This is a genomic window from Gemmatimonadaceae bacterium, assembly GCA_036504815.1.
GTDB lineage: Bacteria > Gemmatimonadota > Gemmatimonadetes > Gemmatimonadales > Gemmatimonadaceae > PNKL01.
On the sequence record DASXUN010000012.1, the window covers coordinates 230,687 to 340,983 of the forward strand.

Annotated in this window: 117 protein-coding genes and 1 tRNA gene (2 of these 118 running past the window's edge); 36 read left to right on the forward strand and 82 right to left on the reverse strand. The window is 68.9% G+C overall.

Annotated features, from left to right (window positions below; genetic code table 11):
- The 5 genes in view from VGJ96_06165 to VGJ96_06185 are tightly spaced (at most 3 nt apart) and all read right to left on the reverse strand, a layout consistent with a single transcriptional unit that may run on beyond the window.
- Nucleotides 1-16, reverse strand: partial view of an NAD(P)H-dependent oxidoreductase subunit E gene (locus tag VGJ96_06165; GenBank protein HEY3286689.1) — the 5' end (the start) only. It extends 536 nt beyond the left edge of the window; only the first 16 of its 552 coding nucleotides appear in the window; its start codon is at nucleotides 14-16; the stop codon falls past the left edge of the window.
- Entirely contained in the window at nucleotides 13-1,320 is a 1,308-nt protein-coding gene (gene nuoD, locus VGJ96_06170; protein ID HEY3286690.1) for an NADH dehydrogenase (quinone) subunit D, read from the reverse strand. Before nuoD ends, VGJ96_06165 begins: the two co-directional genes overlap by 4 nt.
- Nucleotides 1,321-1,323: 3 nt before the next feature.
- Nucleotides 1,324-2,019, reverse strand: coding sequence for an NADH-quinone oxidoreductase subunit C (locus VGJ96_06175; protein ID HEY3286691.1), 696 nt, complete (start codon nucleotides 2,017-2,019; stop codon nucleotides 1,324-1,326).
- Nucleotides 2,016-2,639 carry an NADH-quinone oxidoreductase subunit B family protein gene (locus VGJ96_06180; GenBank protein HEY3286692.1) on the reverse strand — a complete coding sequence of 208 codons (624 nt, stop codon included), beginning with the start codon at nucleotides 2,637-2,639 and terminating at the stop codon, nucleotides 2,016-2,018. The genes VGJ96_06175 and VGJ96_06180 overlap by 4 nt, the downstream gene beginning before the upstream one ends.
- Nucleotides 2,630-3,034, reverse strand: coding sequence for an NADH-quinone oxidoreductase subunit A (locus VGJ96_06185; protein HEY3286693.1), 405 nt, complete (start codon nucleotides 3,032-3,034; stop codon nucleotides 2,630-2,632). Before VGJ96_06185 ends, VGJ96_06180 begins: the two co-directional genes overlap by 10 nt.
- A 320-nt stretch (nucleotides 3,035-3,354) precedes the next feature.
- Between VGJ96_06185 and dcd the strand changes: the two genes are divergently transcribed.
- On the forward strand, nucleotides 3,355-3,909 hold the full coding sequence (dcd, locus tag VGJ96_06190) for a dCTP deaminase (GenBank protein ID HEY3286694.1): 555 nt from the start codon (nucleotides 3,355-3,357) through the stop codon (nucleotides 3,907-3,909).
- A complete protein-coding gene (locus tag VGJ96_06195; GenBank protein HEY3286695.1) occupies nucleotides 3,909-4,409 on the forward strand; it encodes a hypothetical protein in 501 nt (166 codons plus the stop codon). The genes dcd and VGJ96_06195 overlap by 1 nt, the downstream gene beginning before the upstream one ends.
- 48 nt (nucleotides 4,410-4,457) lie before the next feature.
- On the opposite strand, the gene VGJ96_06200 is transcribed toward VGJ96_06195, so the two are convergent.
- From VGJ96_06200 to VGJ96_06350, 31 genes are all read right to left on the reverse strand, one after another.
- On the reverse strand, nucleotides 4,458-5,738 hold the full coding sequence (locus VGJ96_06200) for a serpin family protein (GenBank protein HEY3286696.1): 1,281 nt from the start codon (nucleotides 5,736-5,738) through the stop codon (nucleotides 4,458-4,460).
- A 100-nt stretch (nucleotides 5,739-5,838) separates the two neighbouring features.
- The gene (locus VGJ96_06205) at nucleotides 5,839-7,938 is read right to left on the reverse strand and encodes a prolyl oligopeptidase family serine peptidase (protein ID HEY3286697.1); all 2,100 of its coding nucleotides are present in this window, start codon (nucleotides 7,936-7,938) and stop codon (nucleotides 5,839-5,841) included.
- Nucleotides 7,939-8,167: 229 nt separating this feature from the next.
- Nucleotides 8,168-8,953: a succinate dehydrogenase/fumarate reductase iron-sulfur subunit gene (locus VGJ96_06210; protein HEY3286698.1), complete on the reverse strand. Its 786-nt coding sequence runs from the start codon at nucleotides 8,951-8,953 to the stop codon at nucleotides 8,168-8,170.
- Nucleotides 8,954-8,964: 11 nt separating this feature from the next.
- Nucleotides 8,965-10,878: a fumarate reductase/succinate dehydrogenase flavoprotein subunit gene (locus VGJ96_06215; GenBank protein ID HEY3286699.1), complete on the reverse strand. Its 1,914-nt coding sequence runs from the start codon at nucleotides 10,876-10,878 to the stop codon at nucleotides 8,965-8,967.
- A 13-nt stretch (nucleotides 10,879-10,891) separates the two neighbouring features.
- A complete protein-coding gene (locus tag VGJ96_06220; protein HEY3286700.1) occupies nucleotides 10,892-11,548 on the reverse strand; it encodes a succinate dehydrogenase cytochrome b subunit in 657 nt (218 codons plus the stop codon).
- A 115-nt stretch (nucleotides 11,549-11,663) separates the two neighbouring features.
- Entirely contained in the window at nucleotides 11,664-12,593 is a 930-nt protein-coding gene (gene mdh / locus VGJ96_06225; protein HEY3286701.1) for a malate dehydrogenase, read from the reverse strand.
- Between the two features lie 133 nt (nucleotides 12,594-12,726).
- The gene (gene moaA, locus VGJ96_06230) at nucleotides 12,727-13,701 is read right to left on the reverse strand and encodes a GTP 3',8-cyclase MoaA (protein HEY3286702.1); all 975 of its coding nucleotides are present in this window, start codon (nucleotides 13,699-13,701) and stop codon (nucleotides 12,727-12,729) included.
- Nucleotides 13,694-14,167 carry a molybdenum cofactor biosynthesis protein MoaE gene (locus VGJ96_06235; protein ID HEY3286703.1) on the reverse strand — a complete coding sequence of 158 codons (474 nt, stop codon included), beginning with the start codon at nucleotides 14,165-14,167 and terminating at the stop codon, nucleotides 13,694-13,696. The genes moaA and VGJ96_06235 overlap by 8 nt, the downstream gene beginning before the upstream one ends.
- The gene (locus VGJ96_06240) at nucleotides 14,167-14,409 is read right to left on the reverse strand and encodes a MoaD/ThiS family protein (protein ID HEY3286704.1); all 243 of its coding nucleotides are present in this window, start codon (nucleotides 14,407-14,409) and stop codon (nucleotides 14,167-14,169) included. Before VGJ96_06240 ends, VGJ96_06235 begins: the two co-directional genes overlap by 1 nt.
- Nucleotides 14,410-14,486: 77 nt before the next feature.
- Entirely contained in the window at nucleotides 14,487-14,807 is a 321-nt protein-coding gene (locus VGJ96_06245; protein HEY3286705.1) for an HU family DNA-binding protein, read from the reverse strand.
- Nucleotides 14,808-14,950: 143 nt separating this feature from the next.
- Entirely contained in the window at nucleotides 14,951-16,066 is a 1,116-nt protein-coding gene (gene carA, locus VGJ96_06250; GenBank protein HEY3286706.1) for a glutamine-hydrolyzing carbamoyl-phosphate synthase small subunit, read from the reverse strand.
- 7 nt (nucleotides 16,067-16,073) lie between these two features.
- Nucleotides 16,074-16,484 (reverse strand): preprotein translocase subunit SecG, encoded by a 411-nt coding sequence (secG, locus tag VGJ96_06255; protein HEY3286707.1) that lies wholly within the window; start codon nucleotides 16,482-16,484, stop codon nucleotides 16,074-16,076.
- A gap of 60 nt (nucleotides 16,485-16,544) precedes the next feature.
- A complete protein-coding gene (tpiA, locus tag VGJ96_06260) occupies nucleotides 16,545-17,294 on the reverse strand; it encodes a triose-phosphate isomerase (GenBank protein HEY3286708.1) in 750 nt (249 codons plus the stop codon).
- Nucleotides 17,291-18,490, reverse strand: a complete 1,200-nt coding sequence (locus VGJ96_06265; protein HEY3286709.1) for a phosphoglycerate kinase — start codon at nucleotides 18,488-18,490, stop codon at nucleotides 17,291-17,293. Before VGJ96_06265 ends, tpiA begins: the two co-directional genes overlap by 4 nt.
- 9 nt (nucleotides 18,491-18,499) lie before the next feature.
- Nucleotides 18,500-19,507 carry a type I glyceraldehyde-3-phosphate dehydrogenase gene (gene gap, locus VGJ96_06270; protein ID HEY3286710.1) on the reverse strand — a complete coding sequence of 336 codons (1,008 nt, stop codon included), beginning with the start codon at nucleotides 19,505-19,507 and terminating at the stop codon, nucleotides 18,500-18,502.
- Nucleotides 19,485-20,309: a ComF family protein gene (locus tag VGJ96_06275; protein ID HEY3286711.1), complete on the reverse strand. Its 825-nt coding sequence runs from the start codon at nucleotides 20,307-20,309 to the stop codon at nucleotides 19,485-19,487. The genes gap and VGJ96_06275 overlap by 23 nt, the downstream gene beginning before the upstream one ends.
- Nucleotides 20,288-21,097 carry a shikimate dehydrogenase gene (gene aroE / locus VGJ96_06280; GenBank protein HEY3286712.1) on the reverse strand — a complete coding sequence of 270 codons (810 nt, stop codon included), beginning with the start codon at nucleotides 21,095-21,097 and terminating at the stop codon, nucleotides 20,288-20,290. The genes VGJ96_06275 and aroE overlap by 22 nt, the downstream gene beginning before the upstream one ends.
- On the reverse strand, nucleotides 21,094-21,570 hold the full coding sequence (locus tag VGJ96_06285; GenBank protein HEY3286713.1) for a low molecular weight protein arginine phosphatase: 477 nt from the start codon (nucleotides 21,568-21,570) through the stop codon (nucleotides 21,094-21,096). The genes aroE and VGJ96_06285 overlap by 4 nt, the downstream gene beginning before the upstream one ends.
- The gene (locus VGJ96_06290) at nucleotides 21,567-22,244 is read right to left on the reverse strand and encodes an L-threonylcarbamoyladenylate synthase (GenBank protein HEY3286714.1); all 678 of its coding nucleotides are present in this window, start codon (nucleotides 22,242-22,244) and stop codon (nucleotides 21,567-21,569) included. The genes VGJ96_06285 and VGJ96_06290 overlap by 4 nt, the downstream gene beginning before the upstream one ends.
- The gene (gene ispD, locus VGJ96_06295; GenBank protein ID HEY3286715.1) at nucleotides 22,228-22,920 is read right to left on the reverse strand and encodes a 2-C-methyl-D-erythritol 4-phosphate cytidylyltransferase; all 693 of its coding nucleotides are present in this window, start codon (nucleotides 22,918-22,920) and stop codon (nucleotides 22,228-22,230) included. The genes VGJ96_06290 and ispD overlap by 17 nt, the downstream gene beginning before the upstream one ends.
- Entirely contained in the window at nucleotides 22,917-24,311 is a 1,395-nt protein-coding gene (gene radA, locus VGJ96_06300) for a DNA repair protein RadA (GenBank protein HEY3286716.1), read from the reverse strand. The genes ispD and radA overlap by 4 nt, the downstream gene beginning before the upstream one ends.
- Nucleotides 24,311-25,732: a replicative DNA helicase gene (gene dnaB / locus VGJ96_06305; protein ID HEY3286717.1), complete on the reverse strand. Its 1,422-nt coding sequence runs from the start codon at nucleotides 25,730-25,732 to the stop codon at nucleotides 24,311-24,313. Before dnaB ends, radA begins: the two co-directional genes overlap by 1 nt.
- A complete protein-coding gene (locus tag VGJ96_06310; GenBank protein HEY3286718.1) occupies nucleotides 25,686-26,660 on the reverse strand; it encodes a uracil-DNA glycosylase in 975 nt (324 codons plus the stop codon). The genes dnaB and VGJ96_06310 overlap by 47 nt, the downstream gene beginning before the upstream one ends.
- On the reverse strand, nucleotides 26,650-27,858 hold the full coding sequence (gene coaBC, locus VGJ96_06315; GenBank protein HEY3286719.1) for a bifunctional phosphopantothenoylcysteine decarboxylase/phosphopantothenate--cysteine ligase CoaBC: 1,209 nt from the start codon (nucleotides 27,856-27,858) through the stop codon (nucleotides 26,650-26,652). The genes VGJ96_06310 and coaBC overlap by 11 nt, the downstream gene beginning before the upstream one ends.
- Nucleotides 27,859-27,878: 20 nt before the next feature.
- The gene (locus tag VGJ96_06320) at nucleotides 27,879-28,091 is read right to left on the reverse strand and encodes a DNA-directed RNA polymerase subunit omega (GenBank protein HEY3286720.1); all 213 of its coding nucleotides are present in this window, start codon (nucleotides 28,089-28,091) and stop codon (nucleotides 27,879-27,881) included.
- 14 nt (nucleotides 28,092-28,105) lie between these two features.
- Entirely contained in the window at nucleotides 28,106-28,744 is a 639-nt protein-coding gene (gene gmk, locus VGJ96_06325) for a guanylate kinase (GenBank protein ID HEY3286721.1), read from the reverse strand.
- A complete protein-coding gene (locus VGJ96_06330) occupies nucleotides 28,741-29,619 on the reverse strand; it encodes a YicC/YloC family endoribonuclease (GenBank protein ID HEY3286722.1) in 879 nt (292 codons plus the stop codon). Before VGJ96_06330 ends, gmk begins: the two co-directional genes overlap by 4 nt.
- A 73-nt stretch (nucleotides 29,620-29,692) precedes the next feature.
- The gene (locus VGJ96_06335; GenBank protein ID HEY3286723.1) at nucleotides 29,693-31,369 is read right to left on the reverse strand and encodes a Plug domain-containing protein; all 1,677 of its coding nucleotides are present in this window, start codon (nucleotides 31,367-31,369) and stop codon (nucleotides 29,693-29,695) included.
- A gap of 236 nt (nucleotides 31,370-31,605) precedes the next feature.
- A complete protein-coding gene (locus VGJ96_06340; protein ID HEY3286724.1) occupies nucleotides 31,606-33,087 on the reverse strand; it encodes a leucyl aminopeptidase in 1,482 nt (493 codons plus the stop codon).
- Nucleotide 33,088: 1 nt separating this feature from the next.
- Nucleotides 33,089-33,451, reverse strand: a complete 363-nt coding sequence (locus VGJ96_06345; GenBank protein HEY3286725.1) for an isocitrate/isopropylmalate family dehydrogenase — start codon at nucleotides 33,449-33,451, stop codon at nucleotides 33,089-33,091.
- 115 nt (nucleotides 33,452-33,566) lie between these two features.
- Nucleotides 33,567-33,923 carry an Hpt domain-containing protein gene (locus VGJ96_06350; GenBank protein HEY3286726.1) on the reverse strand — a complete coding sequence of 119 codons (357 nt, stop codon included), beginning with the start codon at nucleotides 33,921-33,923 and terminating at the stop codon, nucleotides 33,567-33,569.
- Nucleotides 33,924-33,995: 72 nt separating this feature from the next.
- Between VGJ96_06350 and VGJ96_06355 the strand changes: the two genes are divergently transcribed.
- Nucleotides 33,996-34,406, forward strand: coding sequence for a DUF983 domain-containing protein (locus VGJ96_06355; GenBank protein ID HEY3286727.1), 411 nt, complete (start codon nucleotides 33,996-33,998; stop codon nucleotides 34,404-34,406).
- Between the two features lie 12 nt (nucleotides 34,407-34,418).
- Here the strand turns inward: VGJ96_06355 and guaA are convergent, their stop codons facing one another.
- From guaA to VGJ96_06390, 7 genes are all read right to left on the reverse strand, one after another.
- Entirely contained in the window at nucleotides 34,419-36,239 is a 1,821-nt protein-coding gene (gene guaA / locus VGJ96_06360) for a glutamine-hydrolyzing GMP synthase (GenBank protein ID HEY3286728.1), read from the reverse strand.
- A gap of 171 nt (nucleotides 36,240-36,410) precedes the next feature.
- Nucleotides 36,411-38,312: an amidase family protein gene (locus tag VGJ96_06365; protein ID HEY3286729.1), complete on the reverse strand. Its 1,902-nt coding sequence runs from the start codon at nucleotides 38,310-38,312 to the stop codon at nucleotides 36,411-36,413.
- Between the two features lie 54 nt (nucleotides 38,313-38,366).
- Nucleotides 38,367-38,861, reverse strand: coding sequence for a prolyl-tRNA synthetase associated domain-containing protein (locus VGJ96_06370; protein HEY3286730.1), 495 nt, complete (start codon nucleotides 38,859-38,861; stop codon nucleotides 38,367-38,369).
- Nucleotides 38,854-39,018, reverse strand: a complete 165-nt coding sequence (locus VGJ96_06375) for a hypothetical protein (GenBank protein ID HEY3286731.1) — start codon at nucleotides 39,016-39,018, stop codon at nucleotides 38,854-38,856. The genes VGJ96_06370 and VGJ96_06375 overlap by 8 nt, the downstream gene beginning before the upstream one ends.
- Nucleotides 39,018-41,198, reverse strand: coding sequence for a ferrous iron transport protein B (gene feoB, locus VGJ96_06380; protein HEY3286732.1), 2,181 nt, complete (start codon nucleotides 41,196-41,198; stop codon nucleotides 39,018-39,020). The genes VGJ96_06375 and feoB overlap by 1 nt, the downstream gene beginning before the upstream one ends.
- Nucleotides 41,182-41,448: a FeoA family protein gene (locus VGJ96_06385; GenBank protein HEY3286733.1), complete on the reverse strand. Its 267-nt coding sequence runs from the start codon at nucleotides 41,446-41,448 to the stop codon at nucleotides 41,182-41,184. Before VGJ96_06385 ends, feoB begins: the two co-directional genes overlap by 17 nt.
- Nucleotides 41,445-41,996 carry a metal-dependent transcriptional regulator gene (locus tag VGJ96_06390; protein ID HEY3286734.1) on the reverse strand — a complete coding sequence of 184 codons (552 nt, stop codon included), beginning with the start codon at nucleotides 41,994-41,996 and terminating at the stop codon, nucleotides 41,445-41,447. Before VGJ96_06390 ends, VGJ96_06385 begins: the two co-directional genes overlap by 4 nt.
- A gap of 100 nt (nucleotides 41,997-42,096) precedes the next feature.
- Between VGJ96_06390 and VGJ96_06395 the strand changes: the two genes are divergently transcribed.
- The 8 genes from VGJ96_06395 (at nucleotide 42,097) to VGJ96_06430 (ending at nucleotide 50,629) form a co-directional block, all read left to right on the forward strand.
- A complete protein-coding gene (locus VGJ96_06395; protein ID HEY3286735.1) occupies nucleotides 42,097-42,477 on the forward strand; it encodes a response regulator in 381 nt (126 codons plus the stop codon).
- A 71-nt stretch (nucleotides 42,478-42,548) separates the two neighbouring features.
- Nucleotides 42,549-43,361, forward strand: coding sequence for a hypothetical protein (locus tag VGJ96_06400; GenBank protein ID HEY3286736.1), 813 nt, complete (start codon nucleotides 42,549-42,551; stop codon nucleotides 43,359-43,361).
- Nucleotides 43,362-43,538: 177 nt separating this feature from the next.
- Nucleotides 43,539-45,113: an MASE1 domain-containing protein gene (locus tag VGJ96_06405; protein ID HEY3286737.1), complete on the forward strand. Its 1,575-nt coding sequence runs from the start codon at nucleotides 43,539-43,541 to the stop codon at nucleotides 45,111-45,113.
- On the forward strand, nucleotides 45,110-45,754 hold the full coding sequence (locus tag VGJ96_06410) for a response regulator transcription factor (protein HEY3286738.1): 645 nt from the start codon (nucleotides 45,110-45,112) through the stop codon (nucleotides 45,752-45,754). The genes VGJ96_06405 and VGJ96_06410 overlap by 4 nt, the downstream gene beginning before the upstream one ends.
- Before the next feature lie 178 nt (nucleotides 45,755-45,932).
- Nucleotides 45,933-46,463 carry a hypothetical protein gene (locus VGJ96_06415; GenBank protein HEY3286739.1) on the forward strand — a complete coding sequence of 177 codons (531 nt, stop codon included), beginning with the start codon at nucleotides 45,933-45,935 and terminating at the stop codon, nucleotides 46,461-46,463.
- Between the two features lie 105 nt (nucleotides 46,464-46,568).
- Nucleotides 46,569-47,273 (forward strand): DUF4382 domain-containing protein, encoded by a 705-nt coding sequence (locus tag VGJ96_06420; protein ID HEY3286740.1) that lies wholly within the window; start codon nucleotides 46,569-46,571, stop codon nucleotides 47,271-47,273.
- A gap of 9 nt (nucleotides 47,274-47,282) precedes the next feature.
- Entirely contained in the window at nucleotides 47,283-48,185 is a 903-nt protein-coding gene (locus tag VGJ96_06425) for a hypothetical protein (GenBank protein ID HEY3286741.1), read from the forward strand.
- Between the two features lie 209 nt (nucleotides 48,186-48,394).
- Entirely contained in the window at nucleotides 48,395-50,629 is a 2,235-nt protein-coding gene (locus VGJ96_06430) for an NADP-dependent isocitrate dehydrogenase (protein HEY3286742.1), read from the forward strand.
- A 69-nt stretch (nucleotides 50,630-50,698) separates the two neighbouring features.
- Here VGJ96_06430 and VGJ96_06435 read toward each other — a convergent pair.
- Nucleotides 50,699-50,782, reverse strand: a tRNA-Leu gene (locus VGJ96_06435).
- Between the two features lie 108 nt (nucleotides 50,783-50,890).
- Here VGJ96_06435 and hemH point away from each other — a divergent pair.
- Genes hemH through hemG form a run of 11 tightly spaced genes read left to right on the forward strand, consistent with a single transcriptional unit; the run spans nucleotide 50,891 to nucleotide 62,911 of the window.
- Nucleotides 50,891-51,946, forward strand: a complete 1,056-nt coding sequence (gene hemH / locus VGJ96_06440; protein ID HEY3286743.1) for a ferrochelatase — start codon at nucleotides 50,891-50,893, stop codon at nucleotides 51,944-51,946.
- A 51-nt stretch (nucleotides 51,947-51,997) separates the two neighbouring features.
- Entirely contained in the window at nucleotides 51,998-53,347 is a 1,350-nt protein-coding gene (locus VGJ96_06445; protein HEY3286744.1) for an NAD(P)-binding domain-containing protein, read from the forward strand.
- The gene (gene hemC / locus VGJ96_06450) at nucleotides 53,344-54,267 is read left to right on the forward strand and encodes a hydroxymethylbilane synthase (protein HEY3286745.1); all 924 of its coding nucleotides are present in this window, start codon (nucleotides 53,344-53,346) and stop codon (nucleotides 54,265-54,267) included. The genes VGJ96_06445 and hemC overlap by 4 nt, the downstream gene beginning before the upstream one ends.
- The gene (locus tag VGJ96_06455; protein HEY3286746.1) at nucleotides 54,267-55,004 is read left to right on the forward strand and encodes a uroporphyrinogen-III synthase; all 738 of its coding nucleotides are present in this window, start codon (nucleotides 54,267-54,269) and stop codon (nucleotides 55,002-55,004) included. The genes hemC and VGJ96_06455 overlap by 1 nt, the downstream gene beginning before the upstream one ends.
- The gene (hemB, locus tag VGJ96_06460) at nucleotides 55,001-56,005 is read left to right on the forward strand and encodes a porphobilinogen synthase (GenBank protein ID HEY3286747.1); all 1,005 of its coding nucleotides are present in this window, start codon (nucleotides 55,001-55,003) and stop codon (nucleotides 56,003-56,005) included. Before VGJ96_06455 ends, hemB begins: the two co-directional genes overlap by 4 nt.
- Nucleotides 56,002-57,306 (forward strand): glutamate-1-semialdehyde 2,1-aminomutase, encoded by a 1,305-nt coding sequence (gene hemL, locus VGJ96_06465; GenBank protein ID HEY3286748.1) that lies wholly within the window; start codon nucleotides 56,002-56,004, stop codon nucleotides 57,304-57,306. The genes hemB and hemL overlap by 4 nt, the downstream gene beginning before the upstream one ends.
- A complete protein-coding gene (locus tag VGJ96_06470; protein ID HEY3286749.1) occupies nucleotides 57,303-58,394 on the forward strand; it encodes a HAMP domain-containing sensor histidine kinase in 1,092 nt (363 codons plus the stop codon). The genes hemL and VGJ96_06470 overlap by 4 nt, the downstream gene beginning before the upstream one ends.
- Nucleotides 58,391-59,113 carry a response regulator transcription factor gene (locus tag VGJ96_06475; protein ID HEY3286750.1) on the forward strand — a complete coding sequence of 241 codons (723 nt, stop codon included), beginning with the start codon at nucleotides 58,391-58,393 and terminating at the stop codon, nucleotides 59,111-59,113. Before VGJ96_06470 ends, VGJ96_06475 begins: the two co-directional genes overlap by 4 nt.
- Nucleotides 59,110-60,129 (forward strand): uroporphyrinogen decarboxylase, encoded by a 1,020-nt coding sequence (hemE, locus tag VGJ96_06480; protein ID HEY3286751.1) that lies wholly within the window; start codon nucleotides 59,110-59,112, stop codon nucleotides 60,127-60,129. Before VGJ96_06475 ends, hemE begins: the two co-directional genes overlap by 4 nt.
- Complete coding sequence (hemN, locus tag VGJ96_06485; protein ID HEY3286752.1) at nucleotides 60,126-61,541, forward strand: oxygen-independent coproporphyrinogen III oxidase; 1,416 nt, start codon at nucleotides 60,126-60,128, stop codon at nucleotides 61,539-61,541. The genes hemE and hemN overlap by 4 nt, the downstream gene beginning before the upstream one ends.
- Nucleotides 61,541-62,911: a protoporphyrinogen oxidase gene (gene hemG / locus VGJ96_06490; GenBank protein ID HEY3286753.1), complete on the forward strand. Its 1,371-nt coding sequence runs from the start codon at nucleotides 61,541-61,543 to the stop codon at nucleotides 62,909-62,911. Before hemN ends, hemG begins: the two co-directional genes overlap by 1 nt.
- Nucleotides 62,912-63,073: 162 nt before the next feature.
- Here hemG and VGJ96_06495 read toward each other — a convergent pair whose 3' ends face one another.
- From VGJ96_06495 to VGJ96_06505, 3 genes are read right to left on the reverse strand one after another with little or no spacing between them, the layout of a single operon-like run.
- Nucleotides 63,074-63,823, reverse strand: coding sequence for a Spy/CpxP family protein refolding chaperone (locus VGJ96_06495; protein HEY3286754.1), 750 nt, complete (start codon nucleotides 63,821-63,823; stop codon nucleotides 63,074-63,076).
- Complete coding sequence (locus VGJ96_06500; protein HEY3286755.1) at nucleotides 63,820-64,410, reverse strand: zf-HC2 domain-containing protein; 591 nt, start codon at nucleotides 64,408-64,410, stop codon at nucleotides 63,820-63,822. Before VGJ96_06500 ends, VGJ96_06495 begins: the two co-directional genes overlap by 4 nt.
- Entirely contained in the window at nucleotides 64,403-64,960 is a 558-nt protein-coding gene (locus VGJ96_06505; protein ID HEY3286756.1) for an RNA polymerase sigma factor, read from the reverse strand. The genes VGJ96_06500 and VGJ96_06505 overlap by 8 nt, the downstream gene beginning before the upstream one ends.
- A 114-nt stretch (nucleotides 64,961-65,074) precedes the next feature.
- Here VGJ96_06505 and VGJ96_06510 point away from each other — a divergent pair, with 114 nt between their 5' ends.
- Nucleotides 65,075-65,764 carry a glycerophosphodiester phosphodiesterase gene (locus VGJ96_06510; GenBank protein ID HEY3286757.1) on the forward strand — a complete coding sequence of 230 codons (690 nt, stop codon included), beginning with the start codon at nucleotides 65,075-65,077 and terminating at the stop codon, nucleotides 65,762-65,764.
- On the opposite strand, the gene VGJ96_06515 is transcribed toward VGJ96_06510, so the two are convergent.
- Nucleotides 65,761-66,111: a hypothetical protein gene (locus VGJ96_06515; GenBank protein HEY3286758.1), complete on the reverse strand. Its 351-nt coding sequence runs from the start codon at nucleotides 66,109-66,111 to the stop codon at nucleotides 65,761-65,763. The genes VGJ96_06510 and VGJ96_06515 overlap by 4 nt on opposite strands.
- 101 nt (nucleotides 66,112-66,212) lie before the next feature.
- Here VGJ96_06515 and VGJ96_06520 point away from each other — a divergent pair, with 101 nt between their 5' ends.
- Nucleotides 66,213-67,127, forward strand: coding sequence for a cation diffusion facilitator family transporter (locus VGJ96_06520; protein ID HEY3286759.1), 915 nt, complete (start codon nucleotides 66,213-66,215; stop codon nucleotides 67,125-67,127).
- A gap of 104 nt (nucleotides 67,128-67,231) precedes the next feature.
- Here the strand turns inward: VGJ96_06520 and rpmA are convergent, their stop codons facing one another.
- From rpmA to VGJ96_06550, 6 genes are all read right to left on the reverse strand, one after another.
- Nucleotides 67,232-67,489: a 50S ribosomal protein L27 gene (rpmA, locus tag VGJ96_06525; protein ID HEY3286760.1), complete on the reverse strand. Its 258-nt coding sequence runs from the start codon at nucleotides 67,487-67,489 to the stop codon at nucleotides 67,232-67,234.
- A gap of 21 nt (nucleotides 67,490-67,510) precedes the next feature.
- The gene (rplU, locus tag VGJ96_06530; GenBank protein ID HEY3286761.1) at nucleotides 67,511-67,828 is read right to left on the reverse strand and encodes a 50S ribosomal protein L21; all 318 of its coding nucleotides are present in this window, start codon (nucleotides 67,826-67,828) and stop codon (nucleotides 67,511-67,513) included.
- Between the two features lie 141 nt (nucleotides 67,829-67,969).
- Nucleotides 67,970-68,695: a c-type cytochrome gene (locus VGJ96_06535; protein ID HEY3286762.1), complete on the reverse strand. Its 726-nt coding sequence runs from the start codon at nucleotides 68,693-68,695 to the stop codon at nucleotides 67,970-67,972.
- Nucleotides 68,696-68,867: 172 nt separating this feature from the next.
- Nucleotides 68,868-70,478, reverse strand: coding sequence for an Rne/Rng family ribonuclease (locus VGJ96_06540; GenBank protein HEY3286763.1), 1,611 nt, complete (start codon nucleotides 70,476-70,478; stop codon nucleotides 68,868-68,870).
- Between the two features lie 360 nt (nucleotides 70,479-70,838).
- Nucleotides 70,839-72,056, reverse strand: coding sequence for an acyl-CoA dehydrogenase (locus tag VGJ96_06545; protein HEY3286764.1), 1,218 nt, complete (start codon nucleotides 72,054-72,056; stop codon nucleotides 70,839-70,841).
- Nucleotides 72,057-72,217: 161 nt separating this feature from the next.
- Nucleotides 72,218-74,695, reverse strand: coding sequence for a DUF3656 domain-containing protein (locus tag VGJ96_06550; GenBank protein ID HEY3286765.1), 2,478 nt, complete (start codon nucleotides 74,693-74,695; stop codon nucleotides 72,218-72,220).
- Nucleotides 74,696-74,816: 121 nt separating this feature from the next.
- Between VGJ96_06550 and VGJ96_06555 the strand changes: the two genes are divergently transcribed.
- A complete protein-coding gene (locus VGJ96_06555) occupies nucleotides 74,817-75,119 on the forward strand; it encodes a hypothetical protein (protein HEY3286766.1) in 303 nt (100 codons plus the stop codon).
- A gap of 221 nt (nucleotides 75,120-75,340) precedes the next feature.
- Here the strand turns inward: VGJ96_06555 and VGJ96_06560 are convergent, their stop codons facing one another.
- From VGJ96_06560 to VGJ96_06590, 7 genes are read right to left on the reverse strand one after another with little or no spacing between them, the layout of a single operon-like run.
- Nucleotides 75,341-75,505: a hypothetical protein gene (locus VGJ96_06560; protein ID HEY3286767.1), complete on the reverse strand. Its 165-nt coding sequence runs from the start codon at nucleotides 75,503-75,505 to the stop codon at nucleotides 75,341-75,343.
- Nucleotides 75,506-75,537: 32 nt separating this feature from the next.
- Nucleotides 75,538-76,587, reverse strand: coding sequence for a saccharopine dehydrogenase NADP-binding domain-containing protein (locus tag VGJ96_06565; protein ID HEY3286768.1), 1,050 nt, complete (start codon nucleotides 76,585-76,587; stop codon nucleotides 75,538-75,540).
- 7 nt (nucleotides 76,588-76,594) lie between these two features.
- On the reverse strand, nucleotides 76,595-77,344 hold the full coding sequence (locus tag VGJ96_06570) for an enoyl-CoA hydratase/isomerase family protein (GenBank protein ID HEY3286769.1): 750 nt from the start codon (nucleotides 77,342-77,344) through the stop codon (nucleotides 76,595-76,597).
- Nucleotides 77,341-77,694: a hypothetical protein gene (locus VGJ96_06575; GenBank protein HEY3286770.1), complete on the reverse strand. Its 354-nt coding sequence runs from the start codon at nucleotides 77,692-77,694 to the stop codon at nucleotides 77,341-77,343. Before VGJ96_06575 ends, VGJ96_06570 begins: the two co-directional genes overlap by 4 nt.
- Entirely contained in the window at nucleotides 77,694-79,055 is a 1,362-nt protein-coding gene (locus tag VGJ96_06580; GenBank protein ID HEY3286771.1) for an acyclic terpene utilization AtuA family protein, read from the reverse strand. Before VGJ96_06580 ends, VGJ96_06575 begins: the two co-directional genes overlap by 1 nt.
- Complete coding sequence (locus VGJ96_06585; protein HEY3286772.1) at nucleotides 79,052-80,668, reverse strand: carboxyl transferase domain-containing protein; 1,617 nt, start codon at nucleotides 80,666-80,668, stop codon at nucleotides 79,052-79,054. The genes VGJ96_06580 and VGJ96_06585 overlap by 4 nt, the downstream gene beginning before the upstream one ends.
- A complete protein-coding gene (locus VGJ96_06590; GenBank protein HEY3286773.1) occupies nucleotides 80,665-81,078 on the reverse strand; it encodes a cobalamin B12-binding domain-containing protein in 414 nt (137 codons plus the stop codon). Before VGJ96_06590 ends, VGJ96_06585 begins: the two co-directional genes overlap by 4 nt.
- Nucleotides 81,079-81,205: 127 nt before the next feature.
- On the opposite strand from VGJ96_06590, the gene VGJ96_06595 reads away from it, so the two are divergent.
- The 7 genes from VGJ96_06595 (at nucleotide 81,206) to VGJ96_06625 (ending at nucleotide 86,281) form a co-directional block, all read left to right on the forward strand.
- Nucleotides 81,206-81,547 (forward strand): cytochrome c, encoded by a 342-nt coding sequence (locus VGJ96_06595; GenBank protein ID HEY3286774.1) that lies wholly within the window; start codon nucleotides 81,206-81,208, stop codon nucleotides 81,545-81,547.
- A gap of 309 nt (nucleotides 81,548-81,856) precedes the next feature.
- Entirely contained in the window at nucleotides 81,857-82,171 is a 315-nt protein-coding gene (locus VGJ96_06600; GenBank protein ID HEY3286775.1) for a cytochrome c, read from the forward strand.
- A 171-nt stretch (nucleotides 82,172-82,342) separates the two neighbouring features.
- The gene (locus VGJ96_06605; GenBank protein HEY3286776.1) at nucleotides 82,343-82,867 is read left to right on the forward strand and encodes a hypothetical protein; all 525 of its coding nucleotides are present in this window, start codon (nucleotides 82,343-82,345) and stop codon (nucleotides 82,865-82,867) included.
- Nucleotides 82,864-83,679: a 4Fe-4S dicluster domain-containing protein gene (locus VGJ96_06610; protein HEY3286777.1), complete on the forward strand. Its 816-nt coding sequence runs from the start codon at nucleotides 82,864-82,866 to the stop codon at nucleotides 83,677-83,679. The genes VGJ96_06605 and VGJ96_06610 overlap by 4 nt, the downstream gene beginning before the upstream one ends.
- Entirely contained in the window at nucleotides 83,680-84,921 is a 1,242-nt protein-coding gene (gene nrfD / locus VGJ96_06615) for an NrfD/PsrC family molybdoenzyme membrane anchor subunit (protein HEY3286778.1), read from the forward strand.
- A gap of 35 nt (nucleotides 84,922-84,956) precedes the next feature.
- Nucleotides 84,957-85,721 carry a slipin family protein gene (locus VGJ96_06620; protein HEY3286779.1) on the forward strand — a complete coding sequence of 255 codons (765 nt, stop codon included), beginning with the start codon at nucleotides 84,957-84,959 and terminating at the stop codon, nucleotides 85,719-85,721.
- A 119-nt stretch (nucleotides 85,722-85,840) separates the two neighbouring features.
- Nucleotides 85,841-86,281, forward strand: a complete 441-nt coding sequence (locus tag VGJ96_06625; GenBank protein HEY3286780.1) for a copper chaperone PCu(A)C — start codon at nucleotides 85,841-85,843, stop codon at nucleotides 86,279-86,281.
- 24 nt (nucleotides 86,282-86,305) lie between these two features.
- Here VGJ96_06625 and VGJ96_06630 read toward each other — a convergent pair whose 3' ends face one another.
- From VGJ96_06630 to VGJ96_06680, 11 genes are all read right to left on the reverse strand, one after another.
- Nucleotides 86,306-86,929, reverse strand: coding sequence for a YdeI/OmpD-associated family protein (locus VGJ96_06630; protein ID HEY3286781.1), 624 nt, complete (start codon nucleotides 86,927-86,929; stop codon nucleotides 86,306-86,308).
- Nucleotides 86,930-86,996: 67 nt separating this feature from the next.
- Nucleotides 86,997-87,821 carry a methyltransferase domain-containing protein gene (locus VGJ96_06635; GenBank protein ID HEY3286782.1) on the reverse strand — a complete coding sequence of 275 codons (825 nt, stop codon included), beginning with the start codon at nucleotides 87,819-87,821 and terminating at the stop codon, nucleotides 86,997-86,999.
- Nucleotides 87,821-89,512, reverse strand: coding sequence for a methylmalonyl-CoA mutase family protein (locus tag VGJ96_06640; GenBank protein HEY3286783.1), 1,692 nt, complete (start codon nucleotides 89,510-89,512; stop codon nucleotides 87,821-87,823). Before VGJ96_06640 ends, VGJ96_06635 begins: the two co-directional genes overlap by 1 nt.
- On the reverse strand, nucleotides 89,509-90,603 hold the full coding sequence (gene meaB, locus VGJ96_06645; protein HEY3286784.1) for a methylmalonyl Co-A mutase-associated GTPase MeaB: 1,095 nt from the start codon (nucleotides 90,601-90,603) through the stop codon (nucleotides 89,509-89,511). The genes VGJ96_06640 and meaB overlap by 4 nt, the downstream gene beginning before the upstream one ends.
- Nucleotides 90,600-91,559 (reverse strand): CBS domain-containing protein, encoded by a 960-nt coding sequence (locus VGJ96_06650; protein ID HEY3286785.1) that lies wholly within the window; start codon nucleotides 91,557-91,559, stop codon nucleotides 90,600-90,602. The genes meaB and VGJ96_06650 overlap by 4 nt, the downstream gene beginning before the upstream one ends.
- A complete protein-coding gene (locus VGJ96_06655) occupies nucleotides 91,556-92,788 on the reverse strand; it encodes a hemolysin family protein (GenBank protein HEY3286786.1) in 1,233 nt (410 codons plus the stop codon). Before VGJ96_06655 ends, VGJ96_06650 begins: the two co-directional genes overlap by 4 nt.
- Nucleotides 92,785-93,264 carry an rRNA maturation RNase YbeY gene (gene ybeY / locus VGJ96_06660; protein ID HEY3286787.1) on the reverse strand — a complete coding sequence of 160 codons (480 nt, stop codon included), beginning with the start codon at nucleotides 93,262-93,264 and terminating at the stop codon, nucleotides 92,785-92,787. Before ybeY ends, VGJ96_06655 begins: the two co-directional genes overlap by 4 nt.
- Nucleotides 93,261-94,247, reverse strand: a complete 987-nt coding sequence (locus VGJ96_06665) for a PhoH family protein (protein ID HEY3286788.1) — start codon at nucleotides 94,245-94,247, stop codon at nucleotides 93,261-93,263. The genes ybeY and VGJ96_06665 overlap by 4 nt, the downstream gene beginning before the upstream one ends.
- Nucleotides 94,244-96,037: an aspartate--tRNA ligase gene (aspS, locus tag VGJ96_06670; protein HEY3286789.1), complete on the reverse strand. Its 1,794-nt coding sequence runs from the start codon at nucleotides 96,035-96,037 to the stop codon at nucleotides 94,244-94,246. Before aspS ends, VGJ96_06665 begins: the two co-directional genes overlap by 4 nt.
- Nucleotides 96,034-96,399 carry a VanZ family protein gene (locus VGJ96_06675; GenBank protein ID HEY3286790.1) on the reverse strand — a complete coding sequence of 122 codons (366 nt, stop codon included), beginning with the start codon at nucleotides 96,397-96,399 and terminating at the stop codon, nucleotides 96,034-96,036. Before VGJ96_06675 ends, aspS begins: the two co-directional genes overlap by 4 nt.
- On the reverse strand, nucleotides 96,396-96,851 hold the full coding sequence (locus VGJ96_06680) for a PTS sugar transporter subunit IIA (protein ID HEY3286791.1): 456 nt from the start codon (nucleotides 96,849-96,851) through the stop codon (nucleotides 96,396-96,398). Before VGJ96_06680 ends, VGJ96_06675 begins: the two co-directional genes overlap by 4 nt.
- A gap of 106 nt (nucleotides 96,852-96,957) precedes the next feature.
- On the opposite strand from VGJ96_06680, the gene VGJ96_06685 reads away from it, so the two are divergent.
- Nucleotides 96,958-97,854 carry a hypothetical protein gene (locus VGJ96_06685; protein ID HEY3286792.1) on the forward strand — a complete coding sequence of 299 codons (897 nt, stop codon included), beginning with the start codon at nucleotides 96,958-96,960 and terminating at the stop codon, nucleotides 97,852-97,854.
- Nucleotides 97,851-98,942, forward strand: coding sequence for a 23S rRNA (adenine(2503)-C(2))-methyltransferase RlmN (rlmN, locus tag VGJ96_06690; GenBank protein HEY3286793.1), 1,092 nt, complete (start codon nucleotides 97,851-97,853; stop codon nucleotides 98,940-98,942). The genes VGJ96_06685 and rlmN overlap by 4 nt, the downstream gene beginning before the upstream one ends.
- Here the strand turns inward: rlmN and VGJ96_06695 are convergent.
- The 8 genes from VGJ96_06695 to VGJ96_06730 are packed head-to-tail and all read right to left on the reverse strand — an operon-like array spanning nucleotide 98,871 to nucleotide 106,553.
- Nucleotides 98,871-99,374, reverse strand: a complete 504-nt coding sequence (locus VGJ96_06695; GenBank protein HEY3286794.1) for a LytR C-terminal domain-containing protein — start codon at nucleotides 99,372-99,374, stop codon at nucleotides 98,871-98,873. The two genes, rlmN and VGJ96_06695, sit on opposite strands and share 72 nt — an antisense overlap.
- Nucleotides 99,356-99,892: a hypothetical protein gene (locus VGJ96_06700; protein HEY3286795.1), complete on the reverse strand. Its 537-nt coding sequence runs from the start codon at nucleotides 99,890-99,892 to the stop codon at nucleotides 99,356-99,358. The genes VGJ96_06695 and VGJ96_06700 overlap by 19 nt, the downstream gene beginning before the upstream one ends.
- Nucleotides 99,889-100,662, reverse strand: a complete 774-nt coding sequence (gene trpA, locus VGJ96_06705; protein ID HEY3286796.1) for a tryptophan synthase subunit alpha — start codon at nucleotides 100,660-100,662, stop codon at nucleotides 99,889-99,891. The genes VGJ96_06700 and trpA overlap by 4 nt, the downstream gene beginning before the upstream one ends.
- A gap of 6 nt (nucleotides 100,663-100,668) precedes the next feature.
- Entirely contained in the window at nucleotides 100,669-102,168 is a 1,500-nt protein-coding gene (locus VGJ96_06710; protein HEY3286797.1) for an HD domain-containing phosphohydrolase, read from the reverse strand.
- Nucleotides 102,165-103,937 carry a HEAT repeat domain-containing protein gene (locus VGJ96_06715; GenBank protein ID HEY3286798.1) on the reverse strand — a complete coding sequence of 591 codons (1,773 nt, stop codon included), beginning with the start codon at nucleotides 103,935-103,937 and terminating at the stop codon, nucleotides 102,165-102,167. Before VGJ96_06715 ends, VGJ96_06710 begins: the two co-directional genes overlap by 4 nt.
- Nucleotides 103,938-103,974: 37 nt before the next feature.
- Nucleotides 103,975-105,165, reverse strand: a complete 1,191-nt coding sequence (gene trpB, locus VGJ96_06720) for a tryptophan synthase subunit beta (protein ID HEY3286799.1) — start codon at nucleotides 105,163-105,165, stop codon at nucleotides 103,975-103,977.
- A 1-nt stretch (nucleotide 105,166) separates the two neighbouring features.
- Nucleotides 105,167-105,823 carry a phosphoribosylanthranilate isomerase gene (locus tag VGJ96_06725; GenBank protein ID HEY3286800.1) on the reverse strand — a complete coding sequence of 219 codons (657 nt, stop codon included), beginning with the start codon at nucleotides 105,821-105,823 and terminating at the stop codon, nucleotides 105,167-105,169.
- Entirely contained in the window at nucleotides 105,816-106,553 is a 738-nt protein-coding gene (locus VGJ96_06730; protein HEY3286801.1) for an indole-3-glycerol phosphate synthase TrpC, read from the reverse strand. The genes VGJ96_06725 and VGJ96_06730 overlap by 8 nt, the downstream gene beginning before the upstream one ends.
- Nucleotides 106,554-106,730: 177 nt before the next feature.
- Between VGJ96_06730 and lexA the strand changes: the two genes are divergently transcribed.
- Complete coding sequence (lexA, locus tag VGJ96_06735; GenBank protein ID HEY3286802.1) at nucleotides 106,731-107,342, forward strand: transcriptional repressor LexA; 612 nt, start codon at nucleotides 106,731-106,733, stop codon at nucleotides 107,340-107,342.
- Nucleotides 107,343-107,405: 63 nt separating this feature from the next.
- On the opposite strand, the gene trpD is transcribed toward lexA, so the two are convergent.
- On the reverse strand, nucleotides 107,406-108,443 hold the full coding sequence (gene trpD, locus VGJ96_06740) for an anthranilate phosphoribosyltransferase (GenBank protein HEY3286803.1): 1,038 nt from the start codon (nucleotides 108,441-108,443) through the stop codon (nucleotides 107,406-107,408).
- A complete protein-coding gene (locus VGJ96_06745; protein ID HEY3286804.1) occupies nucleotides 108,436-109,836 on the reverse strand; it encodes a GAF domain-containing protein in 1,401 nt (466 codons plus the stop codon). Before VGJ96_06745 ends, trpD begins: the two co-directional genes overlap by 8 nt.
- A 60-nt stretch (nucleotides 109,837-109,896) precedes the next feature.
- On the opposite strand from VGJ96_06745, the gene truA reads away from it, so the two are divergent.
- On the forward strand, nucleotides 109,897-110,297 hold the 5' portion of the coding sequence (truA, locus tag VGJ96_06750; GenBank protein HEY3286805.1) for a tRNA pseudouridine(38-40) synthase TruA. The gene runs 373 nt beyond the window's last position; only the first 401 of its 774 coding nucleotides appear in the window; it begins with the start codon at nucleotides 109,897-109,899; its stop codon lies beyond the right edge, outside the window.

Sequence of the window (110,297 nt, forward strand, 5' to 3'; positions counted from 1 at the left end):
ATGGACCGTGGCTCATCTGTCAATCTCTCCCATCACGATATCAATCGACGCGTTGATGGCGATCACGTCGGACAGCAGGTGGCCCTCGACCATCTTGGGGATGGCGGCGAGGTTGACGAACGACGGCGGCCGGATGCGCCAGCGCACCGGCTTGGCCGACCCGTCGGACACCATGTAGTAGCCCTTCTCGCCCTTCGGGGCCTCGACGGCGACGTACGCCTCGCCGGTCGCCGGGCGCGGCCCTTCCATCACGTTCTTGAAGTGATGGATCATGCTTTCCATCTCGCTGGTCGCCTTGTGCTTCGGCGGCAGGATGACGCGCGGGTCGTCGACGTTCACCGGCCCGTCGGGAAGGCGCGCGATGGCCTGCTCGAGGATGCGGATGGACTGCCGCATCTCCTCCATGCGCACCAGGTACCGGTCGTACACGTCGCCGTGCACACCCACCGGGACCTCGAAGTCGTACGTCTCGTAGTCGAGGTACGGGAAGTCCTTGCGGAGGTCGTAGTCGACGCCGGAGGCGCGCAGCATCGGGCCGGAGAGGCCGTAGTTGATCGCCTCCTCGGGCGACATCACGCCGATGCCCACCGTGCGTCCCACCCAGATGCCGTTCTTCGTGACGACGCGGTCGCACTCGTCGAGCGTCTTCATGAAGGTGCGGACGAAGGCCTTGAGGCCGTCGAGCCAGCCGTCGGGAATGTCGGCGGCCATGCCGCCCACGCGCGAGGCGCTCGTCGTGAGACGCGCGCCCACCCACCCCTCGAACAGGTTGTAGACGTTCTCGCGCTCCTGGAACGACCAGAGGAAGGGCGTGTAGGCCCCGATGTCGATGCAGGTCGTCCCCATCCAGACGAGGTGCGAGATGATGCGCGACAGTTCCATGCCGATCACGCGCAGCACCGTGCAGCGGGGCGTGACCTCGATGCCGAACAGCTTCTCGGCCCCCATCGCGAAGGCGATGTTGTTGCCCACGCAGTTCAGGTAGTCGTCGCGGTCCGTCCAGGGAATGATCTGGTTGTACTGGCGGTACTCGCCGATCTTCTCGAAGCCGCAGTGCAGGTAGCCGATGTGCGGAATGCAGCGCACGACGGTCTCGCCATCGAGCTCGAGCACCAGGCGCAGCACGCCGTGCGTCGCCGGATGCTGCGGCCCGATGTTGATGAGCATGTGCTCGCCCTCGAGGTCGGGCTCGAGGCCCGGCGGGGCCTGCACCGCCAGGCCACCCGCCTCATTGGCGAAGAGCGGCACGCGCTGCGGCTTGCCGTCGGGGCCGATGCCCGTGGTCGAGAGTTCAACTTCGACAGTTCGCTTGGTGGCCATCGGTTATTCTCCCGTCGACTCGCCGCCCTTGATGCGGGCGCGCATGTCCTGCGGCAGGTCGGCGTAGGCGTCGGCGACCGAGAGTTCTTCCATCGAGTAGCGGGCCTCGGGGTTGGCGGCGAGCGCCTCGCGTAGCTGCTGCGCGCGACTGAAGCGCCCGCGCAGCGGGAAGTCCTTGCGCAGCGGATACCCTTCCGCGTACTGCTCCCACATCAGGATGCGACGCAGGTCGGGATGCCCCTCGAACCGGATGCCGAACATGTCGAAGCATTCGCGCTCCAGCCAATCCGCGCCCTTGTAGATGTCGTAGATCGACGGCGCCGTGAGCGGCGCCCCCTTCTCGATGAGTCCCTTGAGGCGCAGGAAGCGGCGGGACTTGAGCGACCGCAGGTGCCAGATGACCTCGATGGGCAGTGCGCGATCACGGAACTCGACGGCGGTGACGTCCGAGAGATACTCGTAGCTCTGCTCCGGATCGTCGTGCAGCCACTGGATGATCGCGAAGGCCTTCGCCATGTCGACGACGACGTTCGTCTCGCCCCAGACGACCTCGACGCGCTTGATCGCGTCGCCGAACTTCGCGCGCAGGGCGTCGGCCGAGGGATTCACCTCGCCACCGCGATTCGGCACGTGCCTCGGCGTGGCCGGCGCCGGCAGGTTCGGCGCGCTGCCGGCCCGGACGACGGTGAATTCGCTCACTGTCCGCTCCGCGTCTGTGGAATGGAGTTGCCGAACGCCTGGGAGAGCTTGTCGATGCGCGACGGCGGGATGTAGAGCTGGCTCGCCGGATCGGGCACCATCTCCTCGCGCGGCGTGGACGACATCGTCTCCTTCATGACCTTCTTCTGCAGCATCATGATGGCGTGAATGAGCGCCTCGGGACGCGGCGGGCATCCGGGCACGTAGACGTCCACCGGGATGATGGTGTCGATGCCCTGCGTGACGGCGTACGTGTCGAACATGCCGCCCGTCGAGGCGCAGGCGCCCATCGAGATGGCCCACTTCGGCTGCGGCATCTGCTGCCAGATGCGGCGCAGCACGGGCGCGAGCTTGAATGGAACGCGCCCCGCGCAGATCAGGACGTCAGCCTGGCGGGGCGAGAATCCCATGCGTTCCATGCCGAAGCGCGCGAGGTCGAACTTCGAGGCGGCCGATGCCATGAATTCGATCGCGCAGCAGGCGGTGCCGAACGGCATGGGCCAGAGCGAGTTGGCGCGGCCCCAGTTGACGAGGAAGTCGAGCCGCGTGGTGATCCAGCCTTCGCTGTGCGCGGGATCCACCGAGATCACATTGGGTGCGGGGGCGTCGATCAATCCCATTGGAGAGCTCCCTTCTTCCAGACGTAGGCAAAGCCGGCGAGGAGAATGGCCATGAAGACCAGCATCTCGCCAAGCCCGAAGAACGAGATCTGGCCCGCGGGGCAGGCGCCGTTGACGAGCGGCACGGCGCACGAGAGCTGGCGATAGTACGCCGCCCACGGAATCATGAACACGGTTTCGATGTCGAACACGATGAACAGCATCGCCACCATGTAGAAGCGCACCGAAAAGCGTTCGCGGGCATCGCCCAACGGGGGCATGCCCGATTCATATGCCTGCTGCTTGACCGGCGACGGCCGGTGCCGCATCACGAGTTGCGAGAGCCCGATAATGGCGACCGCGGTGAGGACGGCGATCCCGAGCAGGAAGACGACGGGTATGTAGTTGCGATCCATGCCTTAAGTCCGCCTTCGTGAAGGAATTCACGAGCGTTCAATAAGATGGAAAACTAGGTATCGTGCGCGATGAGTGTCAACGCACTGTTAATGATGTAGCATCAGGTTTTGCCCGAAGAAATGTCAGGGAATCTGATTCGACGTCACACCAAATGAATTGCGCATTTGCGCGACTGTCCTACATGCCGCCAAGACTCCGTTTCCGCCTCGCTCCGTGGCGCCCTGCCCGCGGCGCGCCATAGGCGTCCAGCGCCACTCCCCCCTTTCTCCCGACTTGGCGAAAGGCGTAATTTCGCGCCAACCCCAACCCGCCCGCCCCCATGAGCATCCAGAACGACGCGTGGATCACCGAGATGGCCCAGCAGCACGGCATGATCGAGCCCTTCGAGAACTCGCAGGTGCGCTCGGGCGTGATCTCCTACGGCGTCAGCGCGTACGGCTATGACATGCGCGTGGCGCGCGAGTTCAAGATCTTCACGAACGTCCTGAACTCCATCGTCGATCCCAAGGCCTTCGACCCCAAGAGTTTCGTGGAGTTCGAGGGCGACGTGTGCATCGTGCCTCCCAACTCGTTTGCACTGGCGCGCAGCGTGGAATACTTCCGCATCCCACGCGACGTGATGACCATCACCGTGGGCAAGAGCACCTACGCGCGCTGCGGCATCATCACGAACGTCACGCCGTTCGAGCCGGAGTGGGAAGGCTACGTGACGCTCGAGATCAGCAACACGACGCCGCTCCCGGCGAAGATCTACGCCAACGAGGGCATCGCACAGGTGCTCTTCTTCAAGGGGAACGCGCCGCCGGTGACGAGCTACAAGGACAAGAAGGGGAAGTATCAGGGCCAGGTGGGCGTCACGCTGCCGAAGATCTGATGCGCCGGCCGGTGCGCGTTTTCATCCGGTGCGCCGCCGCGGCGCTGCTGGTTGCCGCGCTGGCGCAGGCCGCGCGGGCGCAGACGACGACGGAGGAGCGCGCGGCCATCGCCGTCGCCGATTCCCTGCTCCGCGCGCTCTCAACGGGCGACGCGGCTACGCTCACGCGCCTGACGACGGATTCATCGATCGTCGGCTACTCGGCGTTCCGCAACGGCGCCGAGCGCGTCTCCATCCGGTCGTGGGCAAGCGATATTGGGCGCCTGGCCACGCTGCGCATCACCGAGCGTGGCTTCAACCCCACCGTGCATGTGCAGGACCGGCTGGCGCAGGTGTGGATGCCGTACGATCTCTACCTGGACGGCAAGTGGTCGCACTGCGGCGTGGACGCCTTCACCCTGCTCAAGGTCAACGGCGCGTGGAAGGTGGCGTCGCTCTTTTACACGATTGAGCAGCCGCCGGCGTGCCTACCCCATCCCAAAGGTCCGCCACGCCCCTGACGCCGATCGGTTCGAATCGCGCGGTCCGCACACGGTCCCGCGTCTCGATCACGCGTTCGGCATTCGCACGATCTTCCCCATGAACAGCACCGTTCCGGTCAGGCGCTCGCGCAGGACGAAGAGGAACGGCCGATCCACGCGCATCACGGGATAGGACGGCATCGACGTGACGCCCACGCCGACCGTGGTCACTGCCGCCGCTTCGGTGCCTTCCTCGTTGACATCCACGAAGCTGTTCTGCTTCACGAAGTCGATGAACAGCTCACGGCCGGCGGGCGCCGGCGCCATCAGCGTGAAGTCCGCCCCGCCAGCCACGAAGGGCACGACCATGCCCAGGGCGCGCAGATCGTCATTGAGCTTCCGCTCGTACGCCAGCGTGAACTTCGGCATCGCGTAATCCACCTTGCGCGACTGCAGGCTGCCGACGACGGCCTGCCACGTCGTGGGCGACAGCGAGCCGGCCAGCGTCTCGACATCCGTGCCCGTCTTGGGCAGCAGCACGACCATGCTGAACGCCGTATTGCCGTATGGCAGTTCGGCCGCCTGGTACGTGGCGCCTTCCGAGTATGACAGCGTGTCGAGGCGGCGCATCAGCGGCGCCACCTGCGCCCCTCCGGTCGCCGCGTAGAACGGCGCCGTGATGGTCTGTGCCGGATCGAACTTCGCGCGCCACGACCCCTTGAAGTAGATGGCGTTGATGAGGAACATCACCTGCTGCGACGAGATGGTGTCGAGCACCTTCGGAATCTTGCCGCTCGTCTTCTCGCTCACCCATCCGTTGATGGCCGCGAGCGACGCCGGGGCGTTGGCGAAATCGAGCCCCTGCGCCTTCGCATCAAAGTAGGTGCGCGTCGTGTCAAAGAACGCCTGGCGGAACGGGAAGCCCTGCCGGTACCAGATGGAGTTGGCGATCCGCATCTGCACCGAGGGATCCAGCGACGTCAGCAGCGCGACGAGCGACTTGTAGCCCGCGTTGATCTCGGGCAACGTGGCCGCGCCGAACTGCAGCGCGGCGCGCATCTGGTCGGCGGTGGTTCCCGCGGCGCCGTTGAGCGTCATCCCGAGCGCGAAGGAGGCGCTTAGCGATGAGAGAAAGACGTTGCTGTCGTGCTGGGCCGAACTGACGCGCCCCCACAGGGCGAACGCGAAGGCGTTGGAGGCGTCGCGCACCTTCACCTCGCTCGCGGTGAGCGGGCGCGGCAAGGTGGTGATGACGGCGGGGGGACGCTGGGACGTGGCCTCGGTAGGCGACGACGCGCAAGCCCCGATCGCCAGCGTCGTGGCGACCGCGACCGCGCCCACCCGGCATTTCCTCGTGACTCGTTCCATACCCAGTACTACCCCGCGAGCGCGCGCCGCGTTTCCGGAGCGCGCTCGCGAAAGCGTGCGAACGGACGCTGGAACCGGTGCCTTCATCGTTGCCCGCGTCCTACCGTCGAACGACGCCGAGCCGCCGGTCGAGGAACTCCGCCGAGGCCTTGAAGGCCTCGACCCAGCGGTCCCAGCGGAGGAAGCCGTGGATCTCGTCCGGGAAGATGAGCTGCTCCACCTCCACGCCGCGGTCACGCAGCGCCTCGACGAGCGTCACCGTCTCGACGAACTGCACGTTGCGGTCGTCGTCGCCGTGAATCACGAGCACCGGCGAGCGCCATCCGTCCACCGACGCCATCGGCGAGGCGTTGAAGGCGCGGCGCGTCCGCTCGGGATTCTCCAGCGGGTTGTAAGTCGGGACGAAGTTCCTGATGCCGACGTTCCAGTCGTGCACGCCGTGAATATCCACGCCGGCGGCGAAGAGGTCGGACGCGCGCGAGAGGCCCATCGCGGTGAGGTAACCGCCGTACGACCCGCCCCACAGCGCCACCATCCGGGGATCCACGTCGGGACGGCCGGCGAGGTACATCCCGGCCGCCTGCACGTCCTGGTACTCCGCCCCGCCGGACGCGCCGTAGTTGAGCGGCTCGCGGAAGTTGAGGCCGTAGCCGATGCCGCTGCGATAGTTCACCGAGAGCACCACGTAGCCCTTGCTCGCAAGGTGCTGGTTCATCGCGTACGCGTTGGCGTAGTAGCTGGAGTAGTTCCAGCCGAGCAGCATCTGCCGCTTGGAGCCGCCGTGGAAGAAGATCGCGGCCGGGCGCTTGTCGCCCGGTTTCGCGCCGGCCGGCAGGAAGAGTTGCGCGTGAATGCGCAGGCCGTCCGTCGATGTGATGATGACGGGCTGCGGGTCCACCATCCCCTGCACGGGGAAGTCGGCCGGGATCGTTCCGGCAGCGAGTTCCTTTGGCGCCGCGGCGCCCGCTTGAATGACGGCATGGGCCGGCTTGCGCGTCCCCGACTTCAGGAACGCGATCGCGCCGCCGTCGCTCGTGACCGCCGGCTGCCACTCGATATCCGCGCCGCTGGTCACCGGACGCGGCGGCCCGCCGGCCACGCCCACGCGCCAGATGTCGCGGCGGTCGATGTCATCCTGATTGGAGTTGAACACGACCTCCTTGCGGTCGGGCGTGAAGGTCACGTACTCCACCTCGAACTCGCCCGGTGTCAGCAGCGTCGGTGCGCCGCCCGCCGCCGGCACCGAATAGAGCGACGTCCACCCCGTCTTCTCCCAGGCGAAGACCAGTCGGTCGCCCGCCGCCCACGTCAGCTGCGCTCCGACGATCTCGCGATGCAGCGAACCGCGGCCGGTGTCGGCGCGGAAGACCGTGCGGCCCTTGCCCGTGGCGGCATCGGCGACGACGATCGAGAAGGGTTCGCCGCTCCGGTCGGGCGTGAAGATCAATCGCTTCGTGGTGGCCGCTTCCCGCAGGAAGGCCACCTGCATGCCATCCGGCGACCAGACGGGCGACTGATCCGTGTCCACGCTCGGCGACATCCAGGTGATGGTGCGCGACACCAGGTTCAGGATGCCGACGAAGGCGTGCGTGCCGCGATTGCTGTCGAACAGGATGCGCGTCCCGTCGGGCGACCAGGCCAGCGAACCGAGCGCGCCGCGAATCGTCGCGACCTGCGTGGCGGTGCCGCCTGCGGCGACGGGCGCGGTCCAGATGGTTCCCCGCCGCACGAACGACATGGTCGCGCCGTCAGGCGAAATCACGAGCGAGGCGGCGGCCCCGACCTTCACGGGTGTTCCGCCGGTCACCGCAACGCGCCACACGGCCGCCTCGGCCCCGGCCGGGTCGCTCGTCGGATTGGCGATCTCACCTGCGCGGTTCGGTCCGGAACCGCGCGAGAAGAAGATGGTCGCCGCGTCCCTCGACCAGACGATGCCGCCGATGTCCTGGCCGTCGGCTTTCGTGTACTGCGTGAGTTGGCGTCCCCTGTAATCGGGCGGTGCCGCGACCCACAAGTTGCGTACGCCCTTGTCATTCAGCACCCACGCGACGAGCCCGCCGCTGGGCGCGGCCGACATCCCTCCCGGATACGGCGCCGACATCAGCTTCTCGATGGGGATCTCGCCCTGCTGGGCGAGGGCGCCCTGCACGAAGGCGAACGAGGCAATCGCGGCGGTGACGACACGTAGGACGAGACGCATGACGACCAGCTCCAGGCTCGGGGTGGGAATGGGCCATAACGTAGCATCCGCGCCCCGCCGAGTCATCCCGACTGTCGCCGCTGCCCTTCGAACAGCTGCCGGCCACAGATACACGAAGGGCTCGCCATGACGGCGAGCCCCACGAGATCCAGTCAATCCTTCATTGATACAGTGCCGAAGGTGGTTCCCTTCCCGTGCACCCCACTGTGCCCGTGCCCCTGCACCACGATTAGCCAGAGCCCATCACCACCTTCTCCGGCCGCTCGGTGATCGAGCCCCAGAGATAGTCGCCGTTCATGCGCTTGATGAAGTCGATGCTGATTCCCTTCGGGCACGCGGCCATGCACTCGCCGAAGAGCGTGCAGCCGCCGAAGCCCTCCAGGTCCATCTGCGCGACCATGCTCAGCGCGCGGCGATAGCGCTCGGGCTGCCCCTGCGGGAGCAGGCCGAGGTGGCTGATCTTCGCCGACGTGAAGAGCGAGACTGAGGCGTTCGGGCAGGCCGCCACGCAGGCGCCGCACCCGATGCAGGCCGCCGCATCCATCGCCTCGTCGGCCTCGGGCTTCCCGATGGGGAGCGCATTGGCGTCCTGCGGCGCGCCCGTGGGCACGCTGATGAAGCCGCCCGCCTGGATGATGCGGTCGAGCGCCGTGCGGTCCACGACGAGGTCGCGGATCACCGGGAAGGCGTTCGCGCGCCACGGCTCGAGGGTGATGGAATCGCCGTCCTTGAACGAGCGCATGTGCAGCTGGCACGTGGTGGTCAGCTTGCTCGGCCCGTGGGCCACGCCGTTGATCATCATGCCGCACATGCCGCAGATCCCCTCGCGGCAGTCGTGATCGAACGCGATGGGTTCCTTTCCCTCGAGGACGAGCGTCTCGTTGACGACGTCGAGCATCTCGAGGAACGAACTTTCGGGGCTGACGTCACGGGCCGTGTACTCCTCGAACTTCCCGGGAGCCGTCGGGCCGGCCTGCCGCCAGACCTTGAGCGTGATGTTCATGGTTCCAGGCATGTGTCGGTCACTCACTTGTAGCTGCGGGTGGCGAGATGCACGTTCTCGAACTCGAGCGGCTCCTTGTGCAGCACCGGCGCGGAGTTGTCACCGGTGAACTCCCACGCCGCCACGTAGCAGAAATCGTCGTCGTTGCGCTTGGCCTCGCCCGCCTCCTGATACTCCTCGCGGAAGTGGCCGCCGCACGACTCCTCCCGATGCAGCGCGTCGCGGCACATCAACTCGCCGAACTCCAGGAAGTCGGCCACGCGGCCGGCCTTCTCGAGTTGCTGGTTGAACGTGTCGCCGGTGCCCGGCACCGTCAGGTTCTGCCAGAACTCTTCGCGCAGGACCGGGATCTCCCGCAGCGCCTGCTGCAGGCCGGCCGCGTTGCGCGCCATGCCGCACTGCTCCCACATGATCTTGCCGAGCGCGCGATGGAAGGAATCGGCCGAGCGCTTGCCGTTGATGCCGAGCAGGCGCGACGTGCGCTGCTGCACCCCCTCGACCGCCGCGCGGAACTCGGGGTGATCGGCGGTCACCTTCTCGAACTTGTTCGACGCCAGGTAGTGCCCGATGGTGTACGGCAGCACGAAGTAGCCGTCGGCCAGGCCCTGCATCAGCGCGCTCGCGCCGAGGCGGTTGGCGCCGTGGTCGCTGAAATTCGCCTCGCCGATGACGTGCAGCCCCGGGATGGTGCTCATCAGGTTGTAGTCCACCCAGAGCCCGCCCATCGTGTAATGCGACGCCGGGTAGATGCGCATCGGCACTTCGTACGGATTCTCGTCGGTGATGCGCTGGTACATCTCGAACAGGTTGCCGTACCGGTCGCCGATCTCCTTGGCGCCAAGGCGCTGGATGGAGTCGGAGAAGTCGAGGTAGACGCCGCGCCCGCCCGGCCCGACGCCGCGGCCGTCGTCGCACGCTTCCTTGGCGGCGCGGCTGGAGATGTCGCGCGGCGCGAGGTTGCCGTAGCTCGGATACTTGCGCTCGAGGTAATAGTCGCGGTCTTCCTCGGGGATCTCGCTGGGCTTCTTGCCCACGTCCTCGCGCTTCTTCGGCACCCAGACGCGGCCGTCGTTGCGCAGCGACTCCGACATCAGCGTCAGCTTGCTCTGGTGCTCGCCCGCCACCGGGATGCACGTCGGGTGGATCTGCGTGTAGCAGGGATTGGCGAACGCCGCCCCCTTCTTGTACGCGCGGTAGATCGCCGTCGCGTTGCACCCCTGCGCGTTGGTGCTCAGGTAGAAGACGTTGCCATAGCCGCCGGTGCCCAGCACCACGGCGTCGGCCACGTGCGCCTCCACCTGCCCGGTGATCAGGTCGCGGGTGACGATGCCGCGCGCCACGCCGTTGATGAGCACCACGTCCAGCATCTCGTGCCGGTTGTACATCTTCACGCCGCCGCGGGCGATCTCCTTCTCGAGCGCCTGATACGCGCCGAGAAGCAGCTGCTGCCCCGTCTGGCCGCGCGCGTAGAAGGTGCGGCTCACCTGCGCGCCGCCGAACGAGCGGTTGGCCAGCAGGCCGCCGTACTCGCGCGCGAACGGCACGCCCTGCGCGACGCACTGGTCGATGATGTTCACCGACACCTGCGCGAGGCGATAGACGTTGGCCTCGCGGGCGCGGAAGTCGCCGCCCTTCACGGTGTCGTAGAACAGCCGCCAGATGCTGTCGCCGTCGTTGCGGTAGTTCTTGGCGGCGTTGATGCCGCCCTGCGCCGCAATCGAGTGCGCGCGGCGCGGCGAATCCTGGTAGGCGAAGCAGCTGACGTTGTACCCCAGCTCGCTCATCGAGGCGGCGGCGCTCGCGCCGGCCAGCCCGCTGCCCACCACGATCACATGGTATTTCCGCTTGTTCGCGGGGTTCACCAGCTTCATGTCGAAGCGGTGCTTGTCCCACTTGTCCTGGACGGGACCGGACGGAACCTTCGCGTCGAGTTTCATATGCGTCTCCGCCTCAGCGCACGACGCCGAGCGCAACGCCCAGCGGCACGAGACTGAAGCCCACGGTCACGAGGAGGGCGATGATCACCGGAATGCGGCGCGCCAGCGGTTCCGCCGCGTTCTTCGCCACGCCCAGCGTGCGCAGCACCGCCCACGTTCCGTGGAGCAGGTGCAGCAGCAGGAAGAACATCGCCACCAGGTAGAACACCACCCAGAGCGGGCGCTCGAAGGCGAGCACCACGTTGCCGTAGGCGGCCCCCTTCGCGTACTCCGGCAGCAGCCACGTCCACCCGAGGGTGAACTGCCCGAGGTGCACGATGATGAAGACAAAGAGGAAGACGCCGCCCCAGCGCATCGTGCGCGAGGCGTACGTGCTGACCTGCGCCTCGCGCAGCGCGTAGTCCACCGGGCGCGCCGCCCAGCTGCGCCGCGTCAGCTGCCAGGCCGAAAGGGCGTGCAGGATCACGGACACCAGCAGCGTGACCCGCACCGCCCACGTGAGTTCGATGATGTCTTCCTGGAGGAGCTTCGCGTACGCGTTGTAGCGCTCCATCCCCATGAAGATCTGCAGGTTGCCGACCATGTGGCCGATGACGAAGCCGACGAGGATCAACCCCGTGACCCCCATCACGACCTTCTTGCCGACCGAGGTGTTCCAGAACTTGAGCATGTTCCAGAGGTTGGGAGCGAACACGGACCCGCTGCGGCCCTCTCCGGCCGCGGCCCGCTGCTCGTGGACCGAAAACAGCGCGGGGCCGGCACCCGGCCGACCCCGCTCCACCACGCTACAACTTCACGACGCTCATCGGTTCGCGGACCGCATCGGCGCTCTTCTCGAGCGCCGCCTTCTCGTCCGCGGAGAGCTCGATCTCGACCACCTTCTCGAGGCCGTTGCGGCCGAGCTTGCACGGCACGCCAAGGAACAGCCCCTTCATGCCGTACTCGCCCTCGAGCCACGCCGCGCACGGCAGGATGCGCTTCTGGTCGTTGACGATCGCCTCGACCATCTGCACCGCGCCCGACGACGGCGCATAGTACGCCGAGCCGGTCTTGAGGTACTTCACGATCTCGCCACCGCCGTTGCGCGCGCGCACCACCAGCGGCTCCAGCTCTTCCTTCGAGAGGAACTGCGTGATGGGAATGCCGCTGATCGACGTGTAGCTGATGAGCGGCACCATCGTGTCGCCATGGCCGCCGAGCACCATCGCCTGGATGTCGCGCACCGAGACGTCGAGCTTCTCCGCGATGAACGAGCGGAAGCGCGCCGTGTCGAGGATCCCCGCCATGCCGAGCACGCGCTGGCGCGGGAAGCCGCTGACCTTCATCGCCACGTAGCACATCACGTCGAGCGGGTTCGACACGACGATGATGATGGCGTTCGGCGACGTCTTCGCCACTTCCGCGGCGCACGATCCGACGATTCCCGCGTTCGTGTTGAGCAGGTCGTCGCGCGACATCCCCGGCTTGCGCGGAATGCCGGCGGTGATGACGACGATGTCCGATCCGGCCGTCGCCTCGTACGTCGTCGTGCCGGTGACGCGCGAGTCGAAGAGCTCGATGGGCGCCGATTCCCACTGGTCGAGTCCCTTCCCCTGCGGAATGCCGTCGGCGATGTCGACCATCACGACGGAACGGGCGAGTTCCTTCTCGGCGATGCGCTGGGCGGTCGTGGCGCCGACGTTGCCGGCCCCGACCACGGTGATCTTGTTGACCATATGAGTGGCAGGAAAAGTGTACGCGACGATGCTGCCGGAACGGGCGAAAATTTACGGTTGGGACCCGCAGATGTAAACGCGATTACTCCCGCAATACCGACTCCATTTGCCCTACGTCATCCAATGGAAACCCTTACCCGCCGACCTCGCTGAGCGCCTTCAACCCGCCAACGCGCAGCTTGAGAAGCTCGTGTTCCTTGGGCTTCTCGGCCAGCGCGCGCTCGAACAACGGGCGCAACGGCTCGCCGGCGCGCAGCGCGTCGCGAAGATTGACTTCGTGATCCCCATAGAGGCAGGTGCGCAGTCGTCCGTCGGCGGTCAGGCGCACGCGATTGCACGTCTCGCAGTAGGTGTGCGTGAGCGGCGTGATCACGCCGATGCTTCCCGGCGCGCCCGGAATGCGATGGTATCGGGCCGGACCGTTGCCGCGCGGCGGCCCGTCCGTCGATTCCAGCGCGCCGAACCGCGCGGTGATGCGCGAGAGCACCTCGTCGCTCGGCACGACGCGCTCGAACTCCGTCCCGGCGAGGTCGCCCACCGGCATCAGCTCGATGAAGCGGATGTGCCAGGCGTGCTGCAGCGTCAGCGCGGCGAAATCCTCGACCTCGTCGTCGTTGGCGCCGCGAATGACCACCACGTTGATCTTGATCGGATCGAGCCCCGCCGCGGTCGCGGCGGTGGCCGCGACGATCGGGTCGAACGAGAGATTGCGACGCGCGATCTCGGCGATGCGCGCCGGGCGCAGCGAATCGGAACTCATGTTGACGCGGTCAAGCCCCGCGTCGCGCAACGCCTGCGCCATCTGCGGCAGCTTCACCCCGTTCGTCGAGAGCGCGATGTCCTCGATCTCCGGCACGGCGCGCAGCATGCGGATGAGCGCCGGCAGGTCCGGGCGCACCGTGGGCTCGCCGCCCGTGATGCGCAGCCGCCGAAGCCCCAGCGGCGCCAACTCGCGCACGACGGCGGTGATCTCCTCGTACGAGAGGATCTGCGGCTTGGGCAGCCAGGCGAGCCCGCGCTCCGGCATGCAGTAGACGCAGCGGAAGTTGCACCGGTCGGTGACCGAGATGCGCAGGTACTCGATGCTGCGCCCGTATTGGTCACGCATGCGTCGCGTCCCCGGCGTCAGTTTCCCCCGCACCCTGCACCACACCGTGCCCGTGCCCCTGCACCACCCACTGGCGCGTCCCGTCCGTGTAATGCTCCAGCTTCCAGATCGGCACGCGCTGCTTGAGCGATTCGATGATCCAGCGCGTCGCGTCGAGCGCATTGGCGCGGTGCGGATGCGCCACGGCGATCGCCACGCTCGCGTCGCCCAGCGCCAGGTAGCCGGTGCGGTGCTCGATCACGATGTGATCGGTGCCGAATCGCCGGGCCGCCTCGCTCGCGAGATCGGCGAGTTCGCGTTCCGCCATCGGCGCGTAGGCGTTGTACTCGATGCCGTCCACCGGCCGCCCGTCGTTCACGTTGCGCACCGTGCCGACGAAGAGCGACAAGGCGCCGCTGGTCGGCGCCGAGACTTCGGCGGCGATCGCCGCAATGTCGAGCGGCGTCCCGACGAGAGCGGTCCGCATCAGCCGCCCGCCACCGGGGGAATCAGCGCGATCTCATCGCCCGCCGCGACCGCGTCGTCGGCTTTCGCGTAGCGATGATTGACGGCAACGAGCGGGCGCGCCGGCAACGGGATGCCTGGCGCGATCTCGCGCACCGCGCGCACGACATCGGCCACACGGGCGCCCGCCGCCACCGACACCCGCACGACACTTGCACCGGCGGCGTCGGCGTACGAGGCGAAGAGAAGGACGTCGAGCGTCATCACACCGTGCAAACTAATAAGAGGAAGGCCCCGATGGCGTCGTGTGCCACCGGGGCCTCGTGCGGTCCGCTATCCCGTTACTCGCCAGTGATTTCCGACTCGTCCACGCCGGCCACCATCGCGCGCAGCTCCTTGGACGGCTTGAAGACCGGCACCGGGCGCGCCGAAACCTCGACCGGCGCGCCAGTCCGCGGATTCCGCGCCATGCGGGTCTTGCGCTGACGGATCTTGAATGTGCCGAAGCCGCGCACTTCGATGTTGCGCTGCTCCTTGAGCGCGTCCTTGATGGCGTCCAGGAACGCATCCACCACGCGCGCGCAATCCTTCTTCGAAATCATCGGCCCAGAGGTCTGCTCGATGGCCTCGGTGACACGCTCGACGAGATCAGCTTTGGTCATTTCCTTCCTCGGAAGGGGCTCGAGAATGCCGTAACTGATGAAAACGTAGGATGTTACGCCTATGGTGTCAAGCATGAAGACGCCCGGCTCCCCTTTTTCGAGGGAAACCGGGCGGATTTGCTAACGCTGTTGCTGGGCTTCGGTTACGCGCCGACGGCCTTCATGAAGTCGTCGAAGAGCGCGCGCGCGTCGTGCGGGCCGGGCGCTGCCTCGGGGTGATACTGCACGGCGAAGATTGGCAACGACTTGTGCTTCAAACCCTCGATCGTGCCATCGTTGAGGTTGACGTGCGTCACCTCGAGATCCGGCGCCCCGGGAATGCCGTCGATGCCGCCCTCCACCGCGAAGCCGTGATTCTGCGAGGTGACCAGCACCTTGCCCGACGCGAGATCCTTGACGGGGTGATTTCCGCCCCGGTGTCCGTACGGGAGTTTCGTCGTCCGCCCACCGAACGTCAGACCGAGAAGCTGATGACCGAGGCAGATGCCGAAGATGGGAATCTTCCGATCTGCGAGCGCCCTGATGACCGCGGGCGCGTAGAGCACCGCCTCCGGATCACCCGGGCCGTTGGAGAGAAAGACGCCGTCGGGCCGCAGCGCGACGACCTCATCGGCGGTCGTCTTCGACGGCACCACCGTCACGCGACAGCCCCGCTCCTCGAAGAGGCGCATGATGTTGCGCTTGATGCCGTAGTCGAAGGCGACGATGTGCGGCCGTCCGCTCGATCCCGCAGACCACTCGTACGCCTTCTCGGTGGTCACCACCGAGGCGAGGTCCAGCCCCGTCATTGGCGGGCACGCGTCCAACGCGGCCAGCGCTTCCTTACCGACCTCGACCCCGGCCGCAATGACTCCGCGAAGGACGCCAACCGTCCTCAAGTGACGCGTGAGGCGGCGAGTGTCAACCTCCGACAGGATAGGTACTTGGGCGCTCGCCAAATAGTCGTAGAGACTCCCGGACGCCCGCCAGTTCGAATAGGTCGAAGAGAGCTCCCGCACGACGATGCCGTTGATCTGCGGGTGCGCCGATTCGGGATCGTCGAAGTTGATCCCGTAGTTGCCGATCATCGGCGCGGTCATCACCACGATCTGGCCGCGGAACGAGGGGTCGGTGAAGACCTCCTGATAGCCGCTCATGTTCGTCGTGAAGACGACCTCGGCGACCGCCGGGGCGGCGACCGGCGCGGCCAGACGGCCGCGAAAAAGGGTCCCATCCTCGAGGAGGAGGAACCCTGGCTTTTCGTCGGAAAGCGAGTTCACCGCGTGGTCAGGGCTTCGCGGGAGCCGGCTTCGCCGGGGCCGGCGTGGCCGGAGCCGGGGTGGCCGGCGCCGTCTGCAACGGCACCACCGACTGCGACGCGCCGCCCTGCGTGGCGGGAGCGCTCGGCGCCGGCGGCGGAACCGCTACGGCCTGATCGAGCACCGACGTGGGCGTGCGGCCACGGGCCGACGCCACCTGCAGGATGAACGCGAGGAAGATGAAGATGCCGCCCGCCCACCAGCTGGTCTTGGTGAGGAGGTTGCCCGCCTGGCGCGTGCCGAGCAGCGCGTCAGCGGAAGAAGACGCCCCGCCGAAGCTCGCGGCAAGTCCGCCGCCCTTCCCGCTCTGCAGCAGGATGGCCGCGACCAGCACGACGGTGTCGAGAATCAGCAGGATGACGAGGAATCTGGTGAACATCGAAGTCCCGGGGTGAATCTGTAGGTAAGCCTTGAAAAGTAAGTGACTTAGATGTCCAGATCAAGTGAGGACGATGGATGCCCACCCTTCGGCATCCAGACTCGCCCCGCCGACCAGCAACCCTTCCACGTCCTGCGCGGCGAGCAAGTCGGCCGCGTTGCCGCGGTTGACGGAGCCGCCGTAGAGAATCGGCACCGCCAGGCTGCCGCTGTCGAGAATCTTGTGCAGCTCCGCGCGAATGGCCTGATGCACGGCGCTCGCATCGGCGGGCGTCGCCGTCTTGCCGGTGCCAATGGCCCAGACGGGCTCGTACGCGACGATCGTATTGGCCGCGTCCGCGCTGCTCAGCGGCGTGAGCGCCGCGTGCAGCTGCCGCAGCACGACCTGTTCCGTCTCTCCCGCGTCGCGCTGCGCGAGCGTCTCGCCGACACAGACGATGGGCGTCAGCCCCGCCCGAATCGCCGCCGCCACCTTCCTGGCGACTTCGTCATCCGTCTCGCCGAACACGTGCCGGCGCTCCGAGTGGCCGACGAGGGCGTACTTGGCACCCGCCCCGCGCGCGATCGTCGCGGAGTTCTCACCCGTGAACGCCCCCTTGTCTTCCCAATGGATGTTCTGCACCCCGAGCTGGATGTCGGGACGATCCTTGAGCGCGCCGACCACCGCGCCGAACGACAGCGCCGGGGGGAAGAAGATCACGCTTCGGTCCTGGCGCTTGCCGAAATGCGCGAGGAACGCGCGCATGAACGCCGTCGCGTCGGCCGGCGCGTGATTCATCTTCCAGTTGGCGGCAAAGATCGGTTGTTTCATTTCGCATCATCCAGGGCCGCGACGCCCGGCAGCACCTTCCCCTCGAGGAATTCGAGAGAGGCGCCGCCGCCCGTCGAGACGTGACTCATCTTCGCGGCAAGTCCCGCGCCTTCCACCGCGGCCGCCGAGTCGCCGCCGCCCACCACGGTCGTGCACCCCTTGGCCGTGGCTTCGGCCATCGCCTTCGCGACGATGGTGGTGCCGGCGTCGAAGGGCGGCGTCTCGAACACGCCCATCGGGCCGTTCCACACGACCGTCTTCGCGCTGAGAATCGCCCGCGCATACGACGCCGCCGTGTCGGGGCCGATGTCGAGCATCGCCTCGCTGGCGGGGATCTCGTCGCGCTTGACCGCGTGCGCCTTCGCGCCCTGCTCGATGGCCGGCGCCACGATGGCGTCGTGCGGGAGGATCAGCACGCTCCCGGCGCGTTCGACGAGCGCCTTCGCCATCTCCACGCGATCCGGTTCGACGAGTGACGACCCCGTCTCGAGGCCCATCGCCTTGTAGAACGTGCACGCCATCGCGCCGCCGACGAGGAGCGCGTCCACCTTGGGCAGCAGCGCCTCGATGACGTCGATCTTGCCCGAGATCTTGGAACCGCCGAGCACCGCCACGAATGGGCGCTTGGGCTTGTCGAGCGCCCCGCCGAGGTAGTCGAGTTCCTTCTGCATCAGCAGGCCGGCCACCGCCGGACGCAGCAGCTTGGCCACCGCCTCGGTGCTGGAGTGCGCGCGATGCGCCGAGCCGAAGGCGTCGTTCACGTAGAAGTCGCCCAGCTTGGCCATGGCGGCGGCGAGCGCGGCGTCGTTCTTCTCCTCGCCCTTCTCGAAGCGGGTGTTCTCGACGAGGAGCACCTCGCCGTCCTTCAGCGCACGGGAGGCCGCCTCCGCCTCGGCGCCGACGACGGTCGGGCAGAACGCCACGGGCTTGCCGAGCAGTTCCTGCAGGCGCCGGGCCACGGGGGCGAGCGAGTACTTGGGATCGGGGCCGCCCTTCGGGCGGCCGAGATGGGAGCAGAGCACCACGCGGGCCCCGCCCTTGATGAGCAGTTGCAGCGTGGGAAGCGCGGCGCGAATGCGGGTATCGTCGGTGACGGTGCCGCCCTCGCCCAGCGGGACATTGAAGTCCACGCGGACGAGGGCGCGCCGCCCCTTCATCTCCGCCGGCGCCAGGGTGGCGACGGTACGCTTGTTCATGGCGATCTCCTAGAGACGCTCGCCGATGTACTTGATCAGGTCGACGCAGCGCACCGAGTAGCCCCACTCGTTGTCGTACCAGCCCGACACCTTCACCAGGGTGCCGTCGATCACGTTCGTGCACTTCGAGTCAATGATGCACGAGTGCGGGTTGCCCACGTAGTCGATGGAAACGAGCTCCTCCTCGCCGTACTGCAGGATCCCCTTCAGGCTCCCCGCCGCCGCCGCCTTGAACGCGGCGTTCACCTCGGCGATGGTCGTGGCCTTCTCGACCTCGACCGTCAGCTCGGTGAGCGAGACATCGGGCGTCGGGACGCGCACGGACAGCCCGTCGATCTTCCCCTTCACCTCGGGGATGACGAGCGCGGTGGCCTTGGCGGCGCCGGTCGTCGTCGGAATGATCGACAGCGCGCCGGCGCGGGCGCGCCGCAGGTCCTTGTGCGGCAGGTCGAGGATGTTCTGGTCGTTGGTGTACGAGTGGATGGTCACCATCGACGCGTGCTTGAACCCGAACGCGTCGCGGATGGTCTTCACCATCGGCACGAGGCAGTTGGTGGTGCAGGACGCATTGGAGACGATCTGGTGCTTGGCGGCGTCGTACTTGTCGTGGTTGACGCCGAGCACGATGGTGATGTCCTCGTTCTTGGCGGGCGCCGAGATGATGACCTTCTTCGCGCCGCCGGCCAGATGCTTGGACGCGCCATCGCGGTCGGTGAACTTGCCCGTGCTCTCGAGGACGATGTCGACGCCGAGGTCCTTCCACGGCAGGTTGGCCGGATCCTTCTCCTTGAAGATGCGGATCTTGTCGCCATTGACGGTGATCGAGTTCTCGTCGTAGCTGACCGTCCCCTCGAACGCGCCATGCACGGAATCGTGCTTGAAGAGGTGCGCGAGCGTCTTGGTGTCGGTCAGGTCGTTGATCGCGAGGAAGTCGATCGCGGCGCCCTGCTCCTTGGCCGCACGCAGTACCTGCCGGCCGATGCGGCCGAATCCATTAATGCCAACCTTGATGGCCATCGTTCAAACTCCCGTTGCTTCCGGAGCGGTCGGCGTCGCTGCGCGCCCGCCCGAAGGTCCAGTACCGAAGGTCGGACGCGCCGCCGTCCCGCAGTGCGACAGCGCACGCATTGAGCGTGGCGCCCGTAGTGAACACGTCGTCCACCAGGACCAGCGCGCGGCCGCCAATTTCGGCTCGGCTCCGTCCCGATGCGACAAACGCATGCTGAACGTTCACCCGACGCTCAGCGGGTGTCAATTGCGTCTGCGATACCGTGGCGCGAACCCGCACGAGGACGTCCTCCAGCACCGTACCACCCGTCAGGCGCGCCAGCGCGCGGGCGAGATGTTCGCTCTGGTTGTAGCCGCGCTCACGCCGGCGTGAGGCCGCGAGCGGCACGGGGACGAAGCGCGGCGCCGCCATGCCGTCGAGGAGATCTCGCCCGGTGCGAACCATCCGCTCGGCCATCGCGTCGGCAATGCGCCACCAGCCCTGATACTTGAGTGCGGCGAGCAGCGGCGTGCTGTGGGCGTGCGGAACCCAGCAGACCGATCGCGCGCGCGCACAACTCGCGTCGAGCAGCGGGCAGACGGGACACGTCGCCGGCGGGCCATGGTGCGGATGGCCGCACCGCTCGCACCACGGCTTGGGAAGCAGGGGGAGACGGCTCCAGCACGTGCCGCACGCCAGTCCGCCGTCGCGCGCTCCCATGGCGGCGCCGCACGCAATGCACGACCGCGGCACGGCCAGCGCGAGGGCGCCAGCAATGGCGGTGCCGGCCGCGCGGCGCCAGCGCGAACTCAGCCCTTCACCGCCGCCCACATCACATCCCGGTCGGGCGCCTGCGCGAACCATCGCTCGAACGCCAGCGCCCCCTGCGCGATGAGCATGCCGAGCCCGTCGGCCGCGGGATGGCCGGCGGCACGCGCGGCGAGCACCCACGGCGTCTGCAGGCGGTCGTAGACGAGATCGTACACACACGCGTGCGGCGCGATCAACTGGATCGGCACCGGCAGGTCGTCCCCGGGGCGGAGTCCGAGCGGCGTGGCATTCACCACGAGGTCGGCGCCGTCGACCGCGTCTTCCAGCGACGCGGCGACGCGCACGCCCGGGAATCGCGCCGCGAGTTGCGCGCTGCGACTGCCGTTGCGCGACCAGATGGCGGCGCGGCATCCCGCCCAGCGTTCCACGGCCGCCGCCACGGCCGCTGCCGCGCCGCCGGCGCCGACAATCGCGACGGCCCGCCACGCCCGCGTTGCGCCGAACGCCTGCGCCACCGCCTCCTCGAAACCGCCGACGTCGGTGTTGTCGCCGACGAGGTCCCCGTCTTCCGTCCAGAACGTGTTCACCGCCCCGACGCGTCCGGCGATGGGCGTGAGCCGCGCGCAGAACGCCGCGAACGCCTCCTTGTGCGGGACGGTGACGTTGCCGCTCGCGCCCAGCGCGCGCAGGCGCCGGGTGGCGTCGGCGAGCTTGGCGGGCGCGATGTCGAACACTTCGTACGTGAGGGCGATCCCGGCGCGACGCAACGCCGCATTCTGAAATAGCGGCGACAGCGAATGGGCGACCGGATGCCCGATCAGCACGAGGCGGCCGGGGAGGCGCGTCATGCGCCTGCCGGGTGCGGCGCGTCGTCGACGAGGCGCCGAATGACCTGCGGAATCAACTCATCGAGCTCGTCCGCCATCTGGCGATACGCATCGAGGGCGTCCCCAAAGGGATCATGAACGGACCGCCCCGTCGTCTTGCCGGTCGCGAAGTCGGCGAGCAGGAAGGCCTTGCCCGCTCCCCCGAGGGCCGTCGCCGCCGCCACGTGATGGGCGCCCATGCCGAGCACGAGCGACGCCTCCGCCACCAGCTCGCGCGTCAGCGGCCGCGAGCGATGCGCGGAGAGGTCGAGCTTGCGCTCGAGGCCCACGAGCATGGAGCCATCCGAGGCAGGCGAGCCGAACCAGGCGCTCGTTCCGGCGCTGGCGAAGATCACGTTCAGGTGACGCTCGGCCGCGAGCTGGCGCGCCATCGCCTCCGCCAGCGGACTGCGGCAGGTGTTCCCGGTGCAGACGAAGAGGACGGGGCCGCTCATCGGTCGCCAACCAGGTCGGGGACCACGGAGCGCAGCAGGCTCGCGGAGAGCGCGCCGGGCCGGATCACGCGCAGGTGCGGTCCCGTGCAATCCACGACGGTCGAGGGATCGGAGGGCTCGAGCCGGCCGCCATCGAGCACCATCACCGTGCCGCTCGCGATCTGCTGCGGGAAGTTTGCGATCACCTCGGTGGCCGAGAGCGCGGCGGGCTGGCGCGGCAGGTTGGCGCTCGTGGAGGTGAGCGGATCACCGAGTGCCGCGATGAGCCGCTGCAGTGCGGGATGCGACGTCCACCGCACCGCCACGCCGCCCTCCGGGCCGCGGAGCCGCATCGGCACGCGATGCTGCGCGCCGCGCAGGACGAGCGTGAGCGGCCCCGGCCAGAAGCGGGCCGCAAGCATCGAAGCCGAGGGCGTCATCTGCAGGCCGAGGCGGCCGATCATCGCGCTGCTCGACACGAGCAGGAGAAACGGTTTCCCCGGCGGGCGGTGCTTGAGTCCCACGAGGGTGGCGACCGCGTCGGTCTCGATGGCGCCGCCAAAGCCATAGATGGTCTCGGTGGGATACGCGAGCAGCCCGCCGTTCTGCACGTGGGCGATCGCGCGCGGGATGGCCCCGTCAATCTCGGCCGGCGACCAGAACGGGACCGGACGCAGGTCAGTCTGGGAGTTCATACATCCGCTCTGCGCGACTGAAGTCCGCGGCGTCGGTAACCTTCATCGCGCGCTCGCTTCCCCGCACCACCACGACCGGCTCGCCCAGGCGCTCGACCAGCGCGGCATCGTCGGTGGCGTCGTATTTGCCGTCCATCGCGGCGCGATGCGCGCGCAACAGGACCTCGCGCGGAAAGCCCTGCGGCGTCTGCGCGCGCCAGAGCCCCTCGCGGGGCACGGTGCCCGTGATGCGCCCGTCGGCATCGACCTGTTTCAGCGTGTCCACCACCGGGAGCGCGGCAATGGCCGACGTTCCGGCGCGCACCGCCTCGACGACGCGATCGACGACCGGCATCGGCACCAGCGGACGCGCCGCGTCGTGCACGAGAATGATGCGGCACGTGTCCGGAAGGTCGGCGATGCCGTTGCGCACGCTCTCGGCGCGCGTGCGTCCTCCGACCGACAGGAGCAGACGCTCGCCATCGCTCTGGAAGATCCAGGGGGGCGGGTCGCCGGCGTATTCCCGTGGCACCACGCAGACCACCATCGCCACGTCGGCGCGCGACTGCAGCAGTTGCAGCGAGTGCAGGAGCATGGGCTTGCCCGCCACCCACGTGAACTGCTTCAGCTCGCCCCCGCCGGTGCGCGTGGACGCGCCCGCCGCGACGATGACGACGCCAACGTCGGGGGCGCTCACCGGAACAGCTCCCGCAACAGGACCGGGATGTCGGCCGCGCCGACCACCTTGAGCGACCTGGAGGTGCGCCGCGGCTGGCCGCGATCGGACACATAGGCCACCCGCATCCCCATCTTCTCCGCCTCGGCGATGCGACGGTCCACCTGCGAGACCGGGCGAATCTCGCCCCCGAGCCCGATCTCCCCGACGAAGATCGCGTCGCGCGGCAGCGCGCGGTCGTACACGGACGACGCCAGCGCCGCGGCGACCGCCAGGTCGGCGGCCGGTTCGCCGGCCTGCACCCCGCCGACGACGTTGAGGAAGACGTCGAGCTGCGCGAACGAGAGGCCGGCGCGCTTGTCGAGCACCGCGAGCAGCAACGCAAGGCGGCGTGCGTCAAACCCGGTGCAGACGCGCTGCGGCGTGCCGTACCCGGCCTTGGCCGCGAGTCCCTGAATCTCGAGCAGCACCGGGCGCGAGCCCTCGATGAGCGCGGTCACCGCGCTCCCCGAGGTGACCTCGTCGGCGCGATCGCCCAGGAAGAGCGCGCTGGGATTCTCCACCGGCAGCAATCCCTCGGTGGTCATGCGGAAGACGCCAATCTCGTCCACCGACCCGAAGCGGTTCTTGGTGGCACGCAGGAGGCGGTGATCGAGCGAGTTCTCGCCCTCGAAGTAGAGCACCGTGTCGACGATGTGCTCGAGCGTCTTCGGCCCGGCGATGCCGCCGCCCTTGGTGACGTGGCCCACGACGAAGACGGCGGTGCCGCTCTCCTTGGCGAAGCGCATCAGGCGGGCGGCGCACTCGCGCACCTGGCCGACGTTGCCCGGCGCCCCTTCGAGATCGCCGGTGAAGACCGTCTGGATGGAATCGACCATCATCACGGCCGGCCGCGTGGCGTTCGCCGTGGCGAGGATCGACTCGAGATTCGTCTCGCCCAGCAGCGAGACGTCGAGCGAGCCGCCACCCAGCCGGTCGGCGCGCAGCTTCACCTGCAGCGGTGACTCCTCGCCGCTCACATACAGCGCCCGGTGCCCGGCCGACTCGAGGCGCGCGGCCACCTGCAGCAGGATGGTGGACTTGCCGATCCCCGGTTCGCCGCCGACCAGCACCATCGACCCCGGCACCACGCCTCCGCCGAGGACGAAGTCGAACTCGGCGAGGCCAGTGCGCAGGCGATGGCTCTCGGTGCCGACGACTTCGCGCAGGCGCGGCGTGTCGAGGACGGTGCCGCCGTGACCGAAGCCCGCGGTGCCCTTGGCGCGCCGCTCGTTCTTCTTTGCGGTGGGCGCGGCGATGATCTCCTCGACGAGCGTGTTCCACGCGCCGCAGGCGTCACACTTTCCCTGCCACTTGGCGTGGTCGGCGCCGCACTCCGTGCAGCGATAGGCGGTCCGGGCCTTGCCGGCCATCAGCCCACCGGACGCGACGTGTAGCTCTCGAACCGCGTGAACTGCTTGCGGAAGTTCAACCGCGCCATGCCGGTGGGCCCGTTGCGGTGCTTGGAGATGATGAGCTCGGCCAGCCCGTCGAGCGGAATGTTGGTGTCCTTCATTGTCTTCGCGACACCCTGCTCGTCGTACGCGCCCTCGTAGTACTCGGGGCGGTAGATGAACATCACGACGTCAGCGTCCTGCTCGATGGAGCCCGACTCACGAAGGTCGGAGAGCAGCGGACGCTTGTCGGTGCGCTGCTCCACGCTGCGCGACAGCTGCGACAGCGCGATGACCGGAACGTCAAGCTCCTTGGCCAGCATCTTGAGCGCCCGCGAGATCTGCGAGATTTCCTGCGTGCGGTTCTCGCTGCCCGGCGGCGGCTGGATGAGCTGCAGGTAGTCGACGACGACGAGCCCCACGTCGGCGGTTGCCTTGAGGCGCCGCGCGCGCGACCGGATGTCGTACACGCTGAGCCCGGGCGAATCGTCGACCCAGATGGGGGCGTTGCCCAGGAAGCCGGCGGCGCGCGCGAGCTGCGCGTCGTCGTCCTGCGTGAGCTTGCCACTGCGAATGCGCTGCGCGTCCACGCGACCCTCCGAAGCGAGCATACGGAGCAACAGCTGCTCTCTACTCATTTCGAGGGAGAAGACCGCAACCGGAACGTTGCGGTCGATGGCCGCATTCTGCGCAATGTTGAGCACCAGCGCCGTCTTGCCCATGGACGGGCGCGCCGCGACGATGATCAGGTCGGAACGCTGGAAGCCCAGCGTCATCTTGTCGAGGTCCGGGAAACCGCTCGGGACGCCCGTGACGTCGCCGCCGGCCGCGCGCAGCGCGTCGATGCGCTCCATCGCGTTCCACAGCAGGTTCTTGATGCGGACGAACCCCTCGGCACCCCGCTCCTTGCCGACCTCCATGATCTTGTGCTCGGCGAGGTCCACGAGGTCGTGGGCAAGCTGCTGCCCTTCGTACGCCTCGGTGACGATGCCGGTGGCCACCTCGATGAGGCGGCGCCGCAGCGCCTTCTCGCGCACGATCTTGCAGTGGTGCTCGATGTTCGCCGTCGTCGGGACGATATCGATGAGCGAGGCCAGGTAATCCTTGCCGCCGACCGCCTCCAGCGCGCCCATCCGGTCGAGCTCATTGGAAAGCGTGAGCGGATCCACCACCGAGTTCTCGCGGTGGAGCGCGAACATCGCCTTGAAGATGCGCCGGTGCGGTTCGCGGTAGAACATCGTCTCGTCGACGAGCTCCGAGGCGCGCGACACGGCGTCGGCGTCGAGCAGCATCGCCGACAGCACCGCCTGTTCCGCCTCCTCCGAGTACGGAGGACGGCGGTCCCGGAAGGGATCAGCCTTGGGCTGCGGAATCGAAAATTCGACGGGCGAACTGGACATCTTCCCAAGTCGGGCGCTTCCACGCGGGATTCCGCAGGAGCGCGGCTGGATGGTACGTGACGATCAGGGGGATACCGTGATACCGATGCACAAGGCCACGTAACTTACCAATCGGCTGCGTGGTCTGCAGTAGTGTTTGCGACGCAAAAGTGCCGAGGGCGAGGATCACCCGCGGCTGCAGCAGTTCGAGCTGCCGCAGGAGGTACGGACTGCAGGCCTTGATCTCGTCCGGCGCCGGGTTCCGGTTCCCCGGCGGGCGGTGCTTGAGCACGTTGCAGATGAAGACGTCCTCGCGCTTGAACTGGATGGCTTCGAGGATCTTGGTGAGCAGTTCGCCGGCCCGGCCCACGAAAGGCCGGCCCAGTTCATCCTCGGTCTGCCCGGGGGCCTCGCCGACGCAGACGAATCCGGCGTGCGGATTCCCCTCGCCCGGCACGTGGTTCTTGGCGGTCTGGTACAGCGAGCAGCCGCGGCACCCCGCCACGTGCTTGGCGACGTCGTCCAAGGTGGCCAGGTGGGCAAGTGCTCCGGGGAGGAGTTCGCCCATCGGGCTGCCGACGACGAGTCCCGTTCCTGGCAGCGCCGGTGCATCCGCGGGGGCCGGAGCGTTCGCCGCAGCAGTCGCCGGAGCAGTCGCCGGAGCAGTCGCCGGGGCAGTCACTTTTTGGGCCGGCGTGGCCGGCGCTTCGGCACCAATGGACGCGAGCGTGTCCCGCCAGTTGCCGCTGGCGACGGCGGCACGGTCGCGACCGGCAGTCGGCTCGGCGTCGCGGGGCGCCTGACCCGCCGGTTTGCGTTCCGCCGCCGGGGAATTGTCCCCGAGCAGTCGCAGCACGTCCTCGACGGGCAGGGCGTCGAGCACAAACTCGGACTCTCCCAGTTCCCGGCGCTGCTCGAGGTACTGCCGGAGGCGCTCCCTAGCGTCCATCGACGAGCCCGGCCACACGGTCGAGAATGGCGTCGGCAACGTCGTGCTTGTCCAGCAGGGGGAGTTCTTCGCGCGCGCCGTCGCGACCGAACAGCGTCACGCGATTGGTGTCGGTGCCGAAACCCGCCCCGCTCTCGACCCTATTGGCGACGACGAGGTCGCAGTCCTTGGCCGCCAGCTTCGCGCGCGCGCCCGCCTCGAGCTGTTCGGTTTCCAGCGCGAACCCGACGACGACGCAGCCCGGGCGACGCGCATCGCGCGTGGACTTGAGGATGTCGGTCGTGAACTCGAGCGGAAGGCTCGGGGCGTCCGTCCCCTTCTTCATCTTCTGCCCGGCCACGTCGCGTGGGCGGAAATCGGCAGGGGCCGCCGCCATGATCAGCGCGTCAGCGGTGGCGAGTGCCGTGCGCACCGCATCTGCCATCTGCTGCGTGCTCTCGACGGCGACCAGACGCGGACCGGTGGGCGCGGCGACGCTGAGCGGGCCGGCGACAAGCGTGACCGTTGCGCCGCGACGCCAGGCGGCCGACGCGAGCGCCACGCCCATCTTGCCCGACGAGTGATTGCTGAGAAACCGCACGGGATCGACCGCCTCGCGCGTCGGTCCGGCCGAAACCACGATGTGCTTGCCGGCCAACGGCGACGCAGGCTCGAGCAGTCGCGCGATGTGCGCGCGGATGGTGGCCGGCTCGGGCATGCGTCCCGGGCCGCTCCCTTCCTCGCGGCTGGCGAGCGGCCCCGCGTCGGGGTCGAGCACCAGATAGCCGAATTCGCGCAGTCGAGCGACGTTGGCCTGGGTCTGCACGTGCGCCCACATCCGGTCGTTCATCGCGGGAACGATGAGCACCGGCGTCTTCCCGGCCGCGAGCAGCGAGGCCGCCAGCAGGTCATCGGCACGGCCGGCGGCCGCGCGGGCGATGAAATCGGCGGTGGCCGGCGCCACGACCATCACGTCGGCGGCGCGCGGCAACTTGATGTGATCGAGGGCGTGGCCGGCCGCCACCAACTGGTCGTGCACCGGCCGCCCGGTGAGCGCCTCGAACGTCACCGCCCCCACGAACTCGCGAGCCGAGCGCGTGAGGATGACGTCCACTTCAGCGCCGGCGAGGGTGAGGTCCCGCGCCAGGGCCGCCGTCTTGTAGGCGGCGATGCCCCCAGTGACGCCGAGGAGGACGCGCCGCCCATCGAAGGGGCGCATCGATGCCTCGCCGGCCGCCGTTACTCGGCGGTGCGGCGGCGCGGCACCACGCGGTACTCGATGCGGCCGTCGCTGAGTTCTTCCAGCGCGCGCGTGGTCAGCTTCTTCTCGCCGACCTTCGAGCCGGTGCGCGGGAACTCGTTGAGCACGCGCGCGTACTTCGCGGCGACGAGCACCGAGAGGTACTTGTTGGTCGCGTGCTCAGTGACTTCAGAGGGGGTGAAGACTCGCATGTTCGCCTTCCAGGTTAGACGTAATTCGCAATCTCGTGCTCGAGCCGGGCAATGAGCCCCGCCACCTGCTCGTCCAGCTTCGGCGCGCGCTCGCGCCGCGTCATTTCGGCATCCACGATCGCCGACACGCGCGCCACGGCGCGATCGAGATCGTCGTTCTCCACCACATAGTGATACCGGCCGATCTCGTGCAACTCGCCCTGCGCGTTGCGAAGCCGCGTGAGCAGGACGTCGCGGCTCTCGGTCCCGCGCCGCGTGAGGCGCTCCACCAGCACATCGATGGACGGCGGAATGATGAAGATGAGCACCGACTGCGGGAAGGCCCGCGCGAACTGCGCCGCCCCCTGCACGTCGATGTCCATGATCACATGCTTGCCGCCCGCCAGCACCTTCTGCACTTCGGTGCGCAGCGTGCCGTACGAATGGTCATGCACCGTGGCGCTCTCGGCGAACTCGCCGGCCGCCCGCCTGCGCTCGAACTCGGCGGGCGAAAGGAAGTGGTAATCCACGCCATCCACCTCGCCCACCCGCGGCGCGCGCGTGGTGCACGACACCGAGTAGCCGATGTCGCTCCGCTCCGCCATCAACCGGCGGTAGATGGTGGTCTTCCCCGCGCCCGACGGCGCCGACAGCACGATGGGGAACGTGATCATTCGATGTTCTCCACCTGCTCGCGGATCCGCTCGAGCTCTTCCTTGACGGCGATGACGTCGCGCTGGATCTCGGCGTCATTGGCCTTGCTTCCCGTGGTGTTGGCCTCGCGCAGCATTTCCTGCAGCAGGAAACCGAGGCGCTTGCCCACCGCCTCGCCGGCGCCGTCGCGCAGCGTCTCGCCGAAGGCGGCAATGTGCGTGCGGAACCGGTCGATCTCCTCGCCGACGTCCAGGCGGTCGGCCAGGATGGCGATCTCCTGCGCCAGCCGCTGGTCATCGAGGACGACGCCATTCGCGAGCTTCGCGACGTTCTCGAGGAGTCGGTCGCGCTGGGCGATGACGCGCGCGGGGGCGCGCGCCGCAATGCGTTCCACCGCCGATTCGATGACCGCCAGCCGCTCGAGGATGATGCCGGCAAGGCGTGCCCCTTCCCGCTCGCGCATCTCCGTCAACTCTGTCGCGGCACGGTCCACGAGGGACACCAGCGCTTCGGCACCATCGTCCGGCACGTCGTCTTCGGAGCCGACCCGCACGACTTCGGGAAGGCGGAGGACCGTCGCCACATCGACCTCGCCGCCCAGCCCGTTGGCGTCACGGAGCGTCTTGAGCTGAGCGGCATATTCCGCGAACCGCCCGGCATCGATGACGGCCGCCGGAGTGTCCGCGCGCTCCAGGCGCGCCGACACGGTGACGTGACCGCGGGCGATTCGCTTGCGCAACGCCTCACGCACGTCGCCCTCCCAGCGGCTGAGGGCCGTGGGGAGCTTCAGGCTGGGGCTGAAGAAGCGATGGTTGACGGTGCGAAGTTCGAGGCTCACATGGGTGGAACCCACGAGCCCGTCCGCCGCGCCAAACCCGGTCATCGAACGAATCATATAGAACCGGGTAAGTTATTGAAAGACAGTGGCTTTGGCAAGGTGACCCAGGGCTCAAACCCCTGGGAACTGCCTAGTTCCAGAAGTTCCACCGCAAACCATAGTACTGCAGGCGTCGCGGCATGAGGTACCCCGGGGCGGTTTCGTACAGTTTCCCGACAGTATTTTCCGCCTGGAAGAAGACCGTTCCGCTCTCGATCCGGATCTCCAGCCGGGCCCCGATGATATCGATGGGTCCCGTGGAGTTGCCCACCTGCCCATTGGCCGTCGGGAAGAACATCGGCGTCCGGTGGTTGTAGGTCCCCATGGCCAGCACATGGAAGTTGTTGCGCGGAAATCGCGTGAGCCAGCTGGTGTTGACCAGCAGCGCGCTGTGCACTTCCATCTGCGGGCGGTACGCGCCCGAGCCGTCCCAGCGGACGCCGTTCACGTCGAACTGGATCTGCTTGTACAGGCGGCCGCGCGCGCCAAACAGCACGCCTTTGGCTTCGCCCGTGCCCACGCGAACGAGGCTGGAGTCGAGCGCAATGGGCGCGGCGAGCGTGGTTACCCCCCGCGTGACCATTCCGCCGGTGAGCGTAACGCCCCACCACGTGGTGGCCGCCTCCAGGCGCGACGCCGTAAAGGCCGGGCCGCGCGACCGTGTCGACTTGGGATCGTAGCTGCTGAACGCGCCCGACACCTCGATCCACCGCCACGGCGCGACGCGCGCGGCAAGATCCACGCGGCGCGTCGAGTCGGCCCCTCGCGTCTCGGCGAAGGCGCTCAGCGACACGAAGCGCCAGTCATAGCCGAGCCGCACGGCCGGCGAGAGATCGGTGCGCCCACCCGCGGCGCGCAGGCGGGCGGTGGCGCTTGCGCGCACGCCCCAACGCGACGCGCCGGCCGCGAGCACATACTGGGACCGCGACGCGGCGGAGTCCACCGTGTCCTTGGGCACGGACCCGGGAATGGTCTGGGCCGTGGTCTCGGACACCTTGCTGTTCTCGGCAATCATCTGCGTCGCCGCGATGAGCTGCGCCCATGGCTTTCCCTTGGCGTCCGGGTCGCCCCAGGCGACTCGCGCGTAGGCCGAGGCAAGCGCGCCCTTGAAGGCGGGCGATCCGTTGGCGTAACTCTGCGTCTCGCTTGCCGGCCAGCGAATGGTGGCCGCCCGATCCACGCCGGCGCGATTCCAGGCGCCGTCGACGCTCCATCCCTTCCATGCCCATCCGACGCGGCCGAAGACCTGCAACGAGGTGCCGTCGCCGCCCGTCCGCGGCGAGGTGGTGTTGTACTGCTGCGCCGCCAGCTGTACCGCCCCGCCGTTCTGCAGGCGCTTGCCGAAGAAGCCGCGATACAGGTTGGTGTTCTCGCTTCCCGTGGTGATGTCGGTGCGCGTGAACGGGGTGACGCGGTCCACGCGCCAGCTGCGCAGGTGCACGCGCAATTCGCCGGCGGCGCGCTCGGCGCTCACTTCCTCCACCTGCCACAGCGGAATGAGCGCGAGGTCGAGCACGTCGCCATTGCGCGTGTCGATGGCGTCGAGTTCCACGCCGTCGAGGAAGACGCGCACGCGGCCCGCGTCACCGTTGTACGAGATGTACTGCGCGGCAGGTATCCAGTTGGCGCGGAAGCCCGTGGCGCCCGGAACCTGGGCGAGGAGATCGGCAAGCGTCGTGGCGCCGGCGGCGCGCAAACTTTCGCCCTCCCAGTGCCATCGACCGCCGGCTTCCGTGGGGAGTTCGGCGCGCGCCAGCGGCGACTTCACGGTGTCCGCGACCGTTTGCTTTGCACGGGATGGGGCGGAATCAGGCCGGGCGGCGGGCGCCTGGACCGCGCGCTGTGCACTGTCTGGTTTCGCCACCCCGCCCTTGGTCGTGTCGGCCTTCACGGTGTCCTTCGGAGGCACCGGCTGCTGCGCGGCCAGCGACGCCCCGCCCAACAGCAGGAGGGCCGCCAGGAGGCGGCCCTTCAGGCGACGGCCGGCGGGGCGCGACCCGAGGTTCAGCGGGCCCTCCCCCGAACGAACTCGACGAAGGTCCGCACCGGCACGCCGGTGGGTCCCTTCGGGATAACGGTGAGGTCGCTCTCCGAGTACGCCGTGCCCGCGATGTCGAGGTGCACCCAGGGCACGCCAGCCGGAACAAACTCGCGCAGGAAGAGCGCCGCGGTGATGGTTCCCGCGCCGCGTCCGCCGATGTTCTTGATGTCGGCGATATCGCCCTTGATCATCTCACGGTAGTCGTCCCACATCGGCAGCGGCCAGCCGGGTTCGCCGCCGCGCTTCGCCGCGGCGAGCACTTCATCCTGCAGCTTCTCGTCATTGGTCATGACGCCGGTCGCGCTGTTGCCGAGCGCGATGACGCAGGCGCCGGTCAGCGTGGCCGCATCGATGATGGCCGCGGGCTTGAAGCGCGCGCTGTAGGCGAGCACGTCGGCCAGCACCAGGCGTCCTTCCGCGTCGGTGTTGAGGATCTCGATGGTCTTGCCGTTCGACGCGGTGACCACGTCGCCGGGATTCATGGACGTGCCCGACGGCATGTTGGTGGTGCTGCCGATCAGCCCGACGACGTTGACGCGCAACTTGAGGCGCGCGATCGCCTCGATGGCGCCGAGCACGCCCGCCGCCCCCGACATGTCGTACTTCATCATCTCCATCCCCTGCGCGGGCTTGATGGAGATGCCGCCCGAGTCGAAGCAGAGGCCCTTGCCCACGAGCGCCACCGGCGCGTCGCCGCGCCGTCCGCCGCGATACTCGAGGACGATCAGCTTGGGATCCTGCGGCGTTCCGGCGGCCACGGCCAGGAACGATTCCATCTTGAGGCGCTTGAGGTCGCGGCGACCGAAGACCTGCACGCGCAGGCGATGCCGCTTGGCGATGTCGCGCGCCGTGCGCGCCAGATACTCCGGCGTGCAGACGTTGCCGGGCAGCTGCTGCAACCGCCGCGCGAGCCGCTGGCCTTCGCCGAGCGCCACGCCGGCCGCCAGGGCCGCCTTCGATCCGCGCGGATCGCTGCTGACCAGCACCGCCTCGATCAGCGGTTTGGGGCGATCCTTGGCCGGCGGCATCGTCTTGTAGTCCGTGAAATCCCACGCACCGCGCGACAGCCCGTAGGCCGCCGCCTCCACCGACTCGTCCGCCAGCCGCTCGGACCAGAACGCCATCTTGCGAACGCCCAGCGCGTTGCCCTTGCGACCGCCGAGGGTGGACGCCCGCATGATGCTGGCATAGGCATCGCTGCCGTCGCCGAGGCCGAGCAGGAGCACACGCGCCGGGCCGCGCCCGTGTCCGACAAAAAGCAGCGACTCGTCCCTGGCGCCCTTGAAGTCGCCGTTGCGGACCGCCCGCGAGAGCACGCCACCGTAGGCGGCATCAAGCGCCTTCAGCGCCCGCGGAAAGGTGCCGCCCGTGGGCAGGGCCACGGCCAGGAGAGGTGCGGCAACGCGTGCGGGGTCACCGCCGCGTACGGAAATCGCCATCGACATGTTAGGCCCCCTTCATTCCGGCGATGACCGCATCGCCGAAGCCAGACGTGGATACTTCGGTCGCACCCGACATCTGACGCGCGAGTTCATAGGTCACCGTCTCGTTGCCGATGGCGATCTCCATGCCGTGCATGATGAGGTCCGACGCCTCCTGCCAGCCCATCGTCTCGGGCATCATCACCCCCAAGGGGATGACCGAGCCCGGGTTGATCTTGTTCAGTCCCGCATATTGGGGCGCCGTGCCATGCGTCGCCTCGAATACCGCGGCCTCGTCGCCGATGTTCCCGCCCGGCACGATGCCCAACCCGCCCACTGCGGCCGCCAGCGTATCGGCGGGCACGTGGGAGTACTTGTACGTCGCCATTCTTCCGCGGTGAAGTAGTTAGACGGAAACTAGGAACCGCCTGCGGGTGGAGCAAGGCGAGTCCCGCAGCCCACGGACACGACGGATGGTGATGGCCGCCAAACGGCGGCGAATGTCACGCGGAGAGCCAGCCGTTGGCGCTGAACCACTTGCGGCACCGCGCGAACTCCTCCTCGGCCGCCGCAAGGTCGGCCGCGGCCCCCTCGTGGTCGCCCGACTTCGCGCGTCGCTCGCCATGCGCGCAGATTGCCTCGAGCTGACGCGCCCCCAGCTGGCCGCACCCGGAGCGCATGGCATGGAACGCAGTGGCCGTGATCGCGAGATCGCCGCCCTGCAGGCCGAGCTGCGCGGTGACCAGCCGCTCCGGGGCGGACGCCATGAACAGGCGCACGACTTCACGCATCGTCGGCGCGTCGAGCAACTCGAGCAGCGCGTCGAAGTCTTCTGCCGCGACCGGTGGGGTTTCGTGCATGCCGCTCGGACGTTGATGGACGCGACGGGCGTCGAGGCAACGCCCGCTTCGCGTAACCTTATCTTCCGTGGCATGAACTCCGCCAGCCCGGTCACGCCCCTCACGCGCATCCGCCGCGCGCTGCGCCTCCGGTGTCCCGCCTGCGGGGCGCGGGGAGTCATGGTGCATTGGCTGCGCTTGGCGGACCGGTGCCCCGCCTGTGGCCTGCGCCCCGATCGCGGCGAGCCCGATCACTTTCTGGGCGGGTACGTCATCAACCTCGCCATCGCGGAGAGCGTCGCTGCGGTCCTGTGGGTGGCGCTGCTGGTCGCGACGTGGCCCGATCCGCCGTGGGATCTCATGCAGTGGGCGGCGGCATTCCTCGTGATCGCCACGCCGGCGGCGCTCTACCCCTTCACCCGGCTCGTCTTCCTGGCTCTGGATCTTTCGGCGCAGCCGCAGCGCCCCGGCGACCACGACACCGGCGATCCGACGTACAAATAGTCGGCGCGGGACTCACTCCCACTCGATGGTGCCGGGCGGCTTCGTGGTGATGTCCAGCGCGATTCCGCTCACGCCGGGGAGCGCCAGGATCTGCGCGCGCAGTTCATCGCGCAGCCGCGGCGACAACGGCGCCGGGATGGCGGTCATCGCACGTTCCGAATGAATGGGACGCACGATCACGAACTCGCGGCCGTGGCTGTCGACCTCGAGCGGCACGAGCACGGTGGGACACTGCCAGATGTCGCCGTAGATCCCGTGGCGACGCAGTCCTTCCATCACCAGATGATCGGCTTCCCGCAGCAGGTCGAGTCGCTCTCGGGTGACCGTGGCGGCGAGCGGGCGCACGCGTCGGGGCGCTGTCGCGCCGAAATTCCAGATGGCCCGGTTGATACCCGGCACCTGCTTGAACAACTGCGCCGCCATCTCGAGCAGCCGTTCCCACGAGGCCTCGCCACTGACCAACACCGGGTGCTCATACGAGCGAAGATCAGCCTTCACACCGACCGACTTGATCGGGAGCGCCATCGCCGCGAGTCCGTACCCGGCCGCCACGCTGCCGACGGCGGGCTCAATGGCCTCGAACCCTTCATGGAATGGCACGCCGGCCGAACAGAGCAGGCGCACGCCGAGCCCGGGCCCGGGGAACGGGTGCCGCCAGATGAGGTCGTGCGGAATCCCCATCTTCTCGCCGAGTTCCCGTACTTCAACCTTGTACAGCTCAGCCAGCGGCTCGACCACGCGTCCCTGCCGGAGCATCTCCTCGATGATCGGGACGCGATTGTGGTGCGTCTTGATGGTGTCGGCGCGCTTCGTGCCGCCGGTCTCGATGGTGTCGGGGTAGATCGTTCCCTGGCCCAGCAGGTGCGACGCGATGCCAAGCGCGCGTGCTTCGCGCTCGAAGACTTCGATGAAGGTGTTGCCGATGATCTTCCGCTTCTGCTCCGGCTCGACGACGCCGGCCAACGCGCCCAGGAAGGCGTCGCTGGCATCCACGAAGTGGAGGTTGCGGTCGAGTCCGAACGCGCGGAACGCCTCGAGGACGTCGCGGCTTTCGTCCTTGCGCATCAGTCCATTGTCCACGTGCAGCAGGTGCAGCCGCTCGGGGCCAAGGGCCTCACCGAGCAGCCGCGCGGCGACCGTGGAATCCACTCCGCCCGATGCGAGCAGGAAGACCGACCGGTCGCCCACCTGATGGCGCACGCGCTCCATCTGCTCCGCGATGTACTGTTCCATCGTCCAGGAGGGCGAGCAACCGCAGATGCCGAGCACGAAGTTGCCGATCATCTCGTCGCCGTGGACGGTGTCGTCGACTTCGGGGTGGAACTGGAAGCCGTACCGGCGGAGCGATTCGGAGGCGATAGCCGCGTACCGATGCGGCGTGCCGGCAGCGCCGAGCGTGGTGTAACCGACCTCCTCGAAACCGGGACCCACACTCGTCACGGAGTCGAAGTGGCTCATCCAGACGCGCTCCACCGGCGCGAGCCCGCCAAAGATCGGGGTCTCACCGACGATATGCAGGTCGGCGGGTCCCCATTCTTGCGCGCCGTGCACCACCGTGCCGCCGTACTGCTTGGCGATCTCCTGGTGGCCAAAACAGAAGCCGAGGATGGGCACGTCGAGGTCGTAGATCGCCCGATTGTACCCGGAATCCTCGCCAAAAGCTGAGAGGCTCGGACTGCCGGAGAGAATGATCCCCTTGTAACGCGCGAACAGCGCGGTCGCATCATCCGGCTGCCGGATTTCCGCCAGCACGTGCAGCCGGCGGACCTTCGTTGCAATCAGGTGCGCGTACTGTCCGCCGAAATCGATGACGGCGATGGCGTCGTGGGACATGGGCTACCGGGGCGAGGAACGGTTCGCGGTGGTATTTGTCACGCGACAAGTTGCCAACCGGGCACAGCACGGGCAACTGCACGCGCGCCGCTAGAAGGCGGCGACTTCCTTCACCGCACCGCTGGCGATGACCGCGCAGGAGCGCACGTCCGCCACACCACCCTCGGCGGACTATCTCGGCAGGTGGAGCGCGACCTCGGCCAGCGGCGAAGCCGACGCCGTGTCGAACACCGCCAGGCTCACTCCTCCCGCCCGGAAGGCCGCCAGGTCGAGCCCGAGGAGACGCACCCATCCGCCGGCCGCGGGCATCCCGGGCCCGAGCACGCGCCGAATCACGCGAGTGCCGGTCGCATCCTTCCGGCGCAGCACGATTGCCTGCACGCCGGTCGCCATCTTCGTGGGCACGCGCACGGTGTAGCTCAGCTCGCTCGACGTCGGATCAAACATGAAGCGTCCCTCGATGCCGCCCGCGGCCGCGGTGAACGTCACCGCCAGCGGCGCCCGGCCATTAACGAGCGCGGGCGTCACCGGAGGGGGACGACGCCGCGGTCCCGACTGTTCGAAGGCAAAGGCGAACGCCACCAGCCGCGCGTCGCTGAAGGGGCGTCCCAGCAGCTCGAGCCCGGTTGGCAGGCCGTCGCTGGTGAAGCCGGCCGGCATCGTGATGGCCGGGAACCCCGTCTGCGCCGACAGGGCGCAGGTGCCGCCCAGTTGCGGGTCTCCCGCCAGCACCGGCTTCCGGGTGCTCGTCGGATAGGCGAGCGCGTCGAGCTTGAGGCTGTCGAGCAACGCGAGTATCCGCCCGCGCACCAGCTGCTGCTTGGCCAGGACCTTGCGATGCGACTCGGAGTCGCGCGCGCTCGCGGTGTCCGCGGCGAGGTGCCGCGCCTCGAGCGCCTTGTCGTACAGTCCCAGGTCGATGATCTGGCGGAGCGACTTCACGGGTGCGCCACCGGGGCGCGCGAAGTAATCCATCAGGTCGAACTTCGTCTCGAGGATGATCGCGCTGCTTCCCGCAATCAGGTCATCGAAGTCCGGCATGGTCACGTCGACCACCTCGGCACCCAACGACCGCAGCGTACGCGCCGTCGCGCGAATCGTGTCGATCACGTCGGCGTCGGCGTTGCGGAAGTACGGAGTGAACAGGCCGATGCGGGCGCCGCGCAACGCGTCGGCGCGCAGCGCATCCACGAAGTGGGGGGGCACCCGCTCGCGCAGATGCGTCGCGACGTCATTCGGATCCTCGCCCACCGTGGCGTCGAGGCCGATGGCGAGATCGGTCACGGTGCGCGCCAGCGGACCGGGGACGTCCTGCGTCAGCGCCAGCGGAACAATGCCATCGCGACTGAACAGCCCCATCGTGGGCCGCAGCCCGAAGAGCGAACCGAAGGCGGAGGGTATGCGGATGGAGCCGCAGGTGTCACTCCCCCACCCCAGCGCACCGAAACTCGCGGCCACGGCCGCCCCGGTGCCGCCGCTCGAGCCGCCCGGGCATCGCGAGATGTCGTAGGGGTTGCGCGTCTGGCCGCCGAAGGAACTGATGCTCGTGACGCCGGCCGCGAGCTCATGCATGTTCGCCTTGCCGAGGATCACCGCGCCCGCGTCGCGCAGCTTCCGCACCACGAAGGCGTCCTGCGCCGGATGGTGGTTGGCCAGCGCGAGCGACCCGGCGCTGGTCGCGAGGTCGCGGGTGTCGTAGTTGTCCTTGAGGATCACCGGCACGCCGTGCAGCGGGCCGCGCACGCGCCCAGCCTGGCGTTCCGCATCCAGTGCGGCGGCATCGGCCCGGGCGCGCGGATTCAGCCGAATCATGGTGTTGAGACTCGGACCCGCGTGATCGTACGCCGCGATGCGCGCCAGATACGCGTCCACCAGCTGCACCGCAGTGACGCGTCCGTCGGCCATGGCGCGATCGAGGTCGGTGACCGACGCCTCGGTGACTTCAAACGTCGAGGCGGTGCGGACGGCGCGGCGCGGCGCGACACCCGGCGCGCGAACCGGCGACGGTGACTGCGCACTGCCCGCGTGAACGAATACGGCCAACAGGGACAAGGCGACGAGCGATCGCGGCATACGAGTATCCTCCAGCGCACCAGTATCCGCCGCGCCGCGCCGCCGCGCAAATCCCTACGAACGCGCCGCGGGGATGTCCACGAGACGGAAGGTGTGCCCCGTCGCCTGCAGGAACCGCTCGGCCCCCTCGTGCGGAATCGAGACCGTGGCCGTGTTCACGAGTGGGTGGCAGTGGAATGCCGACGCGCCCCAGATGTCGCGGTCGATGAACACCTCGACCGCGTGGGCCGCATCGTTCACGAGCGCGAGGAGCGAGACGCTGCCCGGCGCGATGCCCAGGCAGCGCTGCAGCCGGTCGGGAGACCCGAAGCTGGGCCGCTCGAATCCCGTCGCCGCCGCGAGCGCGCGCAGGTCCACGGGCTTGCTGGCGCCAACCACGACCAGCGCCTGGCGCGTTCCCTTCTTGTCGCGCAGGAAGAGGTTCTTGGTCGGCGCGCCCGGCAGCGGCGGCACCAGCCGCTCGACTTCCTCGATGGTGAAGACGGGCGGATGATCCACCCGTTCGTAGGCAACGCCATTCGCGGCAAGAAAGGCGAACAGATCAGCCATTGGCCGCGCCAGGTCCCGGCGGGCGCTTCGGTGCCCGGCCCAGGGAAACGATGGTGGGCTTTGGCCGCGCGCGACGCCGGCGGCGCCAGATGAGAAACGCCACGGCACCGGCGGCGAGGAACGCCACCGCCACATCCTGCCAGCCGAGGCCACCCATCAACCGTACCCCAGCAATCGCCCGCCCTGGTAGACGGCGAAGGAGGCCAGCCAGGCCATGGTGTTCATCATCAGCAGCATGAAGATGGGCCAGCGCCACGAGTTGGTTTCGCGCCGCACCACGGCCAGCGTCGACATGCACTGACAGGCGAGCACGTAGAACACCATCAGGCTGAGGCCGGTCAGCGGCGTGTAGGCGCGCAGGCCGGTGCGCGAGTCGACGGCCTCGCGCAGGCTCTTGCGCAGGGGCTGCACCGCACGCTCGCCGCTCTCGAGATTGAAGACCGTCGCCATCGTCGACACCATCACTTCACGGGCCGCCAGCGACGTGATCAGCCCGATGCCGATGCGCCAATCGAAGCCGAGCGGCGCGATGGCCGGCTCGATGAGCTTGCCGGCCCGCCCCGCGAACGAGTGTTCCAGCGTGGCCGACGCGATGTGCCGGTCGAGCATCGTGACGCGTGCCGTGTCCGCCACCGCCACGGCCGCCACGCGCTCGCGCTCGAATGCGCGCGCCGCTTCGCTCCCGCGCGGATAACTCGCCAGGAACCACAGCACCACGGTGATGGCGAGGATCACGGTTCCCGCATTGCGCGTGAAGAGGATGCTGCGCTCCCGCACGGTCACGAAGACCGACCGCCACGCGGGCAGGCGGTACGGCGGGAGCTCCATCACGTAGAGCGGCATGCCGCCGGACAGGACGGTGCGCTTCAGCGCCCACGCCACGAGGATCGCCGCCATGATGCCGATGAAGTACATGGAGAAGAGCGTGATCCCCGGAAGGGTCACGAACCCCACCCATCGGTTCGGCACGAACGCGCCGATCAGGAGGGCGTAGACGGGAAGCCGGGCGCTGCACGACATGAACGGCGCGATCATGATCGTCGCGAACCGGTCGCGGCGATTGTCGATGCTCCGCGTCGCCATGATCCCCGGAATCGCGCAGGCGAAGGACGACAGGAGCGGAATGAAGGAGCGCCCCGACAGGCCGACGCGCGACATCACGCGGTCCATGATGAAGGCGGCGCGGGCCATGTACCCGCTGTCCTCGAGAATCGAGAGGAAGAGGAACAGGATCGCGATCTGCGGCACGAAGGTCAGCGTAGTGCCCACGCCGGCAATGACGCCGTTCACCAGCAGCGAACGCAGCGGCCCTTCCGCCATCACCGATCCCACGGCGTTCCCGACGCCCGTCATCCCCCAGTCGATCAGGTTCATCAGGGGCTGCGCCCAGGCGAAGACCGACTGGAAGACGGCGCCCATCAGCACCACGAAGATGATCGGGCCGAAGATGCGATGCGTGAGCACGCGGTCGATGGCTTCGCGCCGGGCATCCTTGCGCGTGCCGGCCGGCACGTTCACCGCCTCCGCGACAAGCGCCGTGATGGCCTGATAACGGCCCGCGACGTCGCCGGCACGCCAGGTGGGCTGGAATTCGTCGAGGCGCCGCGCGAGGAGATGCGCGTCCGCGAGGGTCTCCGGCGGAACGTGCCGCTCGAGCGCGTCGTCATCCCCGTTGTCGAGAAGCATCGCAATGGCGAGATCGCGCTGCGCCCGCTCGGGCACGCTTTCGCGGCGCGGCAGCCGCTGCTCCAGCCGTTCGATGACGCGCTCCAGGTGCGCCGGCCACTCGCGGAAGTGCCGCAGCGAGGGTTCGACATCGCGTGTCATCAGTTCGCGCAGCCGGTCGAGTCCCTCGTCCTTGGCGGCGGAGATCCCGATCACCGGCACGCCGAGCTGCCGTTCGAGCGCGTCCGTCTCGATGCGCAGTCCCTGCGCGCGCGCCGCGTCCATCATGTTCAGCGCCAGGATGAGCGGGCGGCCGAGTTCGATCACCTGCAACGCGAGATACAGGTGGCGATCCAGGTTGGTGGCGTCGACGACGAAGACGATCAGATCGGGAGGCGGCGTGTCGGGCTGAAGCCCGAGCAGGACGTCACGCACCACCATCTCATCCGGCGACGCCGGCTGCAGGCTGTAGCTCCCCGGAAGGTCGATGATCTCCGCGCGCTGACCGTGCGGCAGGTCGCAGAACCCGGTCTTCTTCTCGACCGTCACGCCCGGATAGTTGGCGACCTTTTGTCGCAGCCCCGTCAGCGCGTTGAAGAGCGTGGACTTCCCGGCGTTCGGGTTGCCCAGAATGGCAATGCGGCGCGGGCGCGCCTCAGAGGTCCGCGACATCTATCCCGCGCGCCTCAGTCCGCCGTAGCGACAAATGCACCCCCCGCACCGCAATCTCCATCGGATCGCCCAAGGGCGCCCGCCGGATCATCTCGACCTCCGTGCCAGGCGTCAGGCCCAGCTCCATCAGGCGCCGCGCAATCGGCGGCGGGCAGTCCACGCTGGCGATGACGCCGCGCTCCCCGATGGCGAGCCGATCGAGGGAACGCGTGGTGGCGTGCTGGCGCGGCAGGTGGGAACGCGGATTCATGCGCGCTGCAACGCTCGGCCGATGGGCGTGATCAGCGAGTCACGCAGGCAGGTGGCGCCGCACAGGTCGCAGGCGCCCGGCTCATGCTCCTTGCAGGAGCGCGGGCTGGTGCGGTACGCATCGCGAAAGAGCGCCGCGGCCGGATGCTTGGAGCGCATGAAGGTGGTCAACCGCAGCAACTCCACGGAGACTTCCGGACTCACGAGGTGCTCGATCATGCAGGCGTCCTCGGTGGCCACATCCTCGGGGACGCCGAGGATCTCCGTCAGGAACATCGAGAGCACGCGCCGGCTCGACTCGGTGCGCGACGCGAAGCCGGACCCCTCGTTGGTGAGCTCGACGCAGCCATAGCGCTCGTGGCGAACGAAGCCTCGCTTCTCGAGCGAACGCAGCATCGAGGTGACGCCGCTCTTCGAGACGCCCAGATGCTCCGCGATGTCGCCGACGCGCGCGTGCCCCTTCTCGGCCTTGAGCAGCGCGACCGTCTGGAGATAGTGCGCCATCGAGTGCGACACTTCCTTTTCGCTGTATCGCTTCCAGATTTCCATGAGCTGCGCGTCCTTGATGCGGTGGACTCAAGACTGTTAAGGTAGCTTAACAGGACGCTTCGACTGACGCAATCGGACATCCCGCGCGATCTTCCTCGCCATGAAGATCTTCGTCGTGGACGACGACCCCTTCGCGCAACGCCTTCTGGTTCGACAGCTCGAAACCATCGGCCATTCCGATGTCGTGGTGTTCTCCGCTGCCAAGGAGCCCTTGGCAATACTCGGCTCCGACGTTGGCGCAGCCGAGGTCATCGTACTCGACCTGGCCATGCCGGACATGGATGGCATGGAGTTTATCCAGCAGCTGGCGCGCCTGAAGTTTTCGGGCACGCTGATTTTCGTCAGTGGCATGGACGAGCGCATCCTGCAGCTCGCGCCGATGCTCGCCACCGGCCTGCATCTCAAGGTCGCCGGCGCGTTGAAGAAGCCCGGTTCACCCGAACAGTTGCGCGCGTTGCTCAGCCCGGTCGCGCCGCAGTAGTTCGAGCTCTCCCCGATTACAATTCGCCCATCGAGGCTTCACGTCGAAACCTCCTTGCGGACTGAGGCACAATGCAGAATCGTCGAATCCTCTGGGTGGTCGCCGTCGTCATCACCCTGGTCTCGGCCGTCTACCAGCGCATGACGGGTCCCACTTATCCCGCGCGCGGCACGGTTCAGTTGGGCGGCACAGCACTCAAGCTGAAACTCACCCGCACGCACGGTGGGCCCGGCGATCAGCCCGTCGTCATCGCGGCCGCAGACACGGCCATCGCCGGTGAGATCGCGTGGCGCCGGTACCCCACGCAGGAAGCCTGGCAACGGACTCCCCTGGCACGCGAGGGCGGCGAACTCCGGGCGGCCCTCCCCCACCAGCCGGTGGCCGGCAAGCTGGAGTATCAGGTGCACCTGACGCGCGGCAGCGAGTCGGCGGTCTTTCCCGAGCGTCCGGCCATCACGCGCTTCCGGGATGCCGTTCCTGCCTACGTCCTGATTCCGCACGTGTCGGCGATGTTCTTCTTCATGCTCTTCGCCACGGCGGCAGCGCTCGGCGCCCTCGTCCGCGCGCCGCAGGCCCGACGCGACGCGTACATCGGCATGGCGCTTCTGGCGGTCGGCGGCTTCGTGCTTGGCCCGCTGATGCAGAAGATCGCCTTTGGCGCGTGGTGGACGGGGATTCCCTTCGGCTGGGACCTCACGGACAACAAGACCCTGTTCGCCGCCATCGCCTGGGCATTCGTGTGGTGGCGCATGCGCGGGCAGCGCGACGCGCGCGCGGCAATCATCGTGGCGGCAGTGGTCACGCTCGGTGTCTTTGCGATTCCGCACAGCACGTGGGGCTCGGAGGTGGACTGGAGCGCGACGGCGGCCCCTGCGCTTCAGTAGCCGCGAGGCGATCGGCTCGAGCGACGAGCTAGAGGTTGAGACGGGGCAGCTGTGACGCCGCGCACAGCGAGCCGGTCGACCGCCGGGAGATTGGGAACTGGGGGCCCTGCCCCGTGTAGGACAACCTATCGGCGACAAGGACCCCCACTGAGCGCCACCCCAGCCCGTTCCATACCCATGTTCCACGACGCGCGTCGCCGCTTTTTGGAACTGGCCGCCGAGCCGCGTCGTCGCGATCTGGTGCGCGCGACGCTTTTGTTTGTCGCGTACGCGGCCGCCGGTTGGCTTTCATTGAACGCCGCCACCGAGCACCGGGCCGTCTCGTCGCTCTGGCCACCGGCAGGCATCGCAATCTTCGCCTTGTACCGATACGGACCGCGCCTGTGGCCCGGCGTGGCGGCGGCAGCGCTCGTGCTGAACGCATCCAACGGCATATCGCTCGGCGGCGCCGCAGTCATCGCGGCCGGCGACGTGCTCGAAGCGATCGCCGGGGCGTGGCTGCTGCGACGCGCGTGGGGGGCCCGCGAGGTCCCGGAGAGCGTGGGCGACATCGCCGCCTTCGCCGCCTATGCCGGCGCGATCAGCACGATGATCGGTGCGACGGTCGGCGTGGCCACGCTCGTGCTCACGTCTGCCACCACCTGGCAGACCAGCCTGAACCTCTGGCTCGTCTGGTGGACGGGCGACGCGGTTGGCGTGGTGGTGGTTGCGCCGCTGCTCTTCGCCTGGGCGTCGCGCCCTCCGGATCCGCAGCCGCAGCGTCGCACCCGCATCGAGGCGGCGATGCTGCTCGCGCTCCTCGCCGTGGGCTGCGACGTCGTCTTCGCGCGCTGGGGCGTACTGGCCTTCGCGGTCTTCCCGCTCGCCGGATGGATCGCCCTGCGGTACGGCCTGCGAGGCGCTTCGCTGGCGACCGTGCTCGTGGCCCTTGTCGCCGGCGCCCGCACGCTGGCTGGGTACGGGCCGTTCACCATTTTCAGCCCAACGACCAACCTCTTCGCCCTGCAGCTCTTCCTCGTCCTGCTTGGCGTGATGAACCTCCTCTTTGCCGCGCTCCAGGCGGAGGCCAACGCCAGCCAGGGCCGCCTGGCGCGCCTGTCGCATCTCCTGCTTACCGCGCACGAGGATGAGCGTCGCCGGGTGGCGCGCGAGGTGCACGACGAACTGGGCCAGGCGCTGACCGCCGCGAAGATCGGGCTCGGCGCCGCGCTTCAGCGCACCCAGCTCCGCGGCTCCCTGGACTCGGAGCGCCACGTGCGCGGGGCGGTCGCCACGCTGGACCGGGCGATTGAGGCCGTGCAGCGCATCGTGCTCCAACTGCGACCGGGTGTCCTCGACAACCTCGGTCCGCTCGCCGCCATCGAGTACGCGGCGCAGCAGTTCACGGCGCAGACCCACGTGCCGGTGACGCTGGCACTCCCGCCCGAGCCCCTGCCGATCAACACCGAAGGCTCGACAGTCCTGTACCGCGTGACGCAGGAAGCGCTCACCAACATCATGCGTCACGCCGCCGCCACGATGGTGCTCATCCATCTGCGCCGCGACGAGGACGTGCTGACCCTGCGCATCGTCGACAACGGGCGCGGCATCGATGAGGAGCAGGTGCGAAATCCCCGCTCGATGGGGATCCTCGGCATGCGCGAACGTGCCGCTGCCTGCGACGGCAGCCTCGAGGTGCGCCGCGCCCCGCCGAACGGCACCGCCGTCACGCTCACCCTTCCCGCGGATGACCCGCTCCGGAGAACCGCATGATCCGCCTGCTCATCGCCGACGACCACGCGGTCGTCCGTGCCGGATTCCGTGAGTTGCTGAGCCAGCGTGCTGGCATGACGGTCGTTGGCGAGGCCCAGGACGGCGAGGGCGCCATCAACCTGGCGACGCAAACGCCGGCCGATGTGCTGCTGCTCGACGTCTCCATGCCGGGGCCGCCGTTTCTCGACGTGCTCCGGCGCGTGCATGCGGCGGCACCGGACCTGAAGATTCTCGTCCTGACGATGCATCCCGAAGACCAGTTCGCCGCCCGTGCCCTGCGCGCCGGCGCGTCCGGGTACATGACCAAGGACCGCACACCGGACGAGCTTCTCGAGGCGGTCACGCGGCTGGCGAGCGGCGGGCGCTACATCAGTCGCGAGCTGGCCGAGCGGCTGGCGCTGGCCCTCGGCCCCGACCTGGTGGCACCGCCGCACCACCAGCTTTCCGACCGCGAGCTCGAAGTGCTGATGCTGCTCGGCTCGGGACTGACGGTGACGCAGGCGGCGACCGCCCTGCAGCTGAGTGTGAAGACGGTCAGTACCTTCCGGTCGCGGCTCCTCGTGAAGATGGGTTTCGCCTCCAACGCCGACATCGTGCAATACGTCGCGCGACACGGGCTGCTGACACCCGGCGGCACGTAGGACGACGTCTCACGGCGGACTCGGAGCGCGGCTGATGGAGTGGAAGTGGCCGCCCCCCCACCTTGCCTCGAGCAGTGCGAATCCACGCGGCGCGCCGTTGCGCCGGCTCCCCCAATCGCCCGCCGAGGTCTCCATGACACTGTCCCAACTCAGAACGATGGCTGTTGCCACGTGCGCCGTGGCGCTCTCTGTCGCCCACGTCGCGGGCGCCCAACGCCCGCCGGTGCGACAGCAGCCGACGGCTCCGGCCTCCAGTTCAGGCCCGATCCGTTTCGGCCTCTCCGGCGGACTGTCATTGCCCGCGGGTGACCTCGGGGACGCGGCCGACGCTGGCGCCGCCATCGGGATTCGCGCCGAAGGACGGCTCCGTGCGCCGCGGTGGTCGCTGCGCGGCGACCTCGCGCTCGATCATTTCGACGGGCGCGGCGGCGTAGACGCGTACTCGTACTCGTCGCTCGCCGGCAACCTCGTGCATCGCGAGGGCAACGGACGCTTCTACGAATTCGGCGGTTTGGGCGTGTACCACGCCCGCACCTCCTTCATTGACTCGTTCAATCGCAGCGACACCAATCTCGGCGTGCAGTTCGGCGTGGGCGCGGAATTCACGACGCGCGCGCCACGATGGTTCGCCGAGGCGGGCTTCACCAGCGCGTTCACCTCGGGCCGCAGCAGCCTGTGGTTCCCGGTACGCGTCGGCTTCTGGCTGTAATCCGTGGCGCCTGCGCCCACGGCCGTGCATTGCGCTCCACCGCCTTCCGGCATCCCAGCCGGAATGGCGCCCCCCGGACCGATGATTACTCGAGGAGGTAGACCCATGCTGCAACGCTTGACGCGTGCCCTGCTGCTCACGGCGGTTCTCGCCTTCGCCGCCTGCTCCGGCGACTCCGTTACCGGGGCCCGCCTGCGCCCCGGCCAGGGGATGCTTGCCGTGCGGTTGACGGACGCCCCGCTGCCGATCGATTCCGTGAAGGAAGTGAACATCTTCGTCGAGCGTATTGACGCCCGCCGCAAGGTGACGGATTCCGCGGAGATCAACGACGACATCGAGCAAGAGGACGGCGACCACGATTCGACGTCGGCCGACTCGGTGCGGCACGACGGTGACCACGATGAAGATTCGGACTCAACGAAGTGGGTGACCATTGCCACCCCCAACCAGGTGTTCAACCTGCTCACGCTGCGGAACGGCGTCACGGCGTTCCTGGGCGCCACGCCGGTGGACACCGGGCTCTATCGTGCGGTGCGCCTGGTGATCGATCCGGCGCGGTCGAACATTGTGCTGAAGGACGGCACGGTGCTCTCGGCCACGTCGAGCCCGGGCATCGAGTTCGAGCACAAGGGTCACCACGGGCTCTTCGTGGAACTCGAGGACATGGTTGAGGTGTCAGAAGGTGGCACGACGACGCTCACCCTCGACCTCAAGCTCGACCAGAGCATCATCCTGCGCGGCATGTCGCTGCGCGACGGATTCTTCTTCCGGGCGGCGGTTGCCGGCTGGACCCACAAGCGCGATCACTAGGAGTTTACCATGCGAGCACTGACCCTTACCGCGGCGACTGCCCTCCTGCTGGCAGCCTGCGGCCAATCGCGCCCCGACACGATGAAGAGCCTGGCCGAGGAGCAGTCGATCTCGGCGCAGAAGGACTCCGTCCTGCTGGAAGTGTCGCGCAACGCGACCTTCATCAGCGACCTCAGCCAGCAGCTGGGCACGGTGCGCAACCTCAAGGCGAGCCAGACCAGCGGCACCAAGGGCGACCTGGAGAACAATCTCACGCCGTCGCAGCGCCGGGAGATGATCCTTGCGCAGGTGCGCGAGGTGACGGAACGCCTGAATGCCAGCGAACGGCGCCTTGATGAGAGCCGCCGGCGGGTGACCGAACTCACGGGCACCGACGCCAGCAAGTCGCGCCGGCTGGCCGCCTTCGACTCCGTCGTGACGTCCTTCCGCTCGATCATCGCCTCGCAGCGCGACCAGATTGCCGCGATGACGGCGCAGATCGAGGCGCTGAGCCAGGAGAACACGCAGCTCAAGACGGAGAACGTCCGCCTGGCGAGCAACACGGCCACGCTGACGGTCGAGCGCGATTCCGTGATTGCGGAGCAGAACACGGTCTACTACGTCGCCGGCACCGCCGATGAACTGGCGGCCCAGCACGTGATCGAGAAGGTGGGCGGCTTCCTGGGCATCGGGCGCACCGTGGTCCCGGCCCGCGTGCTCGATCCGACGGCGTTCACTCCGATCGACATGCGCAACGTGCGTGACATCACCCTGCCCAACCAGGACCGCAAGTATCGCGTGATCACGCGGCAGAACCTGACCGCGCTCGCCACGCCGCCCGACTCGAAGGGACGCTTGCTGCACACGGTGAGCATTCGCGAGCCGCAGTCGTTCTGGGCGGGCTCGAAGTTCCTGATTCTGGTGGCGCAGTAGACCGCGCCGCGCGCCGGCATGGCGGGAGGTCGGCTGGAGGGGTCGACTGATTGCACCATCCTGCCATGCCGGTGCGCCCGGATTGCACGAGATGCGGGGACGTCGCCTGTGAACGGGCGGCGTCCCCGCGTCGTCTTATCTGCTAGATTAAGGTCTTCCTGTTCGCGCCTGGCACATCCCGGCGTCGCCGACTGACATACGGAGAAGCTGTGAAGACCGACACCTCGACCATCATCTGGACCCAGATCGACGAGGCGCCTGCTCTGGCGACTCTCTCGCTCCTGCCCATCGTGCAGGCCTTCACCAAGGGCACCGGCGTCTCGGTGGAGACGCGGGACATTTCGCTCGCCGGACGCATCCTCGCGCTCTTTCCGGAGCGCCTGACGGAGGCGCAGCGCATTCCCGACCAGCTCGCGCAACTCGGCGAACTCACGCAGCGCCCCGAAGCCAACATCATCAAGCTGCCCAATGTCTCCGCCTCGGTCCCGCAGCTGAAGGAGGCCATCAAGGAGCTTCAGGCGCAGGGGTACGCGATCCCCGACTACCCGGAATCGCCGAAGACTGACGCGGAGAAGGAAGTGCAGGCCCGGTATGCGAAGGCGCTCGGAAGCGCGGTCAATCCGGTGCTGCGCGAAGGCAACTCCGACCGGCGCTCTCCGCTCTCGGTGAAGGCGTTCTCCAGGAAGCACCCGCACAAGCTGAGCGCCTGGGCGCCGGATTCGAAGGCGCATGTCGCGCACATGGCGGACGGCGACTTCTATGGCAGCGAGACGTCCACGACGATGGCCCAGGCGGCCAATGTGCGCTACGAGTTCGTCGCGGCCGACGGCGCGGTCACCCTGCTCAAGAAGACCACGCCGTTGCAGGCGGGCGAGATCGTCGACACGTCGGTGATGCACGTACAGGCGCTGCGCCGGTTCTTCGACGAGCAGATCGAGGACGCCAGGAGCAAGGGGCTGCTGCTGTCGCTCCACCTCAAGGCGACGATGATGAAGGTCTCGGACCCGGTGATCTTCGGCCATGCGGTCACCGCGTTCTATAAGGACGTTTTCGACAAGCACGCCGCCACCTTCGCGCAACTGGGGGTCAACCCGAGCTTCGGCCTGGGTGACATCTACGCCAAGATCCAGGCGCTGCCGGCCGACCAGCGCGCGGCCATCGAGTCGGACATCGCGGCCGTCTACCGCAAGCGTCCGGCGCTCGCGATGGTCGATTCCGACCGCGGCATCACCAACCTGCACGTGCCGAGCGACATCATCGTGGACGCGTCGATGCCGGTGGTGGTGCGCGATGCCGGCAAGATGTGGGGGCCCGACGGCAAGCTTCACGACACCAAGGCGCTGATCCCGGACCGCTGCTACGCGACCATCTACAAGACCATCATCGAGGACTGCCAGGCGCACGGCGCGTTCGATCCGGCGACGATGGGGAGCGTCCCGAATGTTGGCCTGATGGCGAAGAAGGCCGAGGAGTACGGCTCGCACGACAAGACCTTCATTGCCCCGGCGAACGGCACCATCCGCGTCGTGAACGAGGCGACGGGTGAGACGGTGCTGGCCCAGGCAGTGCAAACGGGCGACATCTTCCGCTCCTGCCAGACCAAGGACATCGCCATTCGCGACTGGGTGAAGCTGGCCGTGAAGCGGGCCCGCGCGACGGGCGCGCCGGCGATCTTCTGGCTCGACGCGCAGCGCGGGCACGACGCGCAGGTGATCGGGAAGGTCGAGTCGTACCTCAAGGAGCACGACACGACGGGGCTGGAGATCCGCATCCTGTCCCCCGTGGACGCGATGAAGTACTCGCTGGAGCGCATTCGCAAGGGCCTCGACACGATCTCCGTCACCGGCAACGCGCTCCGCGACTACCTCACGGACCTGTTCCCTATTCTCGAGATCGGCACGTCGGCCAAGATGCTGTCGGTCGTCCCGCTGCTGGCGGGGGGCGGGCTCTTCGAGACGGGCGCCGGCGGCTCGGCGCCCAAGCACGTGCAGCAATTCCAGAAGGAAGGCTACCTGCGCTGGGATTCGCTGGGCGAGTTCTCGGCACTGGGCGCCTCGCTCGAGCACATTGGCGCAACGTTCGGCAACGCGCGCGCCGCGCTGCTCGCCGAGACGCTCGACACGGCGATCGGCAAGTTCCTCGACAACAACAAGTCGCCGGCGCGGAAGGTCGGCGAGATCGACAATCGCGGCAGCCACTTCTACCTCGCGCTGTACTGGGCCCAGGCGCTGGCGGCGCAGACCAAGGACGCGGAGCTGCAGCAGCGGTTTGCGGTGGTTGCCAAGCAACTCGCCGAAAACGAGGCGAAGATCAACCAGGAGTTGATTGCCGCGCAGGGCAAGCCCGTGGATATGGGCGGGTACTACCACCCCGACCTGGTCGCGACGACGAAGGCGATGCGGCCCAGTGCCACGCTGAACGCCATCATCGACGCGCTGCGCTAGTTCGCCACATTAGGAAAACGACGCGGGGCGCCTTGGCGCCCCGCTCGTCATTTCCGCCCGCTGCATCAGTGCCCAGAGTGGGGATCGAACCCACATGAGGTTGCCCTCGCGGGATTTTGAGTCCCGTGCGTCTGCCAGTTCCGCCATCCGGGCCGTTCGCCGCGCGACGCCCATTGGCGCCGCGAACGCAAGATACTCGTGCCGCACCGTCGCTTCCAGTTGCGCCCCTCGCCGATGGCCCCGACCGATTATTCTTGGCGCATGCCCCGCTCGCACCTGCTCCTCATCAATCTCGGCACACCGACAGCGCCGGACCCAAGCGCCGTGCGCGAGTTCCTGCTCGAGTTTCTCAGCGATCCGGAGGTCGTGGACCTCCCATCCTGGCTCTGGAAGCCGTTCCTGAAGCGCGTGGTGCTGCGCCGCCGCCCGGCGCGTGTCGCGGAACTCTATCGCTCGATCTGGGCCGAGGGCGGCTCGCCCTTGCGGGTCGAAACGGAGCGGATGGTCGCCGGACTGCGCGCGCTGGCCAACGGCCGCTTCACGGTCAGCGCCGCCTATCGCTACGGGGCGCCGTCCATCGACAGCGAGATGGCCCGGCTGGCCACGGAGACCGATGGGCCGATCATCGCCGTGCCGCTCTTTCCGCAGCGGACGGGCTCCACGACGGGGACGGCCATCCGGCGCGTGTATGAAGCCGCGGCCCACAGCGGCATCGCGGATCGCGCGCGCCCACTTTGCATCGCGCCCGACGAGGCGGGGTACATTGCGGCGCTCGTCGCACGGTTCCGTGCGGCGCTCACGGGCCTCGACGAGGCGCCGGAGCATCTGGTGATCTCGTTCCACGGCATCCCCGTGCGGTACGATCGCCGCGAGCGGCGCCAGTACACGCGCGACTGCGAGGCCACCACGCGGGCCTTCCTGGCGGCCGCGGGATGGCCCACGGAACGCGCGACGCTCACGTTCCAGTCGAAATTCGGCTTCGAGTCGTGGCTCACGCCGGCCACGGCCGATACCCTGGCGGCACTTCCGGCCCGCGGCATTCGTCGCGTCGCCGTGATCACTCCCGGTTTCCTGACCGAGGGCCTCGAGACGCTCGAGGAGATCGGCATTCAGGGCAAGGAATCGTTCTTCCATGCCGGTGGCACCGCGTTCGTTCGCATCGGCGCGCTGGAGGCGCATCCCGCCATGCTGGAGTCGCTGGCGGCGCTCGCGCTGACTCCACCGCGCCGCCACGGGTGCGCGCTCGCCGACTGTAGTCGCGGAGCGCAATGCTGCCAGTGGCGCGGCCATGACAATTCCGTGACACAGGCACCGTAACGCTTCCTAGACTTCGGGTGGCGGTTCAACGGCCCCCAGCATGGAGCGCAGGTGCATAGAGTCGGTGTCGTTGGCATCACGTGGCGCAGCCAACGCAGCAGCCTGATCAACGAGATGACGATCGCCCGCGAGGAGCGGGCGGCGCGGCTTCCGCAACTGGCCGCGGAAATCGGCGCACGTGAGCTGGTCTACCTCGCCACGTGCAATCGCGTGGAGGTGACCTTCGCCAGTGAGGGCGACGTACCCCTCGGCGTGCTCCGCCGGCGCGTCTTCGCCGCGCTGACCGGCCGAACGCCCGCCTCCGGCGAAGCCGAACACGCGCTCCGCGCCTGGCAAGGTGAAGGCGCGCTCGAGCATCTGCTGCTCCTCGCGGCCGGGCTGGACTCGGCGCGGATTGGCGAGAACGAAGTCGCCATCCAGCTGCGCGACGCCGCCGACACGTCGCGCAAGGCCGGCCTGCTCGGCGGTCACCTCGATCCGGTCTTCACCGAGGCGTTCCGTGTCGCCAAGCGCGTGCGCCCGCTCACGGAAGGGCGCGGGCAGGCGGTCTCGCTGGCCGACGTCGCCGCCCGCCTCGCCAGCGACCGGCTGCAGCGCGTCCCCGGCACCGTGGGCGTCGTGGGCGTGTCGCCGATGACGATCCAATGTGCGCATCAGCTGGCGCGGCAGGGTCATTCCGTGCTCGTCATCAACCGCACGCTCGCGAAAGCCGAGGCCCTGGCCGCCGAGTGTGGCGGCACCGCCTGCGCACTCGACCGCTTCCGCGCGGCACCTGAGGCCGTCGCCGTGCTGATTCTCGCCGCGGGGGGCACCGATCCGATCCTGGCGCGCCGCGACCTGGAGCGACTCGCGGCGCGTTCCGTCTCCGGGGAGGCCCCGCTGCTGATCGATCTCGGCGTGCCACCCAATGTGCTGCCGGAGGACGCCGCGGCCGTCGACGTGCAACGGCTCGGCATGGAAGCCGTCATCGAGTCGGCCACCGAGGATCGCGAACGTACGCGCCTCGAGTTCGCCGAAGCCCGCGCGGTCGTCGACAAGGCCCTCGAAGACGTGCGACGGGAGGCCGCCGAACGCCTGGTCGGCCCGATGATCGGTGAACTGCGCCGCCGCTATCGTCATACCGCGCTCGAAGGGGTGCAGCGCCTGTGCGACAAGGAACTCGCCGGCCTGGGCGACGCCGAGCGCGAAGCGGTCACGCGCTGGGCAGAAACGCTCTCGCGGCGGTTCGCGCATCTCCCGGCCGTCGGCCTGCGCGAGCTGGCATTCCGCGTGGGCCCTTCCGCCGTGGCTGCGTTCTTTGAAGCGACGGATCCCCAATTGGCGCGTGAGCTGCAGGCCGCCGCTGACCGCGATGGCATGGACTTCGACGCCGCGCCCGACACCGCGATGGAGACCGCATGAAGTTGCGCATTGGCACCCGGGGCTCGGCGCTCGCGCTCGCCCAAGCGAATGACGTGGCCGCCCGGCTTGCGGCGCGCGGACACGAGCCGAAGATCGAGGTCATCTCGACGACGGGCGACCGCGTCACGGACCGCGCGTTCACCGATGTGGGGGCGTTCGGCATCTTCGTGCGCGAGATCGAGCAGGCGCTGCTGGACCGGCGCGTCGATCTGGCCGTGCACTCGTACAAGGACCTGCCGTCCACCGGACCGGACGCGCTGGTGATTGCCGCCGTCCCCGAGCGCGAGGACGTCGCCGATGTCCTCCTCATTCGGGCCGACGCCTATGTGGCGGGTGGGCTGCTTCCACTGAAGGCGGGGGCCGTGGTGGGAACGTCCGCCGCACGGCGGCGCGCCCTCTTGCTGCACCACCGCCCGGACCTGCGCACCGAACTGCTGCGCGGCAATGTGCCGACCCGGATGCGCGCGCTGCTGGTCGGCACGTATGACGCCATCGTGCTCGCCTCCGCCGGGCTCACGCGGCTTCAGCGCGTCGGGGCCGACCTGCCGCGGCTCGAGAAGCACGGCGTCGTCAGCGTGCGCCTTGACCCCGCCTTCTTCGTTCCTGCCCCTTCGCAGGGCGCGATTGCGGTGCAGGTGCGCGCCGATGCGCCCTCGGTCGCATCGGCCGTGCAGGCGATCGACGATCGCCGCACCGCCCTGGCGCTGCGCGCTGAGCGCGGGGCGCTCGCCCGCGCCGAGGCGGGATGTTCGCTCCCCTTCGGGGCGTGGTGCGACGAACGCGCGGATGGCACCCTGGTGCTCATCGCGGCGCTCGCCGACGACGGTGGCGTCGTGCGCTACGTCCGCGCCATCGGCTCCGATCCCGACGCGCTCGCCGATGACGCGTGGGCACAGCTTTCCGCCGGGCGGACCGGCTGATGGCGCGCTCGCTGCGAGGTCGCCGCATCATCGTGACGCGCGCCCCGGACGACGCGCGGTACTGGGCGAAGGCGCTGGCCGGGCTGGGCGCGAGGCCGGTGATCTTCCCGTGCCTCTCGGTCGTTCCCATCGCCGACGAGGCGACGCGCGACGCGCTGCGCGCCGCGCTGGCGGAGGCCGACTGGCTGCTGCTCTTCTCGCGCCGCGGGGCGCAGATCACGGCCGACCTGGCCGGCGATGCCGTCAACACGCGTGTGCGCATCGCCGTCGTTGGTTCTGCCACGGCGGAAGCGGCCCGTGAACGCTTCGGACGCATCTCGCTGGTGCCGGCCATCACCACCGCGGTTGGCATGGCCGATGAAATCGCATCCATCGCGCGGGCGTCACTGCTGGCCACGCCGATGCATGCGGTGCTGGCGGGCGCGGCCACGGGCCAGGAAGACGCCGTGGGCGTGCTGACGGCCGCCGGCGTGCGCGTGACGAGCGTTCCGGTCTACCGCACGATCCCTGCTCCCTGCGAGGTCCCGCGCCACACGTTTCCTGAGAACGTGCGTACGGACATCCTCGTTGCCAGTCCCTCCGCCGTCACCGGGCTGCTGAATCGCGCCCATGTCCCCCCGAATGCGCGCGTGATCACCATTGGTCCCACCACCACCGCGGCCGCACGCGCCGCGGGTCTTCACGTCGCCGCCGAAGCGCGGCGCCCAGGCCTCGCCGGCCTGCTGGAGGTCTTGTGAGTTCGTCTCGCCTTGCATCCCCGGTCGGACGCCAGCGTCCGCGCCGCCTGCGTCAAAGCGCCGCATTGCGCGACCTCGTCGCCGAGACGCGGCTGCACGCCTCGCAGTTCATCATGCCGCACTTCGTGCTCCCTGCGGACGCGGCGGAGGAGGCCATTCCCTCGATGCCAGGCATCGGGCGCCAGGGGATCACGCCACTGCTGCGTACCGTCGAGTCGGACCTCAAGCTCGGCATTCGGTCGGTGCTGCTCTTCGGGGTGCCGGCCGCGGGGACGAAAGACGCGGTGGGTTCGCCGGCCTACGATCCCAACGGCACGGTGCCGCGCGCGGTCAGCGCCCTCAAGCGCGCGTTCGGCGGGGACCTGGTGGTCACCACCGACGTCTGCCTCTGCGCGTACACGAATCACGGCCACTGCGGCGTGCTCATGGACGGTTACGTGGACAACGACCAGTCGCTGGCCCCGCTGACCGCCATGGCGGTGGCGCATGCCGCGGCAGGCGCGGACCTCGTCGGGCCATCGGACATGATGGATGGCCGTGTTGGCGCGCTGCGCGACGGCCTCGATGCCGCCGGCCACGTGCGCACGGGGATCATGTCGTATTCGGTGAAGTACGCCTCCAGCTACTACGGCCCGTTCCGCGACGCGGCCGACTCGTCACCGCAGCACGGCGACCGCCGCAGCTACCAGATGGACCTGCGCAACGCGGGCGAGGGGGAACGCGAGGCCCTGCTCGACGCCGCGGAAGGGGCGGACATCCTGATGGTCAAGCCGGCGCTGGCCTATCTCGACGTCATCAGCCGTGTGCGGGCCGCGTCCACGCTCCCGCTGGCGGCGTACAACGTCTCGGGTGAGTACTCGATGGTGAAGGCCGCCGCGGCCAACGGCTGGGTGGATGAGCGTCTGGTGGTACGCGAGAACCTGCTCGCCATGGCGCGCGCCGGCGCCGACATCATCATCACGTACCACGCGCGGGAAGCGCTGCGCGAGGGGTGGCTGTGAGCGCGGGCCCCGGCTCGCGGTCGTGGATGGAGCGGGCGGCCCGGGTCATTCCGGGCGGCGTCAGTTCGCCCGTGCGCGCCTTCAAGTCCGTCGGCGGCACGCCGCTTGTCTATCGGCGGGGCGACGGGGCATACCTCGAGGACGTGGACGGGCGCCGCTACGTCGATTTCGTCTGCTCGTGGGGGCCGCTGATCCTCGGGCACGCCCACGCGACCGTCCGTGAGGCCATTGTCCGGGCCGTGGAGAAGGGCACGTCATTTGGAGCGCCCGGGGAGACGGAAATCGAACTCGCCGAACGCATCACCGGCGCGTATCCAGGTCTCGAGCAGGTTCGGTTCGTGTCGTCCGGCACCGAAGCGGTGATGAGCGCCATTCGTGTGGCGCGCGGCTTCACCGGGCGCGACAAGATCGTGAAGTTCTCGGGCTGCTACCACGGCCATGCCGACCACCTGCTCGTCGCGGCGGGATCCGGGCTCGTGACCTTCGGCCATCCGTCGTCGGCGGGCGTCCCCGAGGCGTTCGTGGGTGAGACCATCGTGCTGCCGCTCGACGACGAGGCGCGCGTGATCGACCTGCTGCGGCGCGACGGCGACCGCATCGCGGCCGTGATCATCGAGCCGGTGCCGGCCAACAACGGCCTCCTGCTGCAGCGCCCCGAGTTCCTCGCGACCCTGCGCGAGGAGACCCGGCGCGCCGGCACGGTGCTGATCTTCGACGAAGTGATCAGCGGCTTCCGCGTGGCACGCGGCGGCGCGGCGGAGCGGTTTGGCATTGTCCCCGACTTGGCCACGTTCGGGAAGATCATCGGCGGCGGACTGCCGGTGGGCGCATTTGGCGGCCGGCGCGACATCATGCAGTGCCTCGCACCGATCGGTCCGGTGTATCAGGCAGGAACCCTTTCAGGAAACGCCGTCGCGATGGCCGCCGGCTTGACCACACTGAGGCTGCTCGACGAACAGCAGGCGTGGCCGGCCCTCGAGACCTTGGGCAATGCGCTGGAAGAGGCGGTGCGCCCCGTGCTGGCGGCCGCGCCGATCCCGGCGCAGTTCGGACGGCTGGGATCTCTCTTCTGGCTCTACCTGGACGAGGGACCGCTTCCGCGCTCGGCCGAGGCGGTCAGCAGCACCGCCGGAGTGCGGTACGGGCCGGTCTTCCACGCCCTCCTGGATCGCGGCATTGCATTGGCGCCGTCGGCGTATGAGGTAGGTTTCCTATCGTTGGCCCACGACCGGGGACACCTCCGCCAGTTGGCGGAGGCACTCTCGGAAGCGCTGTCCCCGGCCCTGCTCCCCACGGCATGATCCTGCCCTCCCAGCGCCGTCGTGTGCGCACCATGCAGATCGGCTTCCTCGTGCTGCTCGCCACGACGAGCGCGCAGCTCGCGTGGTGGCTGTACGACCAGGTGGCCTACTCCCGCGAGATGCAGCGCCGCATCGAGGCCACCCTGCAGGCCGACCTCGCGCAGGCGGGGGCGCTGCTGCGCGCCGGCGTCCCGCGCGACTCGCTGACCGTGCTCTTCCCGACGCTCGACATCGGGGCGGTTCAGGTCACGCTCCGTCCGGCGACAACCGAGAGCCTGCGGCTCGAGCGCGCCCGCCGGCTGAACCGCTACGCGTGGGAGGGCGGGTTCTTCATGCTCGTGCTGGTCGCCTCGATGTACGTGGTGCACCGGTCGCTGCTCGAGCAGGCCGAGCTCCACCATCGGCAGGAGGGGTTTCTGGCGTCGGTGTCGCATGAGCTGAAGAGTCCGCTCGCGTCGCTGCGCCTGTCGGCGGAGACGCTCGCCCTGCGCAATCCCGATCCGCAGCGTCGCCTGGAACTGGTGCACCGCCAGATCCAGGACCTGACGCGCCTCGAACGGCTGATCGGCAACATCCTCGACACGTCGCGCCTCTCGCAACCGTCGCTGCGCTCCGCGCCCGAGGCGCTGTCGCTGGCGAATGAGTCGCAGCATGCCATCGACGAGATCTCGTTCCACGCGAGCGAGACCAAGACGGCGGTGCGCGCCAGCATCGCCGACGACCTGATGATCTTCGCCGACCGTGACGCGGTGCGCACGGTGCTGCGCAACCTGCTGCACAACGCCATGCGCGCCGCGGAGGGTGGCACGGTGACCGTCGCCGCCGCCGTCGAGGATGGCCAGGCGCTGCTGCGCGTCTCCGACGACGGCATTGGCTTTCCGCCCGAGCTCGGCCAGAAGATCTTCGGGAAGTTCTACCGGCTGGACGACGAACGTCACACGGGACGGAGCGGCACGGGGCTTGGCCTGTACCTCGTCCGGCGGCTCGTCGAACTCGACGGCGGCACGGTGCGCGCGCACAGCGACGGCCCCGGTCGCGGCGCTGTCTTCACGGTCCACTGGCCCCTCGCCCCCCACGAACACGCATGAAGGATCCCACCGCCCACCTGCTCCTCGTCGAGGACGAACCCAACCTCGCCCGCGGCATTCGCGAGAACCTCGAAGCCGAAGGGTACGCCGTCGAAGTCGTGATGGACGGCCGCGTGGCCCTCGACCGCGTGCTGGCGCGCGAGTACGGCCTCGTCATCCTCGACGTGATGCTCCCCTCGATTGACGGGTTCGCCGTCTGCGAAGCCATGCGCCGCGAGGGGCGCGACACTCCCGTGCTCTTCCTGACCGCGCGCGGCGGCCCGGATGACCGCATTCGGGGCCTCGCCGTCGGCGGGGACGATTACCTCCCCAAGCCGTTCCAGTTGCGCGAGCTGCTGCTGCGCGTTGCGGCCATCCTGCGCCGCCGCATGCGCTACGACGCCATCACGGCGCGCGAGCCGGTGGTGCGCTTCGGCGGCAACGAGTTCGACTTCCGGAGCTTCCGCGGCCGGTCGCACGACGGCAACGAGCAGTTTCTCACCCAGAAGGAAGCCATGATTCTCAAGGTGCTCGTCGAGCGCGAAGGGCAGGTGGTGTGGCGTGACGACATCCTCGACCTCGTCTGGGGCGAGGATGTCCTCCCCTCGACCCGCACGATCGACAACTTCATCGTCCGCCTCCGCAAGCGGTTCGAGCCGGACCCCGAGCAGCCCCGTCACTTTCACACGGTGCGCGGCATCGGCTACCGGTTCACGAAGCAACCGACGGAGGGGGCGTGAGCACGCTGCTGCTGGAGGCGCTGCGCGGCCGGCCCACACCGCGGCGCCCGCTCTGGATCATGCGACAGGCGGGACGCTACCTGCCCGAATACCGCGCCCTGCGGGAGAGGCACTCGTTCGAGGAGCTGTCGGGCAGCGCGGAGCTCAGCGCCGAAGTGACCTTGCAGCCGGTGCGCCGCTTCGCCCTCGACGCGGCCATCATCTTTGCCGACATCATGAGCCCGATGGCCGCCCTCGGCGTGCCCGTGCGGTTCAATCCCGGGCCGGTCATCGCCGATCCCGTGCGCACGATCGCGGACGTCGAAGCCCTGCGCTCGCCGGCGGCCGGCGAGATCGCGCCCGAAGTGATGACGGCGCTGCGCCTCGTGCGCGCCGAGCTGCCCGCGGACCAGGCGCTGCTCGGCTTCGCCGGCGCGCCGTGGACGCTGGCGGCGTATCTCGTGCAGGGCAAGGGCGCCCCGGGCTTCCCCGCCCTGCGCGCGCTCGCCGCCCGCGACCCCGGACTGCTCGACGCCTTGATGTCCCGCCTCACGGATCTCGTCGTCGCCTACCTGCACGAGCAGGTCGCCGCCGGCGCCGATGCCGTGCAGCTGTTCGACACGTGGGCCGGTGTGCTCTCGCCGGCGCGATGGTCCGAATTGGTCCGGCCGCATCTCGTGCGCCTGCTCCACGAGACCGCCGGCCTCGGCGTGCCCCGCATCCTGTTCGTGCAGGACGCCTCGCACCTCGTCCCCAGCTACGCCGCGCTTCGCTCGGAAGCACTCGCGGTCGATTGGCGGGAGGACCTCGCGAGCCTGCGTGAGTTCGTCGGTCCGGAGCGCGGCCTGCAGGGGAACCTGGACCCCGCCTTTCTCGTTGCCGGTCCGGAAGCCACGCAAGTCGAGGCCCGGGCCCTGCTCGCCCGAGTCCCCGCGCGCGGACACGTCGTCAACCTCGGGCACGGCATCACGCCCGACGCCCCCCTGGAAAGCGTGCAGGCGCTCATCGACGTCGTGCACGCGGAGCAGCTGCCATGACCGCCCCCCATCGCGATCGTCCCGTCGATCGGGCCGCCACCGCCGACCTCCTCGCGCGGCACGATGTCTCCGGCCCGCGCTACACCAGCTATCCCACCGCCGTCGAGTTCGGCGACGGCGTCACCGCCGACGATTATGAACGGCGCCTCGCCGCGGCCAACGCACTCGGTCCGGATGCGCCGCTCTCGCTGTACGTGCACCTGCCGTTCTGCCAGGAGCGTTGCCTCTTCTGCGGCTGCCACGTGATCATCACCAGGCATCGCGAGGTCGCCGCGCCGTACCTCGATCTGCTAAAGCGCGAAGTCACGATGCTGGCCGAGCGGCTGCCCAACCGGCGCCGCTTCGCGCAGCTGCACCTCGGCGGCGGCACTCCCACGTACTACGAGCCGGCGCAGCTCACCGACTTCCTGCAGCATCTCCTGCGCCACTTCGAACCGCTCCCCGGCGCGGAACTCGCGCTGGAAGTCGATCCGCGCGTCACGACCATCGCGCACCTCGACGCGCTCGCCGACCTCGGATTCAATCGCGTCTCGATGGGCGTCCAGGACCTGACACCCGTGGTGCAGGAGGCGATCGGGCGCATCCAGACGCTGGAACAGACCCGTCGGCTCATCGACCACGCCCGCTCGCGCGGCTTTCGCGGCATCAACGTCGATCTCATCTACGGCCTGCCGCTGCAGACCGAGGAGACCTTCGAGCAGACGGTCAATGCCGTCATCGGGCTCGGCGTTGACCGCGCCGCGGTCTACTCGTTCGCCTTCGTGCCGTGGGTGCGGGGCCACCAGAAGAAGCTCGAGGAGTCCGACTTCCCCGACGCGGCCACCAAGCTCCGCCTCTTCGCCATCGCCCGGGAGCGCTTCCTGCAGGCGGGATACGAGCCCATCGGCATGGACCACTTCGCCAAGCCGGACGACGAGTTGGGGCGGGCGAAGCACGAGGGACGCCTGCGCCGGAACTTCCAGGGCTACGCGGTGATCCCCGGCGACGACGTGATCGGCCTCGGCATCTCGGCCATCGGCGACGTGCGCGGCGCGTACGTACAGAACGAGAAGAAGCTCTCGACGTACGAGGAATCGCTGGCCGCCGGACGCCTCCCCGTCGCGCGCGGCGTCGCCCGCAGCGACGACGACGACATCCGCCGCACCGTGATCCACGAGTTGATGTGCAACTTCGGCGTCGACATCCCCGCCATCGAACGCCAATACGCGATTTCGTTCGCGGCGTACTTCGCCGACGACCTGCGGCAGCTCGATGCCCACGTGCAGGATGGCCTCGCCGTCGTCACGCCGACGCGCATCGCGGTCACGCCGGTCGGCGAGCTCATCGTGCGCAACATCGCCATGTGCTTCGACCGGTACATGCGCGAAAAGCACGCCGCCGACGCCAAGCCAGTGTTCAGCCGCACGGTGTGATGCGCCCGCACGTCGTCGTAATCGGCGGCGGCATCACGGGGCTGTCCGCCGCGTGGACGGTCGCGCGCCTTGGCGCCGGCCTGCCGGACGGCGCGGACGTCACCCTGCTCGAGCGCGACGCCGAGCCCGGCGGCAAGGCCCGCACCCATCGCGACGGCGACTGGCTCGCCGAGGGTGGCCCTGGCGGGTTTCTGTCCGGCCGTCCCGCCATCGAACGGATCATTGAAGACGCCGGACTGGCCGGCGAGGTGATCACCGCCGATGCCGCGGCCGCACGACGCTTCGTCTACTTCAACGGGGCGCTGCGGCGCGTCGTGGCGACTCCCGTGGGACTCGTGCGGGCGGGGCTGCTCGACGTGCGTGGGGCCGCGCGCCTGTGCGGCGAACCGTTCATCGCCACCCGGCGATCAGGGCCCGAGGAAACCGTGTGGGAGTTCGCGGCGCGCCGCATCGGCGCGCAGGCGGCCGACCGGTTGGTGGCGCCCATGACGCTCGGCATCTACGCGGGCGACGCACGGCAGCTCTCGCTTCCGTCGGCCTTTCCGCGAATGGCCGCGCTCGAAGCGGAGCATGGCTCGCTGGTGCGAGGGCTGATCGCCAAGCGCGGCCGGATGGCCACGGGAACGTTGACGACCCTGCGACGCGGCCTGCAGACGCTTCCCCACACGCTCGCCGCGCGCGGCCGGTTCACCACCCGCACGGGAGCGCCGGCACTGGCGATTTCGCGCGATCACGCCGGCTGGCGCGTCCCCATCGCGGGCGACGAGGCGTTGCGCGCCGATGCCCTGATCGTGGCGACCGAAGCCTGGGCCGCCGCGCCGCTCCTCTCGGCGGTCGCGCCCGAAGCGTCGGCGGCGCTGAACAGCATCTACTGCCCGCCGGTCACCGTGGTCACGCTCGGCTTTCCCCACCACGCGGCCGGAGGGGTTCCACTGGGCTTTGGCGTCCTCATCACGCGCGGCGAAGGCCTGCGCGCGCTCGGCAATCTCTGGGACTCGCACTTCTTCCCCTCCCGCAGCCCGTCTGGCCACCTGTTGCTGCGCGCGATGCTCGGCGGCGCGGTGGATCCCGCGGCCGGTGCCCTCGATGATGACGCAGCCATCGCGCTCGTGCGCGAGGAGATGCGGCGCATGTACGGCACGGAGGCGGCGCCGGCATTTGCGCACGTCACGCGATGGGCGCGCGCCATTCCGCAATACACGCTCGGTCACGCGACGCGCGTTCGAACCATTCGCGATGCGATCGCGGTGCACGGCGGCCTGTATGTCGCCGGCTCCGCGCTCGACGGCGTGGCCTTCGCGGATGCCGCGGCGAGCGGCGTGACCGCCGCCGAAGCCGCGGTGGAACGCCTGCGCGCCATCAGCGGCTGACGCGCAGGAACCGGCTACCGCAAGAGCCGGCTAACACAGAATTCAGTGACCGCAAGTAACCGGAAGGCCGCCTCCAAGCAGCGGCCTCCCGGTCATCGCTCATCGGAATCGGTTAATCGCAATCCCAAATCCCAATCCGAATTCCCAATCCTCAATCAGCCGTCACCAAGGGATGTTGTCCTCAGGCGGCACCGGTGGCTGCTGCGCATTGGGTGGACGGACGCCCTGGCGCGGGAGGCGCTGCCCCTGAGGGATGCCGGCCCCCGCCCGACCGGCGCCGGGTCCGATGCCAGGACCCATCCCCGGCCCCATGCCCTCGCCCATTCCGGGACGCAGGGCGCCGGCGCCCGGGCCCGCCATCCCACGGCGGACTGCCTGGGCGCGGACTTCATCCATCCGGCGGCGCATCTGTTCCTGCATGCCAAGGAAACGCGCCCGCTGCATGGGCGTGAGGTAGCCCGCCATCTCCTTCTGTTCCTGCTCCACCAGTTCGAACCGCTGCCGCTGGATCTGCAGCATCCGGTCAAGCGCGGTCGAAACCTTGGCCTGGTTCATCGTATCGCCCGCAATCAGGAGGTCGCGCATCCCCATCCGCGCGTCACGCTCCTGCTCCACGAGCAAGCGTCGCCGTTCCTCGAACTTCCGGTTCGTCGCCTGCAGCTTCGCAAACTGGTCATCGGTCAGCTGCAGCTGGTTTCTCAACTGATTGGCGATACGGTTGCGGATCTGCTGCTCCAGCTGGGCACGATCCATCTGGCCGGCCATCATCTGCCGGCGCGCCTCCGGCTGGGCCGCCGCCGCATTGCCCGCCGGCGCCGGCGCGGGTTTCGGCTGTGCCGCCGGCGGATTCTGGGCCAGCGCCGCGCCGGTGACGAGTCCCAGCGCGAGTGCTACGCGAACGACCTGCTTCATAGCGTCTTTCCTCCTTCATTCATCGCGATGACTGGCGTCACCGACTCAGGATCAGTACTGGGCAGGCTCCGGACGGAATCCATCTGCCCCAACAACGTCTGCAACTCCTCGAGCGTCAGGTCCGACAATCCGCCGCCGAACGTGATGCCATCTCCCGCTGCTCCCGCCGCCGGCGACACCGTGGACTCCGACGGGGTCGCGAGCCGCACGTACGACGAGTCCGCCACGCGCACGCCCGTCTCCGTCACGCTGCTTCGCCAGAAGAGGCCGCCGCCGGCCACCAGGAGCAGCCCGGCCGCCGTCGCGTACTGCCAGAGGTGCCGACGGAGCGGCGCGCGCACGATGCCCAGGGCCCTGGGCGCGGCCGTTGGCGGTGCCGGCAGCGCGCTGACGATGGCGGCGACGTCGATGCGGGGCGCCGCGAGCGCGAGCCCCGCCCGCACCTGGGCAAGCAACGCCAATTCGGCGCGGCACGACGCACAAACCGCGAGGTGCGACCCCACCCGGGTGGCATCTTCCGCCGCGAGCGCGCCCAAGGCGTAGTCGGGGAGCAGGTCGCGCATCAGTTCATCATGGCAGTCAGTCATCGCTCAAGTACTCCTTCACCGCGCGCATCGCATTGTGGTAATGCACCCGGCACGCGCCTTCCGTGCTTCCCACCAGCTTCGCGATCTCCGTGTATGGCAGCCCTTCCGTCACGCGCAGCGTGAACACCTCCCGCTGCAGTCCGGAGAGCCGCGCCACCGCCTGCCGTACGCGCGCGTGCGTTTCGTCCGCCACCATCCCGTCGAGCGCGTCGTACTCCTGCACTGCATGCCCTTCGTCAAGCTCCACCTGGTTCCGCTGTCGGCGCTCGGCCCGTTGCCGGTCAAGCACGAGGCGCTTGAGGATGGTGAAGAGCCAGGTGCGCAATGAACTGTCAGACCGGAACGTGTCGATGGCGCCGAACGCCCGCACAAACGTGTCCTGCACCAGTTCCTCCAGCCCATCCCGCACGCCCTGCGCCGCGGCGTACCGGGCGAGCGACTGCGCGTGCCGGGTCACGATCTCGCTCGCCGCCCGCTGATCGCCCCGTTGCCACCGGGCGATCAACTCCACATCCAGATGGGCGTCTGTCTCGCGGCTCGATTCGCTCATGCGCTCACCACCTTGGACTCCGCAATCCGCATTTCGTTAATTCGGCAGGGTTGACGCCGCCCGTCTCCCGGTTCACCATCCGAGGGTCCCGCTCGCCACGCGTGCCCATCAACCATGATTGAGATCATCGCGCACCGTGGTGCGTCCCGCGAGCACCACGAGAATACCATCCCCGCCTTTCAGCGTGCGCTCGACCTCGGGGCGAACGCGGTGGAGTTGGACGTGCACTGCGCGGCCGATGGCACCGTGGTGGTCCACCATGACCCGGTCCCGCGCGGCACGCCCGCCGACCCCGCGCTGGCCGACCGGCTCATTGCCACATTGACGACCGCCGAACTGGCCTCGTTTCGGTTCTCCGACGGGGGGACGATTCCGACACTCGAGGAGATCGCGCAATTGCTGCGCGCTCGCGCCACGCTGTACTGCGAGCTGAAGGGCGCCGGCACCGCGGAGCCGTCCCTGAAGGTGCTCCGGCGCTACGGCGGCCCCTGTGCCGTGCACGCCTTCGATCACCGCATGGTCGCCGCGGCCGCCGCCTACGCTCCGGAGATTCCGCGCGGTGTGCTCGAAGTGAGCCGGCACGTCGATCCGGCCGCGGCGCCCGCCAGCGTCGGCGCCCGCGACCTCTGGCAATTGGCCGAATTCGTGGATGAGGCCCTCGTACGCGCCGTCCACGCCGCGGGGGGGCGCGTCATCGCCTGGACGGCCAATGCGCCAGAGGCCATCGAACGCCTCGCAAGCTGGGGCGTCGATGGCCTCTGCACAGACGACGTAGCGCTCGTGCGCCGCGTCCTCGGCCGCTAGACGGGCGGCGGGTCTGCAGGCGGCGGCACGTCGGAGGCCGCCGGCGGCTCGGAAGGCGGCGCCGCTTCGGGAGTTCCGTCCCTCCCCTTGGTCAACTCGGCATCCAGTCGCGTCGCTTCGGCTTCGTGCTCGCGCAGCGTCGCGGCCAGGCGGTCCCACGCCGCCGGGTCCAGTTCCTCACCCGCCGCCTTCGCCCGGTACACGGCATAGCCGAGCGCCTGGGCGGCCTTGTCGGCCAGTTGTCGCACCCGGAAGATCTCGAGACGCAGCCGCCCTTCATCAATTGCGCCCTGCGCCGCCCGTCCCGCGCGATTCAGTTCGACCTGCAGCTTGTCGAGCAAGCCCATGCATCCTCCCGGCGAGAGCCGTATCTGCTGGCTCTACGTCCAGGGCCGCCGCATTGTTTCCGACGCGTCGCTTCGCGGGGCGCGACGGAGTAAATTGCGGGATGGAGAACGCCTTCGACCGCGGGGTCCGCTCCGCCCAGCTCGGCATGATCACCAACGCCGTGCTGGCGCTGGTGAAGCTGATGGCCGGCGTTCTCGGCAACTCGTACGCGCTCGTCGCCGACGCCGTGGAGTCGTCGGCCGACATCTTCTCGTCGCTCATCGTGTGGGGCGGACTGCGCATCGCGAGCCGCGATCCCGATGACGACTACCCGTTCGGGTACGGAAAGGCCGAGACCGTGGCCACCGCCACGGTGTCGCTCATGCTGGTGGGCGCGGCCGCGGGCATTGCCGTCGAGGCGCTCCGCGAGATCCGCACGCCGCATCACGCGCCGGCCCCCTGGACGCTCATCGTGCTCGTCGCGGTCGTCGTGACGAAGGCGCTGCTCGCCCGCCGCGTGGGACATGTGGGAAGCGCGGTCGGGAGCTCGGCCGTCAAGGCCGACGCCTGGCACCACCTCTCGGACGCCATCACCAGCGCCGCCGCATTCATCGGCATCTCCATCGCCGTGTGGAAGGGCGCCGGATGGGAGTCGGCGGACGACTGGGCCGCGCTGGTGGCCGCGTGCGTGATCTCGTACAACGGGCTTTCCATGCTGCGCACGTCGCTCCGCGACCTGATGGACCATCATCCCGGCGAGGAGATCGTCCTGCCGGTGCGGCGGGTGGCGGAAGCCGTGCCCGGCGTCGCCGCCATCGAGAAGCTGCTGGTCCGCCGCTCCGGGATCTCGTTTCACGTCGAGATCCACGTGCAGGCCGACCCCGCAATGTCACTCGTCGCCGCGCACGCGCTGGGCGGGATCGTCAAGAGCACCATTCGTGAGGCACAGCCCCGAGTGCGCGGAGTGCTCGTGCATATGGAGCCGTATGATCACAAGCAGACGGGAGACGGAAGACGAGAGACGGGAGACAGATGATCGCGGATTATCTCCCGTCTTCCGTCTTCTAGCTTCCGTCTGCCGCCGCCACGCAAAAGGGCCCGCTGATCCCAGCGGGCCCTTGTCGCGTTCACCAAGCGAGCTTATGCCGCCGGATAGACCGACACCTTGTAGCGGCTCTTGCTCTTGTGCTCGAACTTCACCACGCCGTCGATGAGGGCGAAGATGGTGTAGTCCGTGCCCAGCCCGACGTTGTTGCCGGGATGCCACTTGGTGCCGCACTGACGGAGAATGATGTTCCCCGCCACGACCTGCTCACCGCCGTACTTCTTGATGCCGCGGAACTTCGGATTCGAATCGCGGCCGTTGCGGGAGGAGCCGACGCCTTTCTTATGAGCCATATGTTCCTCTCGTGTAGCGACTCACCCGAGGGTGATGTCGCGGACCTTGATTTCGGTGAAGCCCTGCCGGTGACCCTGCTTGCGCGCGTAGTTCTTGCGGCGGCGGAACTTGAAGACGACGATCTTGTCGCCGCGGCCCTGCTTGGTGATGTCGGCCGTCACCTTGGCCCCGCTCAGCGTCGGAACGCCAGCGCGAACGGTGGAGCCGTCGGAACCGAGCAGCACTTCGGTGAACTCAACGTGCGTACCCACATCGCCCGGAAGCGACGGAATGCGCAGCGACTTGCCCGGCTCAACACGATACTGCTTGCCGCCGGTGCGAATGATGGCGTAGGACATGGAAGGACTCGAAAAAGCTAAGACTGACAGCGAGCCTAGAATGATACCGGGGCTCGTTACCCTAGTCAAGTCCTACGGAGGATTGAGGATAGGGAATCCGGAATACGGCTTAGGAACTCGATTCCGGATGGCGATTGGCGATTACCGGGCCCTGGCCTGCCGCAGCACAAAACTGGTCACATTGGCCACTTCCTGGTCGGTCAACCCGCTCCGCCTCCCGCCGTCGGACATATGCCCCCGCAAGAAGCCCGCGAAGGTCTGCCAGTTCGCCAGATCCGACGCGATCGTGAAGCTGCGCCGGCCCCAGACGGGGCCACCCTTGGCCGTCCCCTGGCCGTACACGCCATGGCAGGCGGCGCACTGGGCCCTCCAAACCTTGCCTCCGTCCGCCGAGTTCCCCGTCATTACCGTCACCGTGTCATCGCCCTGTCCCTCGACGTGCCCGCCGAGGCGGACGCCGCGGGAGAGGAAGGCGATGTACGCCACCAGCGCCTCCATCTGCGGATCGTCGGGCCGCAGCGTGGGAGCCCTGAGGTTGCGGCGCAGGCAGAGGTTGATGCGTTCATGGACCGTCAGCACGCCCCCGCGGACATCGACCCGCGGATACTTGGCGTAGGCCCCCACCCACGGGAGCGCCCCGCGTTTCGTTCCGGCGTCCAGATGGCAGCTCACGCACCGCAGCGCGCTCGCACGCCCCAGGTGCATCGAGTCCCGGGTCGCCGTCGCGATGGCCCGTCCGCGCCGGATGGCGACACCAAGGGCATCGCCAGGAATCAGCGAGTCGGCCGGCACGACGAACACGGCCGTGTCCACCTCCGGACGCGGCGCCGGCGCGGCCGGAACGAGGGTCACCATGCCGCCGAGCACGCGGCGCGGGGGCTCTGCTCGCTCGGCTCGACAGGCGCTGAGGAGGAAAAGTGCGACGGTGAGAGATGGCAGATGGCGGATGGCGGATGGCGGATAACTGCGCCTTCCCGTCGCGCCGCTGCGCGTTTGATCGGCCGTCAGCCTTCTGCCATCAGCCATCAATCGGCCCCCCTCACGCCACCGCGTACTGCTGCGTCACATCCCGCCCCGCCCCCTTCACCACCAGCTTGAACTCGTCGGGACGCAGCAGCGGATCGTCGCGCATCTCGACCGAGAAGCCGAGTCCCTTCTCGAGCTTCTTCATCAGGTCGGACTCCTGCTCGAGCACATACATCGCCGTGTCCGGATGCAGCCGCACCAGCAGGTGGTCGCGGCGCCCTTCGGCCGCCATGCGGCGCACCGAGCGTTCCATGCGGCGCACGATGGTCTCCGCCGTGAAGACACGCCCGGTGCCGTGGCAGACGTCGCACGGCTCCGTCATGGACTGCAGATGGCTCTGGCGCACGCGTTGCCGCGTCATCTCGATGAGCCCCAGGTCGCTGACGGCGAACGCCTTGGTGCGCGCCCGGTCGCGGCCGAGATGCGTGCGCAGTTCCTGCAGCACCTTGTCGCGATTCTGCTTCGACTCCATGTCGATGAAATCGGCGACGATGATGCCGCCCACGTCGCGCAGGCGCATCTGCCGCGCCACCTCGCGCGCGGCCTCGATGTTCGTCTTGAGAATCGTCTTTTCCGGATCCTTCTTCCCGGTGTACCGCCCCGAGTTGACGTCGATGCTGACCAGCGCCTCGGTGGGTTCAATGATGAGATAGCCGCCCGACGGGAGGTCGCAGCGCCGCTTGAAGAGGTCGCGGATCTCGCTCTCGACACCGGAATGGTCGAACAGCCCCTTCTTGTCCTCGTAGAGCTGGACGCGATCCACGAGTTCGGGGGCGATGCCGTTCAGGTACTCGATGATCTCGTTGTGCAGCTGCCGCGAATCGACCGTGAGGCGGTCCACCTTGGTGGAGAACAGGTCGCGGATGATGCCGCGGGTGAGCGACGTCTCCCGGTGCAGCAGCTTGGGCGGCTTGCCCACGAACCGCGTCTTCTTGTTGATGCGGTTCCACTGCCCGATGAGGGTGTCGAGCTCGCGCTTGAACGTCTCCTGCGTGACGTCCTCGCCCACGGTGCGCACGATCACGCCGCCCGAGTTCTTGGGCATCACGCTCTCCACCTGCCCGCGCAGGCGCTGGCGCTCGGCCCGGTCGCCGATCTTGCGCGAGACGCCGACACGTGAGGCGAAGGGCATGTAGACCAGGAAGCGCCCGGCCAGCGAGACCTGCGCGGTCACGCGCGGCCCCTTGGTCGAGATGGGCTCCTTGGAGACCTGGACGATGATCTCCTGCCCCTTCTTCAGGGCGTCCTGGATCTGCGGGGGTTCCTTGCGACGGCGGCGGCCACGCGGCTTGGACGGCGCGGCCGGCGCATCGTCAGCCGCCGCCTCGACGCTGTCGGGCTGGTCGACGTCCGCCGGCTCCTCGGGCTCGTCGTCCGCATCCTCGTCGTCGTCTTCGTCGTACGCGAGGTCGGAGTTGTGCAGGAAGGCGCTCTTGTCCGTGCCGATGTCCACGAATGCCGCCTGCAACCCAGGCAGCACCGCTTCCACCTTGCCCCAGTAGATGTCGCCCACCATCCGGCGTGCCTCCGGACGGTCTACCTGCAGCTCAACGAGCTGGTCGTCCTCGAGGATGGCAACGCGCACTTCCCGCTGCGTTGCCGAGATGAGGATTTCTCTTTTCATGGATGAACGCGCCGGACGCGGGCGAGGGCGACCGCACTCGCGCCGTCCGGCGGCGTGGCAAGAGGGTGGCGTGGTTCAGGACGAAGGACATCCCACGGATGCCATCGCCCCGACGCACAACAGTCGGATGTGTCTCCCCCAGCCGCGCGATCGTGCACGCAATGGCCGCCAGGAACGCGTGTCCACCCATGGCCGCTGCACGCTGCAGCGCCATGACGGCACGGTCCGGGACAGTACGACCTTGCGAGCGATCGGGCACAGAAGCTCCGCCAGACGCCTGGGTGAGTGAATCCGTGGGCCTGCGGTCGCCAGTCCACGGAGGGTCCTGCAGCGGGGACGACCCGCCCTAGGATGGGTAACCTAGGCGCCGTGATCCCGCAACATCTGCCGCGAGATGACGACCCGCTGGATTTCGCTGGTCCCCTCGCCGATTTCGCAGACCTTGGCGTCGCGCATCATCCGTTCCACCGGATAGTCCTTGGTGTAGCCGTATCCGCCGTGGATCTGCACAGCCTTGGTCGTGGCGCGCATGGCGAGTTCCGAGCAGAAGAGCTTGGCCATGCTCGCTTCCTTGCGATACGGCTTGCCGTGCTGCGCCAGCCAGGCCGCGTGGTACACGAGGTGCTTCCCCGCCTCGACCTCGGTGGCCATGTCGGCCAGCTGGAACGACACGCCCTGGAACTGCGCGATGGCCTGCCCGAACTGACGGCGCTCGGTGCTGTACTTGAGCGCTTCGTTGAGCGCCCCTTCCGCGAGGCCCAGCGAGAGCGCCGCCACCCCCACGCGCCCGGCGTCGAGCGTCTGCATGAAGTTGACGAACCCCTGCCCTTCCTCGCCGAGCCGGTTCTCGACCGGCACCTCGACGTCCTCGAAGATCAGCTCGCGGGTATCCGACGCGCGCCAGCCGAGCTTGTCCTCCTTCTTGCCCGACCGGAAACCCTTCATCGCCGGCAATTCGTCACTGTGCCCGATGCCGAAGCGACGCGCGGCGTCGAGGTCGCACGTCTCCTTGGTCAGGATGAACGCGCTGATGCCCTTGGTGCCGCGCGTCGCGTCAGTCACGGCGGTGACGAGAAAGATCTCGCCCACGCCGCCGTGCGTGATGAACCGCTTGGTGCCGTTCAGCACGTAGCGATCGCCCTTGCGCACCGCGGTCGTGCGCGTGCCACCGGCGTCGCTGCCGGCCCCCGGCTCCGTGAGGCCGAAGCCGCCGATGACCTTCCCCGACGCAAGCAACGGCACGTACCGCGCCTTCTGCTCGGCCGACCCAAAATGCACGATGGGCGAAGTCCCCAGGGTCGTATGGGCCGAAATGGTGATCGCGTGCGACGCGCACACCTTCGCCATCTCGTGGATGGCGATGGTATACGCGAGCGTATCGAAGCCCGTGCCGCCCAGTTCCTCCGGCCAGGGAATGCCGAGGAGACCCAGGTCGGCCATGCCCTTCACCGTAGCCCACGGAAACGCCTGCGATTCGTCATGCCGCGCCGCGATCGGCGCGACCTCGTCGCGGGCAAAGGCGCCCACCATCTCACGAACGGCACGATGCTGCTCATTGAAGTACAGATGGTCGTCCATGGGCCCCGGCTCCCCAGTGTGGACCAGCAGAGTCATTGCGGTCGCCCGTGCGACGGGCGGCGCGCAGGAAGATAGTGCGGCGACGATGCGAATGAGGAGGCGTCATCCCGGATCGGGCGCGGGGGCGGCGCGCCGACATGCGGCACGCCCCCCGCAACCGCCTAGACGGCGCGGGCGAAGTGGCCGCGGGTGTACTGGTCGCCGAGGATTGTCCGCACGCCCTGGAGTTCGGGCGCCTCCCCCGCGGCCAGCGCATCGAGCATCTGCCGGTACGCCCCCATGATCTCGGCCACCGGTTCACCCCGCACGTTGAACACGGCGCGGTAGCTGCGGATCCCAGACCGCCAGAGGCGCGGGAGATACTGCGATCCGTCCACGGGCCGAGAGTGCAGCAGGCGGTTGCGGCAGGCGCTGTCGGTCGCGACCGGGAAGGTGTAGCCGGTGGGATCCGTGAGTTCGACGTTCGTATGCTTCTGCACGCACAGGTCACGGCACGTCGCCGGCTCGCGGTCGAACGCCGCCGACAGGACACAGTGCTCCATGTTCATCCCCTCCGGACGTCCGAAGAGGAAGACCTCGAAGCCGACGCCGTGCCACGGCGCCACGAGCTGCGCGATCTCGTCGGCGGTCAACTCCACGGATGCGGTGATCCGACCGGCGCCGTAGGTGAACAGCTCGCGGGCGGTGTGTCCGTTGAAGCAGTTGACGGCGTAGTCCGCGACCACGTCGCGCCCCGCACCCGCCAATTCGGCCACGAGCCCCAGGTGGCCGCTGAGCAGCGGCAGGCCCAGGTCGAGCCACGGCTGTATCGCGCGACGTTCCTCCGGACGCACGACGCTCGGAGTGCGGAGCCGGAGCGCGGTCCCCTGCGCTGACAGTTCGGCCGCGAGGGCCGTGACGCGCGCACGCGGCGGCGCCGGATGCCGCAGGAAGGGGTCGAGCACCACTTCCGTGGCGCCGGCCCGCGCCGCCGTGCGCGCATCGTCGAGATCGAAAACCTCGGCGGAGAGATTGAACGTCGGCACCGCGCCCTCACCCACAGGCTCCAGTCGCACCGCGTGCGCGATGCGTTCCGCCCGCTCGGCGACGACGGCACTGTGCGCCCAGTCGCGCCGCTGCGCGAGCTCCTCCGTGGCGCGCTGGCGCATACGGTTCAGTTCCGACACCGGGAGGAAGAGCCCTGTGCCCAGCCCGGACGCGTCGAGGTCGCCGAGCACGAACGGCGTTTCGCCGAGCCGGCCGAACTGCTCGCGCAGCTGCGCGGCGTCCAGTGCGCGCTTGGACGCGGGAGCGAGCGTGGCGTCGGAATGCTCCGTGGTGGCCTCACCGTCCGCCGAGAGGATCGCCTTCAGTGGCGCACCGGCCGCGCCGAAGAGGCGCACGTCGAGGCGCACGCGCTTCGCCCGCCCCTCGTCGGCGAGCGCCGCAAAGGACGAGCGCGCCGCACCGAGCAACTGCGCATCGCTGGTGCGGAAGACGCGCCATCCCGGACTGACCCGCATGCGCGTGGCGATCACCTGCCGCCATCGGCCCTCGTGACGCTGTTCCGTGCGCACCTCGGTGACGCCGAAGCCGACGCTCTCGGCGTGACCGCCGCCCGGCGGTTCGAAACCGAGGCCATCGCCGACGGCGACTGGCGCGATGACGTCGACCAGCAGCTCGCCGTCGCGCTGTTCCAGCACCTCGCCCAGTTCGAGCCCGCGGTTATCCGGCTGCGTGCGCGTGACGTAATCACGTCCCGCGCGGCCGCCGTACATGCCGCCGGTGAACCCGCGGCTGAAGATCTGCACGAGCGGCCGTGTCTCCTCGAACGCCGGCGGTGCGAAGTTGCCGTGCGCCACCCGGTCGAGCCACTCGCGATAGCCCTTGGTGACCGTGGCGACGTACTCGGGCTTCTTCTTGCGCCCCTCCACCTTGAGGCAGACGATGCCGGCCTCCGCGATCTCGGCCAGGTGATCGAAGGCGCCCAGGTCGCGCGCCGAGATCAGGTAGCCGCGGTCGAGCTCGGCGCGGGTGTCGGCATCGGTGAGGATGTAGTCCTTGCGGCAGCTCTGCGCGCACGAGCCACGGTTGGCGCTCCGCTCGGAGATCATCCCCGACATGAAGCACTGCCCGCTGTACGAGATGCAAAGGGCGCCGTGCACGAAGCTCTCGAGGCCGAGGCCGGGCACGGCCTCGCGAATCGCGCGGATGTCGTCGAGCGTATTCTCGCGCGCCAGCACCACGCGGCCGACGCCGAGTCGTTCCATGACGCGCGCGCCGCTGGCGTCGTGCACAGTCATCTGGGTGGAGCCATGGATCTCGAATCCGGGATATACGGCCTGGATTAGCCGGACGAGTCCGATGTCCTGCACAATGGCCGCGTCGATGCCGCGGTCGATGCACTCGCCCAGGTAGGTAAGGCAGTCCACCAGTTCCGCGGGTTTGACCAAGGTGTTGAGCGTCATGTAGACGCGCACGCCATGGCCGTGGGCGATCTGGCAGGCCGTCGTGAGGTCGTCGAGCGAGAGCTGGGCGCCTTCGTCGCGCGCATTGAACTTGGACGCGCCGAGATAGACCGAGTTCGCGCCGTTCGCGACGGCGGCGCGCACGGCATCCACGCTCCCGGCGGGAGCCAGCAGTTCCGGAATGGAGGGCATTGTCCGTAAGATAGCGGGTCCCCGGAGCGCCAGCCCGCGGTCAGGGGCCAACGGTGGCAGGCCGGGACGCCGTGAAACCGCATGCCATGCGCGCGCGTAGAGAGGTCAACCGGAGGGGACCATGCTCACGTTCGTACTGTCCACGGCAGTTGTACTGGTCGGCGCCATCATGGGTTATGGCACCGCGCGGCGCTTCGTGCGCGACCGCTTGCGCTATGTGGACGGCGCGCACAAGCCGTCCATCCCGTGGGTCGTCGGCATCGCCTCGTTTCTCGTCGCCCTGCCGATCCTGAACTTCGTGTCCATCCTGCCGCTCATCCATCTGGGCGCCGGCGCCGCGGTCGCGCTGGGCGCGAGCGTGGGGCTAGGGGTGAAGGCGGGCTCGCGCGACATCCGCGAGGGGCGGTACGAGTTGCATTCGTAAGAGGCAGACGGGAGACGGAAGACGGGAGACGGAAGACGTGGGGGAATGACTCACGCGTCCGCGGAGGGGATGTCGAAGCCCGGCGGCCTTTGGCCTGCCGGGCTTCATTCGCATGGTCTTGTCTCAGCTCACCGCCGCGCGATCGCGGCCCGTACGGCGGCCTCGGCGTCCAGCACCCTGAATCCGTCGCGGTCCGTCGCGGTCCGCGCGAGGAGGTCGCGTTACGCCGGCGGGGGCGCCTCTTTCCAGAAACGCATGAACCAGGCGACAGCCACCAAGCCCAGGCCGGCCCATCGGAAGCCGGTCATCTCGAGCCGCACGCCGACGAAGAAGAGCACGAGGCCCACCAGCGAGATCGTCAGCTTCAGTCTGGTACGAGACGTCATTGGGTTACCTCGTCAACTTGAGTCGCGTGGAATCACTCGTCGGTGCGCGAACAGCCGGGGACACGCAAAATGAAGTCGGCGCCGAAGGCGCGCGACGGCGTCTGAAATCCCGGCACGGCGCCACCGTCCACCACCACCCGGGCCGCGAGCGCGGCCGTCTTGGCCGTCAGCGTGTAGCCGTCGGGGGTCTGCAGGCGCGACACGACCGTTCGGCCGGCGCCGTCGCGCGCCTCGCCCCACAGCGACGCGGTCGCGCGCGCCCGTGCCTCGGCGGACGGCCCGGGTGGACGCCGGCGAATCACGTCGATCATCCTGGCACGCATCCATCGCGTGCGGAGCAGCGGCGCGAGGAACCGTGAAAGCCTGAGCATGCGGACGGTCTCCGGGGAGACCGCCGTATACACCGCGATGTCCGGAATGCCGGTGCTGTGGTAGGCGGTGGAGACGTCGCCCCACGGGATCGTCACCGTGAGGCGTTCCCTGCCGCCCAGCACGATGCGGCGCGTCCGCCAGGCCGGGGGCACCGGCACGATGCGTCCGCCGCGGCGCACCGCGCCGGGTCCGCCCGCGTTCTCCGCCATCGTCGTCGCGGTGCCGCGCGACACGCCGCTTCCGCCGTGGAAGGCGAGATCGAGCGAAGTCGCCGATGGGAGCCGCCCCTTCAGGTGCGCGGCGAGACAGTCACTGGGCACGACGTCGAAGCCAGCGCCCGGCAGGAGCATCACGCCGGCGGCGCGCGCTTCGGCATCCCGCGCGGCGAGCGCCTCAAAGACGGCGATCTCACCCGTGATGTCCAGGTAGTGCGCGCCATTGCGCAGACAGGCGTCGGCCATCGGACGCGACGTTCGCGCAAACGGTCCCGCGCAGTGAATCACCACGGTCGCGCCGTGCAGCAGCCGGTTCAGCGCCGCGGCGTCGTCGAGCGCGGCCGCCTGCCACTCGAGCCCCGACAGGGCGGCCAGCGCCTGCACCGCATTGGCGTTGCGCCCGGCCAGCACCGGCCGCAGGCCCAGGGCGAGGCACTCCTCGATGACGAGTTGCCCCGTGTATCCGGTCGCGCCGTACAGGATCACCGCAGCCATGACGTGATCACGGATGGACGCGCGGCGGTTTCTCCGCCGCCCGCGCTTCCGCGCTCGTCTTGGCGCCTTCGTCGATGCTGTCGCGGAAGGTCATGCCGTCGAGCGCGTAGAAGAGCTGCTTGGTGTACGCCATGCCACGGGAGGAGTGCGACGCGAGACCCAGCACGATGCGTTCGACCTCGCCGTCGAAGGCGGCCGTGCTGAGCACGCGGCTCACGAGGCCGATGCGCTCGGCCTCCGCCGCCTTCACCATGCGACCGCTCGCCACGAGATCGAAGGCGTGCTTCTCGCCAACCGAACGGCGCAGCATGGTCATCACCATGGCCGGAATGGCACCGAGCCGAATCTCGGGATAGCCGAAGACGGCGTCCTCGCGCGCCAGCACGACGTCGCAGGCAGTGGCCAGTCCGGCCCCGCCGGCGATGGCGCGCCCCTGCACCGCCGCCACCACCGGCTTGGACATCTGCCGAATGCCAAGAAACAACCGGCCCATCGCCAGCACGTCCTCGTCGCCGCCGCCTTCCGTCGCTTCGAGCGTCGCCGACAGCTCGGCGAGATCCGACCCCGCGCAGAAGTGGTCGCCCTCACCGGCAATCAGCACCGCCCGCACCTCGCCATCATGCTCGAACTCATCGAGGGCGTGCCGCAACTCGATGACGGTCTGGGGGTCGAGCGCGTTCTGATGCGAGGGACGGGCGAGCGTCGCGCGCCCGATGCCACCGTACATCGCGATGCGAAGCCGCGGCTCCTCGCTCATGGGGCCGCCGGCAGCCGCGCCGCGCGTGCCTCATCGTCCGGAACCTCGAGTTCCATGCGCAGCAGCGCGGTGGAGTAGACCTTGCCCTGCGCGTCGGTCTTCAGCGACAGCGTGCCGCCGCCATCGAGCGCCCCGTGCAGCAGGAAGTTCAGCGCGTTGAGGTTCGGGAGCTCAAAGCGATCCACGCCGCCCTCGATGACGCCGGCAAAGTGCCGCGCCACGCGATCGCGGGTGAGGTGTCGTTCAAGCACCGCGTACCACTCCGGGCGCAGGGCGATGACGCCGACGTTGGCCGTGTCACCCTTGTCGCCCGATCGCGCATGCGCGATGTCGAGAAGCCGTACCCGCATCAGCGGACCTCCACGCGCGTCTGCACCACCGTCTTGTCCACCAGCGCCGGCCAGTACGCGACGATTTCCTCGACTTTCGGCCGGCCGCCCGCGAAGCCCGTGACGCTCGGCGGACCGTTCAGCACCAGCGGCACGATTTCGCGGGTGAACCGCTCGACCTTCTTCTTGTCGGCATCGCGCACGCCGATGCGATACTGCACCTCGGGCGCCTGCCGTCCGGCGTCCCCTGCCAGCGGCCCGTGCGTCGCCGATGCCCCCACGAACTCGCTGAGAACCTTCTCGAACTTAAGGCCGAGGCGGTCGAGGCGCTCGCGCAGCACGCGATCGGCCAGTTGCGCCTTTTCGAGGGCGTCGGGCCAGGCATACACGAGCGATCCGACCGCCTTGTAACCCGAACGGTAGGCAATCGAAACCTTCAGCTTGTCGGTGGCCGGCGCGCCCTTAATGCCGTGCACGCGGACGCGATCGGCACCGGCCGGTTCCAGGCGGATGGACGTGAAGTCGGCCACGACGTCGGGCGTGATGTACGCGTGCGGGTCGCCCATTTCGTACACCAACTGCTCGCTGACGGTCTGCACGCTCACGCGCCCACCCGTCCCGGCGTGCTTCGTGACCACGAACGTGCCATCGGCCGAACCCTCGACGATCGGGTAACCGACGTCCGCCAGGTTCGGGATGTCGCGCCAGTCGTGGAGGCAGTTGCCGCCCGAGCATTGCGCGCCGCACTCGATGATGTGTCCGGCGATGATGCCGGCCGCCAGCCTGTCCCAGTCGGCGGCGCCCCACCCGAACTCGTGGCGCAACGGCGCCATCGTCAGCGCCGTGTCCGTGGAGCGCCCGGTGATCACGACATTGGCACCCTTCGCCAGCGCCTCGACGATGGCAGTGGAACCGATGTACGCATTGGCCGCAATCACGCGATCGCGCACCAGCGACAGCGGTTCCCCGGTGTCCATGTTGCGCAGTTCGTGCCCCGAGGCGAGCAGCTCCTCGAGGCGCGGCAGCAGGTTGTCGCCGGTGACGATGCCGATGCGCAGCGCGCCGGCGCGCCCGGCGCGCTCGGCCATCGCCTGCACCGCCGCCGCGCACCCTTCGGGGTTCACGCCGCCCGCGTTCGCGATGACCTTGACGCCGCGATCGGCGACGGCCGTCAGCACGCTCTCCATCGCGCCCACGAAATCGCGGGCATATCCCATGGCCGGGTCGCGTTCCTTCTGCTTCTGCAGAATGGACATCGTGACTTCAGCCAGGTAGTCGAGCATCAGGTAGTCGATTGGCCCGCCCTCGACCTGCCGGCGCGGCGCCTCCGGCCAGTCGCCCCAGAAACCCTGCCCGCCCGCGACCCGCACCACCCTGCTCACGCCTCACCTCCAAGCCGACTCGGCAGCACGAACGGTCCCAGATGGGGCCCCGGATTCTGCCAGGCCGCGCGGAGCGCGATGCCGAGCACCGTGCGCGTGTCCTCGGGATAGACGATGGTGTCCACGAAGCCCCGCGCCGCCGCATAGCGCGCGTCGAGCTGATGTTCGTAGTCGGCGCGCATCGCCTCGACCGCCGCCTTGAGATCGTCCGACGGATCGAAGCCAGCCTTGCGCGCCTCCTCGAGCGACGGGCCGTGCACGGCCTGCACCGCCGACTCGCCTTCCATCACCGCCATCCGGCCGGTCGGCCACGAGAAGATGAAATCGGGGTCGAATCCCTGTCCGGCCATCGCGTAGTAGCCCGCGCCCGACGCGTGGTTGATCGTGAGCACGATCTTCGGCACCGACGTGGTGGCCATCGCCTCGACGAAATGCGCGCCGGCGCGGATGATCCCCGCGTGCTCCGCGTCCTTGCCGACCATGAAGCCCGACACATCCTGCACGAAGAGCAGCGGGATGCCGTGGCGATCGCAGCGCTGGATGAAGTACGCGACCTTCTCGGCGCTTTCCGTGTAGATGATGCCGCCGAAGCGCGCGCCCTCGCCGTGCGGCCCCTTCACGAGATGCCGCAGGTTGGCCACGACGCCCACCGGCGTTCCCTCGATGCGCGCGTCGCCGCAGATCATCTCGCGGGCGATTTCGGGCTGGAACTCATCGAGCGCGCCGTCGTCGAGCAGGGTGCGCAGCACCGCGTGCATGTCGTATTGCATGCGGTGGTCGTTTGGCAGCAGTTCGTAGAGCGCGGCGGGATCATCGCCGGGCGTCGCGTCGGGATCGTAGGGCGCCACGCGCTCGGGCGGCGCCAGCCGTCCGACCAGATCGCGGATCTTCGCCAGGCACGCCTCGTCGTCGTCCACGGCATAGTGGGCAACGGCGGAGATCTGCGTATGGGTGCTCGCGCCGCCGAGCGTCTCGGCGTCGATGACGGCTCCTGTTGCGCCCTTCACCAGGTTCGGGCCGCCCAGTCCCATGAACGACGTGCCCTTCACCATCAGGATCTCGTCACTCAGCGCCGGCAGGTAGGCGCCGCCCGCAATGCACGGACCCATCACCGCGGCGATCTGCGGGATGTGGAGGAAGCGGCGCATGATGGAGTTGTAATAGAAGATCCGCGCCGCGCCGTACTGCCCCGGAAAGACGCCACCCTGATACGGCAGGTTCACGCCGGCCGAGTCCACCAGGTAGATGATCGGCAGATGCGAGCGCATGGCGCATTCCTGCGCGCGCAGGATCTTGCCGATGGTCTCCGGCCACCACGATCCCGCCTTGACGGTGGCGTCGTTGGCCACCACCACGCAGGGGCGGCACCCGATGTGGATGATCCCGGTGACGACGCCCGCGGCGGGGGCCTCCCCACCGTACTGGTCATGCGCCACCAGCAGGCCGAACTCGACGAGGGGCGTGTCGGCGTCCTTCAGGCGCGCAATGCGCTCACGCGCCGTCAGCTTTCCCTGCCGGTGCTGCCGTTCAATCTTCTCGGGACCGCCGCCCAGCCGGAGCCGCTGCTCGAGCTCACGCGCCGCGGCGCTCGCGTCGGCCAGCCGCGTGTTCACGCGTCCTGCGCCTGGCGCTCGGCGTACCAGTCGCGGATGTACGCGATGAGGTCCGTGGTGGGCGTCCCCGGCCCGAAGAGACGGCCGACGCCCAGGGCCGCCAGCTTGTCCATGTCTTCCTTGGGGATGATGCCGCCGCCCGTGATCAGGATGTCGTCCCGCCCCTGCTCCGACAGCAGCTCGCGGACACGGGGGAAGAGCGTCATATGGGCGCCGGAGAGGATGGAGAGTCCGACGACGTCCACGTCCTCCTGCACCGCCGCGCTCGCGATCATCTCGGGCGTCTGGTGCAGGCCGGTGTAGATGACTTCCATGCCCGCGTCGCGCAGGGCGGCCGCGACCACCTTCGCCCCTCGATCGTGACCGTCGAGTCCGGGCTTTGCAACGAGCACTCGGATGGGTCTGTCCATAGCGGAGGAAATAAACCGCCGTGCCCCGATGCGGCAATAGAAGGAGGTGGAATTCGGTTGCCACGCGGGTACCTTGTTGATGTCCTGCCGTGCACATCGTCCTTCCTTTGTCCCTCCACGCCCGACCATGACTCCGCGCCGCCGCCGCTGGTTCCTCTCGATCTTCGCCGCGACCCTCACGGTCCTGGCCGCCTCCGGCTCTGCGGCTCAGACGCCCGACGGCAAGCTGGTCTTCGAGACCCATTGCCAGAAGTGCCACGGCCCAGCAGGTCGCCCGTCGGCCGGCATCAAGAAACTGCTGCCGGAGATTCCGCTCTGGGATGCCGCGTTCTTCGCTAAGCGCACCGAGGAGGACATCCTGAATGTCCTCCGGAACGGCAAGGGCAAGAACATGAAGCCGTTCAGTGACCGGCTGAAGCCCGAGGAGATGGTCGCCGTCGCCCGATACATCCGGACCCTGACACCGTAGTCAGACGTTTCGCTCGTCGGGAGCGTTGAGGCGGCACTCGGCGGCTGGATCGCGACGCGGGGCGAGCGACCCTGCCAGAGCGCGTATCGGACAAATGCCGTGCCGCGTGTAGGGGATCTTACGATAGAAAGTCCAGAGATCACCTGAGTGTCAATTTCCGCCCCGCGGGTATAATCCATCCACTCATCTCTCGTAGGGCAATCGCCGTCTTCCGGCCAGGCAGAGTGGGACGACCGGTACCGCGACGATGGTTCCGAAGACTGAATGACGCTGTGCCGCTGGACTCTTCACTTCTACCGGAGTTGCGCGATGCGTCCGTTCGTCCTGCTCGGTGCCTTGACTCTCGTCGTTTCCACTGCTGCCGCCCAGGGTGCTGACGGCAAGACAGTGTACGAAGCCAACTGCAAGAAGTGCCACGGTGTCACCGGCAAGCCGTCGGATGGCATCAAGAAGATGAATCCGAAGATCGAGACGTTCGACGCCGCGTTCTTCGCGAAGCGCACGGATGCCGACCTTGCGAAGGGGATCAGCGAGGGCAAGGGCAAGATGAAGCCCTTCGGGGACAAGCTGAAGGCGGACGAGATCGCCGCCGTCGCCAAGTACATCCGCACCCTGAAGCCGTAAGCCGCCGACCGGCGGCGCCGGCACCGCCGGCGCCGCGCCCACAGCCATTGGTCAGGGCCGCACGCAGGCACCGCCGGTCCACCCGGCGACGCCGGGCAGCGTTGCGGGCTTGCTCCATCCCGACGGGGCGGCCACCCGCCCCACGGCGCTTCCTTCTGACGGGGTCCGTTCATGCGGCATGCAGGGCACTTCGTGCGGCTGCTCGCCCTTGTGGTCATCACGGTGGTCGGATTTCTGTACGTCCGATCGCTGGTGGTGCCCAAGGATTTTGGCGTCAAGGGCCATTTCCGCCTCTCCGCCATCGATGACGAGGGGAAGCGCGAGGCGCGGCACATTGGCAGCGACGCCTGCGCCGAATGCCACGACGAGATCGGCGCGGCGTGGAAGGCCGGCAAGCACCACATCCCGCAGTGCGAGAACTGTCACGGCCCCGGCCTGCTGCATACGAAGGTGGTGGCCGAGGACTCCACGGCCGGATACACCGACAAGATCCTGAAGCAGTTCCCGAAGGCGATCAATCCGGGCACGGGCATCACGGAATGCAAATGGTGCCACCTGAAGACGTTTGAGCGCCCGAGCTCCCTCAAGTACATCGTGAACGTCGAGAAGCACATCACCGAGCACCAGGGGACCTTCTCCCCCGCCTCGCGCTGCATCGACTGCCACAATCCGCACACGACGGTGGTCAAGCGATGAGCCCCATCACCCCAGACGACGTCACGCGCCGGGAATTCCTGGAGACGGTCGCGAAGACGGGCGGCCAGAGTTTCCTCTTTGGCTCGCTGTTCGTGAACACCGCGCTCCTCCGCCTGCCGCAGGCGGGCGCCGATCCCAAGTCCCGCGCGGAAGCCGAGGTTGGCAAGGGGATCGTGTACGGCTTCGTGGTCGACACCACCAAGTGCATCGGCTGCGGTTCGTGCGTGCGGGCCTGCCGCGCCGAGAATGGCGTGCCCGAGGGATACAACCGCACCTGGGTCGAGCAGTACACGTTCTATCCGGATGGCGAGGTCTTCGTGAACTCGCCCAATGGCGGCGAGAACGGCTTCGCCGATCCCGCCCCGACGCGCAACAAGCCCACCGGCCCGGAAGCGCCGATGCGCGGCTTCTTCGTGCCCAAGCTGTGCAACCACTGCATCGACACGCCCTGCATCCAGGTCTGCCCGGTGGGCGCGTCGTTCAAGACCGACGAGGGCGTGGTGCTGGTGGACCACGAACGGTGCGTGGGGTGCGGCTACTGCGTGCAGGCCTGCCCGTTCGGGTCGCGCTACCTCAACCCGGAAACGGGCACCGCCGACAAGTGCACGTGGTGCCATCACCGCGTGATCAAGGGGCTGCTCCCGGCCTGCGTGGTCTCCTGCCCCGCCGAGGCGCGCATCTTCGGCAACGTGAGCGACCCGGAAAGCACGATCAGCCGCATCCTGGCGACCAATCGCGTGCAGGTGCTGAAGTCCTTCCTTGGCACGCGGCCGCGCACCCGCTACATCGGGCTCGACTCAGAGGTGATCTAGATGCATCACTACATCACCGAGGGGTACGTCCTCCCCAACCAGGCGCACATCTACTGGACGACGATGATCGTGCTCTACCCGTACATCACGGGGATCGTCGCCGGCGCCTTCATCATCTCGTCGCTGCACCACGTCTTCGACAAGGACGAACTGAAGCCCGTGAGCCGGTTCGCCATGGTGATGGCGTTCGCGTTCGCGCTCTTCGCCACCCTGCCGCTGCTGAACCACCTCGGCCATCCCGAACGGGCGTTGAACATCATGTTCACGCCCAACCTGACGTCGGCCATGGCCGGCTTCGGCTTCATCTACTCCACCTACCTGTTCATCCTGGCGGTGGAGATCTGGCTCGTCTACCGGACCGACATCGTCCACCTGTACCAGAACACCAGGTTCCCCGCGCTCAAGCCGGTCTACTGGCTGCTCGCGCTCGGCGTGCTCGACATCTCCAAGGAAGCCGAGGCGGTGGACCGCAAGGTGATGATCTTCCTTGCCTCGATCGGCATTCCGGCGGCGTGCGGCCTGCACGGCTACGTGGGCTTCATCTTCGGCGCGATCAAGGCGAATCCGTGGTGGGCCAGCCCGCTGATGCCGGTGATCTTCCTCCTCAGCGCGATCGTCTCGGGCGTCGCGATGGTGATGATCTGCTACATCCTCATCCACTGGGTGAAGGGCAAGGAGACCAGCTACGACTGCGTCCACGCGCTCATCGAGACGGCCTGGTATTTCCTCATCATCGACGTCGTGCTGGAACTGCTCGAGCTGGTCAACCATGCCTACATGGCCAACGAGGACTGGACGATCCTCAAGCAGCTGGTCACCGGCAAGCTGTTCGTGAGCATGTTCATCATCCAGATCCTGCTCGGCTCGGTGATTCCCTTCTTGGCAATGGGGGCCGTGGTCGTGTTCAAGGAGAAGGTGCCGGCGATGGCCCGCAACGTGATCGGCGTCGTCTGCGGCCTGCTCCTGCTGGCGCAGGTGGGCGCGATGCGCTGGAACGTCGTGATGGGCGGCCAGATGTTCTCGAAGAGCCTGCGCGGCTTCCTGAACTTCGAAGTGGACCTCTACGGCCGTGAAGGGCTGTACGCGGGGATCGTCATCTTCGCGCTCCCCTTCGTGGTCATCTTCGTGTTCTCGCGGCTCCTGCCGCTGTGGGGCAATGTGGACACGTTCCCGAAGGAGTGGATGAAGGAGAAGCCGCCGGTGCGGCAGCCGTTGAAGGGCTGGTCGAAGTTCACCTCGTAATCGCTGGTCGAGACTAACTCCCTGGAGACGCTGGCATGAACGCCAACATAGTGAACTACCTCATCGCCGCCGCAGTCGCCGTCTTCCTCTTTCAGTACGGCGTGCGGATCGTGAAGCAATACGAGGGCGGCGTGGTGCTCCGCTTCGGCCGACTGATCGGGGTGCGCGCGCCGGGCCTGCGCTTCATCTTCCCGCTCATCGACCGGATGTTCAAGATCGACACCCGCGTGGTGACGCTGACGGTCGAACCGCAGGAGCTGATCACCCGCGACAACGTCACCATCAAGGTGGACGCGGTGGTCTACTTCCAGGTGGTCGACTGCGCCAAGGCGCTCATCCAGGTCGAGCACTACGACCGGGCGACGTCGCAGATCGCGCTCACGACCCTCCGGAGCGTCCTCGGCCAGTCCGAACTCGACGAGCTGCTCGCGCAGCGCGACAAGATCAACCAGAAGCTCGCCACGATCATCGATCACCACACCGAGCCGTGGGGCGTGAAGGTCTCGGTGGTCGAGGTGAAGGATGTCCTGCTGCCCGAGACGATGCAGCGCTCGATGGCCGCGCAGGCCGAAGCCGAGCGTGAGAAGCGCGCCAAGATCATCCGCGCGGACGGCGAGTTCCTCGCGGCGGAGACGCTCGGCAAGGCGGCGGTCATCATCCGCGACAACCCGCCCGCCCTGCAGCTGCGCTACCTGCAGACGCTGACCGAGATGACGAGCAATGGCAACGGCACCATCGTGCCGGTGACGATGGACCTGCTGGGCGGCATCAAGTCGGCGTTCGGCGGCGAGTCGAAGTAGCTTTCGGTCAGGCCGCACGCTTCAGGCCGGTGCGCACGCAACGTGGCGTGCGCCCGGCCTTGCGTTTGATCCCGCACCCGGGCGCGCGACGCGGCCGTCGCGTCCCCGAGGTTCCACCCGTGTTCCGCTTCCGCGCCCTCTTTGCGCTGATCGCCCTCGCCGTCGCCTGCGGCGGCCGCGACGCCCCCGCCCCCGCTGGCTCGCTCAGCGTGCACGACGCCTGGGCACGCGCCGCCGACTCCGGCATGGTGACGGCGGTGTACCTGTCGCTCGTGAATACCGAACGCGCCGCCGTCACGCTCACCGGCGCGGCCTCCCCGCTGGCCGACGCCGTGTCGCTGCACATGACGCACGAGATGGACGGCATGGTGCACATGATGCCGCTCGACTCGGCGCCGATCGCACCCGGCGACTCGCTCGTGCTCGCCGTGAACGCCAAGCACCTGATGGTGAACGGCCTGCGGCGCAAGCTCGCGGCGGGTGACTCGCTCCCAGTGACGCTGTCGTTCACTGGCGGCCGGACGCTCGAATTCCGGGCGCTGGTGCGCTCGCCGTACTGACGCGCCGCGAGGCAGCGTCGCGCGTCAGCGGCGCGGGACGCGCACCTTCGCCTCGTACCGCCAGTTCTGCGACTTGCCTTCGCGCACCTGCGCGACGGTCGTCGCGAGTCGCCGGTCGCGCGTCGAGTCCTGTTTCGCGCTGGAAATCCACTCCAGGTATTCACGCCGCTTGCCGGGCGTGAAGGCGTTCCACTGCGCGCGCAGCGTGGCGTCCGCGGCAAGGGCCTTGGCCAGCGCCGGCGGCACTCTGGGCATGGGCTTCGCCGCGCGCACGGGGGCCTTGCCGCTCGCGCGGGCCTGGCCGGCGAGGGCGACCGCCTTCTTCACGAAGCGAACGATGACGGCCTTGCCCGGAAGGTCGCGCACGCCGGTCAGGCGGCCGAAGCTCCCCATCGCGTCCTGCTTTTCGCGGCCCTCGCCCATCACGAGCTTTCCGCGGTAGAATCCGAAGCCGACGTGCGCCTTGAAGCCGGCCATGTACGCCAGCGGCTTGCCGCGGTACGTGAACCACGGGAAGCCCCACTTGATGTCCTCGTCGATGGCGGGCGACGCCGTGTGCACGACGGCTCGAATGTGCCGCAGGATTGGGCGCGCGAAGGACGCCTGCCTGGCGATGTACTCGTCGATGCGCTTGTCTCGGCTTCCCATCGTCGCTGGCTCCGGTAGGGTGGACGCGCCGCGCGTCGGCCGGGCGTGAGCGACGGCGCGGTATTCGCTACGGTTCCCGGCGCGCGAGCAGCAGCATCTCGCTCGAGCGGCGGCTGATGGCGCGATCGGTGAAACTGTCGAACGCCTGCTCGACGATCAACCCCGCCGCGCGCATCATCTCCGACAACTGGGACGGCGTGTACAGCCGAATGCGATGCGTGCGATCCTCGTGGACCTGCGGTCCCCGCCAATTTGACTCGACGGTCAAGAACCCGGTCAGCGGGTCGAAGTGGCGCTCCTGCGCCACCAGCGTCCCGTCGGCCGTCGTCCACCAGTCGCGCGAGACGAACTTGGCCATCACCCCATCGCGATCGCCGCCGTGCCAGACCAGCACGCCACCGGGCTTGAGCACGCGCGCGAACTCCTGGAGCACGCGCGCATCGTCGGCGGCGTCGGCAAAGAACCCGAAGCTCGTGAAGAGATTGACGACCGCATCGAATCGCCCCGTCCATCCGGCTGGCAGGCGCCGCATATCGGCGCGGCGATACCGCAGCGTGCGTCCCGTGCCCCGCTCGCGGGCCCTGGCGAGCAGCGGCGCCGAGTAGTCGACGCCATCGACGTCGAACCCGGCCTCCGCCAGCAGGTGCGCGTGCCGCCCCTGTCCGCACGGGCAGTCGAGCACGCGCGCCCCCGACGGGAGGCCCAGCAACTCCAGCAGCCGCGCCACCTGATGGCGGTCCTCCTCGAGGCTGAAGAGGGGTTCGTACTCCCGGAGGTACCCGGCATCGAAATAGCGCTGCCACCAATCAGTGATGGCGGATGGCTGAGGGCGGATGGCAGACGGTTGGTCCGCCTTCTGCCCTCTGCCATCCGCCATCACTCGCTTCCGCATCAGAAGAAAACCGGTTCCCGATACGCCCCGAACACGTCCTCGAGCGCGGCCCGAATCTCGTACAGCGTCGCATAGGCCCGCGCGCAGTCGAGGATGTACGGCACGGTGTTCTCGCTGCCGCGCGCCGCCGTGCGGAGCGCGTCCAGCCGCTGCTGCACGAGCCCGTTGTCACGCGTCGTGCGCAGCGTGGCGAGCCGCGCGGCCTGTTCCTTCGCGGACGACTCGTCAATCTTGAGCAGCGGGATCGTGAGCGTCTCGTCGGTCGTGAATTCGTTGACGCCGACCACGAGCTTGCGGCGCTGCTCGATCTCCCACTGCTGCCGCGCCGCGCTCTCGGCGATGCGCTTCTGGAACCAGCCGTCCTCGAGCCCGCGCACCACGCCGCCCTGCTCGTGGATCTGCTCGAACAACTGCTCGGCCTCGCGTTCCATGTCGTCGGTGAGCTTCTCCACGTAGTACGAGCCGCCCAGCGGGTCGATGACCGAGGCGACGCCCGTCTCGTACGCCATCACCTGCTGCGTGCGCAGGGCCACCTCCACCGCGTGCTCGGTGGGCAGCGCCAGCGTCTCGTCCATGGAGTTCGTGTGCAGCGACTGCGTGCCGCCCATCACCGCCGCCAGCGCCTGATAGGCGACGCGCACGACGTTGTTCATCGGCTGCTGCGCCGTGAGCGTCACGCCGGCCGTCTGCGAGTGGAAGCGCATCACCCAACTGCGCGGATTCCGGGCGCCGTACCGGTCGCGCATGTGCCGCGCCCAGATGCGGCGCGCCGCGCGCAGCTTGGCGATCTCCTCGAAGAAGTCGTTGTGGATGTCCCAGAAGAACGACAGCCGCGGCGCAAACTCGTCGACGTCGAGGCCGCGGGCGATGCCGCGTTCCACGTACGTGAAACCGTCGGCGAGGGTAAAGGCCAGCTCCTGCGCCGCGGTCGCCCCCGCCTCGCGGATGTGATAGCCGGAGATGGAGACCGTGTTCCACTGCGGCGCGTGGGTGGCGCCCCATTCGAAACAGTCCACGATCAGGCGCAGCGCGGGCTCAATGGGGAAGCACCACGCATGCTGCGCCATGTACTCCTTGAGGATGTCGTTCTGGATCGTCCCGCGCAGCTTCTCGGACGAGACCCCCTGCTTTTCGGCGGCGGCGATGTAGAAGCACCACAGGATGATCGCCGGCCCGTTGATCGTCATCGACGTGGAGACCTGGTCGAGCGGAATGCCGTCGAACAGCGTCTCCATGTCGGCCAGCGAGCTGATGGCCACGCCGCACTTCCCCACCTCGCCCTCCGACCGCGGGTGATCGGAGTCGTAGCCCATCAGCGTCGGGAAGTCGAACGCGACCGAGAGGCCGGTCGTCCCGCGGCCGAGCAGGAACTTGTAGCGCTGGTTGGTCTCGAACGCGGAGCCGAAGCCGGCGAACTGGCGCATCGTCCAGAGCTTGCCCCGGTAGCCCGTCGGGTGAATGCCGCGCGTGAAGGGAAACTCGCCCGGCACCTCGAACGCGGTGCCGCCGGACCCCTCGAGGTCGAGCGCCGTGTACAGCGGCGCCACCTCACGGGCGGAATTCGTCCAGGCGAGGTCGCGCTTGTCGCCCTTCGCGTAGCGGGCCTGCCAGCGGGCCACCTCGGCGCGCAGCCGCTCCAGCTCGGCACGCATGGCATCGAGCGAGGATTCGAGATCGGACGGCATGGTCATGCGGTTTCTCCGGTCATCAGGGGGCCGCTCTGGCGCAGCAACTCGTCGGCCACGGCATAGGGCGTCGTGCGTCCCGTCGCGAGGTCGGCCACCTGCGCGTCGATCCAGGCATTGGTCGCTGCATCGTTCCAGAGCCGCCGGGCAAGCCGCTGGAAGACGACGTCCTTCACGCGTTCCCGCAGGCGCGCCCGTCGGCGCACGTCAAGTTCTCCGCTCCGTTCAAGATAGGCGAAGTGCGCGTCCAGTGCGGCCAGCATCTCGGGGAGCCCCTCCCCCGTCGTGCCCACGGCGCGCAACACCGGCTGGCTCCACGTTTCGGCGTCGCCGGTCTCCACGACCGCCTCCGTCGCGGGCCGCCGGCCGAGCGAGCGCAGGTCGACGCCATGGCGCGCCGGGACGTTCTTCATCAGGTGCCCGCCGCGCAGGCCGAGCATCAGGTCGATGTCGTTGCGCAGGCGGTCCGCGCCCGGACGGTCGGCCTTGTTCACCACGAACACATCGGCAATTTCCATCAGGCCGGCCTTCAGGGTCTGGATCGAATCACCGGCCTCGGGAACCAGCACCAGCAGCGAGGTGTCGGCCGTGCGCGCGATGTCGAGCTCGCTCTGACCGACCCCCACCGTCTCGATGAGAATGCGATCGAGGCCAAAGGCGTCGAGCACGTCGCAGACTTCGCGCGTGGCGCCGGCGAGCCCGCCGAGCGAACCGCGCGTGGCCATCGATCTGATGAAGACGCCGGCATCGAGCGCCACCGACTCCATGCGCACCCGGTCGCCGAGCAGCGCGCCGCCCGAGAACGGTGACGTCGGATCGACGGCAACGATGCCCACGGTGTGTCCCTGTTCCCGCCACGCGGCGGCAATCCGCGAGGTGAGCGTGCTCTTTCCCGCCCCTGGCGGGCCGGTGAGGCCGATGCGGCGCGCCCGTCCCACCCTCGAGTGCAGCGCGGCCAGCAGCAGATCGGCGCCGGCGCGGCGGTCCTCGACCATCGACACCGCGCGCGCGAGCGCGGCCTTGCGCCCCGCCGCAAAGTCGGCGAGCAGCGTATGCAGCGCGCGCGGCGCGGCGGCCGGCAGCTGCGGCTCGCTCACGCGCCCTCCGGGGCGGCGGTGTCGTCGTGCTCGTCGTGAATGTCGCCCACGAGTTCCTCCACGAGGTCCTCCAGCGTCGCCAGGCCCAGCGTCCGCCCTGACGCATCGCGCACGATCGCCAGATGGCGCCGTTCGCGCAACATGATGCGCATCAGGTCGATGCAGGGAAGGTCCGGGGCCGCGAAGGTGACGCGCCGAATGCGCGCCACCGGATTGGCGGGACGCTCCAGCACGTCAAAGGAGTGCACCATGCCGAGCACCCGGTCGAGGTCGCCATCGATGACGGGAATGCGCGACAGCGCCGTGCGTGCCACCAGGCGCGCGATCTCGCCGGCGGGGGTCGACCGGTCCACCGCGACGATGCGCTCGCGCGGCGTCATCACGTCGCGCACGCGCTTGACCCCGAACTCGACCACGCCGCTGATGATCGCGCTTTCGTCCGCCTCGCCAACGCCCTCGAGTTCCCCCTCCCGCAGCAGGTCCCCGAGCGCGTTGCGCGTCTCGTCGTCGGGCGCCGGGGCCGACGGCGCGAGCCGCCGCGCCACCCACTCCGCAAAGGCAAGCACCGGTGACACCAACAGACCGAGCGCGTGCAGGCCGGGGAGCAGGATTGGAATCAGCGCCATCCCCCAGCGCCGCGCGATGGCGCGCGGCACGGACTGTCCCACCACGAGCAACAGCAGCGCCGAGAGGGCGAGCGTGCGGACGAGCGCCATCCCGGACGACGCGTTCGATGCCGCGACCACCCCGATGGCCATTGTCAGGGCCGCGATGCCGGTGCCGGCGACGAGCAGCAGCCGCGACGGACGGGTGACGAAGATGTCGCCGGCCGCCGTTCCGGCGAGCTTGTGCTCCACCCAGTGCCGCAGCCAGATGCGGCTCACGGTGCGCACCGCGGTGGCGGCCATCGTGAGCCAGGCGACGAGCAGGACGAGGAAGAGGATGACGCCGTTCATTCCCCCGCCTCCGGCGGCGCGTCGGCGAGCCGTTCGAAGTAGACGCGCTCCACGCGGCGCCCGCGCATCCGCTCGACCACGACCCGGAAGCCGGCCACCTCGAGGTCCTCGCCGGGCTCCGGCACGCCGTCGAACAGCTCGTAGACGAGCCCGCCAACCGTCGTCACGTCCTCGCGACGAAAGTCGTGATCCGTGAGCGTCGACAATGCGTCGAGCGTCACGTGCGCCGACAGCCAGAACTTGTTCGCCCCTTCGCGAACGACCTCGTCCACTTCCTCCGCGTCATTCTCGTCGCGAATCTCGCCGACGATCACCTCCAGCACGTCCTCGAGGGTCACGAGGCCGGCGATGCCGCCGAACTCATCGACCACCAGCGCGATGTGCCGATGGTTCAGCCGGAAGTCGCGCAGCTGCGCGTCCACCGTGTTGGTGAGCGGAATGAACCAGGCGGGACGGACCAGCGACTGCCATCCGGCCGCCGGTTCCTCGTCGTCGAGCACCGCATCGAGCAGGTCCTTCGCGTACAGCACCCCCTCGACCTCATCCAGGTCCTCGCCGTACACGACGAGCCGCGAGTGCCGAGCGCTGCGCACCTTGGCCACCACGTCGGACCATCGCGCGGTGCGCTCGATGCCAATGATGTCCACGCGCGGCACCATGATGTCTTTCACCGCGGTATCGCCGAGCGCGAAGACACCCGTCAGCAGGCGCTGTCCCGCGTCACCGGCGTCGGCATCGGCGACTTCCGCCGCCACGACCTCGCGGAAACGCTCGACGTCCGCGTCCCGCGCCTCCTCCTCATTCCGCCGCGGCACGAACAGCGCGAGCACCCGGTCGCACCACGCGCCGAACGTGACGGCCGGACTCAGCAAGGCGGAGGCGGTGCGGGCCACCGGGGCGAGCTGGTGCAGCGCTCGGAGGGCGAGCATGTCGCCGAAGGCCCGCGCCGCGCTTTCGGACACCGCCACCGTCAGCGCCGCGACGATGATGGCGATGACGACGCCCATCTCCGGCCCGACGGCCACGGCGATCGCCGCGCCCGCGCCCAGCTGCATGAGGATGCGGCCGAATGCAAGCGCCCGGTGCACCGACTCGCGCTCGGCCAGCAGGCGCGTCACCGGATCGCCGGCGGGCACTTCGTCGCGATCGATGGTAAGCAGCGCCCCATCCGTCGCGGCGCACATCGCCGCGACCAGCACCAGCAGCCCGGCGAGCGCCGCGGCGATCACGCCGCGCGTGCCTGACGGCGGAGCACGCTCGCGAGCAGGCGTTCCTGACGCCGCCACATCGGGGACGACTCGCGGTCACCCGTGTCCGGATGATCCCAACCCAGCACGTGCAGGGCGCCGTGCACGGCCAGCCGCAGCACTTCTTCACGCACGCCGCAGCCGGCGCGGGCCGCGTTGGCGCGGGCCACGGCTGGACAGATGTAGATATCACCGACCACGCCGGCGCCGGGCACGGGCGAGAACCCGAACGAAATGACATCCGTCGCCCCGGCGTGCCTTAGGTGCCGCTTGTTCAGCCGCGCCATCGCCGAAGGCGACAGGAGCGTCACCGCGATCAGGGCGTCGCGCACCCCCTCGGCGCGCAGCACCTCGCGCACCGCCGCGGCGATGCGCAGCCTCCCCACGGGCGCGCGCAGGCCTTCGCTCGTCACCCCGACGCGCAATGCGTCGCCGGCCGCCCGGCGCGTTCCGCTCACGCGCCCTGCTCCGCGTCGGCCGCGTAGGCCTTGACGATCTCGCGCACGAGCCGGTGGCGGATCACATCGGCGTCGCTGAAGTAGTGGAACGCGATGCCGTCGATTCCCGGCAGGATGCGCTCCACCTGCGTGAGCCCACTGTCCGCCTTGTTCGGCAGGTCAACCTGCGTCTTGTCGCCGGTGATCACCGCGCGCGAATTCACGCCGAGCCGCGTCAGGAACATCTTCATCTGCAGGCTGGTGGCGTTCTGCGCCTCGTCGAGAATGACGAAGGCGTCGCCCAGCGTGCGGCCGCGCATGTACGCGAGCGGCGCGATCTCGATGATGCGTGTCTCCAGCGCGCGCTGCATGCGCTCGGGCGGCATCATGTCCTCGAGGGCGTCGTACAGCGGCCGCAGGTACGGATCGACCTTGGCCTGCATGTCGCCCGGGAGGAAGCCCAGCGACTCACCCGCCTCCACCGCCGGGCGCGCGAGCACAATGCGCCGCACGCGCTTGCGGGCGAGCATGTCGACCGCGGCGGCCACGGCCAGGTACGTCTTGCCCGTGCCGGCCGGGCCGATGCCGACCACGATGTCGCTCTCGAAGAGTGCGCGCAGGTACTGCGCCTGTCCCTGCGTCTTCGGCTGGATGATCTTCCGGACGCCCGGGAGCACGAGCCGCTCGGGCGCGCCTTCCCCGCTCCCCGGGCCTTCCATCGAGAACCGGAGGACGTCGTCGGCATCGAGGGCCATGCGTTGCCGGGCCGCGTCGAGCATGCGCTGCGCGACGCCAGCCGCCTTCTCCAGCGCCTCCGCCGGACCGGCGATCGTCATCGCATCGCCCCGCAGCGTCACGCGCACGGGATAGATGCGCTGCAGCTCCGCCAGGTTCGCGTCACCGACGCCCGCCAGCAGCAGCAGGTCGGCCCCTTCGGTGGAAAGCTTCCGCACCTGGGCTTCGCCGGCATCCGGCGCGGTGCCGCGCGCCGTTGCGTCCGTCACTCTCCCTCCACGGTGGACCGCAGGTGCAGCTCGCGCAGGTCGTCCGACGGCACCGTGCTCGGCGCGTTCTCGAACAGCGCGCGCGCGGCCGTCGTCTTGGGGAAGGCAATGACATCGCGCAGCGAGCTGCCGTTCGAGAGCAGCATCGAGATGCGGTCGAAGCCGAACGCGATGCCGCCGTGCGGCGGCGCGCCGGCGCGCAACCCTTCGAGCAGGAAGCCGAACCGGCGCTCCTGTTCCGCCTCGTCCCCAATGCCGAGGAGGGCGAACATCCGCGATTGCACGCGTGGATCCGAAGTGCGAATCGAGCCGCCGCCGAGTTCGAGCCCGTTGAGCACGCAGTCGTAGGCGAGGGCGCGCCACTTCTCCGGCGCGTCGGGATACGCCGCCATGTCGTCGGGATTGGCCGCCGTGAATGGGTGATGCACGGCGGAGAGGGCCCCGGTCGCCGGATCCTTGTCGAACATCGGAAAATCGGTGACCCAGAGGAACCGGCGCGCCTGCTCATCCACGATGCCCAGCCGGCGCGCGCACTCCTGGCGCACGCGGTCCAGCGCCGGGCTGCCGATGCGGTCACCCGCGGCCACGAGGAGCGCGAGGTCGCCGTCACCGAGCGCGAGCGCCGCCTCGGCGGCCGGCGTCAGGAACTTCGCCACCGGGCCTTCGAGCTTGCCGTCGGCCTTCTTGATGCGGAGCAGCCCGCCGGCGCCGGCCCCCTTGGCCACGGCTTCGAGTTCATCCACCTGCTTGCGACTCCAGGCCGCGCCGCCGGGCACCCGAATGCCACGCACCCGGCCGCCGTTCTCGATGGCCGTCCTGGTGACCACGAACTCCAGCGGCGCAAACGCCGCCGTGAAGTCGGTGACCTCGAGCCCGTACCGCAGGTCCGGGCGGTCGCAGCCGTAGCGCTCCATCGCATCGGCGTACGACATGCGCTCGAAGGGCGTGGGCACCTCGTGCCCCGCCGCGCGCCAGATGGCCGCGACCATCCCTTCCGACAGCGCGAAGATGTCCTCGCGACTGATGAAGGACGCCTCGATGTCGATCTGCGTGAACTCCGGCTGGCGATCCTGCCGCAGGTCCTCGTCGCGGAAGCAGCGCGCGATCTGGAAGTAGCGATCGAATCCGCTGCACATGAACAGCTGCTTGTAGATCTGCGGCGACTGCGGGAGCGCGTAGAACTCGCCCGGATGCACGCGGCTCGGCACCAGGTAGTCGCGCGCGCCCTCCGGCGTCGGCTTGGTGAGGATCGGCGTCTCGAGTTCGAGGAAGCCGCGATCGCTCAGGTACTGCCGCGTCACCTGCAGCAGCCGGTGGCGCAGGATCAGGTTGGCCTGCAGCTCGGGACGGCGCAGGTCGAGATAGCGGTGGCGAAGCCGGAGGTCCTCCGCCGGCAGCTGATCGTTCTTGCCGCGGGCGACGGGAATGGCCGGGGTGACCGCGGGCCCCACGACGCGGATCGACGTGGCGCGCACTTCGATCTCCCCCGTCTCGAGATGCGGGTTGCGCATCTCCGCCGGTCGCGGCTCGACCACACCCTCCACCAGCACGACGGACTCCACACCCACGGCTGCGGCATCGGCAATCGCCGCCGCGCTCGACCAGTCGGGGTTGAAGCTCACCTGCACGAGTCCCGCGCGGTCGCGCAGGTCAATGAAGACCAGGCCGCCGAGATTGCGTGAACGATGCACCCACCCGCCAAGCGTGACGGCGGTTCCGGCATGGGCGGCGCGCAGCGCCCCGCAATGATGCGTGCGCAGCGATGTGGCGAATACGTTCTCTTCGATCAACCCTGAAGCCCCCGGCGCCGCAGCGCCAACGCGGCGAACAGCGCGAGGCCAAGCATGGCCCCACCCGTGTCCGCCAAGAGATCCCCCAGTTCCATCGACCGGCTGGGGATGAAATGCTGCTGCCCCTCAGTGAACGCGCCAAAGAGCGCCGCGCCCACCGCCGCCGGCCACCGCACCCGGTGTTGCGCTGCCCGCGCCCACGCCGCCAGCGCGGCCAGCACCGCAAAGAGCGCCGCGTGCACGACCTTGTCGAACCCACCCCCCAGCCAACGCGGCGCGATGTCGGGTGGCGACGGCCAGAGCACGAGCACTTCGATGAGCACCGCCCACGCCACCACCCAACGCCATCGCCCGCGAATCACGCCCCCTCCGCGCGCGCCAGCACCGCCGCAAAGGCGTCCGCATCTTCCGCCTTCATGAGCGCCTCGCGCAGGGCGTCATTCCGCATCAGTCGCGCCAAGCGCCCCAGCACCTTCAAATGGGTGCCGGCATCCGCCTCGGGCGTCACCACCAGGAAGCAGGCGCGCACCGGCACTCCATCGGGCGCGCGATAGTCTTCCATTCCCTCGACGATGCCGGCGGCCATGCAAATATGGTCCACCGCATTCGTACGCCCGTGCGGCACCGCGAGGCCATCGCCAATCGCGGTGCTCACCACGGCCTCGCGCGACAACACTCCCTGAAAGGCCGCGTCCAGCAGCGCTGGATCGGCATCGGGAAGCGCCAGTTCCAGCAGTTCGCGGAACAAGGCGTGTCGTGAATGGCTTCCCAACGGAACGCGTATCCGTGCCGGGGGGAGCAGTGCGGTGAGCAACCGGTTCTCCGCAGGGGTATAAGCAGTGTAAAACTAACGGAGAAAGCAACTTGGTGGTAGCAACCCAACGCTTGACCGTGTCCGGCGGTCCGGGTATCCTGCCCTAATGCTCCGACGCGCCGTGCTGCCGCTCTTCCTCGTGCTCCTCCCGAGCACGCTTCCGGCGCAGTTGGTTCCGGGGCGCGATCTGCTCGCCTTTCCCATCGGCCTCACAGCCGAGGCGCCGGCCCTCGGCACCACCTCCGGCTTCGGACTGTGGAATCCCGCGAGCGTGGCGGTGCCGGCGGGCAGCCGCCTTCGCCTCGCCGTGGGCACGATGACGGCCCCGGTGGACGTCGCAGTCACGGCACAGGTCGCGACGGTCGCGGCTCGCTGGCGAGACGGCACCACCATCGCCGTCGGCATGGCGCACGCCGCCGTCGGCGACCTGCTGCGCACAGACTCCGATCCGCAGTCGATTGGCGACGAAATCCCGTACACCACCACGCTGCTCTCGCTCATCGCGGCACGCCCGGTCGGCCCGGTCACGCTGGGCACCGCCCTGCGCGTCCGCAGCGGCACACTCGACAACATCGCCCGCCGCGCGGTCTCCGTGGACTTCGGCGTCATTTCCAAGGGCCTGGGGCCGCGCGATGTGCGGCTTGCCGCCTCCACCTTTCTCGCAAGCCCGTTCTCGCGCGAGCACGAACAGGCCGAGTTGCTCGTCGCCGCCGACGCGCGGTTGGTCGGCACGGACTCCCTGCACACCAGCCGCGCGGGGCTCAGCTACACCGCGGCCGATGGCATGCCCCGCGAAGCCTTTGGCTTCTTGGGCGCCCGCTGGCAGCGCCTCGAGGGGCGCATCGGCGCCGCGCGCACCGAGGCTTACGGCCGGACGAACTGGCGCGGCCGCTTGGGCATCGCCTTCCATCATCGCGGTTACGTGATTGGCGTGGCCCGCGAGGAGAGCGCCGGCAACCTGTCGGCGACCTACCAGTTCACGCTCAGTTCGGTGCTCAAGTGACCACGCGAGCCGCAGCGCTGAACCTGCTCGATCTCACGCCCGCCGAGGCCGAGCAGCGGTTGCGCGCATTCGCCGAGGAGCGCGGCGTTGGCGCCTACCGCGGCAGCCAGACCATGCGCCACCTCTGGGCCCGTCCGGCGCCGGCGTTTGACGCGATGACGGACCTGCCGCTCGAGTTCCGGGCCGCGCTCAGCGAGGGGTTCGCGATCCCGCGCCTCGAACTCGCCGACGAGCAGCGTTCGACCGACGGCACGCGGAAGTTCCTCTTTCGCCTGCACGACGGGCAGACCATCGAGACCGTCGCCATTCCCGACGGCGATCGCGTCACGCTCTGCATCTCGTCGCAGGCCGGCTGCGCGCTGCAGTGCTCCTTCTGCGCCACTGGCCTGATGGGCTTCTACCGCAACCTGCTCCCTTCGGAAATCGCCGGGCAGGTGCGCGAGCTCGCGCTGCTTTCCGAGCCGATTCATCCGACGAACATCGTCTTCATGGGGATGGGCGAACCGCTGATGAACTGGAAGGCGGTGGGCATCGTGCTGTCGATCCTGAACGATCCCAAGGGATGCGGCATCGGCGCGCGGCACATCACCGTCTCGACGGTGGGCGTGCTGCCGGGCATCGAGGCGCTGGCCAAGCGCCCCGAGCAGTTCCGGCTCGCCATCTCGGTGCACGCGCCGACCGATGAGCTGCGCCGCATGCTGATGCCGGTCAACATCAAGTTCCCGCTCGAGAAAGTCATCGACGCCGCCGCGGAATTCAGCCGACGCGTGACGTTCGAGTACGTGATGCTGGGCGGCGTGAATGACCAGCCGGCGCACGCCGCGGAACTCGCGCGCCTCGCCAAGCGGTGCGGCGCCTTCGTGAACCTGATTCCGCTGCACCCGGGCGGGGCCGGCTCGTACACGCCGACGTCGCCCGATGGGATCAAGCGATTCGCCGCGGCCATCGCCAAGCACGGCGTCGAGGTGGCGGTGCGCAAGAGCCGCGGCACCGACATCGCGGCCGCGTGCGGTCAGCTACGGGTAGAGCGTCTGCGGCGGCGCCCGCCACGAGCGCCCGACGAGAATGGTGAGGTCGAGGTAGCGTAGCGAATCGGGGCGCGACTCGATGCGCGCGCCGCCGAGGGCGTCGGCCGCCATCCTGGCCCATTCCGGATGCCCGGACCGATCAAGTACCACCGAACTGTCGCGACGCTCCGCCTGCGGCGCCGTCCCCGTGCCCACGACGTCGAAGCCCTTGTCGCGCAGCCAGGCGGTGGCCAGCCGGCCAAGTCCGCGCGTGGCCGTCGCGTTGATGACTTCCACCTTGATGCGCAACGTATCAGGAACGACTCGCTTCGGGCGCGCCGCCGGCGTCCCGGAGATTTCGCCGCCTTCACTCGGCGCGCGACTGGACGGCGACCGAAAGACACCGCCGACGATCGCGGCGAGGATCACGAGCAGCGCGATGCGCCGGCGCCGGCGCCGGCGCCGGGCGGCGGACGCGTCCGACGCCGGCGACGCTATCGGACCGAGTTCCACAGCTTGACCGTTCCCTCGAAGATCCGATTGCCCTCGCGCAGGGTCCACTCGAGCCGCATGCGCACGGCCTGCCGGAAGACGCCGTCGAAGTTGTGCGGCAGCTGCGCCGCCAGGAACGCGCGGTCGGCATGCATGAAGTTTCGCCCGGGCTCGAGGAAGTCGGCCATGAAGAGCGCGCGACCCGTGCGGTCCCACTGCGGATGTCCCACCGTGTGCCAGCGCACCGCCTCGAGCACGCTCGCGCGTGCCTCCCCTTCCCGCTCGAGCATGGCTGCCGCGGCCGGCCCGTGCAGGATGCCGTCCGGCAGGTCGGGCGGGTCAAAGATCGCGCGCAGCGCGGGCGGCGTCGCGTCGCGCAACGCATCGTGCCAGCGCCCGGCATCGTGCCACGCCTGGGCCTCCGCCGCATCGAGGTGCATGCGTGCGGCCCAGTCGTCCAGCAGGGCGGTCACGCGCGCGATGTGCAGCCGGCGCTTGTCCGAGACGACCGCCCAGGCCGGAAGCTCCGGACCGCTCATGCCGTGCGCTCGTCCAGCGCGGCACGCAGCCCGGCGGCCAGCGCGACGGCGGCGTCCACCGATTCGTTGGCCGCCCGCACGATCGCACTTCCCACCACGATGCCGTCCGCGTGCTGGCCCAGCGAGCGGGCCTGTTCGGGACGGGCAATGCCGAACCCCACACAGATGGGCAGCGTGCAGACCGAGCGCAGGCGGTCGATCGTCTGCGGCAGGTCCGACGGCAGTAGTTCGCTCACACCCGTCACGCCGAGCCGCGAGATGAGGTAGACGAAGCCGCGGCCGTGGCGCGCGATCTCCGCCATCCGGGCGGCGGGCGTGGTGGGCGCGACCAGGCGCACAAAGTCGAGCGGCCCCTCACCCAGCCAGGCTTCGCGCGCGGTATCACTGCCCACTGGAAGGTCGGTGACGAGCACGCCGTGCACGCCCGCCGCGGCCGCCCGCGTGAGCACGTCCGGTCCCGCCGCGATGAGCGGATTCAGGTAACTGAACAGCACGACCGGAATGTCGAGCTTCGCGCGCGACACCATCTCGAGCGCGCGATCGAGCGACACGCCGTGGGCGAGCGCCGCCTGCGAGCTGGCCTGGATGACCGGGCCGTCCGCCATCGGATCGGAGAACGGAACGCCGACTTCGAGCACATCGGCGCCGGCCGACGCGAGCCCCTGCCAGAGCGCGATGCTGGCCTCGGGGTCGGGATGGCCGGCGGTGGCGTAGCAGACGAGGGCGCGGCGGCCCCGGGCGCGGAGCGCCTCAAAGCGAGCAGTAAGCACGGCGGTTTAGACGAAGTAGTCGCCGACGCGAATGCCGTAGCGGTCGGGGTCGGCGGTCTTGATGATCGTGCGGCGGTACTCGCCGTCCTCCGTGCGCTCGGCGAGGTTCACGACCGTCCCCGGATACTGCACGTTGCCCAGGTCGTCGCTGACGATGCGCACGAGCGGACGGGAGAGCAGTTCGGGGTCGGGGTTCGCGCCGTGCACGATGGCGAGCTCGAAGGTGTCGAGCACCACGAAGGTGCCCACCGGGTAGATGCCCAGCAGGTTGATGAAGGCCTTGACGATGATCGGATCGACGCCGCGGCGCGGGTTGTCCCGCATCTCCTGCAGCACCGCCGACGGCGCCATCGGCGTCGTCTGGTACGACCGGCGCGACGTCGCCGCGTCGAAGCCGTCCGCGCAGGCCACGATCTTCGAGTAGAACATCATGTCCTTCGTGCGGAGGCTGCGCGGGTAGCCGGTGAGGTCGCGCTTCATGTGGTGCTGGAAGGCGACCAGCATCGAGCGATACGGGAACTCCTGCTGGTCCTTCACCGAGAAGAGCGCCAGCACGCCGAGCCACGGGTGCCCGGCGATGGCGCGCCACTCGTCGTCGGTGAGCACGTCGGCCTTGTTGATGATCTCCGCGGGAACGCGGGCCTTGCCGATGTCGTGGAACAGCGCGGCCATGCCGAGGTCGTAGAGCTGGAGGCGCGTGAGCGCGAGTCGCCGGCCGAGGGCGATGGAGAAGATGCAGACGTTCACCGAGTGCGTGAACGTGTAGTCGTCGTAGTCGCGGATCGTCGTCAGCCCGACGAGCGACGTCTCATCCGAGAGGATCTGGTCGACGATGCCCTGCACCACGCGCTTGATCTTCTTGATGTTCGCGCTCTGCCCCATGCGCACCGAGTTGATCACGTCCTTGGTGGCCGACACGGAGCGCGCGTAGGTGCGCTTGGCCTTCTCCTTCGACTCGAGGTGCTGTCCGCTCTGGTCCTCGTCCCCCTCCACCAGCGGCCCGAGCTCGAACGACGTGACACCGGTGTCGCCGAGGCGCCTGACCAGCCCCTCGAACCGGTCCACCGCGTCGCTCCCCTGCGGGTTCTGCAGGTACCCGAGCAGCACGGTCCAGTCACGGATGGCGGGGGCGCGCAACGCCTTGAGCTGGCCGATGCCATTCTGCCGGAACTGCGTGAGCAGCGCGCTGAAGCTCGAGTAGTTGTCGAGGTCCAGGCGCAGGCGCGTGCCGTTGACGAAGATGAACTCGCCCGCCACGCGGAACTCGCATTCCTTCTCGCGGGTGATGATCTCGTTGGTGATGAACGACAGTTCCTGCAGCGACTGCTGGACGACGGAGTTCTCGAACGGATAGAGGCGGAGGTTCCGCATCGTCCCGTAGAACGCCAGGATGAACGACCGGCTGGCCACGCGCACGTACGCTTCGCCGGTCACGTCGGCGAGCGCCTGCATGGCGACGGAGCCGCGCATGGCCACCGAGGGGCGCGACGACGAGGGCGTGGTCACTGGACGCCTCCCCCGCGCAGCGCGCGGCTCACCGCGTTGCGCACGATGACGTCCTTGTCACCGTCGGCGCGCTGCAGCGATTCCTTCGCCGTCGCCGACCCGATGCGCCCGAGCGCCACGGCGGCGCAGGCGCGCAATTCCGGATCTTCCTTCCGCGCGAAGAGCCCGCCCTTGGCGTTGAGGATGCCGTCGAGAAAGGCGATGCCGCCGTCGCCGCAGAGCGACCCGTACAGTTCGAAGAACGCCAGGCGTTCCGTGCGATCGGCCTCGCGCAATTCCTTGCTCTTCACCGCCGCTTCGGCGCGCTGCAGCGCGGGCCGGTACTGGCGCGCCATGAGCGTGCGGGCCGCCTGGACGCGCAGGTCGCGGTCCGGATCGGCCAGCGCCTTCTCCATCGCCTGCATGGCGCCCGGCGACGCGATGTCACCCAGCGCCGACATGACGGCGAGCCGCATCTCGCGATCGCCGTATTCGAGCGCGCGCGCCATCGCGGGCACGCCCGCCGCCGTACGCATCGCCCCGCAGCGGCGAATCGCCTCGAGCGCGACCTCGCGCGAGGGATCGGCGATGAGCTTCACCAGTTCCGCGGTGGCCGATTCCGCGATGCGCGTCGCCGCCCCCTCGAGGAGCGGGCGCAGCCCGACGTTCTGCGCGCGGGGGAGCCACGCGAAAATCGTGGACAGCGCCCCCGGCCGCAGCTGCCCGAAGAGCTCGTTGAGTTCCGCCGCCGAGGGCAGCACGGGCGAGGCATCCATCGCTTCGAGCAGCTGGCCGAGGGCCGCGGGCTCGCTCAGGCGCTCGGACAGCGACGCCAGCCGCGCCTTCGTCTCCGGCTGCACATCGCGCGCCCGGTCGAGCGTCAGCGACGCCTCGCGCAGGAGATACGCCACCGCCGCAAACTGCCCGGCGGACAGCAGGTGCAGCATGAGGGCTTCGATGTGCCCGAGCACCTCGGCGCGCACCAGCGGATCGACCTGGAATTCGAAGATGTCGAGGAGCGAGTCGAGGACGGCGCGCCGAAGGTCGGTCGAGTACTCGCGCAGCGTCTCCTGCCGCAGGTACTCCACTTCCTTCTCGTCGAGGAAGTAGAGCGTGGTGTCGAAGTCCTCCATCCGGACGATTCCGGATCGCCCCTGCTCCTCGGAGGTGCCGCCCGACGACCCGCCCGACTGCGCTTCCTGCTTGGCGTCCAGCACCGCCTCGCTGGGATCCTCCGCCTCACCACCGCTCGACTTCGGCCAGCGCCCCGGCTCGGGCGACGCCTCGAGCGGCGCCGATTCGTCGGAGACGTCCACGTAGCGATACGCCAGCGTCGTGAACTCCTGCTCCCACAGCAGCGTCAGCAGGTCGTCCTGGCTCGGCAGCGCGTGACGCACCTTGGGGATGATGTCGAGAAAGGCGCTGATCTCCTTCTCCTCGAACCCCCGCTGCAGCGTGAGTTCGCGCAGCCCGTCCTTGAACAATGTCCACGGCAGCGAGTCCGACGCCTTCGTCGGCTCCTCGAAAACCTTCTGTCCGTACCACTCGAGCGCCGTGTCGGTCACCGCCAGCCGGATGGCATCGGTCTCCGCCCACAACGGCGCGAACACGGCGCGCGCCAGCTCGAGCGAGCGGACGTAGCTCGGGTTGTTGTGGTTGTTCAGGTAGAGCAGGTGCGCACGAATGGTCTTGTCGAGCTGCCGCAGCATCTCCGAAACCAGCTGCGGAGAAAACGGCGGCTCGAGGTCGTCGGGCCCCTGCATCGGGACGGCGGCCGTGGGAACGGTCATCTATAGAACATACGGCGTTTGCGCGCGCTCGTCACGGTCAGGCCGGGGGCGTGGCGAGTTCGCTCACCTGGGCGACGTCCTTGTCACCCCGGCCGCTGACGCACAGGAGCACCGGTTCATCGCGGCGCCAACGGCCCCGCTGCGACGCAATCCACGAGACGGCGTGCGCCGTCTCGAGCGCCGGGATGATCCCTTCCAGCCGCCCGAGCAGCGCGAAACCCTCGAGCGCCTCGTCGTCGGTCACCGACACGTACGTCGCCCGGCCGGAGTCCTTGAGGTAGGAGTGTTCGGGGCCGACGCCCGGATAGTCGAGTCCCGCCGAAATCGAGTGCGCCGGATGCACCTGCCCGTGCTCGTCCTGCAGCAGGTAGCTCAGCGCGCCATGCAGCACGCCGGGCGTGCCGCTGGTCAGGCTCGCCGAGTGCGCCCCGCTGGCGAGGCCGTGCCCCGCCGCCTCGACGCCGACGAGCTCAACCGACGAGTCCTCCACGAAGGCGTGGAAGATGCCCATGGCATTGGAGCCGCCGCCCACGCACGCCACCACGCTGCGCGGCAGGCGTCCCGCGCGCTCGAGCATCTGCGCGCGCGCTTCACGCCCGATGATCGCCTGGAAGTTGCGCACCATCCGCGGATACGGCGCCGGCCCGACCACCGACCCGATGATGTAGTGACTCGTCGGGCAGGTGGTGACCCAGTCGCGAATCGCCTCCGTGGTCGCGTCCTTGAGCGTCCGCGTGCCGGCAGTGACCGGCACGACGGTCGCTCCCATCAGTTGCATGCGATAGACGTTGAGCCGCTGCCGTCGCATGTCCTCTTCGCCCATGTAGACGACGCACTCCAGCCCGAGACGTGCACAGACCGTGGCCGTGGCAACGCCGTGCTGTCCCGCGCCGGTCTCCGCAATGATGCGCCGCTTGCCCATGCGCCGCGCCAGCAGCGCCTGCGCGAGCGCGTTGTTGATCTTGTGCGCGCCGGTATGATTGAGGTCCTCGCGCTTGAGCCAGACGGGCGCACCGACCAGTTCGGAGAAACGCGGCGCGTCGCAGAGCGCAGAGGGGCGCCCCACGTAGTGCTGCAGCATCCCGTCCAGTTCGGCGTGAAACGCCGGGTCGGCCAGCGCCGTCTCGAGCGCCTGCTCGAGCTCATCGAGCGCCGGCACGAGTGTCTCGGGCACGTACCGTCCGCCGAACACCCCGAAGCGTCCGTCCACCACGTCCTGCGTCCCCATCTCACCGACCTCCGCGCGCCGCCGCGTGGGCAAAGGCGCGCATCTTCACATGATCCTTGATTCCCGGCGCCGTCTCGACGCCTGAGGATACATCCACGACATCCGGCCCGACCAGCCCGATCGCCTCTTCCACGTTGCCGGGATGCAGTCCGCCGGCCAGCACGAGGCGCGCCGGCCGTCCCCCCAGTTCAATCTCCCGACGGAGCCGCGCCCAGTCGACGGCCGTCCCGGATCCGCCGAGCACCCCCGGCACGAGCGCGTCGACGAGTACGGCGTCGACGCCTGCCGCCGCATCCCGCAAGGCACCATCGGCGATCAGATCGCCCACGCGCAGCACGCGCCAGATCTCCCCCCCAAAGCGTGCCCGCAGGGCGGCGACCAGCGTGGCATGGGAGGCGCCGTGCAACTGCGCCACGTCGAGCGACGCCTCCGCGGCCAGCGCCGCGATCTCGTCGGCCGACTGCGCACCGAATACTCCAACGCGCCGCGGCGCCGATCCGTTCGCCACCCGGGCGCCATCGAGCACGGCCCGTGCCGCGGAGGCGTCGAGCCGCCGCGGCCCTCCCGCGAAGATCACGCCGACGTATGCCGCGCCAAGCGTCGCCGCAAGTTCGGCGTCGCCCGCGCGCATCAGCCCGCAGAACTTGACCTCAGCCACGCGCGCTCCGCGGAATCCCCGTCAACCGCCGCACGGCGTCGGCGGGCGAGGCGGAAAGACTCAGCGCCGATCCAACGAGCACCGCGTCCGCGCCGAGTGACGCCGCGCGGTGCACGCCCGCCGCATCCTGCACGCCACTCTCGTAGACCGCGAGGCGATCCGGAGGCACGAGCCGCAGCAGGCGTTCCGAGACCGCGTCATCGATGCGCAGCGTCTCGAGATTGCGGTTGTTCACGCCGATGACCCCGTGCGGGACGCCCAGCGCGCGCTCGAGCTCCTCCGCGTTGCGAACCTCGAGCAGGACGTCGAGGTCCAGCGACTTCGCCGCCGCGGCCAGCGCGTAGAATCGGGCGACCGGCAGCGCCCGGGCAATCAGCAGGACGGCGCTGGCGCCGGCCAGCCGCGCCTCGAGCAGCTGCACTTCGTCAACGAGGAAGTCCTTGCGAAGGAGCGGAAGCGCGACGGCGCGATGCGCCCGCTCCACATCCTCCAGCGACCCGCCGAACTCCGACGGTTCCGTGAGGATCGAGAGCGCCGAGGCGCCACCGTCCGCGTACTGCGCCGCGCGCACGGCGGCGTCCAGCGAACCGTCGAGTTCGCCTTTGCTGGGCGACCGCCGCTTGATCTCGGCGATCACGGCCACATCAGTCCCGTCCAGCGCCGAGCGCAGGGACGCCGGCGGCGCCAGCGTGGCGACCAGCCGCTCCAACTCGCGCTGTCGCGGGCGCACCGCGGCGGCCCGTTCGGCCGAACGGGTCGTGAGGCGCCCGAGGGGGCCTTCAGGAAGATGCCACGGTGCCTGTTGCGCTTCGGTCAATCTTCGGATACCGTTACTTCGGGGTTTGTTCGCTCGTCTTCGGGCGAAGAACTGGTGGACCACATCCTTACCCATTCAGGAACCGTCGCCATGCCGCTCACCAAGCGCCAGCGCCAGATACTCGACTACCTCCAGGGGTACCAGGGCGAGCACGGGTACGCCCCCAGTTTCGAGGAAATCGCCGCGCACTTCAACTATAACTCGCTGGCGACGGTGCACGAACACCTCACGAATCTCGAGCGGAAGGGCTACATCAAGCGCAGCTACAACGAGAGCCGCGCGATCGAGATCCTCCCCTCCGAGGCGTTCCCGCAGTCCATCGAACTCCCCCTGCTGGGCGCCGTGGCCGCCGGCATGGCCATCGAGCACTCGACGACGGGAGAGACGGTCGCCGTTCCCGATGACTTCGTCCGCCGCGGCGGCGCGCACTATGTGCTGCGGGTGCGCGGCAACTCGATGATCGACGATCACATCGCCGACGGCGACCTGGTGGTGGTGAACCAGCGACAGACGGCGGACAACGGCGAGATGGTCATCGCGATGTTGAACGGCTCGGCCGCCACCGTCAAGCGCTACTATCGAGAGCGCGACGGACGCGTGCGGCTGCAGCCGGCCAACGAGGCGCTCGCGCCGATGTACTTCGACCGAACCGACGACATCCGCATCGAGGGCGTGGTCGTGGGCGTGATGCGAAGGTTCTAGGCGCGGTGCGATGGTTCCCGCGAAGAGGCCGGCGTCCCGTGGATGCCGGCCTCTTGCGTTTGATTACCTCGCGGCGCGCGCGGTGGCCGCCCGCAGCTTCTCGAGGGCAGAGCGCCCCGCCCCGTCGCGCAGTGCGGCGCGCGCCAGTTCCAGTGCCGACGGGTAGTCCCTGGCGAGGCCGGCCACGTAGATCGCCGCGGCGGCGTTCATCGTGACGGCGGCCACGGCCCCCGGCCGGCCGCGTCCGCCCAGCACCTCCTCCACGACGCGCGCATTCTCCGCCGGCTCGGCGCCGGCAAGATCGAGCGCGCTGGCCGGAGACACGCCAACGCGCTCGGGTTCGACCGTCCACGACCGCGCCTCGCCGTCCACGAGTTCCAGCACCATCGTGGATCCCAGCGGGGAAATCTCATCGAGCCCGGGCGCACCGTGCACCACGAGGCTGTGCGTCGTACCCAGCGCCTGCAGCGCGCCGCCAATCAGCCCCAGCCGGCGCGGATCCGCGACGCCGATGACCTGCCGTCCGGCGCGCGCCGGATTCGCGAGCGGGCCGACGAGGTTCATCACGGTCTGGATGGCCAGTTCACGTCGCACCGGGCCGACGTGCCGCATTGCCGGATGCATGGTCGGGGCGAACATGAAGACGATGCCGGCCTGCTCCAGCACGTCCCGCATGCGCTCCACCGACAGGTCGATGCGCACGCCGAGCGCCTCGAGCACGTCGGCGCTCCCGGACTTGGAGGTGAACGAGCGATTGCCGTGCTTCGCGACGCGCACCCCCGCGCCGGCCGCCAGCAGCGCCGCCGCCGTCGAGATGTTGAACGTGGTGAGACTGCCGCCGCCCGTGCCGCAGGTGTCCACGAGAAGCTCTGGCGCCGCATCGGGGAGGACCAGCATCTGGTCGCGCAACGCGCTGGCCACCCCCGCCAGCTCGTCCGGCGTCTCGCCCTTCACGCGCAGCCCCATCAGCAGGGCCGCGACATGGACGTCGGATCCCTCCCCGCGCATCACCGCCGCGAACGCCTGAGCCGCTTCCGTGCGGGTGAGCGACTCGCCCGCGCCGAGCCGGCGGAGGGCGTGCGGAAGCGCCGTGTCAGTCATGCATGCGGTCCATCAGGCGCTCCGGGAGGCGCGCCTCGAGGGCGATGAGCGAAATCACCAGCCCCAGCAGCCGCACGCGCTCGACGTCCTCTTCCACGAACAGGCCGCGCTGCACGCGGTTGGTCAGGTTGACGACGCCGATCAGTTCGTCGCGGATGACCAGCGGGAAGGAGATGAAGGATCCCGTGGTCAGGTACTCGTCGCGCAGCAACGGCTGTGCCTGTGCGTCGGAGGCGTCCACCACGAGCAGCGGCTGGCGGCTGGCGGCAACGCGTCCCGCGACACCCTGCCCCACGGTGATGCGCGAGCCCTCCCGCACGTGCGGAGCGAGCCCGCGCGAGGCGGCGAGGTACAGGGTCTCCGGTTCCGGGGCGCGCAGGAAGAGCGAGCAGCGCATCGCCTGCATGTCGTCGCCGACGAGCGCGAGCAGTCCCTCCGCGAGGCGGCGCGGATCGACGTGGTGTGCCGCCTGCTCGAGCACCCGGTCGAGCAGGTAGATGGTGCGGGTGCGCTGCCGCAGCGCTTCGCTCCGGCGATGCAATTCGATGTGCGCCTGCTCCAGCTGCCCCACCGCCGCCGTCACCTGCTGCTCGAGCGCGCGCAGCCGCGCCGCGTTGCGCCGCTGCTCCTCGGCGACGCGCGCCGATTCGCGCTCCTTCTGGACCAGCTGGCCGGCCTTGGCCGCCTCGGCCGCGCCGCGCGCGAGATGCAGCTGCTGCTGCATCTCGGCGAGTCGGGCGACGTATTCCCCGTGCACGCGCTGGGTGACGTCCTCGAGGGTGCGGGCGGCCTCGGCGCGCGCCTCGCTCTCGGCAAAGCGGCTGTGCGCCAGTTCGAAAAGCGCCGCCAGCGCATCGGCGCCGACCATGGCCCGCGCGCCGAAGACGCGCCGCGGCTCGAGCAGCGCGAGCACGGCCGCCAGTTCGCCGTCGAAACGCACACCGCGCAGGGCAAGGTCGACCGGCTCGGACAGCACGGGCAGCTGCAGCATGCGGCCGAAGGTCTCCGCTTCGTCGCCGACGTCCGCGAAGGCACCGCCGGCCTGCACACGCTGCACCACGTGTTCCGGGAACTGCTTCAGCGAGATGTCCAGCGACGTCCGATGCGTCTTGCCGCCCTCGCAGCCCACACAGGCCACGATCTGCGACGCCCGCGCGTCCACCGGCAGGAGCGCGATGACGGCCGCGCGGTCGAGTTCCGCGACCCCTTCCACCAACGCGACGAATGCCGCGTCCAGACCAGGGGCGGCAGCGAGAGCGTGGGCGAGCGAAACGAGGGTGGATTCTTGCATGCGGCGGCGGGGCGTGATGAACCGGTGGAACGCGGCGTCGAGGCCCGGAAAGGCCGGCGCGGCCGCCATCGGGAACGTGAGCGCTACGTCGAGCGCTGTCAATCGGTTGGGCCGTACCTCTTTTCCTTGATCGAGCCTGTGTCGCGGAGTATCTTTTTCGCAATGGCGGGACGCGTGCTCCAGCTCGTGTTGCACTATGACGGCACCGACTTTTCCGGGTGGCAGGTGCAGCCGGAGACGCGAACCGTGCAGGGAACCCTCGAGTCCGTTCTGGTCCGCCTCTGCGGCGGCGCGGTGCGGGTGACGGGCGCAGGCCGGACGGACGCGGGCGTGCATGCCCGCGGCCAGGCGGCGGCAGTGGAAGTACCGGCGCACTGGACGCCCGATCGCCTGAGGCATGTGCTCAATGCGCAGCTTCCCGACGACGTCTTTGTAGCGGCGGTGCACGAGATGCAGCCGGAGTTCCACGCGCGGTACAGCGCGACCAGTCGGCGGTATAGCTATTCAGTGGGGCTCGACGAGGCAGCCCAATCGCCCTTTCGGCGGCGATGGGAGTGGCCCGT

What these genes read in the sequence shown, in the direction of transcription:
- VGJ96_06505 (HEY3286756.1), bottom strand. Translation starts at nt 64,960, where the DNA reads ATGAGCGAATCGAGCCGCGAGACAGACGCCCATCTGGATGTGGAGTTG.
- dnaB (HEY3286717.1), bottom strand. Translation starts at nt 25,732, where the DNA reads ATGTCCAGTTCGCCCGTCGAATTTTCGATTCCGCAGCCCAAGGCTGAT.
- VGJ96_06500 (HEY3286755.1), bottom strand. Translation starts at nt 64,410, where the DNA reads ATGACTGACTGCCATGATGAACTGATGCGCGACCTGCTCCCCGACTAC.
- nrfD (HEY3286778.1), top strand. Translation starts at nt 83,680, where the DNA reads ATGCATCACTACATCACCGAGGGGTACGTCCTCCCCAACCAGGCGCAC.
- nuoD (HEY3286690.1), bottom strand. Translation starts at nt 1,320, where the DNA reads ATGGCCACCAAGCGAACTGTCGAAGTTGAACTCTCGACCACGGGCATC.
- VGJ96_06400 (HEY3286736.1), top strand. Translation starts at nt 42,549, where the DNA reads ATGCAGAATCGTCGAATCCTCTGGGTGGTCGCCGTCGTCATCACCCTG.
- VGJ96_06330 (HEY3286722.1), bottom strand. Translation starts at nt 29,619, where the DNA reads ATGATTCGTTCGATGACCGGGTTTGGCGCGGCGGACGGGCTCGTGGGT.
- VGJ96_06205 (HEY3286697.1), bottom strand. Translation starts at nt 7,938, where the DNA reads ATGCGTCTCGTCCTACGTGTCGTCACCGCCGCGATTGCCTCGTTCGCC.
- VGJ96_06285 (HEY3286713.1), bottom strand. Translation starts at nt 21,570, where the DNA reads ATGAGCGGCCCCGTCCTCTTCGTCTGCACCGGGAACACCTGCCGCAGT.
- VGJ96_06560 (HEY3286767.1), bottom strand. Translation starts at nt 75,505, where the DNA reads ATGACGTCTCGTACCAGACTGAAGCTGACGATCTCGCTGGTGGGCCTC.
- VGJ96_06630 (HEY3286781.1), bottom strand. Translation starts at nt 86,929, where the DNA reads ATGGGAAGCCGAGACAAGCGCATCGACGAGTACATCGCCAGGCAGGCG.
- rplU (HEY3286761.1), bottom strand. Translation starts at nt 67,828, where the DNA reads ATGTCCTACGCCATCATTCGCACCGGCGGCAAGCAGTATCGTGTTGAG.
- VGJ96_06235 (HEY3286703.1), bottom strand. Translation starts at nt 14,167, where the DNA reads ATGCGGACCGCTCTCGTCGGGACGCCGCTCGACATTGCGGCGATCGCC.
- VGJ96_06345 (HEY3286725.1), bottom strand. Translation starts at nt 33,451, where the DNA reads ATGGCGACGTACAAGTACTCCCACGTGCCCGCCGATACGCTGGCGGCC.
- feoB (HEY3286732.1), bottom strand. Translation starts at nt 41,198, where the DNA reads ATGTCGCGGACCTCTGAGGCGCGCCCGCGCCGCATTGCCATTCTGGGC.
- VGJ96_06455 (HEY3286746.1), top strand. Translation starts at nt 54,267, where the DNA reads ATGGCGCGCTCGCTGCGAGGTCGCCGCATCATCGTGACGCGCGCCCCG.
- hemN (HEY3286752.1), top strand. Translation starts at nt 60,126, where the DNA reads ATGACCGCCCCCCATCGCGATCGTCCCGTCGATCGGGCCGCCACCGCC.
- VGJ96_06545 (HEY3286764.1), bottom strand. Translation starts at nt 72,056, where the DNA reads ATGGACGACCATCTGTACTTCAATGAGCAGCATCGTGCCGTTCGTGAG.
- gmk (HEY3286721.1), bottom strand. Translation starts at nt 28,744, where the DNA reads ATGATCACGTTCCCCATCGTGCTGTCGGCGCCGTCGGGCGCGGGGAAG.
- gap (HEY3286710.1), bottom strand. Translation starts at nt 19,507, where the DNA reads ATGGCCATCAAGGTTGGCATTAATGGATTCGGCCGCATCGGCCGGCAG.
- VGJ96_06195 (HEY3286695.1), top strand. Translation starts at nt 3,909, where the DNA reads ATGCGCCGGCCGGTGCGCGTTTTCATCCGGTGCGCCGCCGCGGCGCTG.
- VGJ96_06640 (HEY3286783.1), bottom strand. Translation starts at nt 89,512, where the DNA reads ATGACCATGCCGTCCGATCTCGAATCCTCGCTCGATGCCATGCGTGCC.
- tpiA (HEY3286708.1), bottom strand. Translation starts at nt 17,294, where the DNA reads ATGAAACAACCGATCTTTGCCGCCAACTGGAAGATGAATCACGCGCCG.
- VGJ96_06510 (HEY3286757.1), top strand. Translation starts at nt 65,075, where the DNA reads ATGATTGAGATCATCGCGCACCGTGGTGCGTCCCGCGAGCACCACGAG.
- VGJ96_06685 (HEY3286792.1), top strand. Translation starts at nt 96,958, where the DNA reads ATGCTCCGACGCGCCGTGCTGCCGCTCTTCCTCGTGCTCCTCCCGAGC.
- trpB (HEY3286799.1), bottom strand. Translation starts at nt 105,165, where the DNA reads ATGGGGACGCAGGACGTGGTGGACGGACGCTTCGGGGTGTTCGGCGGA.
- dcd (HEY3286694.1), top strand. Translation starts at nt 3,355, where the DNA reads ATGAGCATCCAGAACGACGCGTGGATCACCGAGATGGCCCAGCAGCAC.
- VGJ96_06475 (HEY3286750.1), top strand. Translation starts at nt 58,391, where the DNA reads ATGAAGGATCCCACCGCCCACCTGCTCCTCGTCGAGGACGAACCCAAC.
- VGJ96_06555 (HEY3286766.1), top strand. Translation starts at nt 74,817, where the DNA reads ATGCTCACGTTCGTACTGTCCACGGCAGTTGTACTGGTCGGCGCCATC.
- VGJ96_06240 (HEY3286704.1), bottom strand. Translation starts at nt 14,409, where the DNA reads ATGACGCTCGACGTCCTTCTCTTCGCCTCGTACGCCGACGCCGCCGGT.
- VGJ96_06595 (HEY3286774.1), top strand. Translation starts at nt 81,206, where the DNA reads ATGACTCCGCGCCGCCGCCGCTGGTTCCTCTCGATCTTCGCCGCGACC.
- VGJ96_06180 (HEY3286692.1), bottom strand. Translation starts at nt 2,639, where the DNA reads ATGGGATTGATCGACGCCCCCGCACCCAATGTGATCTCGGTGGATCCC.
- lexA (HEY3286802.1), top strand. Translation starts at nt 106,731, where the DNA reads ATGCCGCTCACCAAGCGCCAGCGCCAGATACTCGACTACCTCCAGGGG.
- VGJ96_06650 (HEY3286785.1), bottom strand. Translation starts at nt 91,559, where the DNA reads ATGAACGGCGTCATCCTCTTCCTCGTCCTGCTCGTCGCCTGGCTCACG.
- moaA (HEY3286702.1), bottom strand. Translation starts at nt 13,701, where the DNA reads ATGCGTGACCAATACGGGCGCAGCATCGAGTACCTGCGCATCTCGGTC.
- VGJ96_06245 (HEY3286705.1), bottom strand. Translation starts at nt 14,807, where the DNA reads ATGACCAAAGCTGATCTCGTCGAGCGTGTCACCGAGGCCATCGAGCAG.
- VGJ96_06385 (HEY3286733.1), bottom strand. Translation starts at nt 41,448, where the DNA reads ATGAATCCGCGTTCCCACCTGCCGCGCCAGCACGCCACCACGCGTTCC.
- VGJ96_06515 (HEY3286758.1), bottom strand. Translation starts at nt 66,111, where the DNA reads ATGGGCTTGCTCGACAAGCTGCAGGTCGAACTGAATCGCGCGGGACGG.
- VGJ96_06390 (HEY3286734.1), bottom strand. Translation starts at nt 41,996, where the DNA reads ATGGAAATCTGGAAGCGATACAGCGAAAAGGAAGTGTCGCACTCGATG.
- VGJ96_06470 (HEY3286749.1), top strand. Translation starts at nt 57,303, where the DNA reads ATGATCCTGCCCTCCCAGCGCCGTCGTGTGCGCACCATGCAGATCGGC.
- VGJ96_06210 (HEY3286698.1), bottom strand. Translation starts at nt 8,953, where the DNA reads ATGCCTGGAACCATGAACATCACGCTCAAGGTCTGGCGGCAGGCCGGC.
- VGJ96_06405 (HEY3286737.1), top strand. Translation starts at nt 43,539, where the DNA reads ATGTTCCACGACGCGCGTCGCCGCTTTTTGGAACTGGCCGCCGAGCCG.
- VGJ96_06540 (HEY3286763.1), bottom strand. Translation starts at nt 70,478, where the DNA reads ATGAAAAGAGAAATCCTCATCTCGGCAACGCAGCGGGAAGTGCGCGTT.
- trpD (HEY3286803.1), bottom strand. Translation starts at nt 108,443, where the DNA reads ATGACTGACACGGCGCTTCCGCACGCCCTCCGCCGGCTCGGCGCGGGC.
- VGJ96_06265 (HEY3286709.1), bottom strand. Translation starts at nt 18,490, where the DNA reads ATGAACAAGCGTACCGTCGCCACCCTGGCGCCGGCGGAGATGAAGGGG.
- guaA (HEY3286728.1), bottom strand. Translation starts at nt 36,239, where the DNA reads ATGTCCCACGACGCCATCGCCGTCATCGATTTCGGCGGACAGTACGCG.
- secG (HEY3286707.1), bottom strand. Translation starts at nt 16,484, where the DNA reads ATGTTCACCAGATTCCTCGTCATCCTGCTGATTCTCGACACCGTCGTG.
- VGJ96_06620 (HEY3286779.1), top strand. Translation starts at nt 84,957, where the DNA reads ATGAACGCCAACATAGTGAACTACCTCATCGCCGCCGCAGTCGCCGTC.
- VGJ96_06570 (HEY3286769.1), bottom strand. Translation starts at nt 77,344, where the DNA reads ATGAGCGAGGAGCCGCGGCTTCGCATCGCGATGTACGGTGGCATCGGG.
- VGJ96_06290 (HEY3286714.1), bottom strand. Translation starts at nt 22,244, where the DNA reads ATGAACTCCCAGACTGACCTGCGTCCGGTCCCGTTCTGGTCGCCGGCC.
- VGJ96_06715 (HEY3286798.1), bottom strand. Translation starts at nt 103,937, where the DNA reads ATGACCGTTCCCACGGCCGCCGTCCCGATGCAGGGGCCCGACGACCTC.
- VGJ96_06610 (HEY3286777.1), top strand. Translation starts at nt 82,864, where the DNA reads ATGAGCCCCATCACCCCAGACGACGTCACGCGCCGGGAATTCCTGGAG.
- VGJ96_06600 (HEY3286775.1), top strand. Translation starts at nt 81,857, where the DNA reads ATGCGTCCGTTCGTCCTGCTCGGTGCCTTGACTCTCGTCGTTTCCACT.
- VGJ96_06370 (HEY3286730.1), bottom strand. Translation starts at nt 38,861, where the DNA reads ATGGCTGATCTGTTCGCCTTTCTTGCCGCGAATGGCGTTGCCTACGAA.
- VGJ96_06185 (HEY3286693.1), bottom strand. Translation starts at nt 3,034, where the DNA reads ATGGATCGCAACTACATACCCGTCGTCTTCCTGCTCGGGATCGCCGTC.
- VGJ96_06355 (HEY3286727.1), top strand. Translation starts at nt 33,996, where the DNA reads ATGAACTCCGCCAGCCCGGTCACGCCCCTCACGCGCATCCGCCGCGCG.
- VGJ96_06700 (HEY3286795.1), bottom strand. Translation starts at nt 99,892, where the DNA reads ATGAGCGGTCCGGAGCTTCCGGCCTGGGCGGTCGTCTCGGACAAGCGC.
- VGJ96_06605 (HEY3286776.1), top strand. Translation starts at nt 82,343, where the DNA reads ATGCGGCATGCAGGGCACTTCGTGCGGCTGCTCGCCCTTGTGGTCATC.
- VGJ96_06635 (HEY3286782.1), bottom strand. Translation starts at nt 87,821, where the DNA reads ATGCGGAAGCGAGTGATGGCGGATGGCAGAGGGCAGAAGGCGGACCAA.
- VGJ96_06420 (HEY3286740.1), top strand. Translation starts at nt 46,569, where the DNA reads ATGCTGCAACGCTTGACGCGTGCCCTGCTGCTCACGGCGGTTCTCGCC.
- VGJ96_06375 (HEY3286731.1), bottom strand. Translation starts at nt 39,018, where the DNA reads ATGGGTGGCCTCGGCTGGCAGGATGTGGCGGTGGCGTTCCTCGCCGCC.
- coaBC (HEY3286719.1), bottom strand. Translation starts at nt 27,858, where the DNA reads ATGCGCCCCTTCGATGGGCGGCGCGTCCTCCTCGGCGTCACTGGGGGC.
- VGJ96_06365 (HEY3286729.1), bottom strand. Translation starts at nt 38,312, where the DNA reads ATGCCGCGATCGCTCGTCGCCTTGTCCCTGTTGGCCGTATTCGTTCAC.
- VGJ96_06220 (HEY3286700.1), bottom strand. Translation starts at nt 11,548, where the DNA reads ATGCTCAAGTTCTGGAACACCTCGGTCGGCAAGAAGGTCGTGATGGGG.
- VGJ96_06395 (HEY3286735.1), top strand. Translation starts at nt 42,097, where the DNA reads ATGAAGATCTTCGTCGTGGACGACGACCCCTTCGCGCAACGCCTTCTG.
- hemH (HEY3286743.1), top strand. Translation starts at nt 50,891, where the DNA reads ATGCCCCGCTCGCACCTGCTCCTCATCAATCTCGGCACACCGACAGCG.
- VGJ96_06200 (HEY3286696.1), bottom strand. Translation starts at nt 5,738, where the DNA reads ATGGAACGAGTCACGAGGAAATGCCGGGTGGGCGCGGTCGCGGTCGCC.
- VGJ96_06215 (HEY3286699.1), bottom strand. Translation starts at nt 10,878, where the DNA reads ATGAAACTCGACGCGAAGGTTCCGTCCGGTCCCGTCCAGGACAAGTGG.
- VGJ96_06575 (HEY3286770.1), bottom strand. Translation starts at nt 77,694, where the DNA reads ATGCGGGTACGGCTTCTCGACATCGCGCATGCGCGATCGGGCGACAAG.
- VGJ96_06550 (HEY3286765.1), bottom strand. Translation starts at nt 74,695, where the DNA reads ATGCCCTCCATTCCGGAACTGCTGGCTCCCGCCGGGAGCGTGGATGCC.
- VGJ96_06425 (HEY3286741.1), top strand. Translation starts at nt 47,283, where the DNA reads ATGCGAGCACTGACCCTTACCGCGGCGACTGCCCTCCTGCTGGCAGCC.
- VGJ96_06410 (HEY3286738.1), top strand. Translation starts at nt 45,110, where the DNA reads ATGATCCGCCTGCTCATCGCCGACGACCACGCGGTCGTCCGTGCCGGA.
- VGJ96_06310 (HEY3286718.1), bottom strand. Translation starts at nt 26,660, where the DNA reads ATGGACGCTAGGGAGCGCCTCCGGCAGTACCTCGAGCAGCGCCGGGAA.
- hemC (HEY3286745.1), top strand. Translation starts at nt 53,344, where the DNA reads ATGAAGTTGCGCATTGGCACCCGGGGCTCGGCGCTCGCGCTCGCCCAA.
- VGJ96_06495 (HEY3286754.1), bottom strand. Translation starts at nt 63,823, where the DNA reads ATGAAGCAGGTCGTTCGCGTAGCACTCGCGCTGGGACTCGTCACCGGC.
- hemG (HEY3286753.1), top strand. Translation starts at nt 61,541, where the DNA reads ATGCGCCCGCACGTCGTCGTAATCGGCGGCGGCATCACGGGGCTGTCC.
- VGJ96_06565 (HEY3286768.1), bottom strand. Translation starts at nt 76,587, where the DNA reads ATGGCTGCGGTGATCCTGTACGGCGCGACCGGATACACGGGGCAACTC.
- VGJ96_06350 (HEY3286726.1), bottom strand. Translation starts at nt 33,923, where the DNA reads ATGCACGAAACCCCACCGGTCGCGGCAGAAGACTTCGACGCGCTGCTC.
- VGJ96_06520 (HEY3286759.1), top strand. Translation starts at nt 66,213, where the DNA reads ATGGAGAACGCCTTCGACCGCGGGGTCCGCTCCGCCCAGCTCGGCATG.
- VGJ96_06340 (HEY3286724.1), bottom strand. Translation starts at nt 33,087, where the DNA reads ATGTCGATGGCGATTTCCGTACGCGGCGGTGACCCCGCACGCGTTGCC.
- aroE (HEY3286712.1), bottom strand. Translation starts at nt 21,097, where the DNA reads ATGACGCGCCTCCCCGGCCGCCTCGTGCTGATCGGGCATCCGGTCGCC.
- VGJ96_06320 (HEY3286720.1), bottom strand. Translation starts at nt 28,091, where the DNA reads ATGCGAGTCTTCACCCCCTCTGAAGTCACTGAGCACGCGACCAACAAG.
- radA (HEY3286716.1), bottom strand. Translation starts at nt 24,311, where the DNA reads ATGGCCGGCAAGGCCCGGACCGCCTATCGCTGCACGGAGTGCGGCGCC.
- mdh (HEY3286701.1), bottom strand. Translation starts at nt 12,593, where the DNA reads ATGGTCAACAAGATCACCGTGGTCGGGGCCGGCAACGTCGGCGCCACG.
- rpmA (HEY3286760.1), bottom strand. Translation starts at nt 67,489, where the DNA reads ATGGCTCATAAGAAAGGCGTCGGCTCCTCCCGCAACGGCCGCGATTCG.
- VGJ96_06590 (HEY3286773.1), bottom strand. Translation starts at nt 81,078, where the DNA reads ATGGACAGACCCATCCGAGTGCTCGTTGCAAAGCCCGGACTCGACGGT.